This is a genomic window from Nitrospirota bacterium (genome assembly GCA_040757595.1).
Lineage (GTDB): Bacteria > Nitrospirota > Nitrospiria > Nitrospirales > Nitrospiraceae > JBFLWP01.
Map to the genome: position 1 here is coordinate 1 of JBFLWP010000006.1, position 113,048 is coordinate 113,048.

The following is a 113,048-nucleotide window of genomic DNA, read 5'->3' on the forward strand; positions in this document are numbered from 1 at the left end:
AGCAAGGATATGGGGGGGTTAGCGGGTGGGGGTGGCGGGGGTCGGGCTCGGGGATGGAACCGAGGGGCTGGCGGTTTTTCGGGAGCGGAGAATGTCCTCCAGGTTCAGGAGCGCCTCCCGGCCGGAATTGTGCTCGATCCCGCGGATCAGGTTGCCGTCGGCATAGGCGGGGGAGGGGCTGATCACGCCGCCCTTCCCGGTTTCGGCCTGGGACAGGGACCCGGACCAGGAACGGGGGTCCCGGCTCCCGTGCTTCTTCTGCCAGGCGGCCAGGCAGGCCTTGGCGATGAATTTGTTCAGCGGCGCGGGGTTGTAGAGGAGCTTTCTGATGCTCCAGGGGGTCAGCAGGAGCGGGTTGTAGCCGGCGGAAAGGTACCCCTCAGCCAGGAGCCGGGATTCCAGCTCCGTGTTCGGCTGGATGCCCAGGAAGAACATGAGCGGAAACACCCGCTCCTCCCCCAGGATCGAGGCGACGACCTTGTAGGACTCGACGCTCTGCAGCAGCGTGTCCTCGGTCTCCTTCGGGGAGTTGAGCGAGTAGTTCAGGATCACCTTGCCCCGGAAGCCGGCCTCGGCCAGGTACCGGCAGCCGTCGTAGAGCCGCTCCAGCTTGAAGCCCATGTGCAGATTGTTCAGGACGTCCTGGGAGCCGGACGTGATCGCCACCTCCAGGTCGCCGACGCCGGACCGCACCATGAGCTTCGCCAGGTCGGGGGTGATCAAGGAGGTGCGGATGTACCCGGACCATTGGAGCTCGAGCCCCTCCCGGACGATCCGCTCCAGGATCTCGGTGCACTGGGGGTAGGCTTCCCTGCCGGTGATGAACTGGGCGTCGGTGAACCAGAACCGCCGCGCCCCCCACTGGTGATAATGTTGCGCGATGTCCTTGACGACCATCTCGGGCGGCCGGTACCGGACCCGCTTGCCCTCGATGTAGGGATAGAGGCAGAAGGCGCAGTCGTAGGGACAGCCGCGCTTGGTCTGGACGCCGATGCTCTCGTCGAGGTACTCGCGGTATTGCGGGAAGATGGAGGTCAGGTAGGGGAGGTCCACGGTCAAGGCGTCCAGCAGCACGGGGGCCCGCTGCTCCCCCTTCGCCACGCGCCCGCCTTCGCGGACGATGTAACGTTCGCCCTCCAGCGCCCCCCCGTTCAGGACCTTCAGGATCGCGTCTTCCCCCTCGCCCAAAATCCCGACCGTTCCCTCGGGAAGCTTCTCGATGAGCTGGTCGGCGAAGGCGGTGAAGGCGCCGCCTCCGATCATGATCGCAGCCTTGGGGAACTCCCTGCGGATCAGCCAGGGGTAGGAGAGGGCCGTGCGGATGTCGTGGTAGTACCGGTAGAGCTGCGTCAGCCCCTGGACCGAGGCCGCGATCCGCTTGAGCGGGTTGCTCGCGTAGTAGAAGTTGAACGCATGTTCGAGCGAGGCGTCCCCTTCATGGGGCGAGAAGATCTGGATGTCCCGCCAGGAGAAACAGACGAGGTCCGGGGCGAAGGCCGAGGCGGCCTCCCGCAGCATCCGCGCCCGCTCCTGCTGAGGATAGAGCGACAGGTCCAGGATGCGCTGCCGGACCTCGGGTCGGCGCCGGTGGATGAAATCGGCCAGATAGGTCGTTCCGATCGGGTAGACCTTCTTGCAGGGGAGGAAGACGTAGAGAACCGAATTCATCATACGGAAATGGTCGGGGGGCAGCGGTTGGTGGTCAGGGCGAGCCGTGGCATTTTTCGTCTGTCGTCACCGACCCCTTACCCCTGACCATTGGTCACCACTCATTTTACTGCGACGTGGATGGCCACGATCCCGCCGCTCAGGTTTTCGTAGTCCACGTGTTGGAATCCGGCCTTGAGCAGCAGGGCCTTCAGCGCCTCCTGGTCCGGAAAAGCCCGGATGGAGGCAGGGAGGTACCGATAGACGCCGGTCCGGTCGTGCGCGACGAGGGTGCCGATCCAGGGGAGCAGGCGGAACGAGTACCAGTCGTAGAGCCCCCGCAGCCAGGCCCGGGCCGGATGGGAGAACTCCAGGCAGACGAACCGGCCTCCCGGCTTGAGCACCCGCAGGATCTCGGCGAACGCGGCGGGCAGGTCTCCCACGTTTCTGATGCAGAAGCCGGTGGTCACGGCGTCGAAGCTGGCTTCGCGGAATCCCAGCCGCTCCGCGTTGGCGCGCAGGCAGGTGACGCGGCCGGCGAGCCCCCGCCGGGCGACCTTGCGAAGCCCCTCGCGCAACATGGCCTGGTTCAGATCCGCGGCGACCACGCGGCCGGCCGCCCCCATCCGCTCATCGATCAGGATGGCCAGGTCCGCGGTGCCGGCGCCGATGTCCAAAACACAACGCGGCACATGACCCGTTGCATTCTCCAGAGCAACGGGTCCCCCGACCTCGCCGCTACGGACGCCGCAGGGGCTGGCAAGCGGCGCCATCACATGTTCGACCGCTCTGTGCTTCCACCCGTGGTGCAGGCCGAAACTCAGGAGCGAATTGTTCAGGTCGTAGAACCGGGCGATCGCGGTGAACATCCGCTGGACCGCCTGCTCCTTCCCCTTGCCCGACCAGTCGGGCACCGTGCCGGGGGGCGGCGCAACGTGCGCCTGCCGATCCACCGGCTTGTCCTCGAGCCGAAGCATTCGGTGAACGTAGACTCCGGCTCAACGCTTTGTCAAGCTGATGCCGCACGTGACGACGGGCAGCCGAGCCGTTCGCGAGGTCTCGTCGGATTGGGGAAACTGTTGCTTTCCTGTGGTGATCTACCTATGATGCGGCTGGGCTTTCCGGAAGGACATTCCATGCGCAGAGGGGCCAGAGCGTCGCGCGTTCTCAGAGGGGCCGCAGCCGTGTTCTCGGCCGCGCTGCTCGTCGGCTGCGCCGCCATCGCCGGCTATGATCCCACGTCGTACAAGACGGCCACCGACCTCAAGGCGGAAGCGTTGCTTCTTGTCGAAAAGGCCAAAGATCCGCCGTCACAGCACGCCGCCGCGATTGAGGGCCTGCGAATCAAGCTTCGCCAGGCGTTGGAATACGAAAGGGGCAAGGGGGAGCGAAACCGGCATTCCCGAGAATTGTGGGAACTGCTCGGCGATCCCAACGGCAACCTGCTGGGCGGGTTCCTGAAAAAATGGGAGACCGAGAACAAGGGGCAAAGCCCCGCCTTCCTGGAGGGCATGAGCAAGAACATCGCCGAGGCGTTCGACAAGATCATCGAGCTGGAGAGGCACAAGGTGAAGGACTGACCGTCTTAAGCGCGGGGTCATCCCATGTTCGACTTCGAGAAATTCTTTCAGGAAGTGAAGGCGGGCGCGGTGGAGATCGCCAAGCAAGAAGCGGCCGGCTTCGTCAAGGAAGCCACCAGCGATGGCACGGCCTTCCTGGACGCCGTGAAGGCCGATCTGCACGCCTGGGCCGAGCAGTACGCCGAGGGGAAACTCTCCAAAGAGGACTTTGAATTTCTGGTCAGGGGCAAGAAGGACCTCGCCAAGATGGAAGCGCTCACTCAAGCCGGCCTGGCCGCCATCCGGGTGGACCGTGTCCGCGTCGCGCTCATCGATCTGGTCATCACCGCGGCCGGCAAGCTCGTCTGATCCAGCGTAACCTTCAGCGAGGACCCATGAGCCAGCCGCGCGACTCCTCGAAACCTTCCGAACGCCGGAGCGAGCCCCGGCGCGAGCAGGACCGGCGTCTCGTCCAGCGGGACCGCGAGCTGGAGGCGGCGCGCCTGGTCTGCCAGGCCCTCTCCCAGCAGATTCACACCGACAAGCTGGTCGAGCAGTCCCTCCGGACCGCGCTCGAGGTCGTGGGCGCGGAGGCCGGCTCCGTGCTGCTGGCCGATCCCAAGTCCCGCCAGCTCGTGTTCCGGCACGTCGTGGGGGAGAAGGCGGCGATGCTCAGGGGCCTGGCCATCCCCTGGCACAAGGGCCTGGCCGGAGCCGTCTTCTCGTCGGGCGAGCCGGAAATCGTGGCGGACGCCAAGCAGGATCACCGGCACTACCCGGACATTGACCGGATGACCGGCTTCCACACCCGCGACATGATCGTGCTGCCCCTCAAGCAATGGGGGCGCGAGCCGATCGGCGTCCTGGAGGTCATGAACAAGCGGAAGGGGCGGCTGAACCAGGACGACGTGGCCCTGCTGACGATCGTCTCCGCCCTCTCGACCGCGGCGATCGAGCAGGCCCGTCTCTTCGAAGAGGCCAGGATGGCCGAAGTCGTCCACCGGCTGGGCGACATCGGGCACGACGTCAACAACCTGCTCGTGCCCGTGAGCCTGAGCGCCTCGGTCGTCAGGACCGAGCTCGACCATCTGTTCGCCCGGCTACCGGACTCGGACGCCAGCAGGGTCCGGGCCAGCTACCAGCTCTGCAAAGAGGCGCTCGGCACCCTGGAGGACACGGTCCGCCGCATCCGCGACCGCATGAAACAGGTGGCCGATTGCGTCAAGGGCTTGAAGACGCCCCCGCAGTTCGGGCCTTGCCGTCTGGCCGAGGTCGTGGACAGCGTCGTCAAGGTCCTGGGCTTCGTCGCCGGGGACAAGGGGATCACGCTGCACACCGACGGACTGGCCGACCTGCCGCCGATCCAGGGGGACGAGCAACGGCTCTACAGCGCCTTCTACAACCTCATCAACAACGCCATCCCGGAAGTGCCCAGGGGCGGCTCCATCACGGTCCGCGGGGAGCTGGACAAGGCCGGCAACGCGCTGCTCGTCTCCGTCAGCGACACGGGGCGGGGGATGCCCAAGGAGGTCCGGGACAGCCTCTTTTCCGACCAGACCATCAGCCGGAAGGCCGGCGGCACCGGGCTGGGCACCAGGATCGTCAAGGACGCCGTGGACGCCCACGGCGGCGCGATCACGGTGGAGAGCGCCGAGGGCGCCGGGACGACGTTCCAGATCCGGCTGCCGTTCCAGCCGCCGTCCGGGCCAGCCGGCCCGCGCGCCTGACCCTCTGTCACGCGGGCTGCATGGCATAATCCTGCCGCGATGAGCGGAACGATCGTCATTCGCGGCGCCCGCGAGCACGAATTCGTCACGACCTTCCTCGCGCGCTGGGGCGAGGCGGCGGAGCGGCCCTCGTCGCGCCGCCGGCGGTGACGGGATAGCCCGTGCCTCCCGATGTCGAAAGTACGCGACTCGCTTATGCTCGCCGCTGCTCAGTTGGGTGAGGAGCCATCCACTTTTTATTAGGGCTCTTCCGGAAATCGTGTGGGTTACCACTTCTTGTATTTTCCAGACCTTCGAAGGCTAACGAACGATTCCGAGCTTTGTAGACCTCAGCTAAGTTTGCTAGGGCAAAACAGCTTGCTCCCCCGTGTTTACAGGAAGGGTCGAAGCAGGCCTTTGCAAAAGCCGCATGAAATGAGCCCCCATTTTTCCGCTTTCTGCGCTTGAGAGGATGTGTACCCCTTTGAGACAGAAGAGTTCTGCAACCCACACAAAAGCCGGAAGGGCCATCAATTTGAGGCCATTCACCCGTTTCTCGACGGGAATGGGCGTATCGGTCGTCTGCTCATCACGCCGTTCCTGGTTGGGAGGAATATTCTTCCTACGCCGCTCCTCTATCTCTGAGTGCGCACTTCGAGGCCTCGCGATCTGAATACTATGCGCGTTTGCGAGGAGTGAGCGAGCAGGGGGACTGGGTTGGCTGGCTTCAATACTTCCTGACGGGCGTAGCCGTACAGGCGGCCGATGCTCTACAGCGGGCTGAACGGATCAACACCCTGCTCGTTTCGTGGAGAAAGACTGTGTCGGGTGCAAGTTCCAAGGTCCCTCTTCGATTGATCGATGCCTTGGCCACCAATCCGTTCATAACGATCAAGGGCGCCGCGAAGCGATTGAAGGTTGCATTTACGACAGCACAGCGGGCCATAGAGAAGCTGGAAGAGGAAAAGATTCTGAAACAAGTTACCGATGCGATGCGTGAGCGGGTGTACTGCACAAAGACGCTGCTGGAAATCCTTGAGCAGCCCGCGTGGCCGGCCCCTTCTTCCCCGGGTTAGCTTCCCTCCCCATGCCTCTACCGGCTGTGTTGCCTTCACCTTCGCTGGAACAACGCATGATATAATCCCGCCGCACGAAGGACTTCGCCAGGAGACGCGTTGATGTCCGGCTCCATCGTCATCAAGGGCGCCCGCGAACACAACCTCAAGAACCTGGACGTCGAGATCCCGCGCGACAAGCTGGTGGTCATCACCGGCCTGAGCGGGTCCGGCAAGTCCTCCCTGGCCTTCGACACGATCTACGCCGAGGGGCAGCGCCGCTACGTCGAGTCCCTCTCCGCCTACGCCCGCCAGTTCCTGGAGCAGATGGGGAAGCCGGACGTGGATTCGATCGAGGGGCTCTCCCCGGCCATCTCGATCGAGCAGAAGAGCACCAGCCACAATCCCCGCTCCACGGTCGGCACGGTCACGGAAGTCTACGACTACCTCCGGCTGCTCTTCGCCCGCATCGGCCGGCCCTTCTGCTTCAACTGCGGCGAGGAGATCACGGCGCAGACCGTCCAGCAGATGGTGGACGCGGTCCGCACCCTGCCCGAGGGGACCAAGTTCCAGATCCTGGCCCCCATCGTACGGGGCCGGAAGGGAGAGTACCGGAAGGAGTTGCTCGACATGCGGCGGGCCGGCTACGTGCGGGCGCGGATCGACGGCCGCCTCGTGGACCTGGGCGAGGACGTCCCGCTCGACAAGCAGAAGAAGCACACGATCGAAGTGGTCGTGGACCGGCTCGTCATGAAGGAGGGGGAGGCGCTGGCCCGGCGGCTGGCCGATTCCGTGGAAACCTCGCTCAAGCTGGCGGACGGGCTGGTCGGCGTCCTGACCGAGGACGGGCAGACCAGGCTCTACAGCGAGAAGCTGGCCTGCATCCGCTGCGGCGTGAGCTATCCGGAGATCACCCCGCGGGTCTTCTCCTTCAACAGCCCCCACGGGGCCTGCCCGGCCTGCGACGGGATCGGCTACGCCCTGGCGCCGGGCTGTCCCGCGGAAGAGGAAGACTTCACGCTGCTGGACGTCTGCCCGGTCTGCAAAGGCGCGCGGCTCAGGCCGGAGAGCCTCTCGGTCAAGATCAGCCGGCAGTCCATCGCCGAGGTCACCAAGCTCTCGGTCCTGGCCGCGGCCGACTTCTTCGGCTCGTTGAAGCTCAGCGAGCGGGAGCAGTTCATCGCCCAGCGGATCCTGAAGGAGATCCGCGAGCGGCTGGGCTTCCTGGTCAACGTGGGCCTGGACTACCTGACCCTGGATCGGCCGGCCGCCACCCTCTCCGGCGGCGAGGGGCAGCGCATCCGCCTGGCGACGCAGATCGGCTCCGGCCTCGTCGGCGTGCTCTACATCCTCGACGAGCCCTCGATCGGCCTCCACCAGCGGGACAACCGGCGGCTCCTCCAGACGCTCATCCGGTTGCGCGACATGGGCAATACGGTGGTGGTGGTCGAGCACGACGCCGAGACCATGCTGGCGGCGGATCACATCCTGGATTTGGGGCCCGGCGCCGGGGCGCACGGGGGGCGGATCATCGCCCAGGGCACGCCGGCGGAGGTCATGGCGGCCCCGGCCTCGCTCACCGGCCAGTATCTGCGGGGGGAGCTGACGGTCGCGCTCCCCAAGCGGGACCGCAAGCCCAAGGGGACCCTCAGCGTCGTCGGCGCGAGGAAACACAACCTCAAGGGCATCACGGTCCGCGTGCCGCTGGGCCTGTTGACCTGCGTGACCGGCGTGTCCGGCTCCGGCAAGAGCACGCTGGTGCTGGAGGTGCTGTTCCACTCGCTCTCGCAGCTCCTGTACCACAAGAAGCCCAGGATCGACGGGTGCAAGGAGCTGGCCGGCGTCGAGGCGCTGGACAAAGTCATTGACATTGACCAGTCCCCGATCGGCCGGACCCCTCGGTCCAATCCCGCGACTTACACCGGCCTCTTCACGTTCATCCGCGACCTCTTCACCAAGCTGCCTGAGTCGCGGGTGCGCGGCTACAAGCCGGGCCGCTACAGCTTCAACGTCAAGGGCGGGCGCTGCGAGGCCTGCCAGGGCGACGGCCTCATCAAGATCGAGATGCACTTCCTGCCCGACATCTACGTGACCTGCGAAGTCTGCAAGGGCCAGCGCTACAACCGGGAGACGTTGGAGATCCAGTACAAGGGGCGGAGCATCGCGGACGTGCTGAACATGACCGTGGACGAGGCCCTGGAGTTCTTCGACGCGATTCCCTTCATCAAGGCCAAGCTCCAGACCCTGCACGACGTGGGGCTGCACTACATCAAGCTGGGCCAGTCGGCCACGACGCTCTCCGGCGGGGAGGCGCAGCGGGTGAAGCTCTCGCGGGAGCTCTCGAAGCGCGCGACCGGCCGGACCCTCTACATCCTGGACGAGCCGACCACCGGGCTGCACTTCGCCGACATCCAGCGGCTGCTGGACGTCCTGAACCGGCTGGTCGAGGCGGGCAACACGGTCCTCGTCATCGAGCACAACCTGGACGTGATCCGGAACGCCGACTGGCTGATTGACCTGGGGCCGGAGGGAGGGGACCGGGGCGGGCAGGTGGTGGCCGAGGGGCGGCCGAGGGACGTGGCGCGCGTCGCCAAGTCCTACACGGGCCAGGTGCTGAAGGAAGCGGGCGTCGGGTGACGACGGGATGGCTGGTGAGGCCGTCGGCACGATGGGTTGCTGTGGGACGGCTTTTGACACCGTACCGTTGGCCTCGCGCCTTTAGCCGATTAGCAGAACGGCGCTCGGCACCCGGTCGGGCTCGTGTGCAGGCCGTTCCCGCCATACCGCTGCCTCGCCACGCATCCCGTCCACCTGCGATCTCAGAAAAAAAGATGGAATCGGCTGACGGCGCCGATGGCCCTCAGCCGCAGTTCTCGCTCGTTCAGGGGCAGTGGTGATCGAACGTCCGATGCTCGCGAACCCTTATGACAGGCCTCCAACTCTCTGGCCGGGAAAAGGTTGCGACCCGTTCATAAAAACCTGCCCTTGGATACCCCCCAGCTTGCTGGGGGGAGGAAAAGGGCGAGCCCGCAGAGCGGGCTCTGCATGGTATCCTGCCCGGCATGGGGCTTCGCCGGGCACGCGGTGCGGTTTACGATCTCAAGTATCATCTGGTCTGGGTGCCCAAGTATCGGCGGATGGTGCTGCGCGGGCGGCTGGCGCAGCGGCTGCAGGAGATCTTCGTTGGGATTGCCGCCCGGTATGAGTTCGAGATTGACACGCAAGAGATCATGGACGATCACGTGCATCTGTTTCTGTCGGCCCCGCCTCGGTATGCCCCAGCCGAGGTGGTGCAGATTCTCAGGAGTATCTCGGCCCGGAAGGTGTTTGAGGAGTTTCCGGACGTGAAGCGAGCGCTGTGGGGCGGCGAGTTGTGGAATGACGGGTATTTTGTCCGCAGTGTGGGGGACAAGGTGACGGCTGAGGTGATTCGGAACTACATGAAGCATCAACGTGATCCTGAGCAGTTAGGCTTGGATTTATAGTCTTGAATGCCCCCCAGCTTGCTGGGGGGTTCTTTACTCCTTTGTGAGGGCGCCGATGGCCCTCAACCGCCCTATTCAGGACATTCTGAAACGGCGACGCTCGGAAATGATCTCCATTCCACCAGGCAGTAAGTATGCGGCGCTTGCTCTTCCGATCCGCCATCTTCGACAGCGGATGTCAGACTCAGTGTCGCTTGGGAGTGAGCTCTATGCCACGAGAACCCTGCCATTTCCTCTTCCCGATCATTGGAAGGAATGGCTGGGAACGATCCAGGCGGAGGCACTGAAAAGCGCTAATTTCTTTCTCTTGACCCACGCCGCGTCGAAGAATCCAGAGGTCCTCGATCAAGAGAATAAAGACCTCATCGAGAAGATTCACCAGCTCTATTTCGGATTCCTCATAGCCGGTCCTTACGTGGGCCATGACGACGGCCTGCTTATGACAGGAACCAGGCAGGAATCTGAGGTGGATGTTCGGCAAATCCAACACTATGATCCCGTTTTTGTCTCACCCGGATGTCATGGCGCTCACCTGGATGACGTGATGCTTCACGAAGCCAGGCGAATCGCCGATGGCGTGGCTCCATTGGAGGGCGCTGGAGAATACAGTCGTATGTGGCGGATTACACGTGCGTTCTGCGCGGCTGTCCGTGCTCACGAGTTAGGAGTCAGGCTGCATCAATTTGTCCGCTCCATCGAGGGCTTCGTCCTTCCAGATATTGGTCAGACCAAGCGGCAGATGCGGGCCCGAACGCGACTATTTCTCGGTTCTGGGCACGAAGCCCTGGTTGACTCGCTGTTCGATATCCGTAGTGCAGTCGAGCACCTCCACGAGCCCCTCGGGGCAGTCTCAGGCATTAACGATACTGACAAAGAGCTCAAGCTGGCTGAGTTGTGTTACAAGAGTGAAGCCATAGCGAGGTACTGCCTCTGCAGGCTGTTCACAAACCGTGAGCTTTGGTGCCATTTCAAGGACGACGCGTCTCTTAAAACATTCTGGTCACTCGACTCGGACGCGAGACAAAAGATATGGGACGCCCCACTAGATACCGCCAAGGCGTTCAGCCATTTCAAGCGAAACAGTGCTGCTCTTTCGCTCAAGATGAGATGAAGTAGGTCGGAGTTGTTTTGACGTGACACATAATAGTCGAGGCCCAGGAATTAGAGGGACGCTTGCATCGTCTGCCAAACAGTTCTAGCCATGGGCCATAAGCCATCAGCTATTAGCTCTTTGCTATTCCCCATACGCCATTCGCTCTCGGTGCCGTGGTCCGGGCCCCTCGATTCACCACCGGCACGCCGATGCTTCCCCGTCGTCTTGAACCGCACGGAAAGCCATGAGCTTCCGCTCCCAGAACGTGAGCGGGCGCATGAGGTCGGGATTGCGTGTGGCGTCTGCGGTGGTGTGCCACGCTCCATTGCGCTCGTACGCGATCGCGATGTTCCTAAACCCGATGTCTCTCCACAGTTGAAGGGTCCTTTGCACCTCCATGAACGGGACCCGGGCACCCGGAACCTCGGCAAGCCAGCGTGAGTTGCGGCGCACCCATCGCTCGCCCCCGGCCAGCCGCACCCACAAGGGCCACCGCTCGGGGGGAACCCGGTCGACGAACTCGACCCGAGCCAGATCGCCCTGATAGCCCGCGAGGAAGAACTGTCCAGCCGGAATCAGCACGTGATTCGTCTGACCGGCCTCGGTGCGCAGGTTGCTAAACATGGAGTAGTTCGCCACAGTCTTCAGCCCGAGATAAGGAGTGGCGCCGTTCACCAGAGCGATCAGCGGGATCAGCCATGCCAGCCCTCCGCCGGTCCATCCGCGGACGGCGACCATCGGCTCGCCCTTGGAGAAAATCGGGAACAGGATCGGCCAGATCATCAGGGTCCAGAGAGCGCAGATCACGCTGTCGGCCCGAAGGCTCCAATCGGGCCGCGCGAGGATGACCGAGCTCCCGCGCATCCCTTGAAAGTAAAAGCTCGTTGCGGATAGCGCGACGAGACACGTGATGAAGCACGTCCTCGCCCATTCCGGGGTCCCGGAGATGTTCTTCTGGATGCCCTCCCATGGGAAGAAGAACAGATAGAGAGCAAACGCCACGGTCGAGAAGTCGAAGAACTGGGCCCACCCGAGGCCCGTGTGGAAGAGCAGCCCGATGATGGCGCCGATATGGGAGAACCGCGGCCACAACAGGAAGACCAGAATGGCGGTCTCGACGATCAAGGTTAGAGGGATGTTGAAGGCGAAGGCCGAAACGTTCTCGGGCCGCTCGGGAAAGCCGTGAAGTTCGAACATCTTGGCCAACTGACCCGTGGCGCAACTGACTGCAGGATCGAAAAACGAGCTGTTCAGCTTGTGGAAGACGGCGAAGAAATAGAGGACGGCGACCGTGGCGCGCAGGGGCCCCCGAACGTTTTCCCAGAGCCGCCGCCTTCGTGAGCCTGCGTCATCGGTCCGGAGCGCTTGCCCACATCCGATCAGGAGGCAGGTGTCCACCAAGAGGGCCAGGACCGAGTGGTTGGCCGCGGCCGGAAGATCGAGAGAGAGAAGGGCCGCGTGCGCCAGGGAGAAGGTCGCGATAGCCCAGATTCGCTCAGGGTACAGGAAGAGCAGGATCGCGAAGGGATAGAGCGGAAGGCCGGCCAGGGGCTGCCCCTCCAGATGGTGAAGGACGGCCGCCAGGGCCCAGATCACGGAGAACAACCCGAGAGGAGTCTCGACACGCAACGCTGGGTCGTCCTCCCTTCAGCAACGCATCGTGCCGAACCCTGCGGCTGGCACCCTTGGTGCTCGCCCTTTACACGTTCGCGCAGCTTCGGAGGAGCAATAAAGCACCTGCCGCGACGGGCGTCAAGCCCGTCGCGTGGCCAAGGTGGAAGGTCGCATAGGGGCCAGGTGCTGAAGGAAGCAGGCGTCGGGTGACGACGGGCGGGCGCGTCGGGTAGTGCGCCTGATGCGGTGATGCCAGGTGGCCGATGGCATCGTATCGTTGGCCTCGCGCCTCTAGCGGATTAGCAGAACGGCACTCGACACCTTGTTCGGCTACTGGCGGGCAGCTTGCGCCAGGCCGCCAGCCTCAGCGCCCATCCCGCCCACCCGCGCATCTCTGAAAAATATGGAAGCGGCTGAGGGCGCTCATGGCCCTCAGCCACTTTATTCAGAACATTGACAGGTCCTCAACAACTGAAGAGAATCGATCCAAATCGATGGAAGACTTAACGGCTTCACTGCCGATCCCAAACACCTTGGCTACGCGAGTCGGATTAATACCCGTGAGGTGTGGACCAGTTCGTTTTGCTATTGGATCACCGAAGGGGGTTACTTCTAACTCTTGGCGCGTGTGGACGAATAAGCACGGCGATGTCTGTATCGCTTGTCGCGACGCTTTCAGGGAAGCGAAAGTGAGCCTCCATCCATCAGGACGCTGGCGGATGGCGTTCACCGCTGAAGCAGTGGCGAAGAACAGCAACCTGCTCCCTAGCGATCACGACAGAGCTTGGGAAGTCTGGGACCAACCACCAGCTTTCTTGCCAAACACTGTCATCGCTTTTCGGCTTGTGTTCCCTACTTCAGAACTTTCAATCCGGCCGGAGCAACGAAGACCAAGCGAATGGACGAACGTGATCCACATTGAAGCAGCGCCCCCAGGGAAGGTGACGGTTTTGACTCTTTTTGTGACCGCTGGTGACGTGGTACCGACCCGCGAGTCTGAGCCAAGCTTCTGTCTGGCGTCGCTGGACATAGGCGGTGGTCGCTGCGCACAGCTCGTAGCTCATGGTGACCCGGAGGGAGACTTGCAACACCTTATAGAGTGCAGTGTCGCCGAGGCTCGCAGGCAGGCAGAATCCGCAGGAGTTCAGCTTCCAGATGAAGCTTACGGATATTTCTTTGGCAGGCGGGACGATGGCTCTCGCTTCCTCGTTAGTGCTCGTATGAGCCGGGGCGTATAAGGGTTCCTGGACCTGCTTCTTGCCCCGTGCGTCGTTAGGAGCGTAGGTGAACTGGAGTATAATGCGACCCTGAATCCCCTGGAGGGGAGGCATCCGATGGCGATCAGGAATCCCGCGGTTCAGAGCAATCCCGAGGTCATGGGCGGCACCCCTGTGTTTGTGGGAACGCGCGTGCCTTTCCAGACGCTGCTCGATTACATCGAGGCGGGAGATACTCTCGACGAGTTCCTCGATGACTTCCCGACCGTCACCCGCGAACAGGCCATTACCGCTCTAGAGCAGGCAAAGGAGGCGCTGCTCGCTGATGCGCGTTCTGCTCGATGAGTGCGTGCCTCGAAAGCTGAAAAAGAATCTGGAAAGACGCGATGTCCACACCGTTCCTGAGATGGGCTGGGCGGGAAAAAAGAACGGGGAACTCTTGCGGCTGGCGGCTGAGAGATTCGACGTGCTTCTGACGGTCGACCGAAGTCTCATCTATCAGCATGATCTACCCAGTGTTTCGATCACCGTTATTTCTCTTGACGCTCGGAGCAACCGGCTGGCTGACTTACTGCCGCTCATGCCGCAGGTTCGCTCTCGGCTCCTTCACATTCAGCCCGGCCAGATGATTCGCGTGGGTTCCTAGCGATCGGCTTCAGCCGACGCTGCGCCCACGTGGGGCAACCTTCTCTTACCCCTCCTGGCAAGGGGCGATCGAGGAGAGGAACGGGTGGCTATCGGCCACAGCTCTATGTTCTGTGCCATACGCCATCAGTCATAGGCTCTTCTAGAGGCGCTTAGCATGCAAGACTTCGAAAAGCTCGGCGTGTTCTATCTGGGGCGGCCGTACGACCTGGCGAAGAAGAAGCCCAGGACCGGCTGGCTGCTCTACGAATCCAAGGACCTGGTCACCCACGCGGTCTGCGTCGGGATGACCGGCAGCGGGAAGACCGGCCTCTGCCTGGCGCTGCTGGAGGAGGCGGCGATTGACGGCATCCCGGCCCTGGTGATTGACCCCAAGGGAGACCTGGGCAACCTGCTCCTGACCTTCCCGCAGTTGCGGGGCGAGGACTTCGCGCCTTGGATCAACGAGGACGATGCGCGCAAGAAGGGGCTCTCCCCGGCCGACTATGCGGCGCAGCAAGCGGAGCTGTGGAAGAAGGGACTGGCCTCCTGGGGCCAGGACGGGGAGCGGGTCCAGCGGCTGAAGGAGGCCGCCGACTTCGCGATCTACACGCCAGGGAGCACGGCCGGCCTGCCGGTTTCCATCCTCAAGTCGTTTGCCGCTCCCGCCCAGGCCGTCCGGGACGATCTGGAGTTGCTCCGCGAGCGGATCAACACGGCCGTGACCGGCCTCCTGGGGCAGCTGGGGATCGAGGCCGATCCGATCCAGAGCCGGGAGCACATCCTGCTCGCGACCATCCTCGAAACGGCCTGGAGGCAGGGGGCCGATCTGGACCTGGGCGGGCTGATCCGGCAGATCCAGGCCCCGCCCTTCGCCAAGGTCGGGGTTCTGGCCCTGGAGTCCTTCTACCCGGCGAAAGAACGGTTCGGCCTGGCCATGAAGCTGAACAACCTTCTGGCCTCGCCCGGCTTCTCGTCCTGGATGAAAGGGGTGCCGCTGGACGCGGATCGGCTCCTCTACACGCCGGAGGGGAAGCCCCGCATCGCCATCGTCTCGATCGCGCATCTGACCGACGCCGAGCGGATGTTCGTCGTCTCCCTGCTGCTGAACGAGGTGGTCGGCTGGATGCGCCGACAGTCCGGCACGACCAGCCTGCGGGCGGTCGTCTACATGGATGAGATCTTCGGCTACTTCCCGCCCGTCGCCAACCCGCCGTCCAAGGCTCCGTTGCTGACGCTGCTCAAACAGGCCCGGGCCTTTGGGGTCGGGGTGGTCCTGGCCACCCAGAATCCGGTGGACCTGGACTACAAGGGGCTGGCTAATACTGGCACTTGGTTCATCGGACGGCTCCAGACGGAGCGGGACAAGGCCCGGGTGCTGGAAGGACTGGAAGGAGTCGCGGCCACAACGGGCAAGAGGTTCGATCGGCAGAGGATGGAGCAGCTTCTGGCCGGACTGGGCAATCGGATTTTCCTCCTGAACAACGTGCACGACGACGCGCTGGAGGTGTTCGAAACGCGCTGGACCCTCTCCTACCTCCGCGGTCCGCTGACGCGGAATCAGATCAAGGCGCTCATGGAGCCGCGTAAGACGTTAGACGTGAGACGTGAGACGGTAGAAGGAGTTCGGAAAGAAGATCTCGCCCAACCGACCGGCGCACCTCTGTCGCCTGACGTTTCACCTTTCACGTCTTCACGTCCGATCCTGCCGCCCGGCGTTCCCCAGTACTTCGTGCCGGTCCGGGGCGTGCGGCCGAAGGGCGGCCCCCTGGTCTATCAACCGATGGCGCTCGGCTCCGGAACGGTGCGCTTCGTGGACGCCAAGAGCAGGGTGGAGGTGACGCGCGAGCTGGTCTTCCTGGCCCCCGTCACCGATCGTCCGATTCCGGTGGATTGGGAGGAAGCGACGGAGGCCGAGGTAACCATCGCCGACCTGGAGTCGTCACCCCAGGAGCCATGCCGGTATGGGGACTTGCCGTCTTCGGCGGGCAAGCCCAAGAGCTACGAAGCCTGGGGGAAGGACTTCGCTGGCTGGCTCTACCGAACCCAGGCAATGGAACTGTTCCGCAGCCCCGGCCTGAACCAGGTGTCCGCCCCAGGCGAATCGGAGCGGGACTTCCGGATCAGGCTCCAGCAACTGGCGCACGAGCAGCGGGACCTGCAAACCGAGCGGCTGCGGGCGAAGTACGCGGTCCGATTCACCGCGCTCCAGGAGCGGATCCGGCGCGCCGATCAGGCCAAGGAGCGGGAGGCGGAGCAGGCCAAGCAGCAGCACCTGCAGACCGCGATTTCCTTCGGCGCGACGCTGCTCGGGGCGTTTCTGGGGAGAAAGACGGTCAGCGCGACGACCCTGGGCAAGGCCGCGACCGCCGCCCGCGGCGTGGGCCGCTCGATCAAGGAGGCGAAGGACGTGGCCCGGGCGGAGGAGAACGTCGAAGCGCTCCGGAAGCAACTGGCCGATCTGGAGGCACAGTTCCAGGTTGAGGCTGACGCGCTCGCCGCGACCTTCGATCCGCTCAAGGAGGAGCTGGAAACCGTGACGATCCGGCCCACGAAGGCCAACGTTTCCGTGAAGCTGCTCGCGCTGGCCTGGGTGCCTACCGTAGAAGACGTGAGACGTAAGACGTGAGACCGTGCTTATTCCGGCCAGTAGCTCAGGGTGACCAGGGCCTCGTAGCCGCCCACCGAGAGCGTGGTGTTGTTGCCGTACCTGGCGCTGTCGTAGGTGACGTTGTTGGTGAGCGCGTAGGTGAAGTTGCCGTCCAGCCGCAAGGTCTTGGCCAGGTGGTACCAGGCGCCGCCCGCGAAGTGGTGCACGGTGATGTTGGCCGAGGTCGGGTCGAGGGTGCTCTTCGGGACCGGGTTGTTCCCGAAGTTGTAGCCGGCGTGCACGTTCAACCGATCGGTCACGTCGTAGGAGGCTCCGATCGCGGTCACGTACTGGTCCCGCCACTGGTACTGCAGGACGATCTGGTCGGTGGGCATGGCGGCGTTGTTGCCGTTCTTGAGGTTGATCACCACGTTGTTCAGCGCGGCGTCCCAGTTGATCCATTGGAACTTGAACGAAAGGAGCAGGTCCTTGTTCGGCCGGAGGGCGACCCCGGCGGACAGGTCGGCCGGCCACTTGAACCCGTTCACGTCCGCGTCGTAGGTCACCTTGCCGATCCCTACCTGGTTGCGGGTGATCTGTCCCCGGCTGAACGGCAGCGGCGCCGCCATCGTGTAGGCGAGGCCCAGCGTCACCATCTCGTTCATCTGATACATCGCCCCGAATTTCGGGGTGAGCGCGAAGGCGTAGGCACAGGAGCCTGGCGGGGCCACGCCGTTCATCCGGTCGCATTTGCCGGTGGTCTCGAATCCGGTCGGCGTGTTGGGCAGGACCGCCAGGGACACGTCCGAATAGGAGATGGCCAGGGCGACTCCCAGCGAGAGCTTGTCCGTCACCTGGTAGGCGATGCTGGGGGTCAGCTTGTAGTGGCGGATCTGGCTGGAGGTCTTGTCGGTCGTGCCGAGCGCGGTCCGCACGTCCCGGAAATCGGAGGCGGTCCCGCCCACGGTGAAGAAGCCGATTCCCACCGTCACCGGGGTGTCGGCGATGTGCCGGATGTACCCGGCGTTCGGGATGATGAGCGGATCGTTCTCGCCCTCGCGGTTGGTCGAGCTGTTCCTGAGCCGCAACTGCGGCTGGAGCATGGTCACGGAGAGGCCGGCGTGCTGGGTCTTGACCTGGGTCATCCCGGCCGGGTTCGTGTTCATGGCCGAGAAATCCGTGGCCACGGCGGTGTCGGCACCGGCCAGGTCGGAGGAGATGCCCCCGGAGCCGATCAGGTTGAGGCCGTTCGTGGCCCGGGCCGGCGCGGACGTGAGGAGCGTCACCAGCACCGCGATCAGAATGGCCGGGCCCCAGCCGGAAGCGGGGCCGGCCAGCCGATCCCGCCTGGGGCGAGCCGGCTCCCGTGCGCGGAGGCGAGGGGCTGATTGACGCGCTGCCACGTAGACTCCTCCAACCCTCTCCCTGCGAGGGTTCTCTCCTGGCAGGATGTTGAAAGAGTCCGCCAGCTCTGTTCTCGCGGCGCTCAGAGGCTCAACGTACCGAAAAGAGTACGCCTCGCCTCCTCGCTGGCTGCGGCCGCGCTGGACGACCTTTTTGAACATCCTGTGGTGTCCTCTGATTGCGTCCGCGATCTCGCGCCGTGCTGTGTGCGGAGGTAGCAAATGGTTTTTCAACAGCCTCCTAGGGGAAATCCATATCTCACGCCGACCGAAATTTGTCAATTCATACGGCGGATCGGCGAGACGTTGATCCGCCGCCAGTCGGCTTGCGTCAGTGCCGCTTCTCCTTCTGCATCAGCTTGTCCGTGGTAGCCAGCAGAATCGCCGACCCGAGGAACGTCAGGTGGATCAGGATCTGCCACTTGACGTGCTCCTGGCTGACGTTGGCGATGTTGACGAAGGCTTTGAGCAGGTGGATGCTGGAGATTCCGATCAACGAGGCCGCCAGCTTGACCTTGATCGTGCCGGGATCCACGTGGCTCAGCCAGTCGGGCCGGTCCCGGTGTCCCTCCAGGTCCAGCTTGCTCACGAACGTCGCGTAGCCGCCGATCACGACCATCGTCAACAGGTTGGCCACCATCGTGATGTCCACCAGCGACAGCACGCCGAGCATGAAGATCGTCTCAGGCAGCTCTCGAATCTCGGCGACCATGTGCCACAGTTCGGTGATGAACTTGTACGCGTACAGCAGCTCCGCCACGATCAGACCGCCGTACAGCGGCGCCTGGATCCACCGGCTGGCGAAAACGACGATTTCGAAGCCGTGCTCGATCCGGCTGACACCGCCTCCGGAGCCAGGCACGGCGGCTGGGACATGGGACGGCTGGGCGACGTTCGACATAGGACCTCCTTCTGGTTGTGGACTGTTGTGCCTGCTTGGGCGTCGTGGCGTCGAGCGAGGCCGACCGGACGCCTTGATCCACCGATGTTGCGAGGGGGGACGTGGCGGGAAGGCGATGAGGCGGCCTGGGGCGGGAGGAGAGGCGTCAGGCCAACCGAACCCCGGATCGTCGCGGACGCGCTCGCCGCAAGCGGGGGCTATCTTAGACCGGACGGTCCGGAGAATTCCACCTGCGTGAGGAGCGGAGCGCGCCTCATTGTTTCAGGGCTTCCCGGACCTTGCGCGTGAGGGTCTTCTCGGTGAAGGGCTTGGGGAGAAAATCCATGTCGTTCTGCCAGAAGTCGTGGTGCAGGCTCGGATGGTCCGCGTATCCGGACATGTAGAGGACTCTCAGGCCAGGGCGGACGGCCAGAAGACGGTCCGCGAGCTCCTTCCCGCTCATGCCCGGCATCACGACGTCGGTGAGCAGCAGGTGGATCTGACCGGAATGCCTCTGGCAGACCTGCAGCGCGGCGTGGCCGTTCCCGGCTTCCAGCACCGTGTAGCCGATTTCCCGGAGAATGTCCGCCGCCAGCTCGCGCACCATGGGCTCGTCTTCGACGAGCAGGATCGTGGGGGAGCCAATGACGGCGTCGGAATGGGGCGCGGGGGAATCGGCGGCCTCGCCGGTTCCTTCGGCGCGGGGCCAGTAGATCCGGAACGTGGATCCCTGGCCGGGCTCGCTGGATGCCAAAATCGCGCCCCCGCTCTGCTCGACGATCCCGTACACGGTGGCGAGCCCCAGACCGGTCCCCTTGCCGGGAGCCTTGGTGGTGAAGAAGGGATCGAAGATGCGGGCGAGCGTGTCCGCGTCCATGCCGAACCCCGTGTCTTTGACCGCGAGCGTGACGTAGGTCCCCGGTTGGATGGGCGGGGAGGCGGGCTCGACCGCCTTGTCCAGATGGACGCTTCGGGTCTCGATCGTCAGACGGCCGCCGCCGGGCATGGCGTCGCGCGCGTTGGCGGCCAGGTTCAAGATGACCTGCTCGGTCTGTCCGGGATCGGCCCTGATGCAGCCCAGGTTCGGCTCCAGGGAGGTCGTGAGTTGGATGTCCTCGCCGATCAGGTGCTGGAGCAACGGCGCCACCTTGGCGATCATCGCGTTCAGATCCAGCACCTTGGGTTCCAGGACTTGCTGCCGGCTGAAGGCCAGAAGCTGACGGGTGAGAGAGGTCGCCCGCTCCCCCGCGTTGGCGATGACCTCGATCTTTCGCCGCGCCGGGTCCTCGGGCCCGATTCGCCGGAGCAGCAGCGCGCATTGTCCCACGATGACGGTCAGCAGATTGTTGAAGTCGTGGGCCACGCCGCCGGCCAACCTCCCGATCGCTTCCATCTTCTGGGCCTGCCAAAGCTGGTGCTCGACACGCTGCCGTTCGGTGATGTCGCGGATGATCGCGCTGACATACCGCCGGGTGCCCGCCTGCCAGCTTGAGAGCTCCAGCTCCAGGGGAAACTCGCCGCCGTCCTTCCGCAGCCCCGTCATGACGACGGTTTTGCCGATCAGCGAGGACTCGCCGGTTGAGACGAGCCGCTCCAGGCCGCGGAGGTGAGGCTCCCGGAATCGCTCCGGCATCAGGCACGTCAGGGGCAGGCCGGTCAATTCGCCCCGGCCGTACCCGAAGATGCTCTCGACGCTGCCGTTGCACAGGAGTATGGTGCCCTGCTGATCCGAGACGATGACCCCGTCGGGGGTGGATTCGATGATCGAGCGGAATCGGGCCTCGGACTCTCGAAGCGCCGCCTCGACTCTGGCCCGCTCGACGTTTTCAGATTGAAGGCGCTCGACGGCGCCGGCCAGCTCCTCGGTTCGTTGCCGGACCCGGTCCTCCAACTCGTCGTGCGCGTGACGGAGCGCCTCCTGGGCTCTCCGCCGCTCTTCGACCTGCCGGGTGAGGTCGGCGATCAGGCCCTCGTTGGCGAACCGGAGGGTCAGGGAGGTGGCCAACGTGTCGTGCATCTTGCGGGCGACGAACGCCATGATGACCGTGAAGAGGGCCACCATCCCGCCCATGGCATATCCGAGAGGGTCCCCCTGAGCCAGAAAGCGCAGAGCGAGCGGCACCAGGGTCGGGATCGCGAAGCTGAGGAACGCTTCCCTGACGGGGGACAGGGTAGTGACCGCCCCCGCAGTCATGCCCGCGAGCACGAACGAGAGAAAGACCTGATGCGCGATGGAGTGTTCGGGAAACAGGAACAGCGCAGTTGAGCCCCACCCCAGGCCGGAGAGGGCGGCGCCGGCGACGAAGAGCCGGCCCCACCGGCTCATGGCGGAAGGGGCCGGTTGGCGCCGGCGGAACCGGCGCACCAGCAGAAAACGCCCGCTGGCCAGCGCCAGCGTATAGGCGAGCCAGCCCAGGAGCGCGGTCGTGGTCACGACGGGCCACTGGATGACGGTCAGGATCAGGCTGTTGACGACGATCGCGATGAGGCCGAAGGGGGCGTTGAGATAGAGCAGCCGAATCTGCTCGGCGCGGAGCGCCTGAGAGCCCAAGCCGGATGGGCCCGAGGCCGGGTCCATGGGAGCGGGCTCGGCGTTGCCGAACGTCTCCGCCTGCCGCAAGGGAGGGTCCATTGAGCCACAGGCCGGCGGCACTCGCCCGCCGCGCGCGAGCGTCCGGCCTCCTTAGGGAACAGGCATGGTAGTACGCCCTGCCGTCTTTGTTGTCAAGGAACGTCGTGGAGGGACGCCGGCTGTGCGATTGTGGTCTGGGAGGATGAACCGGAAGTTCGGAGGCGACGATCAGCCGGCGCCTCGCTGGTTCCGAGGAGCGTCCAGCACCTCCCGGATTTTGCGTCCCAGGGTTTCGGGCGAGAAGGGCTTCTGGAGGAAGACCACGTCCGCGTCCAACACCCCATGGTGCACGATGGCGTCGTCCGTATATCCGGACATGTAGATCACCTTTACCTCTTCCGGGCGCAAGAGCGCGATGCGTCCGGCCAGGATGCGGCCGCTCATCCCCGGCATGACCACGTCGGTCACCAGCAAGTGCAGGACGCCTTTGTGCTCCTGAGCGATGCGCAGGGCCTCCTTGCCGTCCTGGGCGATCAGCACGGTATAGCCGTATTGCTTGAGCATGTCGCCGACCAGTTGCCGGACTCTCTCGTCATCTTCCACCAGCAGGATGGTTTCCGTCCCGAGCGGCGGCGCAACGCCTGCGGCTTCCGTGGCGCTTGATACAGCGGTTTCCTCTGTCCGCGGCAGGTAGACCTTGAAGGTGGTGCCGCGGCCCGGCTCGCTGTAGACCCAGACGTGCCCGGCGCTTTGCTTCACGATGCCGTAAACGGTGGCCAGGCCCAGGCCGGTCCCCTTGCCCGGTTCCTTCGTCGTGAAGAACGGCTCGAAGATCCTGGCCCGGGTGGCCGCATCCATCCCGCACCCCGTGTCGCTGACCGCCAGCATCACGTAGCGGCCTGGGGTGGCGCCGATGTGGGTCTGCGCATAGGTTTCGTCGAGCTCCACGTTTCTGAGCTCGACGGTCAGATGCCCCCCTTGCGGCATCGCATCCCGGGCATTGGTGGCCAGGTTCATGATGACCTGCTCGATCTGCCCGGGATCGGCTTTCACGCGGCCCAGCACTGGGTCGCTCACCGTCTTGAGGATGATGTCCTCGCCGATGACCCGCCGCAGCAGGTTGTCCATGTTGGCGAGCACGACCTTCAGATCCAAGATCGCCGGTTGGAGCACCTGCTTGCGGCTGAAGGCCAACAACTGCCTGGTCAACGCGGCGGCGCGCTCGCCGGCCTTGCCGATTTCCTCGACCTCCTTCCGGAGCTGGACGTCCAGGTCCGTCCGCGTCAGGAGGAGCTCGCTGTAGCCCTTGATGACCATCAGCAGGTTGTTGAAATCGTGGGCCACTCCCCCGGCCAGTCTCCCGACCGCCTCCATCTTCTGGGATTGGCGCAACTGCTCCTCCAGGCGCTTGTGCTCCGAAATGTCCCGGGCGATCGTGGAGTAGTACTCCACCTCTCCCGCGGCGTTCCTGTGACTGAGGATGACCTGGGAGACCGGCACCTCGCGCCCGTCTCGGGTGAGCAGGGCGGTCTCGCCGCTCCAGACCCCCGCACGCAGGGCGGTGGGAAGGCCTTCCGCCATCACGAGCTGTTTCGCCCAGTCAGGGTGGTAATCGGAAATGACCGTGCCCGAGATGTCCTCGCCCTCCCCGATCCCTAGCAGCTTCCGGCCGGCCTGGTTGACGTACAGGGGACGGCCGTCCCTGTCCGCGGTTCCCACGAAATCCGTGGTCGCCTCGAGAATGGCCAAGAGACGCCGTTGCGTCTCTTCCGCCTTCTTGCGCTCATGCCGTTCCTTCGCTTCATGGACGGCGCGGCGCACCACCGGCACCAGCCGGGCGAGGCGGGTCTTGAGGACGTAGTCGGTGGCGCCGGCTTTGAGCGCCTCGATCGCCGCTTCCTCGCCGATGGTGCCGGAGATGAAGATGAACGGAATGTCCGGATATCGCTGCCGTGCCAGGGCCAGCGCCGACTTGCCGTCGAAGGATGGGAGCGTGAAATCGCAGAAGATCAGGTCGAAGCTGTTTTCCTCCAGGGCCGACAGGAAAGTCTCGCGGCTCTCGACGCGAGCGACATCGAGCGTCAGGCCTTCCGCTTCCAGCATGCCCTGCACGAGCGCAGCGTCGGAGGGATTGTCTTCCACGTGGAGGATGTGCAGGGGCGAGGCCATCGGGATCCTCACTTGGGTTTCGGCGCGCTTCCAGGCGGCGGTTCGTTGATGATGGCCCAGAAGGTTCCCAGTTGCTGGACCGCGTCGATGAACTGCTGGAAATCGATGGGCTTCACGACGTAGGCGTTGGCGCCCAGCTCGTACCCTTCCACGAGATCCTTCTCCTCGCGCGAGGAGGTCAGGATCACGACGGGGATCGTTTTGAGCCGCGCATCGGCCTTCATCGTGCGGAGCACTTCGAGCCCGTCCACCTTGGGCATCTTGATGTCCAGCAGCATCACGGCCGGGTTGTCGGGGGCGCGCATTTTGAACTTCCCGCGGCTGTAGAGATAGTCCAGGGCCTCGGAGCCGTCGTTGACGACCAGCACCTCGTTGGCGAGGTGCAGCTCCTCCAACGCGGCCAGGGTCAGCTCCACGTCCTTGGGATTGTCTTCCGCCAGCAGGATGCGTTTCAGGTCTGTCATGCCGCTCCTCCGCGTATGCCGGGTAGGGAAAAGTAAAAGGTGGCGCCCTTGCCGACTTCCCCTTCGGCCCAGGTCCGTCCCCCGTGCCGGTGGACGATGCGGCGGACGTTGGCCAAGCCGATGCCCGTGCCCTCGAACTCGTTCGCGCTGTGCAGGCGCTGGAACACGCCGAAGAGCTTGTGGGCGTATTGCATGTCGAACCCGACGCCGTTGTCCTTGACGTAGATCACGGTCTCACTGGCCGGTGGCTGTTCGAGGCGGCCGACCTCGATGACCGCCCGTTCCCGTGGGCCGGTGTACTTGACCGCGTTGCCGATCAGGTTGAGGAATACCTGTTTGAGCATGGAGGGGTCGCCCTGCACGGTGGGGAGCGAGTTGATGTGCCACGCGATCGTGCGGCCGTCCGTGTCCGGCTTCAGATCGTTCAGCGTCTCTTTGACCAGCCGGTCGAGGGGGACGGCCGCGAGGCGCATTTCGGCCCGGCCCATCCGGGAGAAGATCAGCAGGTCGTCAATGAGACGGCCCATCTGCTTGGCTGAATCCGAGATCGTCTGGAGGTACCTCGCTCCCTTCTCGTCGAGGGAAGGGGCGAGATGCCGGCGCAACAGGTCCGTAAACCCGTCAATGTGGCGCAGCGGGGCGCGCAGATCGTGGGACACGGAATAGGCGAAGGCCTCCAGCTCCTTGTTTGCCTCCTCCAGGGCAGCGCCCCGGCGCTCCAGCTCGCGGTTCAGCTCATGCAGGGTCTCCTCCTGGCGTTTGCGCTCGGTGATGTCGCGCGCGGTGGCATACATGGTCCCGTCCGGCTGGGGGACCGACTTCCACGACAGTATGCGCCATGAGCCGTCCTTGTGCCGGTACCGGTTTTCGAACTGCAGGACCTTTTCGCCGCCAACGACCTGCCTCTCGACCTCGCGGAGCGTGGCCGCACGGTCGTCGGGATGCACGAAGTCGAGAAAAGGCCGCGCCAGCAGTTCCTCGTTGCTCCACCCCAACGTCTGCGTGAACGCGGGACTGACGCGCTTGAAATGGCCGTCCTTGTGGGCGATGCAAAGCATGTCCAACGAGAGCATGAAGAAGCGGTCGCGCTCTTCCTCGGCCCGCTTTCGCGCGGTGATGTCGAAGACGGTCGAGCGACTCGACACGTACTTGCCTTCCGCATCCATGATGGCGGTGGCGTTCAGGAGTACGGGCAGGATCGTGCCGTCTTTTCTGACCATCTCGAATTCGAGATCGCGCACGGAGCCTTCTGCCTTGAACCGCGGAAATGTCGCGTGGAAAATTGCTTGGCTCTCGGGAGTCAAGAAGTCGCTGGCCTTCATGTTGCCGATCACTTGGTCGCGCGTGTAGCCGAGCCATTGGAGTTCGGTGTCATTGATGGCAACGAAGACGCCGTCCTTGTCCAATGAGTGGTATCCGCAAGGTGCATTGTTGTACAGGTCGCGAATCGCCTCCGCGGACTTCCTCAGCGCGGCTTCCGCCTGCTCCGCCTTTCTCCTGGCTTCTTCGGCGTCCTCCATCATGTTGAGGGCCGCTGTCCGGGAGGTAGCCAACTCCTTGGTCCGCTCGGCCACGCGCACTTCCAACGTCGCAGTCAGCCGTCTCAATTCCTCCTCGGCGCGGGTGCGCTCTGCGACCTCGCTCTCCAGCGCTCGCTGGCTTCTCTGTGCCTGTCTGACCAGGATGGCGGAGATCCAACAGGCACTGATCGCCAGCAGACGGTTGCCGAGCGCCATGTGGGTGGTCGGCGGGCCTGCCGGAGAGAGAAAATAGCCCAACACGATCAGCGCGGTGCAGGTGAAGGCTACGAGAACGAGGGTCTGTCGCTGCTGCATTCAGAAGGACAGCCACACAGGCAGGAGAAAAAGCAGCGGCGCGGCAATGCCCAGGGGGGTGGACAGGTCCAGCGCGAAAATCGTGGCGATCAGCGCGGCGATCGCCACGAGGATTCTGGTTCTCCGTAGGTCCGTCACGGGTCTTTCTCGCGGCCGCTTCAACTAGGCGATGCGCTCTTCCGAAGCGAAGGACAGGTCGTACGCGGGCGGCCTTCCTGTTTCTTGAAGCAACTGGTTGATCTGCCGCTTGAGCTCGATCATCCGTCGTTCCCGGCCGACTGCCAGGCGGTTGAAGCGCTCCAATTCGGCGTTCGCGTGCGCCAGTTCCTTCGCACGGTGCGCCTGCCCTTCTTCCGCCTGCTTGCGATCCATTATCTCGCGACGCAGTTCCTGGTTCATCGTCTCCAACTGAGCTGGGCTGGGAAGGGCCAGCGCCTTGGGGATCAGCGGCACGAGAAGGATCGCCGTGGCGATGGACACTCCGGCCGTCATGAGCTTGACGAATCCATCGAGCCAATAGACCGGCTGCCAGAGCGTCCAGACGCCGACCAAGTGCGTCGTCCCGCAGAGAAAGATGAAGCTCCCGAAGAGAAGGAACACCCAGGGAAAGGCCAGGTCTCGTCTCTTGGAAAGGAAGTACAACAACGTAGCCGGGATCGAGTAGTAGGCTATGGTGATCACGGTGTCCGAGGCGGCATGGAGCCACAGGAGCCCAGACTGCCACAGGAGACACTGTCCGTGCGGCAGGAACTCGGATGAGAGGAACTCGCGCACCAGCATAGGCTTCTCCTCTCTCTATCCTTTTGTCTTGCTCTTTCCGGGAAGCGTACGGACCAACTTGGTCAGGGCGGTCAGGAGATGCTCCTGCTCGATCGGGTGCAGACTCTCGACCGCCGTGGCCAGGAAATCAGACCGGGCCGCCTGCTCGGCCTTCTGCCTGCCCTTGGCGGACAGGAAGATGGAAACAGCCCGAGCGTCAGTGTTGGAACGGCTCTTCCGGACCAACCCTTTTCTGACGAGAGCTTGAACCGCCTGGCTGGCCGTTGCGGGGGTGATGCCCAGGTGTCCGGCAATAGCGGTGAGGGTCATTGGGGGATGCGGGTGCGAGCGGAGGAAGGAGAGGACGTGGCCCTGGGTCGGGCTGATGTGGTGGGCGCCGGACGCCCGCCAGGCATGACTGCGAAGGGCGAGGCTGATCTTCGTCAGTCCCGTTGAGACCTCCTTGGCAACGGGCTGCCACTCCCTCTCGTGGTGGTCCATGAGCGCCGCTCTACTCACCGGCTAGCCCTCCAACGGTTTGGAGTCAAGATTGTTAGGACTTCAAAATAGCGATAATTTTAGGAGTGTATGCGTAGAGCCATTAGGACCGTTCGGGGGGTAGCGGAATGAGAATTGTGGCCCTATTGCTCTAGGGCCGAATGGACCTACTGGCCGGATTTCTTCACAAAAAGGGCAACGGCTTGGGAGCGGCGTGTCACCTGCAGCTTTTGAAACACGTGGCTGAGATAATTCTTGACGGTCTTGTCGCTCAAGCCAAGTGCAGCGGCGATTTCCTTGTTCGTCTTGCCTTTGGCAACCAAGGCCAGCACGCGTTGTTCCTGGGCCGATAATTGCTCCTCCTCCTCCTCCTCCTCCTTTTTCTTTCCCTGTGCGGCCTGTTCGGACAAGGATTTCACACGTGCCAGCGCGCGTTGGGCCAACGATGGGTCCAGAATGGATTGTCCGGCGGCAACGGTCTCCACCGCTCGGATGAGAGACTCAACGCCGATCTCCTTCAGCAAGTACCCGTGGGCTCCGGCGAAGATGGATGCGGTGACGGCGTCCTCGTCGGAATAGGATGTCAGGAACAGGACGCGGCAGTCGGCGCAGCGAGCTTGGATTTCCCGGCAGGCCTCAATCCCACTGCCATCCGGGAGGCGGACATCCATCAGGACGACGTCGGGCTTCAGGCGGCAGGCCTCGGCGACGGCGTCGGCTGCGGTCCCCGCTTCGCCTACAACCTCGATGCTCTTGGCTCTGCTGAGCGCCGTGCGCAGGCCGACCCGCACGATCGCGTGGTCGTCTACCAGCAGCACACGGATCGGCTTCGCACGAGGCTTCTGCACGGAACTACTCCTTGGGAAAATCCACGATGATTCTCGTGCCCTGGCCGGGGGCGGAGACGACCTCGAATCGGCCGCCGAGCTTTTGTGCGCGAGTCGTCATGTTGCGGAGTCCATGACCCGACAAGTCATCCTGTCGAGCATCGAAGCCGATTCCGTCGTCGACGATTTCCAGGCGAAGGCGGTCGGGTTGCGCCCGGAGCGACAGGAACCCGTTTCTGGCTCGGGAATGTCGAAGGCTGTTGCTCAGGGCTTCCCTCGCGATCAAGAGCACCTGCTTCGCTTGTTCCACGTTCAGGCGAGCAATGGCGTCCGGGTCCAGCCTGAGTCGGAATCGCGGTAACAGTGCGCCCTCCGCGTCATGGACCAGCTTGGCCAATTCAGCCCGCAGCCGCGTCGAGCTGATGGTGCCGGGATCGATCCCGCTGATATAGTTGCGCACATCCCTTATCACGCCGTTCAAATCCGCAATGGCCCGATCCAGATTCCCAGACGCCGCAGTCACGTCTTCCGCGAGGAGTTGCTTGCTTTCTTCAAGGTGAAGACCGACGGCGTAGATCTTCTGGATGATGTTGTCGTGCAGGTCCTGGGAGAGTTGCTCTCGCTGTCCCAGCATCTCCCAGAGTTGTTCTTCCCTCTGCTGCAAATCCCTCTCCGCCCGCTTGCGCTCGGTGACGTCCTGGGCCACACCGATCATGGCGATAGACACTCCGTTGGCGTTCCGGATGACCTCCCCGCGTGAATGGTTCCACCAGAAGGTCCCATCCTGGCGGAGAGCTCTGAACTGCGTTTCGTACGACCGACCGCTCCGGTAGGTGCAATCAATGGTGGTACGGAGTGCGTCCCGATCCTCTGGATGGACCAGGCTGAGAAATCCCTCGTAGGTTGCGGGGAAGTCACCGGGCTTGAGGCCGAAAAGGCGGTACAACTGGTCGGACCAAGTCACCGTATTGGTCGGGATGTCCCAGTGCCAGATGCCCAATTGGGCCACCTGCTGGGCCTGCTCGAGGATTTGCTGGCTCTTCTTCAGAGCCTCCTCCGCCTGCTTGCGTTCGGTGATGTCGGCGACGAATGCGCTGAAGGAGTAGGACTTCCCCTCCTTCAAAGCCGTCACGGTGAGCTCTGCCGGGAACTCGGTCCCGTCTCGGCGCAAGGCGGTGGTCTCGATGCGCCGGTTCAGGATAGGGCCATCGCCGCTGGCGAGGAAATGTTGAAGGCCGCGCTCGTGGGCTTCTCGATATCGGGGAGGGATGATCGTGTCGTCGAGTCTTCGCCCAAGCGCTTCGCCTCGCATCCATCCAAAAATGACTTCGGCCCGTTTATTCCAATCCGTAATCCTTCCGCTCGCGTCCATCCCGATCACGGCGTCGAGCGCGCCGTCCAGGATCGCGCGCAGGCGGGCCTCGCGCTGGTCGGGGTTCCGTTGGCTTCTCTTCCGTCGGATGCTTGGGCCGGCCCTTCGTTTCCCTGGCATGGTCGTTCACCTTTCAGGAGACGGGGGAGGAATAGGGGGATAGATACGTAGAGAGTATTCTTACTTGGCCGTTCTGTCAAGGCGTTGCAAGGGAAAGAGCTTTGCGGATTTCTGCGGCGGTCTTGGCGTCCACGCCGGCCTCGCGCAACTGCTCGTCCGTGGCCTTGGCGATCGCCTCCAGACTGCCGAACTTGCGGAGCAGGCGGTTCCGCCTGATCTCGCCGATCCCGATGATCTGGTCGAGCCGGGAAGCCTTCATGGCCTTGCCGCGCAGCTTCCGGTGGTAGGCGATGGCGAAGCGGTGCGCCTCGTCCCGGATGCGCTGGAGCAGGTGGGTGGCGGGGGAGGTGGGATGGAGGAAGATCGGGTTCTTCCGATTCGGGAGGAACACCCGCTCCTCCTTCTCGCCCTTCGCCTTGGCCAGTCCGATGATCGGCAGACCCGTCCGTCCGGCCTGCTTGAGGCCGTCCATGGCAGCTGCGAGCTGGCCCAATCCTCCGTCAATCAAGACGAGGTCGGGCAGCGGCAGTCCCTCGGTCTCGCCGTAGCGTCGGACCACCGCTTCCTGCATGCTGGCGAAGTCGTTCGCGCCCCGGACCGTCTGAATGCGGAACCGGCGGTAGTCCGATTTCTTGGCCTCGCCGTCCTCCCAGACGACCATCGAGGCGACGGACTGGTCGCCCATCGTGTTGGAAATGTCGAACCCCTCGATGCGCCGGGGAGTCCGCTCCAGGCGGAGCAGCCGCTTGAGCTCCTCCACGGCCTGACGGTCGGTCTCCTCGTCGCGCAGGTGGTCGGCCAGGGCGGCGCCGGCGTTCTCTTCGGCCAGGAGCAACAACTGGTGCCTGGTTCCCCGCTCGGGGGCGACGAGCTGGACTGGCTCGCCCCTTTTCTCCGACAGCCAGGCTTCGATCAAAGCCGCCTCGGCCAGAGCGGTCGGCACGAGCAGCTCCTTGGGCGGCTGCATCTCCTTGTTGTAGAACTGCTCGATCGCGGAGCGGACCAGCTCTTCGTCCGACGCTTCCGCCGCTTCCGGCCAGAAGAAGTCCTTCCGGCCGATCAGGAGGCCGCCCCGGACGAACAGCAGTTGGAGGTCCACCGCCGCGCCCCGCCGGGCCAGACCGATCACGTCCTGGTCCGCGGCGGTGGTCTGGGTGATGCGCTGCTTTTCCAGTGTCCGCTCGATCTTGAAGATGCGGTCCCGCAGCCGGGCCGCCTCTTCGAACTCCTCGCGGTCCGCCGCTGCCTGCATGCGGGTCCGCAGGTCGTCGAGCAGCTCCCGGTCCCGACCCTCCAGGAACTGCCGGACCTGCTTGACGATCTCGTGGTATTCCGCGCTGGTCTGGTTGCCGATGCAGGGGGCCATGCAGCGCTTGATCTCGAACTCGATGCAGGCCCGCTCCGCCTTTCCGTCAATCTCGATCTCGCAGGTGGCGAGCGGAAAGACCCGGCGGATCACCTTGAGGGTCTCGCGCAGGGCGTTGGTCGGCACGTAGGGGCCGTAGTAGAGGGCTCCGTCCTTCTGAACCCGCCGGACAATGGAGAGCCGGGGAAAGGCTTCCTTCACGGGAAGGCGCAGGTAGGGGTAGTGTTTGTCGTCCCGCAGCACGACGTTGAACCGGGGCTTGTGGCGCTTAACCAGGTTGCTCTCCAGGATCAGCGCTTCCAGCTCTGACCGGGTCACGAGGGTTTCGATGTCGGCCAGTTGGCTGAGCATGAAGGTGGTCTTGGGGGTGTGCGTGCCGCCCTTCTGGAAATAGGACCGCACCCGGTCGGCCAGCACGCGGGCCTTGCCGATGTACAGGATCTCCCCCCGGGCGTTCTTCATGAGATAGACGCCCGGCTGCTCCGGGAGACGGTCGAGCTTGGCTTGTAGCTCAGAAAGATGGATCATGGTCAGTGGTTAGTGGTCGGTAGATGGAGAGGCCAAGAAGGGCGGCCTGCCCTTGCCCCGTACCGCAATCTTACGCTCGATACTGCTAATCAGCTTGCCTAATCGCTGCAAGGCCTCTGCATAGCGATCCAGTAGCTCAAACTCTATTTTATTCGATAGCACTTCGACTTGCCCAGCATAGCGGAGATGCGTGACGGTCTCTCGCGCCTCCCGTCTGCATCGATAAAGAGATTGGAGATACTCGGTGCTGTATTGGGAATAAAAGCCCTCGGTGAGGTTTGCACACACTGATTCGGATGACCTCAGCATCTGGATGCGAAGCCGCGGAAATCGGAACTCCATGTTTTTGAAACCTTTTCGACATCGATTGCCAGGGAGAAAAATGTCTGGTACACATCCAATTCCTCAACCTGTTCAATCTTTCGCTTTTCCATCACCGACCAGCTCCTGCTGTTTTCTCCCTTCAGTCCACTAACCACTGACCCTGCGACCACCGTTTACACGATGGCCGTGCCCGGCGGCCGTTCGATCAACTCGACCTCGTAGCCGTCCGGGGCGTCAATGAAGATGAAACGGCTGCCCGAGGAGGTTCTGGTCGGGCCATCGGTGATCTTCACGCCCTTGGCGGTCAGCGTTCGGATGGTCTCATCCAGGTTTTCGACCTCGAAGGCCAGGTGCACCAAATCCTCCTGGACCTTCACGGGCCCGCTGGGCGGAAAGCTGCACAACTCGATCAGTTCCTCGCTGTTGGGCACGGCCAGGAAGGCCAGATGGGAGCCGCGGGGCGACGTCTTGCGCTCGACGACCTGGAGCCCCAGCACTTCGGTGTAAAACCCGATGGTCTCGTCCATGTCACTGACCCGCATCCGGGTGTGCAGCAATTTCTTGACACGCATGGGATCGCTCCGGTTGAAAACGGTGAACGCGGCTGCTCGGCGTCAGGCCAGGAGCGGGGAAGCGCCGCATCACGAGCCCGATCAGTTCAAGTGCGCGTGGCTCCTGAGCTCCGGATACAGCCTGGTGGCGCACTCGGGGCAGAGGCCGTGGGTGAAGCGGGCCTGGCCATGCTCTTCAAAATACTCCTCCAGGAGATTCCAATACCCCTTGTCGTCGCGGATTTTCTTGCAGGAGGCGCAGATCGGGAGCAGCTCTCGCAGGCGCCTGGCGTCTTCCTCGGCCCGGAGGCGTTGGACCGAAAGCAGCGCCGTCGCCCAGATGGCGGTGACGGCAATCACGCGGTTCGCGACGGTGACCCAGAGGGTGGAGTCGCCTGGAGGGGAAATGAGCACGCCGGCCAGCGTCAGGACGGTGCCGATGAAGGCCGCGAGGACGACCGCGACCGAGCGGCGCTCCGGCGCCCGCGCGCAGAGGAGCACGGGGACGATGTACAGCACGCCGGCCACGATGCCCAGCGGGGTCAGGACGTCAAAGACGACAACGGCTCCAGCCAGGACGGCCGCGGCGAACAACACCGGTCGTGAAGGGATGGGAGACGCCATGGGAGCCCCAGCTGCGAAGACATTATAGGCGGCGCGCCGGGGCTTCCGCACGGGAATCTTTCGGCTACGGCGGGTCCTGCTTCCCCTTCTCCTCCACGACGATCGCGGCGTGCATGGAGACGGGAATGTTGAAAGGCTGCGAGGCTCCCGCCGTGGAGCCGCTGATGATCGTGGCCTGATCCTGCACGGTATAGCTGATGGCGTCTTCCTTGGAAAAGCATACGCTGGCGGATTGGCCGGGCTCGATCTTCGCTGACTCCTCGTGCCCCCAGAAATAGGAGAAGCCGCGGCTGCAGGAGACCTCGTCGAGCGAGTCCTCGTAGAAGTAGATCCAGACCGGAGTGGCCTTCCGGTTCACCCAGCGGACTTCGTCTCCGACCTGGACGATCAGGTCGTGGGCCGAGACCCCCTCTTCCCGAATGAATACCTCGTGGACGACTCCGGTCCTGCTGGCGGTCGGGAGGCCCGCGCAGCCGCTCGTGACGAGCGCCGCCAAGATGATCCACGTCCTCATGCCTCGCATGCCGGAAACGACCGGGGTCCGTTGGGTGCCGGATCGGTCTGGCGCCTCCTTAAACGAAACGCGGGCGATTATACCGAAAATGGGCCGCCCGTGTGCATGAAATGCGTTGACGCCCCCTCACGGCGGCTGGTAAGGATAAGATCCGATGAATGGTCCGTGGGTGGTGGTCAGCGGTTAGCAAGAAGTCTTGGTGTGCGCTCCATTCCGCTCCGACCACCGACCATGCTCCACCGACCACTTTTTCTTAGGGAGTGATGAACGGTCCCCATTGGCAGATCGGGCGAATTTTCGGCATCCCGATCAAGGTCCACGTGTCCTGGTTTCTGGTCTTCGGGTTCGTGACCTGGAGCCTGGCCACCGGCTACCTGCCCGACATGCTGCCCGGGCTCTCGAGCGCCCGCTACTGGAGCATGGGCGGCACGGCGGCCCTGCTGCTGTTCGGCTCCGTGCTGCTCCACGAGCTGGGCCATTCGTATGTCGCCCTCCACTACCGTATTCCGATCCAGCAGATCACGCTCTTCGTCTTCGGCGGAGTGGCGCAGATGAACCGGGAGCCGCCCGGCCCGCGGGCCGAGTTCCTGATCGCGATCGCCGGTCCGATCGTCAGCTTCCTGCTGGGCGGGGCGCTGCTGGGCGTGGCTGCCCTGGTCAACGTGGGGCAGGGCCTGGTCGCCCTGGGGTTGCTGCTGGGCGCGGTCAACGTCCAACTGGGGCTGTTCAACCTGATTCCGGGTTTTCCGCTCGACGGCGGACGGGTGCTCAGGGCCGGGCTCTGGGCCTGGTCGGGCGATTTCCACCGCGCCACCAAACACGCTTCCCTGGCCGGTCAGGGGTTCGGGATGGCCATCGGAGCGACCGGGGCGGTGTTGCTGGTCGGCGCCGCACCCGGCTGGATTCCCGGGCCGCTGGCGGCGAACGGCGGCTGGATCGGCCTGATCGGCCTCTTCCTCTTCGCAGCAGCGCGGGCGAGTCGCCGGCAGGCGGCCGTTCGAGCCTCCCTCGCGAGGGCCACGGTCGAGGAGCTGATGGTCCGCGACGTGGTCACCGTCCCCCCGGACCTGACGGTGGAGGCGGCGGTCACGGAGCATTTCCTGCGGCACGGCTACGGCGGGTTCCCTGTGGTGGAAGACGGGCAGTTGCTCGGGCTCGTGACGGTCCAGGACGTGCAGGCCCTGCCCCAGGCCCTGTGGCCCTGGCGGCAGGTCCGGGACATCATGCAGGCGCGGAGCAGCGCGATGGAGACCGGACCGCACATGTCGGCCATCGGGGCGCTGGAGCAGATGCTGCGGGAGGGGCAGGGCCGCCTGGTCGTCGTGCAGGACGGTCGCGTGATCGGGCTGGTGACGAGGTCCGCGATCGGCCGGTTCCTCCAGCTCCGCGGCCTGCGACGCTAACCGAAGAGTGTGGTCAGTGGGCAGTGACGGGAAGGAACTGCCCCCCCGACCACAGACCACGCACCATTCCCCGACATCCCTCATCGCGCTGCCTGCAGCCGTCGCACGATGGCGGCCCCGAAGAGCAGCAGCCCCGCCGAGTAATAGATCCACAGCAGGAACAGCACCACGACCAGGAGTGAGCCGTACATCCGGCTGTAGACGGAGAGGTGCTGCACGTAGCCGCCGAACAGGTGCTTGGCGAACTCCCAGAGCAGGGCCAGGACCAGCCCTCCGACGGCCGCATCTCGCCAGGCCGGGTGCTGCTTGGGGATGAACCGGTACAGGCAGGTGGCGGCGATCAGGACGAGGAGGAACGGGAGCAGGTAGGCGAGCAGAAACCGGTGGGCGGTGACGGCGACCAAGTCGATGCCGCCGATCCGCGGGGCATAGGCGACGAGCAGGCCGGTGATCTGGGTCACGAGGTAGGACAGGATCATGAGGGCCTCTACCAGCCCCAGCAGCGCGAACGAGATCGCCGTGGACACGAGCGGACTCCGCTGCCGAGGCGTGCCGAACACCACGTTGACCGTATAGTCCACCTCGTAGAACACCAGCATCCCGAACCAGACGAACGCCAGGAAGACGACCCACCGCACGACCTGCTCGGAGGCCACCCGTTTCATCTCGTGGGCCAGGTCGTCTCCCAGCGTCGGCAGAAATCCCTGCAGGAAGCGCAGCAAGAACTCGTACCCGATGTGCTCCTGGCTCACGATGAAGCTGACCAGGTACAGGAGCAGATAGATCAGCGGGAAGAAGGACAGGAGGGCGAAGAAGGCGAGCGATGCGGCCAGGCTCGTGCAGCCGTGCCGGAAGAAGTCGGAGGCGGCGCCTCTCAGGAGTCTGAGAAACCCCATCAGCCTACCAGGAGGGTGGGGAATCAGAGAGAAGCGATTGGTGGTCAGTGGTCGGTGAAGAACGGGGTTGTACGGAATGCCTCACAGACCACCAACCCCCGACCACTTTCTCATCACGGGTCTTGGTCTACTTCAACGCCAGCACGGCTTGGCTCGTGAGCCAGATCAGCGGGTCGGGGTACAGGCCCAGGAGCACGACGCCGGCGATCGCGGAGGCCAGCACGATCGTGAGCGCCGGCGTCGCGGCCAGCCGGGGCACGACCGTGACCGACGAGTCCGGCTCCCGCATGTACATGACCATCACGACCCGCAGATAGTAGTAGGCCGACACGGCGGCGAAGAGCAGAGCGACGACGGCCAGCCACGCCAACCCGGCCTTCACTGCCGCCATGAAGAGGTAGAGCTTGCCGATGAAGCCGGCGGTCGGCGGGATGCCCGCCAGCGAGACCATGAACACCAGCATCAGGAGCGCCGCCAGCGGCTGCCGCTTGGCCAGCCCCGTGAAGTCCTCGATCTCGTCCCCTTCCAGCCCGCCCTTGCGCAGCAGGCCGACCACGGCGAAGGCCCCCAGCGTCATGAAGGCGTAAACGGCCAGGTACAGCATGACGCTGGCCAGGCCCAGCGACCGGACGCTCTCGTCCGCCTCGGCCTGACCCGCCACCACGACGCCGATCAGCGCGTAGCCCGCGTGCGCGATGCTGGAGTAAGCGAGCATCCGCTTGATGTTGGTCTGGACGATGGCCACGACATTCCCCAGGACCAGCGTCGCGACGCAGACGACCATGAACAGACCGTACCAGTTGGCCTTGAGTCCGCCGAGCCCTTCGAGGAACACCCGCAGAAAGGCTCCGAAGCTGGCGGCCTTGGAGGCCACGGCCATGAACGCGGTCACGGAGGTGGGCGCCCCCTCGTACACGTCGGGTGTCCACATGTGGAACGGCACCACGGCGATCTTGAAGCCGAAGCCGACGACCAACAGGATCATGGCCAGGAGGAGCGCTGGATCGTCGAGCCCCCGAGTTCCGATCGCGGCGGCGATGGCCGCCAGGCGCGTGCTGCCCGCGACGCCGAACAGGAGCGAGATCCCGTACAGCAGGATGCCGGAGGAGAAGGAGCCCAGGACGAAGTACTTGGCCGACGCCTCGAGCGAGCGGCCCTCGGCCCGCTTGAACCCGGCCATCACGTACAACGAGAGGGACATGAGCTCCATGCCGAGGTAGATCGTCAGCAGGTCCGCGGCCGACACCATGATCATCATGCCGGAGAGCGAGAGGAGCAGGAACCCGTAGTACTCGGCCAGGTGGATGCCCTCCTCCCGCAGGTAGGCCAGGGAGAGGAGGATCGTGAGCCCGCTCACCGCGTAGAGCAGAAGCTTCCAGAAACTCGCGTAGGGATCGATGATGACCAGGTCGCTGAACGCGGTGAGTCGGTCCTGGCTTTGCGCGGCTGTGATCACGAAACAGGCGGCGAGCGTGCCCAGGCTCAGCCAGGCCAGCCAGACCTTGCGTGGGCGCGGAGTGACCGGGTCCAGTGTCAGCACGAGGCAGGCCGCCGCCACGACGAGCAGCTCGGGGAGGACGGCGAGAATGTCGGCCAACGGGAGAGTCACGGGGTGACCCTCCCGGCGCGAGGCGCGAGGCGCGAGGTCAGAGGACCAAATCCGGCAAAGGACTCCCCATGTCTGGTTTGTCTGATCCCTCGAGCCTCTAGCCCCGTGCCCCGGACCTGAGCAACCGGCGTGGCCGGTTGCTCTGCATGCTCGACCAGATGGTCCACGGTGGCGTGCATGGGCGTCAGCACCGGATTCGGGAAGATTCCGATCCAGAAGACGAGGACGGCCAGGACGCCCAGGAGGGCCAGCTCGCGCCGGTCGAGATCCGCGAGGTGCCCGTGCGCGTTCGCCGGCCTGACGCCGAAGGCCACCCGCTGGATCATCCACAACAGGTAGGCCGCCGCCAGGATGACCCCCAGCGCCGCCGCCGCGGCGACCGGCTTGCTCCAGAAGAAGGTCCCGACCAGCACGAGGAACTCGCCGACGAAGCTGTTCGTGCCCGGCAGGCCCAGCGAGGAGAGGGCGAAGATCACCAGGAACGTGGCATAGCGCGGCATCGGCCCGGCCAGGCCGGCGTTGTCGGCGAGCATCCGGCTGTGCGTGCGCTCGTAGATGATGCCGACGCAGCAGAAGAGTGCGCCGGTCGTGATCCCGTGGTTGAGCATCTGCATGATCGCGCCCTCGATGCCCTGGGCGTTGACGACGAAGATCCCGAGGGTCACGAAGCCCATGTGGCTGACGCTGGAATAGGCGATCAGCTTCTTGAGGTCGGTCTGCGCCAGCGCCATGTAGGCCCCGTAGAGGATGGCCGTCAGCGAGAGGCCGAGCATGAACGGGGCGAAGGTCTCGGTCGCCTCCGGCAACATGGGGAGCGTGAAGCGGAGGAAGCCGTAGGCGCCCATCTTCAGGAGGACGCTGGCCAGGATCACGCTGCCCGCGGTCGGCGCCTCCACGTGCGCGTCCGGCAGCCAGGTATGGAACGGGAACATCGGAACCTTCACGGCGAAGGCCAGGAAGAATGCCCAGAAGAGCCAGTGCTGGAGCGTGGAGGAGTACTCCACCCGGCTCAGCAGGAGGATGTCGAAGGTCTGCCCGCCCTTGAAGTAGAGCACGAGGATCGCGACGAGGAGCAGCACGCTCCCGGCCAGGGTGTAGAGGAAGAACTTGATCGCCGCGTAGAGCCGGTTCGGCCCGCCCCAGACCCCGATGAGCAGGTACATCGGGATCAGCATCGCCTCCCAGAACACGTAGAACAGCACGAAGTCCAGGGCGGCGAAGACCCCCAGCATGGCGGTCTCCATGATCAGCAGGGTCGCCAGGAATTCCTTCACGCGGGTCTGGATGGCCTTCCAGGAGACCAGCACGCAGATCGGGGTGAGGAAGGTCGTCAGCAGGAGCAGCGGCAGGCTGATCCCGTCCACGCCCACGCTGTAGCTGATCGGCGGCGAGGTGATCCACGAAACCCGCTCGGCGAACTGCATGCGCGGCGTGGCGGGATCGAACTGCAGCCACAGGGGGACCGACAGGACGAAGTCCGCGAGCGACGTCCCGAGCGCGACCCACCGGGCGGTCGCCTCCCTGACCAGGAACAGGACCGCGGTCCCCGCCAGCGGCAGGAAAATGACCAGGGTCAGCCAGGGAAAGCCGTTGCTCTGGATGCTCACGTCGCTCATCGCTCGACTAAAGAGGCGGACAGTGGAAAGTGGTCTGTGGTCGGTGAGGAAGAGACACGTTGGCGCCAGGCCAACCCACTGCCCACCGCCCACTACCCACTGATCACCTCTTAGAAAAGAAGGTACACCGTCAGGATGAAGACCGCGCCCATGGCCATGCCCAGGGCATAGTGCTGGGTCTGGCCGCTCTGGAGGAACCGCAGCACCAGCCCGCACCAGCCGATCAGGCTGGCCACCCCGTTGACCGTCGCGTCGATCATGCCCACGTCCACTTTCTTCCAGAGCCGGTCGGCCAGCGTGAGGGTCGGGCGTACGATCGTTGCGTCGTAGGCCTCGTCCACGTACCACTTGTGGAATGACAACTGATACGCCTGCTGCCATCGCCGGGCGAGCCGGTCGGGGAGGTCGGGCGAGACAACGTAGCAATAGTAGGCCGCGGCGATCCCGCCCAGCCCCATCAGCGTTGCGACTGCCATGACGCCCGCCGCGCCCTCCTGGTGGTCCTCGCCGGCCGAGCCGAGGACCGGGGCAAGCCAGCCGGGGATGCCCAGGTACCCGGCGGCGACGGAGAGGCCGGCCAGCACGATCAGCGGGACGGTCATGGTCTTGGACGGCTCGTGCACGTGGCCGGCATGGTGCGGGTCCGCGCGGCTTGGCCCCCAGAAGGTCACGAAGACCAGGCGGAAGCTGTAGAAGGCCGTCAGGAGCGCCGTGAGCAGTCCGAGGGTCGCCAGCGTCTTCCCGAGCGGTCCGGCGGCCCAGGCCGAGACCAGGATCTCGTCCTTGCTGAAGAAGCCCGAGGTGAGCGGGAAGCCGGCCAGGGCCAGCGAGCCGATCACGAAGGTCCAATAGGTGACCGGCAGCTTGTCCTTGAGCCCGCCCATGCGCCGCATGTCCTGCTCGTGGTGCAGCGCGATGATAACCGAGCCGCAGCCGAGGAACAGCAGCGCTTTGAACGCGCCGTGGGTGAGCAGGTGGTAGATGCCCGCCGTGTAGGCGCCCAGCCCGCAGGCCATCACCATGTAGCCGAGCTGGCTCACGGTCGAGTAGGCCACGACGCGCTTGATGTCAAACTGGGTGAGTGCGATCGTGGCGCCCAGCACCATCGTCGCGGCCCCGACGACCGCGACCGCGTCCATGGCCGCCGGCGACAGGCTGTAGAGCGGGGCCAGCCGCGCCACCATGAAGACGCCCGCGGTGACCATCGTGGCCGCGTGGATCAGGGCCGAGATCGGCGTGGGGCCTTCCATCGCGTCGGGCAGCCAGACGTGGAGCGGAACCTGGGCCGACTTGCCCACGGCTCCCAGAAAGAGCAGCAGGCAGATCAGGGTCAGCGTGGAGACCTCCCATTCGCCGCCCATCGGGTTCAGCAGGTTGGTCATGTCGCCGACGAGGTCGGGCGCCTGGGCGAACACGTGCCGGTATTCCAGCGAGCCGAAGCTGTAGAAGACCAGGAGGACGCCCAGGATGAAGCCGAAGTCCCCGACCCGGTTGACGACGAAGGCCTTGGTCGCGGCGTCGCAGGCGGACTTGCGCTCGTACCAGTGGCCGATCAGCAGATAGGAGCAGAGCCCGACCGCCTCCCAGAACACGAAGAGCTGGAGGAAGTTGTCGGCCATCACCAGCATCAGCATCGAGAACGAGAACAGGGCGATGTAGGCGAAGAAGCGGGCGTAGCCCTTCTCCCCGTGCATGTAGCCGATCGTGTAGACGTGGACGAGGCCGCTCACGGTCGTGACCAGGAGCAGCATGGCCGCGGTCAGCCGGTCGATGGAGAGGCCGATGCCGATTCGCAGATCGCCCGAGGTCAGCCAGGTATAGAGGGGGACCGAGATCGTATCGCCGCCGGCCACGTCCTGGAACGCGAGGAGCGAGAGGACAAACGAGCCCCAGACCGCCGGCACGGCCACCCAGTGGGCCCGGTCCTTGAGCCAGTGCCCGCCCATCCCGACGATCAGGAAGGCGAAGAAGGGGAGCAATGGAATCAGCGCGTAGATCATCAAATCACGTGTGGTCAGTGATCAGGGGACAGAGGCCCGTGATAAACGCCGCAGGGAGCCAGATTCCTCGCCGACCACTGACCACCAACCACTCTTGTTCCCTACCACTTCAGCAACTGGAAATCGTCCACGTTGATCGAAGACTTGCTCCGGTAGAGCGCGATGATGATGGCCAGCCCCACCGCGACCTCGGCCGCCGCCACGGTCAGCGTGAAGAAAACGAAGACCTGGCCGGACAGGGTCTGGAAATAGTGTGAAAAGGCGACGAAGTTGATGTTCGTCGCGTTCAGCATCAGTTCGATCGAGAGCAGAATGATGATGATGTTCCGCCGGATCAGCACGCCGACCAGTCCGGTGAGGAACACGATCGTGCTCAGGATCACGTAATACGATAAAGGAACCATCATTGCAGACCCTAACGTTATGGTCGGTGGTCAGTGGTCCGTGGTCAGTGGGACAGCATGTCTTTTCACCGACCCCCGACCCCTGACCATGCTTCTCTCACGGCTCGCGAACTCCAATGTCTTTTTTTGCGAGCACGATGGCACCGATCATGGCCACCAGCAGGATCAACGAGGCGACCTCGAACGGAAACAGATAGGTGGAGTACAGGACCTCGCCGATCGTCTCCGTGTTGCCCGTGACCTCGGGGGCGGCTGGCTCCAGCAGGATCGGCCTGGCCGGCTCGTTGGCGTAGCTGCGCTGGAACGCCAGCAGGAAGAGCTCAGTCAGGAGGGTCACGCCCAGCAGGGCCCCGAGCGGGAGCTGGGCGTGGAACCGGTCTTCGCGCTTCACGTTCAACAGCATCACGACGAACAGGTAGAGGACCAGGATCGCGCCCGCGTACACGATGACCTGCACGGCGGCCAGGAACTCGGCGCGCAGCGTGACGTAGAGGCCGGCCACGTGGAAGAACATGATCAGCAGCGAGAGGGCGCTGTAGACGGGATTGCGCAGCGCCACCACCAGGATGGAGGTGAGCACGATGACGCCGGCGAAGTAGAAGAAAAAGAGGGTCTCCACGTCGCGCCTAGCCCGGATTCTTCATGGATGCCGTAGCGAGACGGACGAGACCGAAGCCCGCCGAAGCTTCTCGCAAGTGAGAACGACGCAGGCGTACTCCCCGCGGTACGTCGAGGAGGGTGAACGAGAAAAGCTTCGCCGGGCGAGAGGATCGTGCGTCGTAGTAGGTATTCATGGAGAGTTCGGGCTTACCCCTCTTTCGCAGGCATGTGCTTGAACGCGACGTTGAAGAAGGCCACGTTGGGGTGTTGAAGCTCCAGCTTCTTCTCGCGCACGGGGAACGACCGGTCTCCGATGGCGAGCAACTGCTCCTTGTTCAGGAGGAGCTGCCGCTTGTCGTACACCGCCCACTCGAACTCGCGCGTCATGCCCAGCGCGTCCACCGGGCAGGCGTCCACGCACAGCCCGCAGAAGAGGCAGCGGGTCATGTCCATGGTGTAGCGCTTCGCGTAGCGCTTGGTGGGCTCGCCGGGAACCTCGGCGCTCACGACCTTGATCACGCGGGAGGGGCAGGCGGCCTCGCACAGGTCGCAGCCCACGCACTTCTCGGTCCCGTCGTCGTAGCGGAGCAGGCAGAGCATGCCCCGGTAGCTGTCCGGGAGGGTCCGCTTCTCGTGCGGATACTGGAGCGTGATCGGCTTGTAGCGCAGCAGGTGCGTGAGCGTGGCCTTCATGCCGACCAGGATCTCGTAAAAGATGATGGTCTTAAACCAAGTCTTGAGGTTTCTCATAAATCCTTGTCCGTCTCGATGGCTCCCGTCTCACGACGCCCTCGGCGAGAGGCTCGCGGCAAGGGGCGAGAGGCCGAAAGCTTCTGAATCCTGCCCTTGCCACGTGCCCTTTGCCTCGCGCCAACCTACCTCGGGAAGAGGTAAGCTGCGATGGACGTGATCAGGATGTTGCCGAGCGCGATCGGGAGCATCACCTTCCAGCCGAAGCGCATGAGCTGGTCGTACCGCAGCCGCGGCAGCGTCGCGCGCAGCCAGAAGAACAGGAACAGGAAAAAGTAGACCTTGACCGCGAACCAGAAGGTCCCGGACAGCCAGGCCAGGTGCGCGAGCCCGCCGTGAAACTGGAGGAACGGCGCGGGCGCGTTCCAGCCGCCCAGGAACAGGGCGGCGGCGATGCAGGAGACCAGGATCATGTTTGCGTATTCCGCCAGGAAGTAGAACGCGAACCGCATTCCGCTGTATTCGGTGAAGAACCCCGCCACCAGCTCGCTCTCGGCCTCCGGCAGGTCGAACGGCACCCGGTTCGTCTCGGCCACCGCCGAGATCACGTAGACGACGAACGCGAAAATCTGCGGGAACGGCGGGGCGAAGATGTACCAGTTCCAGAACCAGCCGCTCTGCGCCTCCGCGATCTTGACCAGGCTCAGCGAGCCGGCCAGGAGCAGCACGCCCACGATCGCGAGCCCCACGTTCAGCTCGTAGCTGATCACCTGCGCCGCCGAGCGCAGCCCGCCCAGCAGCGAGTATTTGCTGTTGGAGGCCCAACCGCCCAGGATGACCCCGTAGGCGCCGATGGACGTGAACGCGAGGATGTAGAGGATGCCGATGTTGATGTCGCTGATCACGAAGGGCTTGAACTGGACGCCGAAGAGCTCGACGGTCTCGTTGGGACCGAAGGGCACGACCGCGAAGCCGATCAGGGCCGGCACCAGCGCCAGGATCGGGGCCAGGCTGAACAGGAACTTGTTGGCTCCGGCCGGGATGATGTCCTCCTTGAAGAAGAGCTTCAGGCCGTCCGCGATCGGCTGCAGGACGCCGTAGGGGCCGACCTCCATCGGGCCCATCCGGTCCTGCATCCAGCCCAGCACCTTGCGCTCGGCCAGCGTCAGGAACATCACGGTGAGCATGACCACGCCCATGACCACCGCGATCTGGGCGAGAGAAAACGCCAGCTTCAATCCGACTTCAGCCACAATCCCCTCCGGTCTCGTTAAACGTCCCTCGTGAAGCGTGAAGCGTGTGTTTCCGGGATACTTCTCCCCCTGACGAGATACGAGCGACGCTTCACGAACTACGCCTTTTCGACTTTCACCTGCGCCAGCCTGTAATACGGCACCTTGGTGATCGGGTCAACCGCCACGTCCAGGAGCCGGCGCGCCTCCTGGTCGAAATGCTCCGGGAACTTGGCCACGCCCTCCGGAATGCGGTCCAGCAAGCTGGCCGTCGTCGTCATCTGGCCGAGGGAATTGGAGACCCGCACCCGGTCCCCCTCCGCCACCCCCAGCCTGGCCGCGTCCGCCGGATTCAAGGCCAGGGCGCCGCTCGATTGTACCTGCAGCAGCCCCTTGGCCCTGGTCGAGAGCTTCCCCGAATGGAACAAGGATTGCGCCAGCTCCAGCGTCAGGGGGGCGCCCGGGCCGGCCTGTCCGCCGGAGGCGGCCCAGTTATAGCGGGACGCGAGGTCCTCTGCAAATCCTTCGTTCAGGTACCGGTCCACGGCGTCCCGGTCCGGCTTGGGCGGGGTCGGGGCCGGCCCCAAAAGCCCGTAGCCGGGGATCAGGCTGCGAATCTCCTTGAGGATCTCCCGGGCGTCGCCGTATTCGATCGGATAGCCCATCAGGGCCGACAGGGCCGAGAAGACCTCCCAGTCGGGGCGGCTCTCCCCGATCGGTTCGATGGCCTGGCGGACCTGCTGGACGTGACCTTCGGTGTTGGTGAAGGTGCCGCTCTTTTCTGCGTAGGAACAGGCCGGCAGGACCACGTGGGCGAGCTTCGCCGTGTCGGTCAGGAACAGCTCCTGGACGACGAGGAACTCCGCCTGCTGGAGCGCTTCCTCGACCTTCGCCGAGGACGGCAGGGTTCCGACCGGATTCTCGCCCACGACGTAGAGGGCCTTGACGCGACCGGTTCGGGCCTCCTCCAGGATTTCCAGGAGCGTCCCGCCCTGGTCCTTGGGCAGGTCCTCCTTCCACAGGGAGGCGAGCCGCGCGCGCGCCGCCTGGTCTGTCAGGTCGGCCGGCCCGGGCAGGAATTCCGGGACCGTGCCCATCTCCACCGCTCCCTGATCGTTGTTCTCTTCGGCCAGCGGCGCCAGCCCGCAGCCGGGCAGGCCGTGGTGGCCGGTCAGGAGCAGCAGGTCCAGCAGGGTCGCGGCCAGACCAGACCCCTCCGGCGCCCGCAGCACCCCCTGTCCGACGACGACGACGGCCCGGGCCGTGCGGGCGAAGGCCCGGGCTGCGGCCTTGAAGGAACTGGCGGGCGAGCCGGTCGCCTGCTCGATCGCGCGCCAGTCGAGCGCCCGGACCGCCTCGCCGACCCCCTGTACGTAGCGCGGCGCCTGCTGGGCGAGGGGCTGGCTCGCCAGGCCCTCCTCGACGACGGCCTTGATCAGCCCGAGCACGGCCGGCTTGAAGCGCTCGGGCGACGCCGCGAAGTGGTGCGTTGCGAGGTTCGAGATGTTGCTGATGCGCTCGACCGCCGGCTTCAGCGATTCGACCGTGATCAACGTCGCGCCCCGCTTCTTCACCGCCTCCTTGATCTTGAGGCCGGTGACGGGGTTGGTCTCGGTGACGTTGGTCCCGACGAGGAGCAGGGCCTCCGCGTGCCCCAGGTCCTCGAAGCTCACGGTCCACCGGTGGGTGCCCTGCACGCGGCGGAGCGCGCGCACCGCGTTGATCTGGCCGTAGCGGGCGCTGCTGTCGAGCTTGTTCGTGCCGACCGCCAGCCGCATGAACTTCTGAAAGACGTACAATTCCTCGTTGGTACAGCGGCCGCCGATCAATCCCGCGAAGGCCCGGGGGCCGTGCTTGAGCTTGATCCGGACGAAGGTTTCGGCCACCAGCTCCAGCGCCTCTTCCCAGGTGGCCGGCGCCAGCTCGCCGTTGCGCCGGACGAGGGGCTGCGTCAGCCGGTCCGGGTGGGTGCTCACGTGATAGCCGAAGTAGCCGCGCGCGCAGAGGTCGCCGTTGTTGCGGCCGGCGCCGTGGGCGGAGTTGACCTCGATCAGCTGGTTCTCCTTGGTCTGGATCGTGATCTGGCACCCGTCCCCGCAGTAGGTGCAGACCGTGTCCGCGCGCTTGAGCATCCACGGCCGGTACTCGTACATGGACAGGCGGCTGGTGATCGCCCCGACCGGGCAGATCTGCACGCAGCCGCCGCAGAACTCGCAGTCCAGCGGGTGTGGGCCGAAGTGCTTGATCTCGGTCATCGTCCCGCGGCCGCTCGGCGCGAGCGCCTTCACGTCCATGACCTCGTCGCAGTAGCGGACGCAGCGCAGGCACTGGACGCAGCGGTTCATCTGGGTTTCGATCAGGGGGCTGAAGTATTCCTTCGGGAAGACCCGCTTGATCTCGACGAACCGGCTGGTCGTGGGCGTGTACTGGTGCGAGAAGTCCTGGAGGTCGCAGCGGCCGCCCTGGTCGCAGACCGGGCAGTCCAGCGGGTGGTTGGCCAGGATGAACTCCAGCACCGACTTGTGCGCTTGGTCCACCACCGTCGTGGCGGTGCGCACGACCATGCCCTCGGCCACCGGCGTGCTGCAGGACGTCTGGAGCTTGGGGATCCGCTCGATCTCCACGAGGCACATGCGGCAGTTGGCGTCCGGCTTGAGCTTGGGGTGATAGCAGAAGTGCGGGATCATCACCCCGGCTTGGCGGGCCGCCTCGATGACGAGCGTGCCCTTCGGCACCGTGATCTGGCGCCCGTCGATCGTCAGCCTGACCGGCTCGGCTGTCGTGTGAGCCATACGTTTTCAGGCTAGTGGCGAGAGGCGAGAGGCGAGAGGAGGACCGCTCCCATAGCCTCGTGCCCCGCGCCTCGCGCCTGCTCCTCGGCCTCCCGGATCAGCTCCTCGTACTCGTGACGCCAGTACTTCAGCGTGCTCAGGATCGGGGCGATCTCCGCGTCCCCGAAGGCGCAGACCGTCCGCCCCGCGATGTTCTGGCACAAGTCCGTCAGCGTTTCAAGGTCCTGCATGCGCCCGCGCTTGGCCAGGATGCGGCGCAGCGTCTGCACCAGCCAGGAACTGCCTTCCCGGCAGGGGCTGCACTTGCCGCAGGACTCGTGGTGAAAGAACTCCATCAGCCTGAGCGCCGCCCAGACCATGCCCGTCCCCTCTTCCATCACGGTCACGCCGCCCGATCCCAGCATCGAGCCGGCTTGGGCCACCGATTCGAAGTCCAACTTCACGTCCAAATGCTCGGCGGTGAAAAAGGCGGCCGAGGCTCCGCCGGGGATGATCGCCTTCAAGGGCTTCTCCGACCGCATCCCGCCCGCGTGCTCGAAGATCAGCTCCCGGAACGTGATCCCCATCGGCACCTCGTAGTTCCCGGGCCGCTTCACGTGCCCGCTCACGCAGAAGATGCGCGTCCCCGTGCTCTTCGGCGGGGAGCCGAGGGCCGCGAACCAATCGGCCCCTCGATTGACGATATGGGGCAGATTGGCCAGCGTCTCCACGTTGTTCACGACGGTCGGCTTTCCGTAGAGGCCGTGCGTGGCGGGGAAGGGCGGTTTGACCCGGGGCAGGCCGCGCTTTCCTTCCAGCGATTCGAGCAAGGCGGTCTCCTCCCCGCAGATGTAGGCCCCCGCCCCGCGGTGCACCCAGATGTCCACGTTCACGCCGGTACCGAGGATGTTCCTGCCTAGGTAGCCGGCCCGCCTCGCCTCGGCCAGGGCCTGCTCCAGAATCTTCGCGCCCAGGACGAACTCGCCCCGGATGTAGATGTAGGCGGTCTCGGCGCCGATCGCGTAGGCGGCGATGGCGATCCCCTCCAGCAACTGGTGCGGGTCCCGCTCGATCAACTGGCGGTCCTTGAACGTGCCCGGCTCGCTCTCGTCGGCGTTGCAGCAGAGATATTTCGGGCCGCGGTAGTCCTTGGGGAGGAACCCCCACTTCACGCCAGTCGGGAACCCGGCGCCCCCGCGCCCGCGCAGCCCCGACTTCTTCACGATCTCGGTCACGTCGCCCGGCGCGACCTTGCCCAGGACCTTCCGCAAAGCCTGGTACCCGCCGGCCCGCTCATAGTCGGCCAGCGAGCCGGTGTACCCGGGCTGGGACATGTTCTTCGTCAGGATCAGCTCGTACTTCGGCATCACCCTAACCTCGTGACGAGTGACGCGTAACGCGCGACGAGGAATTCGACAAGCTTTTGGATCTTCAAATCTGCACCTGTCACGCGTCACCCATCACGCGTCACGCTTCGCGGGTTCTGGTAAGATGAACGGCCCGCTCTTAAGCGTGGAGGTGCCGTCCCGCTTCAAATCCGCCAGGATCCGGTCCACTTTCTCCTCGGTCAGCTTTTCGTAATAGTCGTCGTTGACCTGCATCATCGGGCCGGTCCCGCAGGCCGCCAGGCACTCCACCGTGCTAAGCGTGAACAGCCGGTCGGGCGTCGTCTCGCCCGGCTTGATGCCCAGCCGGGCGTGCAGCCACTTCAGCAGGGCGTCCGACCCGACGAGCGCGCACATCAGGGACTTGCAGACCTGGATGTGGAACTTCCCGACCGGCTTCAGGTTCAGCATCGTGTAGAAGGTGACGGTCTCGTACACTTGCGGGGGCGTGACCTTCAGGATCGAGGCGATCTCCTTCATGGCCGCCTCGCTCACGTAGCCCTCCTCCCGCTGGGCCAGGTAGAGCAGGGGCAGCATGGCCGACCGCCGGACCGGGTACCGATGCAGAATCTGCTCGATCTCGTCCCTATACTTCTCTCGCAACATCAATGCTCCTGCAGAATGGTCAGTGGTCTGTGGTCAGTGGATCAGATCCTTCCTGCACTAATCCCGGTCCCCCGACCACGCCTTTCTCTTTCCACCGACCTCTGACCACTTCTCAGTCTTCACCGGTCGCATTCCCCCATCACGATGTCGTAGGTGCCGAAGATCGTGATGATGTCCGAGATCAGGTAGCCCCGCGCCATGTGGTCGAACGCCCCCATGTGGACGAAGGACGGCGCCCGGATCTTCATCCGGTAGGGCCGCGGGCTCCCGTCGCTGACGATGAAGAAGCCCAGCTCGCCCTTCGGGGCCTCCGACGCGCAGTAGGTCTCGCCCTTGGGCGGCTTGAAGCCCTGGGTGAAGATGATGAAGTGGTGGATCAGGCTCTCCATGTCCCGCATGACCATGGGCTTGGGCGGCGGAATCACCTGCGGGAGATCCGCCATGATCGGGCCCTCCGGCATCAGGTCGAGGCACTGCTTGATGATCCGGCAGCTCTGCTTCATCTCCTCCATCCGGACCCAGTACCGGTCGTAGGTGTCGCCGTTCTTGCCGACCGGCACCTCCCACTCGACCTTGCCGTAGGCCCCGTAGGGCTCCAGCTTCCGCACGTCGTAGGCGACGCCGGAGCCGCGCAGCACGGGCCCGGTGAGGCCGAAGTTGATCGCGTCCTCCGCCGAGATCACGGCCACGTTCTTCGTCCGGCCCACCCAGATCCGGTTGCTCTGCAGCAGCGCGTCATATTCCCGGATGTGGTCCGGGAACGTGTCCAGGAACGTCTTCAGCCGCTGGGCCAGCTCGGGCGTGAAGTCGCTGTCCACGCCGCCGATGCGGTAGTAGTTCAGCGTGAGGCGGGCGCCGCAGAGCTTCTCGAACAGGTCGAGCAGCACCTCCCGCTCGCGGAACGTCCAGAAGAAGACCGTCATCGCGCCGATGTCCAGAGCCTGCGTGCCGAGCCAAAACAGGTGCCCGACGATCCGCTGCATCTCGGCGACGATCGTGCGGACGTACTCGGCCCGCTCTGGCACCGTGATGCCCACGAGCTTCTCGACCGCCCGCACGTAGGCGTAGTTGTTGGTCATCGAGCAGACGTAGTCGAGCCGGTCCGTGTGCGGGATGACCTGCATGTAATGCAGCCCCTCGGCCAGCTTCTCCACGCCCCGGTGCAGGTAGCCCAGGTCCGGTGTGGCCTTGACGATCCGCTCCCCGTCCAGCTCCAGCACGACGCGCAGCACCCCGTGAGTGCTCGGGTGCTGCGGCCCCATGTTCAGGAGCAGCTCCTCGGTCCGGCGGGACGAGGGCGGCGCCTCCTCGGCCAGAAACGGCTTCTTCTTCTCGTCCGGAATCTCTCCCTCGACCGCCTCCGCGGGCGGCTCGTCCAGCCGGGGGATGAAGTCGAACTGGCTCCGCCAGCCGCGGCCCTCCGCGGGGAAGTCCTTGCGGAGTGGGTGCCCCTCGTCGTAGTCCTCCGGCATCAGGATGCGCCGCAGGTCGGGATGGCCGGCGAACCGGATGCCCATGAGGTCGTACACCTCCCGCTCCATGAAGTCGGCGCCCCGCCAGATGCCGGTGACGGAGTCGATGACGGGATCGTCCTCGGTCACACGGGCCTTCACCCGGAGGCGCCGGCCGTGCGGGAGGGAGAGGAAGTGATAGATCACTTCGAAGCGCTCCGGCTCGTCCGGATAGTCGGCCGAGCAGATGTCGGTGATGTGGTCGAAGGCCGCGGAGGGGTCGTCGTGGAGGAACCGCGCCACGTCCAGGATGCGCGGCGCGGCGACCTGCACGGACAGCTCCGACCGGGCCTCGTCCTCGTGGACCGAGAGCACCGCCTCCGGGAACCGGCTCTTCAACGTGTCAAGCAACGGGTGCATGGCTCACAAAGAGCTGATGGCTTATGGCTAATGGCCTATGGTTTGGAAAGGCCCGGAACTTTCTTGCCATAAGCTATACGCCATCAGCCATAGGCCCTTACTTCACGAAGACCTTTTCCCTCTGGATCTTCTCCTGCAGCTTGAGCAGCCCGTCCAGCAGGGCTTCGGGCCTGGGCGGGCAGCCGGGGATGTACACGTCCACTGGCACGACCTGGTCCACGCCCTGGACCACGCTGTAGCTGTTGTAATGGTTGCCGGACGTCGCGCAGGAGCCCATCGAGATGACGTAGCGCGGCTCGGGCATCTGGTCGTAGATGCGGCGGATCACCGGCGCCATTTTGCGCGTCACCGTGCCGGCCACGATCATCAGGTCCGACTGCCGGGGCGAGGCGCGGAACACGCCGGCGCCGAACCGGTCGATGTCGTACCGGGAGGAGACCGTGGCGATCATCTCGATCGCGCAGCAGGCCAGACCGAAGGTCATCGGCCAGAGCGCGGACTTCCGCGCCCAACCGACCAGGAGGTCCAGGTTGGTGGTGATCACGTTCGCTTCGAGCTGTCGTTCAAAGAGGCTCACGATATTCGCCTCAGGGCGCGTGGCGAGAGGCTCGGGGCACGGGACGCTTCGCTCACGGCTGGCTGCCCCTTGCCTCTGGCCTCGTGCCTCGCGCCTAATCCCATTCGAGCGCGCCCTTCTTCCACGCGTACCAGAACCCGACGAGAAGGATGGCGATGAACAGCGCCATCTCCATGAGCCCGACGAGGCCCAGCTTGCGATAGGCCACGGCCCAGGGAAAGAGGAAGATGATCTCGATGTCGAAGATCACGAACAGCATCGCGATGATGTAGTACCGCATCGGGAACTGTACGCGGGCGTCCGAGAACAGGGGGCTCCCGCTCTCGTACGGGGCCAGCTTCGCGCGATACGGCCGGTCAGGCCGCACCAGCGAGCCGACCAGGAGCGAGACCAGCCCGAACGCCAGGGCGATCACGATGAAGACCAGGATCGGAACGTAATTCAGCGGAACCGCGTCGCTACCCATCTCGCTTACACTCGCGGGCTAGAGGCAATGGGCGAGGGGTTAGAGGCAACACTCTTCCCTATAGCCTCGTGCCTCTCGCCTTTCGCCTGCGACAATACGTCGCCGAAAAACGGCTTGAACCTGAGCCCGTCCAACTCAAGCCGTTCGAGCCCCTTGTGCTGGATCAGGATCTTGAACGTCCGGCCCATGCTTTCGGGCCGCAGCAGCCGGATGACCGACTGGAACTCCGGCGAGCCCGGCTCCAGCGTCCCGACCATCTCCTCGACGCCGAGCCCGATCAGGAAGCTCATCTGGTTCGTGAAGCCGGTCACGTGCAGGCCCGCCTCTTCGCCCGCCGTCGCCAGGGCGGAAAAATCCACGTGGGCCGTGAGGTCCTGCTCGCCCACGCGCCGGTACGGGTCCTCCGCGACCGAGTGGCGATGGTAGCACAGCAGCGTTCCCCTGCGCCGGTCCGGCCCGTAGAGGTCCCGGGCCGCGTGGCCGTAGTCGATCGTGATCGCGACCCCGCGGTTCAGCACGCGCGCCACGTCCTTCATCCAGGCCGGCGCCTTCAGGTTGATCTCCGTCGTATACCCCTCCGGCAGCGTGATCCCCGCCCGGGCCAGCCGGTCCAGGTAGTCGGCGAGCGCGGGCGTGGAGAGGGGGGCCAGACGCTCGCAGAACCGTCCGTCCCGATAGTCCACGAAGAGTTCCTTCGCCTCGCCCCCTTCGATCCTGATGCGGTGGACCGGCAAAGCGTCCACCAACTCGTTCGAGAGGAACAGGCCGGTGACGCCGTCGGTGTCCAGGCCCTCCAGCCCGCTGCGCCAGGTGACCAGATCCGGGCGCCCCAGCCAGGGGGCCAGGTTGCGCCGCTGGGCCTCCCGCATGGCCGGGCTCCGCTCGACGAGGACATAGCGCAGCCGGTCCAAAAACGGACCGCCGCCCGCTTCGCAGTCCGCCAGAACGTCGCGCACCAGCAGTCCTTTGCCCGCGCCCATCTCGACAATCGTGAAGGGATCAGGCCGGCCGAGCAACTCATCAATCTGTCGGGCCTGCCGCGCCAAGGCCTTCGCGAAGACCGGGTGTACGTCGCTGCTCGTGTAATAGTCGCCGTCCCAGCCGATGCGGTGCTCGCCGGCCTGTTCTTCCCCGTCGCCGGTTGCGCGCATGTAATAGCCGAATTGCGGATGATAGAGCGCCAGCTCCATGAACCGGACGAACGGAATCGGGCCGGTCGCCTGAATCTCTGCGACGATCGCCGCCACCAGCTCCGGGTGGCCGATGGACCCGGCATCGGCCTTCTGGGTCTTTTGCGCCAACTTGACCATAGTCCGAACAGGGTAAAAGAAGGCATAACTTAGCTTTTGCGCGAATGGCAAGTCAAGCCGAAACTCATTGAAAGATGAAGAGGTTTGGCCTGGTTCGTTGTGGCCGAGGATCGGGTCACGCCCGCGGCTTGGTCCGGCGCGTCGGAGCGGCGGTCAAGGGATCGTCGGGCCAGGGATGTTTCGGATACCGTCCGCGCAATTCCTTCCTGACGTCCTGATAGGCGGAGGTCCAGAAGCCGGCCAGGTCCTGCGTGACCTGCACGGGGCGGCCGGCGGGCGAGAGCAGGTGGAGCGTGACCGGCACCCGGCCGTCCGCCAGGCGCGGCGTGTCGCGGCAGCCGAACAGCTCCTGCAGCTTGACCGCCAGCACCGGCTGCTCGCCGCTCTCGTAATCCACGCGGAGGCGGGAGCCGCTGGGCACCGTCAGGTGGGTCGGGGCGAGACGGTCCAGTTGCCGCTGCTGCTCCCAGGTCAGGAGTGCATGGAGGAGACCGGTCAGGTCGAGTCGCTGCACCTGGGCCAGTTTCGTCATCCCGGCCAGATGGGGAGCCAGCCATTCCTCCAGCCGCGCAGTCAGCGCCGCGTCGGAGAGGTCCGGCCAGCCGGAGGCCGGCCCCTGCACGCGCCGCAGGAGCCGCACCCGCGCCTGCCACTGGCGCAACTCCCTCGTCCAGGGGAGCGCCTCGATCCCGGCCTGGCGGATGCCGAACAGCAGCGCGGCCGCGACCTGCGCGGGCTCCGGGTTCGGCAACGGCTGGTCCCGGAGCGTCAGTGCGCCCAACTGCCGCTGCCGCCTGGCCAGCACGGCCTGCGCCCGCTCGTCCCAGGTCACGAAGTCCGTCTCGCGAATCCGATCGGCGCAATGAGTTTCCAGCTCCTCGATCCCGATCGGCGCGGCCAGGAAGATGCGGGACCATTGGCCGGTCCCGTCCAGGTCGGCGATGACCAGATAGTCCTCCGACGAGAGCGGCTCCGGCTCGGGGAAGCTCGCGCCGCGGCCGTTGGCCAGCAGATAACGGCCTTCGCCGCCGGGCTGCCGCTGCGCGATCCGATCCGGATAGGCGAAGGCCAGCAGCAGGCCGAGCCGGTCGAGCCCGCCGGTTCCGCCGCGGGGGGCGGGAAGCTTGAGCTGCTGGCGCAGGAGCTGAGCCACCCGCTGCACCCGGAGGCTCGCGGCTCGGTCCACCGTCGCCCCGGCCGCTTGGTCGGCCCGCCCGTGCAGCACGTCCAGCCTCAGCCGCAGGTCCGCGTTCCGCCAGCCGGCCGGCCCGCCCAGCAAGTCGCGCTCGCTCAGGAGCGCCGCCACCTCGCAGGCGAGGCTACCCAGCCCGAGCGGCAGGGCCGCGAGGAGCATGTGCGCGAGGCGCGGGTGCAGAGCGAGAGCGGCCATGCGCGTCCCGTGGGCCGTGATCCGGCCCCGCTCGTCGAGCGCGCCGAGGCGCGTCAAGAGGTCGCGGGCCTGAGCTACGGGGCCGGCTGGCGGCTGATCAAGCCAGGACAGCTCGCGCGGGTCGGTCGTGCCCCAGAGGGCCAGCTCCAGGACCAGCGGCGTCAGGTCCGCTTCCAGGATTTCCGGCGGCCGGCGCGGCGCGAGCGTTCGATGCTCCGCGGCCGTCCAGAGCCGGTAGCACGAGCCCGGCTCCAGCCGTCCGGCCCGGCCCCGCCGCTGCTCGGCCGAGTCCAGCGTGACCCGGATCGTGTCCAGGCGCGTGAGCCCGCTGCGCGGATCGAAGCGCGGCACGCGCAGGAGGCCGGCGTCAATCACGACCCGGATGCCGTCGATCGTCAGGCTCGTCTCGGCGATCGAGGTGGCGAGCACGACCTTTCGCTTCCCCGGCGGCGCCGGCGCGATGGCCAGAACCTGCGCCTCGAACGGCAGGTCCCCGTGGAGCGGGGCCAGGAGGACGTCCGGCCCGAGCCCCGCTTCCAAGAGCCGCCGCTCGACGCGCCGGATCTCGGCCATGCCGGGCAGGAAGACGAGCAGGCTGCCCGGCTCCTGCGCGAGCGAGCGCTTGATCGTCTGGATGGTCATCTGCACGAGGGCCGGCTCCGGCTGGCCGGACCGGGAACGGTCGAGGTAGTGGGTCGTCACGGGAAAGAGCCGGCCCTCGCTCGAGACGACCGGGGCCCGGCCGAGCAGGTCCGCGACCGCGGCGCAGTCCAGCGTGGCCGACATGACGAGGAGGCGCAGGTCTGGGCGGAACAGCTTTTGAGCCTCCAGGCACAGGGCGAGGCCGAGGTCGGCCTGGAGGCTCCGTTCGTGAAATTCGTCGAAAAGGACGAAGCCGTAGCCGGCCAGAGACGGATCCTGCTGGAGCAGGCGGGTGAGGACGCCCTCCGTCACCACCTCGATGCGCGTGGACGGGCCGACCTTCGTGTCCAGGCGAATCCGGTAACCGACCGTCGCGCCGACCGGCTCGCCCAGGGTCGAGGCCATGCGGTGCGCCGCCGCCCGCGCGGCCAGCCGGCGCGGCTCCAGCAGGATGAGCTTCCGGCGTTCGAGCCACGGCTCGTCGAGCAGGGCGAGGGGAACGCGCGTGGTCTTCCCCGCGCCGGGCGGCGCGGTGAGGAGCGCGCTCCGCCCCTCCGCGAGCGCGCGGCGCAGGTCGGGGAGGACCGAGTCAATGGGCAGGCAATCCATCAGAAAGGGACCAGAAAGGTGAAATCGACGCGCATCCCTTGTACAAGGAAAACCTGCTGCAAGCCAAGCGCCGGGAGGAGTATAAAAGGGAGGCGGGTGGGCTTCACGCGGGGGAGGAGAGTCGCATGGCGGCACTGACCTGGACCTGGGAGACGCCGATGAAGCCGGGCTGGTACTGGTACCGGGGGTCAGGCGAAACCGACCCGTTCATCGTCGAGGTGGACGAGTCCGGCTGCTTCCAGTGGCCGGACGGCGGCTATCAGGAGGCGAAGCTGGCCAAGGGCCAGTGGGCTGGCCCGATCCCGCCGCCTGAAGAATCGTAGGAGGAGAACACGCCGAAACGGTCGCTCTCAGAAGCGATACTGCACGCCGAATGTCATGCCCAGGGTTTCCGTGCGGCTATTGGGTTCATACGCATCGGCGAGCGCGCCCGTGGACGGCACATGGTAGAAATTCCTTTTGCTCCCGCCGATATAAATTTGCTCCCAGACGAAGCTGGTCATGAAGCTCCACCGATCGGTCCAGTCGTAGAACAGCGGCAGCCGCACAATAAAGCCAGGCTGACTATGCAGGTCGAAGGTTTGCCCCTGGATACTCGACGTTTGCGAATGCTGCATTTCGTTCACGATCACGGGAATTTTGCCGGCCGCTTCCGGAGCGAAGCGGAACCTTAAGGCGAATGCGTAATCGAGTCGTAGACCGCCGGTGAGAAAGATCCACCGGTACAATTCTTCGTTGCCGAGTTGCAGGTTCGGCGCCGTCGTCCGCTCCCACTGACGGTATCCTATGCCCAGAAAGGGCGTGACCCACAGACTCGGTGCCTGCGGTACGGTCCAGGTCCATCCTACATTGGCCTCCACCGACCAGATCGTGGCGTCGCTAAAATCCGAGAAGGGTCTTATGATGCTGCCCTGGGAAGTCTTGGCCGGGACGTCCTCCGAATACGTCACGGAGCCGCTGCTATATTCTCCCCGGAACCGTAGGTACAGGCGATTCGGTCCCTGATGCACATAGGTGCCAGCCACGCCGGGCAGCCAACCGTCCTCCCGGTCCGGCGCTTCTTCACTATAATGGAAGTGGGTGTAGAGGAACTCCACGGTCAGACTGTCCAACAACGGCTCGTCGGCCAGGACGGACAAAGGCCAGCCTGCGAGCCACATGGCACAGGTGGCTGCCAGCGCCAGAGGCCGGCTTCCTTTCGGACGATGGGGTTTGCGATCTCCCATTGACGTGGGGTCTTCACGATTTGCCGGCGGGGGACTAGCGGGCCCGATTCAGCAACCGGTTGAGCGGGACCGACCGGTCTTGCAGGGCCTTGGCCTGCTCCGCGCCGGTGACCGGCAGGACCTTGGGATCGAGCAGCCCAACCTGGGCCAGGAGCGAGGCCTGGTCCCAGTAGATGTGCTCGTGGGCGATCTCTCCGCCCTCGAACCTCATCACGACCACGACGGGCAACACCACGGGCTTTCCGGTCGGCGGGATGCCGGGCAGCATGAAGTCCAATGGCACGTCGTGGGTGAAGCGCATGATCAACTCGTCCACGACCTGGTCGCGGCCGACCGTCCGCGAGACTTGCTCCGCTTTCGTGTCGGCCGGCCACTTCCCGACGAAGTAAGTCGCGTAGAAACGCCGGACCTCCTCGGCTCCTGCGCCCCCGGTCATCGTCGGCACGTGGAGGAGGTAGGGAGTGGCGGCCATCGTCCGCATCGTCGCGTCCACGTCGTGGTCCACGAACTCGTGCGTCACATGCGCGTCGAAGACGGCGCCGAGATCATTCGAACCTGGCTGTTGTGAGGCGGTCATGGCAGTCCTCCCGTGATCGGTGCTGCAAGCGGCTAAGGTGAGGGTCAGAAACAGGATCATGAGACGATGCGGCATAGGGGAATCCTCCCTCCTGATGGAAATGCTGTCCGTCGGTGGGCCATTATGCCACAGGTTGACCGGTGGCGGAGGTTTCGCTACAACGAAAGCATCGTCATGCGGGCGTCCTCGATCCTGTTCAGCCTGAACCTTATCCTGCTGGCGGCAGCCGGCTGGTTCGCCGCTCAAGCACGAGCGCAACCGGCACCGGCGCAGGAGGCGCCGCTCGTGCAGGTTCTTCGGGCTCCTGATTGGAAGGGAGGCGTAGAGTCCTCGGAGGGCGAGTGCGGGGCCACGTCCGGGGAGTTCTCCTTTTGGGTCTATGCCACGGCGACCCGCTGCGGCGTGCCGCGCGAGCAGGCCGAGCGCGTCGTGTCGGTCCGCCAGCCGGCGCCCGGCATCGCACCGCTCACCGCGAGGGCGACGCTGCCCGGAGGCCGCTACGCCGTCTGGGTGTACGGCATGGGCCAGCCGGGCCATCCCTGGGTCATCCTCTGTGGGAAGACCTGCGTGCAGGGGGAGGTGCCGCCGCAGCCGGGCTGGGCGCTGGTCGGCTGGGTCGAAACGCGCGAGAACCAGCTCCTCTTCTTCCGGACCTGGCAGCAGCCGGAGGCCCACCGGTTGGACGTGCTAGCCGTGGTCATTTCCTCCAGCGGGGCCAAACCCGACTGGCGACCGTAAAAATGAACGGTGAAGGCTGAAGTATGAACGATGAAGTGAAGAGGGCCTGTTCCGCGTTCTGCATCATCGTTCAGCGCTTTGCGTCCACTACTCCCGAGCAAATTGGGTATCGAGGATCTTGCGCGCTTCGCGAGTGACCTGTTGCGGGTCCTGCTGGGAGGTCTGGACGATCTCCAACAGACGGTGAGTATCCGCATTATCCGGCTTGAGCCGAACCGCGCGGTTCAGCGCCTCCGCCGCGCCTGTCGGATCACCCTGTGCCATCAGCACCAGGCCGAGATCGGCATACGCCTCCGCGTCATCCGGCCTGAGCTGCGTCGCTGTGCGGAGTGCGGCGGCCGCGCCGGGCAACTCTCCGAGCGCCATCAGGGACCGGCCCAGCCAGTAGAAGGCCTCGCCGTCGCCCGGGCGCAGCCGGACGGCGGCCCGAAGCGCCTCCGCCGCGCCGGCCCAGTCGTGCCGGTCCATCAGGACGACGCCGAGCCCGCGGTAGGCCTCGGCATAGTTCGGCTTGAGCGTGATCGCGGCCCGGTACTCCTCCGTCGCTCCGGTGATGTCCCCCCGCTGGCCCAGCACTTCGCCGCGCCGGAAGTGGGTCTCGGCATCCTCGCCGGCGAACGGCGGCGCCGCCCGCAGCACCTCCCGGCTCCGGCTGAACTCTGCTTCCAAATCCGCCTCCGTCGGCCCCTCCCGTTGAGCGGCTTCTAACGGGCCGGCGGCGGCGACGATCAGGAGGACGGCAAAGCTTCGCGACCATCGCAGCATGGAGGGCATGGAGCAAATGGTACGCCTGGGGGAGCCATCGCACAAGGTAAGTTAGTGCGAACTAAGCTTTGGCGTGAGCGGTTTGGGACACCTTGGACGGGCGCTGCGCGAACTGCTAGGGCTTGGATTTGCGCTTCCGCCTGTAATAGTCCAGAAACTCCGTGGGTGAGAGAACCTTCATCCCCTGGCATTTCCCCGAGGGGAAGTGCTTGACGTTGCCGGTGATCAGACAGTGGGCCCTACCGGTCAGGGCCACCTCCGGGAACGGCTGGTCGGTTGGATCGGGAAGCGGACTCGCCAAGGGTTCGCCGGCTACAAGATAGCCATCTGCCCTGATCTGATCCAGCAGAGCATGGACGGACTCGGGTTTGAAGGGGAACTTGGGCCGGCTGAGGACGTCCTCATACTCGGTCAGGATGCGGGAGTCGAAACAGAGGGTGAGCGCATCGGAGGCCGCCATGCGCACGATCTCACCGGGTGGGCCGAACGGGGAGAGAAGGCCGGCTACGAGGACGTTCGTATCGAGAACGACCTTCACCGACGGCGGGCTTTGCGCGCCGCCCGGATTTCGGCGTTGATCTCGTCAAGCGAGAGCTTGTCGGCGTCAGCCGCTATCGCCTCCCGCTGCATCCTTTCCACGGCCGTCACGGCCCGCGAACGTCTGATGGCTGCGAGCGAGTCCTCCAGGGTGTCCTCGGACACCGCCGACAGGATCGCGATCGGCTTGCCGTTCGAAGTCAGAATCACGTCCCGTTCACGGGCCAGTTTGGACCATACTTGACCGGGGCGACCGCGGAGATCTCGTACCGTGATGAACTTCATGAGCGTCACCTCTGGGTGACGATAGGGTACACAATCGTGTGCCGTCTCGTCAAATGACAGAGGGCGCCGATTGCCTCTTCTGCGCTTACGCCGCCCGGCGGGCAGCGGCTTCCGCGCCCGGAGCCGGCTCTTCCTGGTAGAGCCAGGCGCCCGCGACGGTCGCGGCCAGGACCTCGATTAATCCGACCAGCATCGCGGTGACCAGCAGGCGCCTCGGGAACAGCATCATGGGAAACCAGGCGAGCGTGGGCAGACAATAGCCCAGGAACCACACGCCGAGCCCCGCGTACAGCGCGGTGGTCATTCCGGCGCCGAACCGCGGACGGATCGCCGCGTAGGTTCCGATCGCCGCGATCCCATACGCGAACCCCAGCATGATGAAGAACAGGACGTTCTCCGGGCTCTCGACGAGGGGCTTGCCGAGCTCCCGCATTGCCTGGCGCCACTGGGGGCCCAGGATCACTCCGTGGAGCAGCCACTCCACCACGTCGATGATGACCCCCGCAACGATCCCTCCCAGCAACACTCGGTTCCAGTTGATCGTTCCCATGGCGATCCTCCTTGGGGCGGAGTGAGAACCGATTTCCAGTGGGCCGAGGACTGGATCGAGCTTACGCCCGCCAGAAAGGCAAGTCAACGCGCGTACGCCGGTGTCAGGCGATGGCGCTGGTATGGCGCGAGCCGCCCGTGTCCGAGCGGAAGAGATGGAACAATCTGCAAAGGGAGCCTTTGAACCGCGTCGCTCCCTCCCTCATCGCCGCCTCAGTCTTCCCAACATTGCGGGGCCGCCCATCTCCGTTGGTTCAGCCGTTCGATCAATTGTTTGTCGACCTGAATCACGCACTTGGCTTCCTTGAGGCCACGCTCGCCGTAGACTGCCGCCTGGACGGTCACCGGCCATTCTTTGAGTTTGGCTAATCCATCGACAAATTGATCGAAGCGCAAAAAGTTTTGTGCGGGATCGCAGGGAGGGCCGGTTTCGTTGCAACGTACGACCTGGGGGGCAAAGTACGTTTCGTGGCTTTGTGCGCTTCCACCGCCTATGGGAAACGGCTTCGCATCCTCTGGATCCTTGTGGACGAGTTCGTCGCCTTCCGTTCGAAACAAGCCCCATTCCTGGCCCGCCTGTTCGTATGTTTTCCCGTTGAGGCTGTACCGGATCGACTCATTCTTTATCACCGCGCCGTAGTCCAATTGCCCTCTGTTCACGTAGGCCATGCGCGCTGCCAGTCTGACATAGTCCTTGGCTTGCCCCGGGTAGCGGTGAGCTCGAATCAGAACCTGGCTCGGTGCAAACAGCCGGACCTCAGGTCCGCGGAAGAATCCGTAGAGTTGATAAACAATCCCCCCGAGCGACAAGAGGAAGGCGGCGAATGCAAGAATGTCGGTTTTCCGCTCTATTTCGATTCCGAAAAATCTCATGCTCTTCTACCGTTCCGCGCCGCTTCTGCCCGCTTTGTCCGCCTTTCTTTCGATTACACCGGTTGAAGGTGGCTCGGGGGGCGGCATCAATGCTGCCGGCTCTGAGTCCATGGTCGGCGCTGTTGAGAAGGAGGCGGGGGGTGAGCCTTTGGGTTTCCGAGGTTTGTCAGGGGCGCCAGGGGTGCCTGGCGGGTCCGGCGCAGGCATCTTTTGCGGGTCAGAAGGAGAGCCCTCCATTGAGGTTAGCGGTGGATCTGGCGGGGGCATGGGGGCAGGTGGAATTGGCGCGGGCATTTCCGCGAAAGCCAAGGTGGAAATGACGGCCAAGCCACAAAGTCCGATCGCGCCAGCGATTCCCAGGGCCGTCGGTTTCATGGGACACCTCCTGTTTGGCCTATTCCGAACGATTGGGTCGTTCAGTTCTTGCGAACCGAAGTCACCTTCGATCGGGCGGAACGCGGACAGATGCCGTTGGCGGGGTACGCATAACCAACTGAGCCAGTGCTGCTGGATTTGACCGGTTGGGAGGAGGCTCGTGCGACGATCGAGGTCCGAGCGATCGCAAACAGGACGGGGAGCAACAGGACCTGGCCACCGTGCAGCGTCATGCCGCGGGCCTCCCGGTTCCGTCCATCGGCATCGGGCTCCCGGCGTGGGAAGCCTGATTAGGTACTCGATCGGGACGCTCAGACCATACGCCGGTGGCGCGGGTAAATCAACCTGCGTATGTGCTTCGACCGCCGTGCCCTCTTGTTTGGAAGGGGCATGGGGAAAAGGTCCGGTCGGGGCCTACCCGGTTGTCCGAGCAAGCCCCTTCGGAATCGGGGAGCTACTGACGCGGGCCGCGCGATTCGTGGAACCGGCGAGGCTGCCGCCGGTGGTGCCTGCCGTTGTGAGCGGCCTCCGTCGGATGCGCCGCGTGGGAAGCGTGGGGCGCGTGGGCGTACCCTGGCGCCTGGCTTCCGGCGGCGGTCGGCACCGGCCGGCCCAGAAGCTTCTCGATCGAGCGGATCTGGTCGCGGTCGTCCGCCGTCACGAAGCTAGTGGCGCGGCCCTCGGTCTTCATCCGCGCCGTCCGGCCGATCCGATGCACGTAGTCCTCCGGGCAGTTGGGCAGGTCGTAGTTGATGACGTGGGCGATGTTCGCCACGTCGATCCCCCGGGCCGCGATGTCCGTGGCCACGAGGATCCGGTACTTCCCGCGCCGGAACCCTTCGAGCGCCGAGCGGCGCTGCGAGAGCCGGCGATCCCCGTGGATCACGGCGACCCGGTGCCCGGACTGCTCCAAAGTCCGCCCCAGCCGGTCGGCCCGGTGCTTCGTCCTGGTGAAGACCAGCACGCTCTCGCCCGGCTCGTTCAGCAGCTTGAGCAGGAGGGGCGTCTTCGCGTCGGGCGTCGTGTGGTGGACCGTCTGCGTCACGCCGGCCGCCGGCGTCGCCGGCTTGCCCACCATGACCCGCACCGGGTTCTTCACGGAGACGCGGGCGAGGGCGCCCAGGTCGGTCGGCATGGTCGCCGAGAAGAGCAGCGTCTGCCGCTCCTCCGGGAGCGCGTCCAGGATCTGGTTGAGTTGGGGGGCGAAGCCCATGTCGAGCATCCGGTCCGCCTCGTCGAGCACCACGGTCGAGAACTGCGCCAGGTTGATGGTGCCGTTCCACATGTGGTCGAGCAGGCGGCCGGGCGTCGCGACGATGATCGGCGGCCGGTGGCGCAGCGCCCGGATCTGGGCCTGCATGTCCTCCCCGCCCACGATCACGGCGGCGAAGATCCGCCGGTGCCGGCCGAGCTTCTCCACGGTCTGCTGGATCTGGATTGCCAGCTCCCTGGTCGGGGCCAGGATCAGCCCGCGCGGGCCATGCCCGTGGGCGTGGAGCGGTTCGCCCGGTTTGCCGGCCAGCCGTTCGATCATCGGGATGACGAAGGCGGCCGTCTTGCCGGTGCCGGTCTGGGCACAGCCGAGCACGTCGCGCCCCTGCAGGCCGGCCGGGATGGCTTGCGCCTGGATGGGCGTAGGCTCGGCGAAGCCCGCCTCGGCGATGGCCCGCAGCGTGGCTTCGGACAGGCCGAGCGAGTGAAAGGTGATCGGAGGTGTAGCCGTAGCAGTCGTCTGCACAGAAAGACTCCTTTATCGAGGTAATCGCATGAACACTGGGTCAGAGAGCTGAGGGAGGCAGAATCGGGAGGGAGTCCGCTCCGAGCAGGAGTCTGATAGCGATGCGATTGTGGGGTCCGGCTTGTAGGGCCGTCACGGTCGCCGGACCATTCGACGGTGACGGAGCAGAGTATACAGGACAATTCCTTAGAAGTCAACCGGCGGCTGTTCGCACAGCCCCGCCGGTCGCGGCGGCACCTTGGGGCCCAGCCCTTCCGCGGCCAATCTGAGACGATCGGCGGCTCCCTGTCTGGACAGCCGGTGCAGGAGGAGCCGCAGGAGGGTGGCGGCGGCCCGGGTGATCTCGGACCGGCACATCTTGCTGGCGGCCCGGAGGCGGTCTTCGAACACGATCGGGACCTCCCGCAGCCGAAAGCCCATGAGCTGGCTGAAGTAGGTCATTTCGACCTGGAAGGCGTAGCCGTTCGAGCGGATGTCGAGGTGGTCCAACGCGGCGAGCAGCTCCCGCCGGTAGCACCGGAATCCGGCGGTCGCGTCCATTACCGTGAGGCCGAGCAGCCGGCGGGCGATGTGGTTGGCCGTGCGGCTCAGCAGGAGGCGGAACGGGCACCAGTTCTTCACCCCGCCGCCGGCGCTGTAGCGACTCCCGATCACGAGGTCGGCTTCTCTCGCGGCGTGGAACAGGTCGGGCAGGGACTCGGGACGGTGGGAGAGGTCGGCGTCCATCTCCACGAAGCAGTCGTACGGCTCCTTGAGCAGGAGGCGGAAGGCCTGCCGGTAGGCGGACCCCAGGCCCAGCTTGCCCGGCCGATGCAGCACGCGCAGACCGGGATGTCCGGCGCGCAGGGACTCGAGCAGCTCGCCCGTGCCGTCCGGGGAGTTGTCGTCCACGAAGAAGAGATCGGGACGAGCCGGCAGCGCGAGGCAGCGCTCGATCAGCGGGAGCACGTTCGCGCGCTCGTTGTACGTGGGGATGACGACGACGGTATGCATGGGATGATCGCGCTCGATCTTCAAGCGGGCGGATCATATCACGGCGTGCCGATTTGCGGAGAGGGAAATCGCGTTTGTGCGCGGCCGGTCGGCGAGGAGGATGGCGAACAGCAGCAGCATCGCCACGGTGAAGGGGTGATAGCTCAGCAACACGGCGAACTTTGGCTTGCCGAGCAGCTCGTAGTTGAGCAGGTCCACCAGCACGACGTAGGCGCCCAAGGCCGCCCAGGCGGGTCGGCCCAACCCCCCTCCGCTTCGGGCGTCCGCCACGATCAGGTAGAGGGCCGGCACGAGCCAGACCAGGTGCTGCACCCACGTGACCGGAGAGAACAGCAGCGCGAGGATCAGCACCAGGCTGCACTCCTTCGGCCAGGCCGGATCGCCAGGCCCTCCGTAGGGACGGCGCGCGTGCCAGCCCAGCAGGGCCAACAGCCCCGCCATGGCGACCGTCGCCGCCGTCTTGGCCGCGGGAAGGGAAAGATCCAGCATCGGGACGTAAGCCGGGTCGTCGCGACGGAGCGGGTGGTCTTCCGGCAGGATCGTCAGGTATCGCGTCAGCGCCAGCCGGAGCGACTGGTTTCTGACGCGCTGCTCGTTCTCGACGGTCACCGGCCTGTCACGCCCCACGAACGAGCCGGCCGCGACCTCGATCCATTCCTTCTGATGGCTCCACCAGCTCCCCGCTCCCATCCAGACCATGGGCAGCGCGATCCAGAACAGGGCGGCCGCGGCCGTCAGGCCGGCGAGCCGCCACTGACGCTTCCAGAGAAACAAGGGCAGGAAGAGCGCGGGGGTGACTTTGAGCGCCGTGGCCAGGCCGAACCACAGCGCCCCCGTCCCTTCGCGTCCGCGCCAGACCGCATAGATGCCGCCGGTCAACATGGCCAGCAGGATCAGGTGGGGGCCTCCGTCGTCCAGGTCCTGGAGGATGAACGGGAAGGCCAGCAACACCGTCAGCGCCGCGAGCGTGAAGCCCTCCCGTCCGGCCGCTTCCAGCCTGGCCCGGACCATCCGATGCAGCAGCGCGAACGTGAGACACAAGGCGGCGACGGCGATCGCGTACCGGAGGGCCATGCCGGTCGCCCGGTCGAACCACGCGAGCGGGGCGAAGTACATGGCCGCGGCCGGCATGTAGGGGTGGCAATAGCCGCCGGCATACAGGTACTCGCCGGTGAGAAACCGTCGCCCGACCTCTCGGTGCACGTCGAAATCCCGGAAGCGGGCCACGCGCAGGAAGGCGATCACGTACCCGTAGACGGCGGCGCCGATCAGACATGCGACGGGCAGCCATCGCTGCACCCAGGGCCGTGACAGAAAACGATCCAGCATCGTGCGCGATGGATCTAACGGGGATTGGAACGGGCAGGATCGGAATCAGTATACGGAGTCGGCCCGTGGGACACAAGGGCGATACGGGTTCAACGCCGCAAACGGCCTCGCCCGATTCTCGCCTAGGACTTGCCCCAGAGCTCTTCCAGCCGCTGGGCTCGGCCGCAGTTGTGCTTGTAGAACTTGTAGCGGATCGGATTCTTCTTGTAGAAGTCCTGGTGGTACTCCTCGGCCTGGTAGAACGGCGAGGCCGGGACGATCTGCGTGACGACCGGCTCCTTGAACGGCTTGGTCTGCTCGACCTTCCGCTTGGACTCCTCCGCCAGCCGTTTCTGCTCCTCGTCGTGGTAGAAGACCGCCGAGCGGTACTGGTTCCCCCGGTCGCAGAACTGCCGGTCCGGCGTGGTCGGATCGATGTTCCGCCAGAAGACGTCCAGGAGCCTGGCGTAGCCGATCTTAGCCGGGTCGTAGAGCACCTCGACCGACTCGGCGTGTCCCGTCCCGCCGGCCGACACCTCCTCGTACTTCGGATGGGCCACCCGGCCGCCCGTGTAGCCGGACGTGACCGAGACGACCCCCTCGACCTTCTCGAACGCTTCTTCCATGCACCAGAAACAGCCGCCGGCGAAGGTGGCCTTGGCCGGCTTGCCGCTCTCCGCGGCCAGGCCGGCTCCGGCGGCAAGCAGCAGCGCGAGGCAGAGCCCTGTGAACGAACCGGTGGTCTTCATGGCGTGATCCCTCCCTGCTCGTGAGTCGCAGATCGGGCTGGACCCTTACAGGAAGGCGTGAGGGCGGCTTACTTGCCGTGGCACTTTTTGTATTTCTTGCCGGAACCGCAGGGGCAGGGGTCGTTGCGGCCGATCTTCTCGCCGGTCCGGTGGACGGTCTGCGGGGCGGCCGGCTCTTCGCCGCGGTTGAGCACGAGCCGGGGCGGGGCGGCGGGGCGGGCGATCTCCACGGCCGGCCGCTCGGCCCTGACGGGCTGCACGCGGAAGAGCCGTTCCAGCGCGTCCGCCTGGATCCGCTGCATCATGGCCGAGAACATGTCGAAGCCTTCCCGCTTGTACTCGAGCAGCGGGTCCTTCTGGCCGTAGCCGCGCAGGCCGATGCCGTCCCGGAGCTGGTCCATGGCCAGCAGGTGATCCTTCCAGTGGTGGTCAATCACCTGGAGGAGCAGCATTTTCTCGAGGTAGCGCAGCAGCTCCGTCCCGAGGGCCTGCTCCTTCTGCTGGTAGGCGCGCCGGACCCGGTCGAGCAGCTCCTCGCGCAGGGCGTCCCGGCCCAGGCTCTTCAAGTCCGCGACCTCGCCGTTCCCGGCCGCCTCCGCGGGCCGGTTCAGGTCGATCGCGAACTGGGCGTGGACCGCCTCGGTGAGGCCGGCGAAGTCCCACTCCTCCGGATACTGCTCCTCGGGACAGTAGACGTTCACCATCGAGTCCACGACCTCGGCCATCATGTCGCGGACCTCCTCGCTGAGGTCGTCGCCCGTGAGGATCATGCGCCGGTGCTGGTAGATCACCTCGCGCTGCTTGTTCATCACGTCGTCGTATTCGAGGAGCTGCTTGCGGATCTCGAAGTTGTGGGCCTCGACCTTCGTCTGGGCGTTGGCGATCGCGCGGGTGACCATCCGGTGCTCGATCGGCACGCCCTCCTCCATGCCCAGCTTGAGCATGAGGTTGGAGATGCGCTCGGAGGCGAAGATGCGGAGCAGGTCGTCCTCCAGCGAGAGGTAGAAGCGCGAGGAGCCGGGGTCGCCCTGCCGGCCCGCCCGGCCGCGGAGCTGGTTGTCGATGCGGCGGCTCTCGTGCCGCTCGGTGCCGAGGATGTGCAGTCCCCCCAGCGCGACGACATCCTGCTTGTCCCTCTCGCAGTCGGCCTTGATCTCCTCGAAGGCCTTCCGCTTCTGCTCCTCGGTCAGCTTGCCTTCCTCGTCCTGGTAGAGGATACGCTTGAAGAGGAAGTCCGGGTTGCCGCCGAGCAGGATGTCGGTGCCGCGACCGGCCATGTTCGTGGCGATCGTGACCGCGCCCTTGCGCCCGGCCTGGGCGATGATCTCCGCCTCCTTCTCGTGGTACTTGGCGTTGAGCACGTTGTGCCTGATGCCGTGCCGCTTGAGGTGGCCGGCCAGGCGCTCCGACTTCTCGATCGAGATCGTGCCGACCAGCACCGGCTGGCCCCGCTCGTGGCAGTCCTTGATCTCCTCGACGATCGCCTCGAACTTCTCCTTCTCGGTCCGGTACACGACGTCCGCGTAGTCCGTGCGGATCATCGCGCGGTTGGTCGGGATCACGTTCACGTCGAGGTTGTAGATCTTCGCGAATTCGCCCGCCTCCGTGTCCGCGGTGCCGGTCATGCCGGCCAGCTTGGCGTACATGCGGAAGTAGTTCTGGAACGTGATCGAGGCGAGGGTCTGGTTTTCGTTGGCGATCTTGACCCCTTCCTTGGCTTCCACGGCCTGGTGCAGGCCGTCGCTCCACCGGCGGCCCGGCATGAGGCGGCCGGTGAACTCGTCCACGATGATGACTTCGCCGTCCTTCACGACGTAGTCCACGTCGCGCTTGTAGAGCGCGTGGGCCTGCAGGGCCTTGATCACGTGGTGGACCAGGTCCAGGTGGGCGAGGTCGTAGAGGTTGTCCACGCCCAGGAGCTTCTCGACCCGGGCGTTGCCTTCGTCGGTCAGCGCGGCGGTCTTGGTCTTCTCCTCGATCGTGTAGTCCCGCTCGAGCTTGAGCTGCGGGATGATCGCGTTGATCCGGTAATAGAGGTCGGTGTTCTCCTCCGTGGGGCCGGAGATGATCAGCGGCGTGCGGGCCTCGTCGATCAGGATGCTGTCCACCTCGTCCACGATCGCGTAGTTCAGCTCCCGCTGCACGCACTGGCCGATGTCGGTGACGATCAGGTTGTCGCGCAGGTAGTCGAACCCGAACTCGTTGTTGGTTCCGTAGGTGATGTCCGCCCGGTAGGCCTCCGGCCTCGTGCAGGGGCGCAGGTGCTGGAGCCGCTTGTCCGGGGCGTCGTAGGCCGGGTCGAAAAAGAAGGAGGCGTCGTGCTGGATCACGCCGACCGAGAGGCCCAGCGCGTGGTAGAGCGGGCCCATCCACTGGGCGTCGCGCTTGGCCAGGTAGTCGTTGACCGTGACCAGGTGCACGCCCTTGCCCGTGAGCGCGTTCAGGTAGAGCGGGAGCGTGGCGACGAGGGTCTTGCCCTCGCCGGTCTTCATCTCGGAGATCTTGCCCTGGTGGAGGACCATGCCGCCCAGGAGCTGCACGTCGAAGTGCCGCATCGCGAGGCGGCGCTTGGACATCTCCCGGCAGACGGCGAAGGCCTCCGGCAGCAGGTCGTCCAGCGCCTGGCCGTCCGCCAGCCGCTTCTTGAACTCCTCGGTCTTGTCCCGGAGAGCCTGATCGGACAAGGGGGCGAGGGATGTCTCCAGGCCGTTGATCTGGGCGACGATCGGCCGCAGCCGGTTGATTTCCCGGTCGTTCTTGCTGCCGAAGAGGGCGTTGAGCAGGCGAACCAGCATCAGCTAACCTGTTCTGACTACAGACGGATTTGTCCGACCATCCGGCAGTATACAGGAATTCCCACGCGAAGCAAAATCGGCAAAGGCCCTCCTGCACCGCTCATTGATTTCGCCCGTCGCTCCGTCTTATAGTCCGGCGCAGGAGCGTCGCCGCGGGATGGCCGGGGAGCCACGGATTCGGAGATCAAGAGGAGGATTCGCCGCACTGGCGGTCTCGGCGCTCGTCGCGCTGGCTCAGCCGCCAGCCGCCGCCGGCCAGCCGGCCCAGGCTGACGCGGGCAAGCGGCAGGTGGAGCAGGGCGCGAAGCTCTACCGGGACGGGAACTACGACGGAGCCCTCTCGACGCTCAAGAAGGCCGTCGAGCTCCAGCCCCGTTCGGCCGAGGCCCATTACTTCCTCGGGCTCGTGTATTTCAACGGCAAGCGCCAGCCGGCGCAGGCCGTGGAAGAGATCAAGAAGGCCATCCAGTTCAAGCCCGACTATGCGTCGGCCTACTACGATCTGGGTCTCATCTATCAGGCGCAGGGCAAGCGCACGGACGCCGAGCAATCGCTGAAGCGGGCGATCGAGCTGGCGCCGCGCAACGAAGAAGTGCGCTTGGCCCTGGCCCGGCTCTACGAGCGCAACCGCGACACCGACTTGGCGATCCGGGCCTATCAGGACCTGCTGGCCCTCAAACAAGACCACACCGGCGCCCTGTACAGCCTGGGCTACCTCTACGAGAGCCTCGGCGACCACGACCGGGCCAGCGAGATGCTGGTGCGGCTGACACGCGCCGATCCGGGCCATCCGGACGGCTGGTACCTCCTGGGACGGATCGCGGAGAAGGAAAACCAGTTGGCCGAGGCCGCCGACTACTACAGGCAGGCCGTCGCAGCCAAGCCGGACCTGGTGGACGCTCACTACAACCTGGGCTTCATCTACCGGAGCCTGGACCGGAAACAGGAGGCGGCCAAGCAGTTCCTGGAGGTGATCCGGTTGAGACCCGAGTACGCCGAGGCCCACATGAACCTCGGCGTCGTCTACACGGGGCTCAACCAGTTGGACGACGCGGAGCACGAGTACGACGTCGCCGTCAATTTGAAGCCGGGGCTGGCGGAGGCCCACTACAACTTCGGCGTGTTCTACGAACTGCACAAGAAGGACGTGGGCAAGGCCCTGGTCCATTACCGCAAGTACTTGGAATTGGGCGGGACGGACGAGCGGGTGGAGCGGATCGTCGGGCAATCGAAAAAATGAGGCGGGCTCGTTCCGGTCTTGGCGCTGGGGAAAATCGCGACGTTCCTGTCCAAGTCCCTGGACAACTTTCGGGACATGCCGGCAAGGTTACTGGGGCGGAAAGACGGCGCGGCGCCAGCGGAACCTCGCGTCTCCACTGGGGAGGGGAGTTCGACTCGTCTTCCGCTGGGTCAGGGCATGCCGCTTGCTGCTTGACGCGGCGGTGAAGCCCGGCTACCATACCGCCTCGCAGTTGGCGCCGGTCATGATGCATCGGATGATCTTGCGGAAATCTCTCACAATCGGCCTCGTCTCGGTGCTCTTGCTTCTGGCCGGGACGATGTATGCCCGGGCCGTGGCGCATGAGGCTCACCATGCGCACCATCAGGCCCGCACGCACGCGACGGCCTTGTGCGCCTGGATGTGCACGGCCGGGACCGGGCTCGACGCGCACGAGGTGATTCTCGCTCCCGCTCCCCGCCCGCTCGTCGCGCTCTCTCTGCCGTTCTCCGACGATCCCGTCAGCGTCACCGGCTCGACCTCCCTCTCCCGCGCCCCTCCGTCCCTCTTCGCGTAGCCGTTCCGTTTTGAGCTGAGATCCGGAAGTCGGGCTTGGCCCTTGCCGATCGGCGCAGAGGCTCGCCTCCCCGGCGTTTCCGGTCCGCATCCGTAGCTCCCCGGCTCTCCCGTCCTGGGCGGCCTGGGAGCTCGCAGCTAAGGAGAGACACCATGGGTAGGCAGTTGTTCCGGACGATCATCGTCATGGCGGCGCTCGCGCTCGGCATCCTCGCCCAGTCCGGGGAGGCGACGTGGGCGATGGGCTCGCGGCCGCCCGCTGTCGGTATGCCCGCCGAGGACTTCACGCTCACGGATCTCGCGGGGCGACCGCACCGGCTCAGCGAGTATCGCGGCAAGGTCGTGCTGTTGAACTTCTGGGCGACCTGGTGCAAGCCCTGCACGACCGAAATGCCCGCGATGCAGGCCGTGTACGACCGGTTGAAGGACCGGGACTTCGTGGTGCTGGCGGTCAACGAGCTCGAAGACGTACCCAAAGTGCGGGAGCACATCCGGACCTACGCCCACACCTTCCCCGTCCTGCTGGACACGGACAACCGGGTGGCGAACATGTACGGGGTCTTCGGGCTGCCGGTCAGCGTGTTCATTGACGAGTACGGCGTCGTGCAGGAGTACATCAAGGGCGGCTTGCTGACCGAGCAGAAGATCACCGAGACGGTCACCAGGCTGCAGGAGAAATCCGCGCCCAAGGCCGCCTCTTTGCGGTGACGATGAACCGGAGCCTGAAACAGACTTTCGTCCTGGGCCTGGTCGCCGGGCTCCTGCTCCTGGGAGGGCTCGGGGCCGCTCAGGCGACCACCCACGCGCTGCACCATGCGCACCACCAGGCCGCCACGCACGCGACCGCGTTCTGCTCGTGGCTCTGCGCGGCGGGGCAGGGCGCGGAGGCCCAGGCCGTCTGGCTGGCCGTGGACCGTGCGCCCTCGGCCCCGGCCGTGCTCTCCGTCGAGCAGGCGGTCTCCAGCCCGACGCTCCGCCTGACCCTCACCCGCGGCCCGCCCATCCTCTCCCGCTGAGTCTCGTTTCCCCAACCGCAACGTGAATCCCAGTCGCTCCGGCCGTGCCCGGGAGCGTCCGGCCGTGCCGGACTCCCCGTGCTGCTCCGGAACGACCGGGCGCGACCGCTCGCAGGCCGGGGCCTGCTTGCGGCGCGGAAGATTCTGTGAAAGGAGAGGACGTGAACCGACAATTCAGTCGCATCGTTTCCGGTCTTTTGATCGGCCTGGCTGCGGCTTGGGCCGTCCAATTCCCCTCGCGAGCCGAGGCGGCCTGCGGCAGCGTGACTTGCTTCATCGTGATCGGGTCGCAGCAGCAGATTCCGCAAAAGGGCCTGCTGACCGTGAACATGTTCTATACCTTGACGCCCATGAGCTTGCAGAGCGGGACCACCGGCGTGATCCCGGCCGTCGATCAGGATCGGCGTCGGTTGATTTTGGACCACCATCGTGAGACCAGGACCATCACCCAGACCGCCACGTTGGACCTGAACTACGGCGTGACGGACCGGTTCGGAATCGAAGTCACGATTCCGTACCTGAGTCGGTCGCACCACCACATTGACGGGCTCGGTGAGGCCAACGGGGGAGCGGGCAACAACATCGATTTCTACGACAACGGGCTCGGGGACACCAGGATCACTCTCAAGTACAACGTGCTGCCCACGCTCACCAGCATGGTCGTGACGGGGTTCGGGGTGGAGCTGCCCACCGGCAAGTACAACTCCCGGGACGCGGCGAACGGCGTGATGGAGGCGCCGACGCAGCTCGGCCGGGGCCAGGTCGGCCTGATCGGGTCCGTCTACCAGACCTATGAGCTGATTCCGCACCGGCTGAACCAGTTCTCGTTCGCGAGCTACCGGCACACCTTCCGGAACAACGCCGGCTACCAGTTCGGCGACGAGTACACGTTGAACGCGGGGTTCAACCTCGTCACGTTCCCCTGGCTCACGCTGACGAGCCAGGTCAACTACCGGTATCTGGTCCACGACAACATGAGCGCGTCGCTGTTCCGGTCCGCGACGCCGAGCGATACTCCCTATCCGGACGATCCGATCGCGATCGACCGCAACATCAAGGACCGGCGCGTGCCCAACACCGGCTCGACCTACCTGGCCTACACGCCCGGCTTCCAGATCAGCATCGACGACACGACCTCGCTGTATTTCTACTCCCAGATTCCAGTCGCGCGCGACTTCAACAACAACCTAGCCCAGGACGTGAGCTTCACGTTCGGGCTCACGAAGTACTTCCAGCTCGTCAAGCCGTCGTCGTAGCGTCTGCGGGAGGAAAGTTCGAATGCGCATCAGTTGAAACGAGGAGCGAGGCGTGAACGCAGCGGCGCAGACAAGGGGGGAAGCTCGGTCCCACGTCCAGGGGTGGACGGCTTCCGTCCTGTTCCACGGCCTGGCTGTGGCAGGGGCGGTCTTTCTCTTGAGTGACTTGCGCTTGGTCCCGAAGCCGGAGCCGTTCAAGTGGAACGTGGCGCTGGTGGAGCGTCCCAAGTCCAAGCCGATGGACCAGCCTGTCCAGACCCAGTCCAAGCCGGCCCCGGCGAAAAGGACTCCGGTTGCGCCGCAACCGGTCGAGCCGGAGCCCGTTGTGCAGACCGTTGCGACGGTGGAGACAGTCAAGCCGGTCATCCGGGAGACTGCCATTCAGGAGACTCGTGAGGTGGCGCCGGTCGTGCGGAAGACCGTCCCTGTCACGACGACGGTGGCTCAACCGGCCCAGACCATCCGGACCGTGGGGCCGTCCCGGCCGGCGATGACTGAGACCGTGACGGCAGGAGCCCCTGCCGTGACTCAAGCGATACGGGCGCCCAGCCAGCCGGCCGGCACCACGACGGTCGTGGAGGCTGAGCCGGCGGCTCCCGCAGTCCAGCAGCCGGTGGCGATGCAGACCGCCCCGCAGGTACTGGCTCGGGCCGAGACGACTCCTCTTCCCGGGAGCCGGCTTGTTGTCAAGGAGGAGCCGGCTCCGGTGCCGGTCGCACGGGAAACGGAAGCGGCCCAATCGTCACCGGTCATCCAAGAGGCGACGGTCCGCGCACTGCCGGTCCGACCCGCACCAGCGGCGAAAGCCGATTACGGCTGGTTGGCGCAGTCGCTGTGGGATCGGGTCGCGCGCATCAAGCGCTATCCGCACCAGGCCCGGGCCCGGCACTTGGAGGGGAGAGTCGTGGTGCGGGCGGTGATCCGGGAAGACGGGCATCTCGGAACCGTCGAGGTGGCGGAGAGCTCCGGCCATACGATCCTGGACGACGATGCGCTGGAGATCATCAGGCGGGCCTGCCCGCTGAAGCTCCGGTATCCGCTCGGCCGCCCGGAAGTGGTCGTGCAGGTGCCGATCCACTACCGGTTGGAACGGTAAAGCTCGGACAGGTGTCCAAGGAGGTTCCAATCATGGTCAGCCGACGCGGATGGAAGTCGCTCATAGGGGCTGGCTTGGCCGCCCTCGGTGGGGCGGCCCTGGCTGTGGCCGCAGAGCCGATCCCGCCGAATGCCGAGCTCGCCTTGGGCCAGAAGGTGACCGTCGAACACCAGGCGAAATCCGTCACGGGGCCCTCGGTGGCTGTTGACGAGCGGGGCACGGTGCACCTGGCCTGGATGCAGGAGGACAGGCAGAACGGCCAGGAGGTGCGCTCGGTCCGTTATGCCCGGATGAGCCAGCCGAGTGCGTCCTTGGGCACGGCCGTTCAAGTCAACCGGCCGGAGGAGTCCCCCTACTGGCGCCAGGAGGCTCCGGCCCTGGCGGTGAGCGGCGACGCGGTGTTCCTCACCTGGGCCTCGACCCATCCGAAGGCCGGCCCCGACAAGCCCTTCGCCAGCGAGCTGCGCCTCAGCCGATCCACGGACGGCGGGCAGACCTTCCTGCCCTCCGTGCTCGTGAACGACGACGGCCAAGCCATCGTGCACAGCTTCGATGCGCTGCGCCTCGGGCCGGACGGCACCCTCCACGTTTCCTGGATCGACGGGCGCGAGGGGAAGAAGGAGCCGGGGACCTACGCCGCGCGATCCGGCGACCACGGGCGGACGGTCGGCAAGAACCGGAAGGTGGACGAGAACACCTGCGTCTGCTGCCGGACCTCCCTGACGACCGCGCCGGACGGCACGGTCTATCTCGCCTGGCGGAAAATCTTCGAAGGGAACGTGCGGGAAACCGTCGTCGCCCGTTCGAACGACGGAGGACGCATCTTTTCGGAACCGGTGGTCGTCGGCCACGACCGATGGGTCTTTCCCGGCTGTCCGCACCGGCCGGCGTCGATTGGGGTGGACCGGCAGGGCCGGCTCTACGTCGTCTGGTACACGGAGGGGGCCGACGAGACCCCTGCGATTTACCTGGCCTACTCCGACGACGGAGGCCGGACCTTTTCGGCCAAGCGGGCCCTGAACGTCTCCAGGGGAACCTTCCCCGACCATCCGCAAATGGCGGTGGACGGCCAGGGTCGCCTCCTCGTGGTCTGGGAGGAGCAATCGCCGGTTCGGCGCGAGGTGGTGCTGAGCTACTCGCCTGACCGGGGCGCGACTTTCAGCAAACCGGTGAGACTGAACGAGAAGAAGGGGCAGAGCCCGGTCGTGGCGGTGAATGAGCAGGGGCTGGTGGCCATGGCCTGGCTGGAGCATGCGATGCCCGGCCACAAGACGGTGATCCAGACGGCGCAGCTCCCTTCGCAGCGGACCGCATTGAATGCCCCCATGGACTCGCAGTGATGATCCGGTGCGTCCTTCGTCCTTTTTTACGGTTGACCCTCTGGCTCGGGCTGGCGGGATTTCTGATCGGGTCGCTCTCCGCGGCCGGACCGACCGTGGATCCGCTGGTTGCGCTCAAGATCAGCCGGGCCGGAGCAGGAGTGGAGACGCCGGCCTTTAGCCTGAATCAGCTTGACGGGTCGGTGGTCCGCTCTCAGGACCTGGCCGGCAAGGTCCTGCTGCTCAACTTCTGGGCGACCTGGTGCGGGCCGTGCAAGGAGGAGATGCCGTCGCTGGATCGGCTGCGGCGACAGTTCGATCCACGGGAGTTCGTGCTGCTCGCGGTGACGGCGGATCGGCAGCGGGACGGGATCAAGGCCTTCTTGAAGCATCTGGGGCTGGATATTCCCGTGCTGTTCGACGAAGGCCAAGAAGTCTCCGCGGCCTTCATGGTGCGGGGCCTTCCCACGACCGTGCTGATCGGGAAGGATGGAAAGACCGTCGGGCGGGCTGTGGGCCCCCGTGCCTGGGACAGTCCCGAAGCCGTCGCCCTGGTCTCCAGCCTCGTGCGCCAATGAAACGGCTGATCCCATACCTGATTCTGGGGCTGGTGGCGGTCCAGGTCATCCTGGCTGTCGCCGCGGCTGCCTGCCTTTTCGACCATGCGGCGTCCCACCATGCAGGCCATCACCACCAGTCCAAGGCCCACTCCACACTCTGTGCCTGGGCCTGTCAGGCGAACCCCGGTTCTGGCTTCGCCGAGACTGCCCTGCCGGTCCAGCCGATCCTGCTCGCGCTGTTCTTTCTGTCCGTCTCCGTTTCCACCCTGTCTGGGTTCCGCCTCTATCATCTCGCTCCCCGCGGCCCGCCCTTCCTCGACTGACCGCGTCGTCACTCATCCCCGAAAGCAGGCAGCGAACAGCTAGTAGCACTGTGCTGTTCGCTACTCGCCGCTCGCTATTTTTGAAACGAGGAGGAGCGTATGACCGCGTGCGTCGTTCGTCGCGGCCTGATTCTGGCCGTATTGTTCATGAGTTCGTGGATTTGGTGGGACGGGCCGAGCTGGGCTCAGGAGCAGACTCCTGTTCCCCAGCCCCAGGCGGAGAAGGCCCGACGGAAGGAGAAACTGGAAAAGCAACTGAAGCAGATCCTGGAGGAGCTGGACGAGCTTCAGCATGAGGAGCAGCCGGCCGAGGGCGGGCGGGCTCCCGAAGGCCCCAGCATCATCAAGGGCCGGGTCGAGCCGGAAGAGCCGGGCGCCGCGCCGGAAATGGAACTGACGGATGTGAGCATCGTCAGCGATCGCATTCAGAAGCATCCGGAGGGTATCTCGCTCTCGACAGCCCCCCGATCCGAATATGATTCCCAGCCCACGCGACACATGCGCGAGTCCTTGGAGTCGCTGCCCGGCGTGATCGTCCGACAAGCGAACGGGCCTCGAGATTTTAGCATCTCGATTCGCGGCTCAGGGGTCAAGACCACGTTCGCGATCAGAGACCTCAAAATGTACGAAGACGGGATCATCCAAACGCAGTCCGATGGGTTGAGTCGAATGGACCTGCACGATCCGTGGTTTATGAAGAGCGTGGAGGTCACCCGAGGCGCGTCCTCTTCGCTGTACGACAACTATGCGCTGGGGGGGATGGTGCATTTTAAGACTCGGCGTGGCCGCGACATCAACGGCGCGGAGTCGTTCTTCGGCGTCGGCTCGTACGGCTTTCAGAAGTATGCCTTTGCCGCCGGTCAGGAGACCAAGAACACCGATATCGCCATGTTCGCCAGCCAGGTGGCTGAGGACGGGTACATCCAGCACAGCGGCTACACCACCCAAAGCCTCAATTTCAATTTCCGCTTCAAAATCGACGACAAGCAAAGCCTCTACTTCAAGGCCATCACGAATTGGCTCGACACGCAGGTGCCGACCCGGTTGACGCTCGCGCAGTTTGCGAGCAATCCACGGCAGGCCGGCGGGACCACGTGCACCTCCACGTCTTGCAACAATGCCTTGCTCTTGGGACAGCGGCGGCTGGACCGGAGGACGATCATCGGCGGCTTCTACGAGCGACAGCTCAATGCCAACACCGTGCTGACGGTGGAAGCCGATTACGATGTCAAGGATATCCATCAGACGTTCTCGCAAATCAACGACGCCGTGAATCCCAACTGGAAGCATTACGCCGACCTGCGGCACGACGGGCGCCTGGCGGGCATGCCGCTCAAAAGCTATGTCGGGTTTTTCGTCAACAACATGGAACAGGACTCGAACTCTTTTGCCAATTCCAACGACGGCACCGGTACGCGGGGAGTCCTGCGGCAAAACAGCCGCGGCACGATTCGGAATATCGGCGGGCGTTTTCGCGAGGAATTGGAGTTCGCGCCGAAATGGACCTTGGCGGCCGGGTTGGGGTACGAGCAATCAATCGTGAGCGTGCAGGTCATCAGCTACTCGTCGGCGGGAGCCCTCAGTAGTCGGGCGAATGCGGACCGCACCTTTGACAATTGGGCGCCGGAAATGTCCCTGACCTGGAAGCCGGCCGAGGGCTACAGGCACTGGGTTCGAGCGTCCACAGGCTACGGGATACCGGGATTTAGCAATCTGACTACCGATCCCTTCACCGGCCTGGCCGGCACGAACTTCAATCTCAAACCGCAGAAAAACCTGAACCTGGAAATCGGCACCGACTCGAAACTCGCCAAGGATCTCTCAGTCCAACTCGTCGGATATTGGATCTTCTTCAAGGACGAAATCATCTCCCAAGTCGTGTCGTCGACGGGCGGGACGGCGTCCATCAACGCCGATGGGTCGGAATACCGAGGTATCGAACTCAGCTACGACTGGCGCCCCTTGGCCGGGTGGCGATTCTCGGGTGCCTATACGCACGTGACCGGCACGTACACGAATTTCAAGGACAGGTTTCTGGTGAACGGCGTGCCGACGGACTTCGTGCGAGACGGGAAACTGGTCCCCAACGTGGTGCGAAACGTGCTCAACTTCAAGGAAGAGTACGATCACCCGTCTGGATGGGGGGGCTGGTTCGAGACAAGCTACTGGGACAGTTATTTCCTCAACAACGCCAATACAGTCGGCGCGCCGGCCTACTGGTTGATGAATGCCAATATTCACAAGAACTTTGAGTTCATGAACAATTCCTATGTTCGGTTCGCCAAGTTCTACTTCGAGCTGGACAACATTGCCGACAAAACCTACGTGGCCTCCGGCAACGTGGTTGCGGATAGCACGCCCGATGCCAGCAAGACGCTGTTCTTCGCCGGCTATGGGCGGGCCATCTACGCAGGCCTGACGCTGGGGTTCTTCTAACGGAGGAAGCCGTGAGCATACTGAATCGGGCCATGATGGTCTCAACAGGCTGTGCACTCGTCTGTATCAGCGGCTGCCTGCTCGCTGGCCAGGGATGGGCGCAGGAAGCTTCTGCCCGGGATCGCGCAGCGGCTCGCACCGAGCGGATCAAAGCACTCCAGGCGCAGGCGGCCCGCATCCAGAAAGAGTTGGAGGCGATGAGGCGGGTGGAAGTCAAAGAGAAGCCGGCGGCTGCCAGGCAAGGGCCGCCGACCGCGAAGCCGCTCGATGGCGTCACGCGATCGGCGGCTGCACGGGAGGAGTTCACCGAGCAGCCGACCAGGCACATGCGGGAGTCGCTGGAGTCCCTGCCGGGCACGACGGTTCGGCAAGGCGATGGACCTCGCGACTTCAACATCTCGATCCGCGGGTCCGGCGCCAATGCCGGTTCGAGGTAGGCCCGGTTTGGGAAGAAGCAGCACGGGGGACGACCGTGACGGGGCTGCCTGTCAGCCACGGCGACTGTAGCATGCGTGAGCATCCGCCAGTAGACAAGCTGCGGAAGGCCGCGCTAGAGTCCCGCCAACCTAGCTCGGAGGTGACTCGCGTGAAGCGAGTGCTGACGCCGATTGCCGGAGTTCTGGTCGCCGTCTATCTCGTGCTGGCGGTCCAGGCGGCGGTTTGCCTTTTTGCCGACACGGCCCCTCAGGGTGAAGGCCACCACCATCATTCCGACAAGGCCGCGCACTCGGCCCTTTGCTTGTGGGCCTGCCAGGCCCATGACGGGCCGAGTCACGTTTCGGCATCTCCAGCCCTTCTCCTCGTCTTCCTGAGCTTGGGGTTGGTCCGCTTTGTTGCAGCCCTTGCGTCGAGTCATTTTCTTCACCAACCCTGCGCCCGCGCTCCTCCCCGCTGATCTCCGTTCCGGGTGATTCTGTTCCATCCCGAGCTGCACGGATGACGTGCGGCAGTGTCTGCTTCTCGGTCCGGCTCTGTCCTGTGCGGAGCCGCGTCGTGAGCCGCACCGAGGCTTGTGGCGTCGCCCTGCCGGCCTGTGGCAAGGCGAAGTCGGGCACCGGACATCGGGTTGCAGCGGCCTCGGACGTTCGATTCAGCCGTGCGTCTGATGAAAGGTCCGGTTTCGGAATGGCCTCCTTGCCGGACCTTTGCCGGGGCGCAGGCGGTCCTCATGCGCCTGCTCCCCGGGCACTTTCGGTCGAGTCACGCGGTGAACCTTGTATCAAAGGAGTGAAGCACGATGACGAGACGAATCGCGTTCTGGCTGGTCTTCGCGATCCTCTGTGGCGGGACTTCTGCGTGGGCTGAGGATGAGCCTGCGCGACTTCTCCAGGTCGGCGCGGAGGAGACGGAGCAGGCGATTGTACAGATCGGGGGGCGGATGTGCGAATACCGCCGGAGCGAAGTGGAAGATGCCCTTCGCCGGTTCGACGCAGTGCGGCAGGTGCAATTTCTGAACAATCACGGAACGGTGTTGGTCCGGTTTCTGGGCAGCGGGGTGCGTCCTGAACGGCTGGCGCAAGCCGTCGAGCGGGCCTTGATCATGGGCTGGGGCTGCAAGGCCTGGGTGGATGAGGGGGCCGGACTCGCTGCCGGGGCCGGCTAAGGAGGTGGCGGGATGCGCGAGAGGATCAATTACGAGTTGATTTCAGTTGCGGCTGGATTGGCGTTGCTGGGGCAGTGCGGAGTAGGGCTGACTGCGGAGCCGAGGCCCGTCATGGCCGAGGGGAAGACGATCGTGCTTATGATGGGCGGCAGGTTCTGCGAATTCTATGCGAAAGAGCTGACCGAGGCGCTGAAGGCTGTGAAAGGTGTAAAGGCGGCGGACCTAAAGAGCGTGAAAGGTCATGCGAGGGTGACTCACGACGGCAGCGTGAAACCGGAGGCGCTGGTCGCGGCGGTGAAGGGGGTCAAGGGAACCAAAATGGGGATGGAATGGCACTGTACGGCGGAGGTGATGAAGTGAGGAGGGGCAGGCGCATGGTGGTCATCCTGATCTTGCTGGCGACGGGACTCACCGTCGGAGTGAGCCTGGTGTCGTTCTCCCTGGATCTCAAAGATTCGCCCACCATGGCGAAACGGGCGGTGCTACCCAGGGATGGCGAGCTGGCGCTCCCGGCCGGCTATACAACTTGGCCGAAATTCCTCTCCGAAGTCCAGCGGCCGGACGCGAAGCAGGTGCGCGAGATCTACATCAATCCGGTTGGCGCGAGAACCGAAGCGGGCCGGCCATTTCCGGACGGCACGATCATGGTCATGGAACTGTACAGGGCCAAGGCGGAAGGGGAGGCGCTGGCGAAGGGGCCTGACGGGAAGCTGGCGAAGGGCGACTTGGTCAAGGTCTTCGTCATGGGCAAAGGCGAAGGCTGGGGGCAGGACGTGCCGGCGAACCTCAGGAACGGGACCTGGCTCTATGCGGCCTACGGACCGGACGCCAAGCCCCTGCGGGAGGATTTCACCAAGTGCCGGGCCTGCCATGCGCCACTGGTCCAGAAGGACTTCGTGCACCGGTACGACCAGTATTTTGAAGCCCGCACAAAGCGAATGCACGAACGGTAGCCACGTTGCGGCGGAATTGGACCCGGTTGAGTGAGCCACCTACCTCCCTTGCTGGGTCCTTGCGGGAGGCGGCCCACGGTCGCCTCCCGCTGCATCGCAAGGTACCGACGGAGGGACGGCTATGGACAAACCGTTGCTGCGAGTCGGGGAAGCGGCGGAACTGCTGAACGTGAGTCGCTGGACCATCTATCGCTGGGTCGAGGAGGGACGGCTGGATGCGACCAGGATCGGGAGCAACAGCCTGCGCGTCTTCCGCGAGTCCGTCACCACGTTGATCGAGGAGAACCGAACGGACGGGGTCCCGTGCAAGTCTTGACCGGTTCGGGTGGGGCACAGCCTCCTTGCTCGGACCGCTCCCGGGGCGAGGGCTTGGTTCCTCCGGCCTTCGCCCCGGCCCCTTTGCCTGGCCTGTCGGAGGGACGCCGCCTCTTGAGACAGTTTGTGACGGGCAAGAGGAGGCAGGGTTCTCTTGTCTGGTGGGGGATGGCGAACTGGGTGCGTGGACATGGACGTTGCGGGGGACTTCCAGGGCCGTTCGTTGCCGCGGATCAGGATTTCGGCGTCAGCCGAAGCGGGTGGCAATGGCGTGAGGAGGGAGCGGTCATCGGTCAACAAATGAAGGAGGGACGTTATGAAAAGGGCGGTCGTCGTTGGGTTTGTCGTATGGTTTGCGGTGATGACGGTCGGAGTTACTTCTGTTCCGGCCGAAAAGGGGTCCGATCACGTCAGGGAAGGCGTCAAACATGTCAAGGAAGGGATTGCCCATGTCAAGGAAGCCCTCGCGCATCTGGAGGAGTCGGTGAAGGCCGCGGGAGATACGCACACCAAAGAAGCGTTACAGCATGCCAAGGAGGCGATCAAGCATGCGGAGGAGTCGGTCGAACATGCCCAGCATGCCCCAGCCATGGCGCCGTCGGCCAAGAAGAAATAGCGCAACGAAACGAACAGGGAGATTGACAGAACGGGTTGCCCCTACCGTCCATGCCGAGGGGAGGAGTGATATGCGCAACAGGCTATGGCTCCGGGTTGCAGCCGTGGCGTGGCTGCTGGTCGGGCCTTTTCCTGCCGGCGCCCAGGATCAGACCCTGGAACGGCTGCTCCGCGCACAGGCTTTCAACCAGGAGTTCGAGGGGTATGACCATTACCAGGTGACGATCGAGGCCGACCGGTCCCAGCAGGACGGCTCACGGGAAGTAACGGCCGTGGCCAGCGGGCGGTTTCTCGAGCATGTGAAGCGACTGAAAGTGTTGTTCCTCATCGTCGGCGATCAGGTCGTCGGCGGTCAGATTCTGGAACAGCAGGGACTGCCGCCGTGTGCAGTCTCTTCGCAGGAAGCATTGTAGGCATTCATTCACAGGAGGTAGCTATGTTGAGACACGTGTGTTGCAGTGTGGTTGCCATGTTGCTGGTCTGGGGAGTAAGCCCGGTGCTGGCCCACCAAGCCGGCGGGGTCGAAATCGGCGACTACGAAACCGGGTCGGTGATCGGGCAGGCATTCAAGGAATTGCCGATTGACGTGGAGTTCATCGCGCTGGATAGCGTGGGCGGAAAAAAGGTCTGGTATCCGCCGACCGCCATCGTCAACGTGCGGGATCGGGGCAGCAACCCGGTCGTGCTGAAGGTGACCAACAAGACGAGCGCGGACCAGGGCTTCTCGCTCTCGGCGGGCGACAGCTACGCGCCGCCCACCTCGCTGAACGTGAGGTTGGTGCTGAAGCCGGGAGAGATCAAGTACATCGGCATCCCCACCAGCGACCTGACTTACGTCACGACGGGTGGGGTCCTCGTTTATAAATCGCACGTGCCCGGCGCGGACATCCTGGGCGGGCAGTTGATGGTCATCAAGTAAACGGAAAGTAGGATGCAATCAGGGGGGAGCCCCGCGCGTACCGGCAGGTGCGAGCGGGGCTTCGCATTTTGAGAGGCTGCGTTCCGTACACTGATCCGTATGGACGTAGTCGTTACCACCAGTAGGGGTAACGGCCCCAGTAGGGGCGCCAGTAGGGGTGCGCGTAGGGGGGGAGGCCGTACTGTGGGCCTTCGACCTGCGGCCAGACCTTCAGGTGCTTGATCTCCAGGGTGGGATACGTGTATTCCATTTCGTCCAGCGGCAGGGCGGTGGCGCCGGTCACCTCGCCGGTGACGGTCACGCGCGTGCCGGGCGGGATCGTGGCGGGATCGAGGAAGTCGGGCTGAACGGCCAGGAAGCGCCCTTCCGAGGCGGTCCGGTCCCATCCCGGTTCCTGCGAGTCTCCCAAGGGGAGCTGCAGGATCTCGATGCGGGTCCCGTTCTTCAGCCGCTTGGCCGACAGGACCTCGCCGCCCAGGACCACGAGCCGGCCCCGGTAGGAGTCCGGGGCCTGTTTGAGTTGCACGAAGGTCAGGTGCCGGTCCACCTGGGGCCGGAGGGAGGCGGGGACCACATGGTTGCCGGCGCAGGCGAGCAGGAGAGCGGCCGCAGCGGCCGTCCAGGCGCCGGTCACCGCGAGACGGGGCGACATGCTTCATTATAGCAGAGGCGCCTCGTGCGCCAGTTTGGATTATAATGGCGTCGGGCGGGAACGTCGCGATGCGATGAAAGGAGTCCGGAGATGAGACGGGAACGATGGATCGGCGCCGCGGCAGCGATCGCGGTCTGCCTGCTGGGCGTGGCTGCGGCGGGCGCCGCCGGGCTGAAGGGCAAGTTCGAGGAGATCAAAGAGCCGTCCGCGCACGTGCCCGGCAAGGTGAAGCTGACCGAGTTCGCCGATTTCTACTGCCCGCACTGCCACCGGTTCGAGCAGGAGGCGCTTCCGATCCTGAAGAAGGAGTTCGGCAACAGGCTGGAGGTAACGATGGTGGGATTCCCCGTGATTCCGGGGAAGCTCCCGACCGCCTTCGAGATGTACGAGCAGGCCAAGACGATGGGCAAGGGGGACGAGATGAAGCGCGTTCTCTTCCGCACGATCCACCGGGACAAGATCCATCTGCTGGACCGGATGGTGCGGGAGGCCCTCATCAAGGAGGTGGGCCTGGACGTGGCGGCCTTCGAGGCGGGGCTGGCCACCGGCAAGCCGCTGCGGGCGCTGGACGCCGGCAAGGACTGGGGCGTGCGCATCAACGTGCAGCAGACCCCCACGATCCTCCTGGACGGCCACATCAAAGTCGAGCAGATCGACCCGGACAACCTGAAGACCGTCATCCAGAGCATCCTGGCCTCGGATGCCAAGCGCTGAGCCGAGCCGAACGTCGCCGTGAGCCGAGCCTCCCTTCGCCAAGCCGCCCGCCTGACCGCGCTTTCCTTGCTCGTCTGGTCGGGGAACGTCGCCGCCGGAGCCGCCGGTCAGAGCGACCGATCCGCCTCCTCCGCCCACGACCTGCAGGCTCAGGTCAAGGGCACCGCGGCCAAGGTCCTCCCCGCCGTCGTGAACATCTCTTCCACGGTCGTCGTGCGCGACCAGGCCTTCAGCGACGAGGGCCTGCCGTTCGGCCTCCTGCCGGAGGGGCCGCCCCGCCGCCAGTACGGGCAGGGGTCCGGGGTGGTCGTCACGCCGGACGGCTACATCATCACGAACCATCACGTCGTGGGGGACGCCCCGGACGTGGAGGTGCTGCTCGCGGACCGGCGCCAGTTCAAGGGGCGCGTCGTGGCCACCGACCCCAAGACGGACGTGGCGGTGGTGAAGATCGAGGCCACCGGCCTGCCGACCGTGCCCTGGGGGGACTCCAGCCGTCTCGCGGTCGGGGACTTCGTGCTGGCGATCGGAAACCCGCTGGGGCTGAACCAGACCGTCACGTTCGGGATCGTCAGCGCGGTGGGGCGCGCGGACGTGGGCGTGGCCGACCTGGAGGACTTCATCCAGATGGACGCGCCGATCAACCCCGGCAATTCCGGCGGGGCCCTGGTCAACATCAAGGGCGAGCTGGTCGGCATCAACACGGCGATCGCCAGCCCCACCGGCGGAAGCGTCGGCGTGGGCTTCGCCATCCCGAGCAACATGGCCCGCGCAGCCATGCAGAGCCTGATCAAGACGGGCCGGGTCTCGCGCGGCTTTCTCGGGGCCTCCACGCAGGACGTGACGCCGCCCCTGGGCAAGCTGTTCCACCTGCCGGACGTGAAGGGCGCGATCATCACCGACCTGATCCCCGGAGGCTCGGCGGAGAAGGCGGGGCTGAAGCGCGGCGACGTGGTCGTGCGGTTCGACGGCAAGGACGTGCTGGACTCCGGCCGCCTGCGCAATTGGATCGCGGGCGCGCCGATCGGGAGCAAGCACAAGCTGGAAATCGTGCGGGACGGAAAACCGGTGCCGATGGAGCTGGTGATCCAGGAGGCCCCCCGCGAGCGGGTCAAGCGCGCCCCGGCCGCCCGCGCGGCGCAGCTCGAGCACCCGCTCGGCGGGCTCCTCGTGGAGCAGGTCACGCCGGCCGTGGGCCGGCAGCTCGGGCTCGGCTCGATCACCGGCGTCGTGGTCTCGGCGGTCGAGGAGGGGAGCCTGGTCGAGGCGGCCGGCTTGAGCCCCGGCGACCTGATCCTGGAAGTCAACAGACAGCCGGTGACGGACCTCGTGTCCTACCAGCGGCTCGTGGACCCGATCAGACCCAAGGACCTCACGCTCCTCCTCATCAACCGCCAGGGGACGATTCTGTACGTCCCCATCGAAGGGGAATAGAAGGAGCCCCGGGTGACGAGGGACGGGCGGCTCGTCGGCGGCATGATGCGATGATGCCGGCTCTCCCAGCCTTGCGTGACGTGACACGCGCGTCGCCTCTAGCCGATTAGCAGAACGGCGACGCTTCAGGCCTCTCGCCTTTCCATGTGCTTATAGCGCCATGCCGCAGGCCTTCGCCGCTCATCCCCTCCACCCGTGGCAAGAAGAAACAGAGTAGGTAAGGCAGGACCTCGTCGCTCCGGCGAAGTCCGCTCTCCGCCATGCCACCCCTCAGTGAAACAAGAGACGCGTTTGCCACCCGAGGCTAAAGAGAGCAGAAGCGAGTAAGACAGTACCATTGATGACTCCATCCGCTTCTGCGTGAGCCCGGTCGAGGCTTAAGGAGGGGCTGCAGACAGTTCGTGTCCGGCCGGCGTGCCCTTCCGTTCCAGACGACGCGGAGAGTTCTTTGATATGAACAGGCCAGGGAAGAGGGCAATTCGGACGGTGGCTCTGTCAGGCGCCGATGATCTCGTTGAGGCCTTCCACAACCTGAGCCATTTCTTCCGGCGCGGCCCTTGCCAACCTTGACCCGATCCGTTCCACGGAAAGCGTCCGGATAGAGACTGGCAGGCATTCCGGGGGCGTTTGCCGTTCCGTTCAGGGGCGCGGGCGGCGAGGGGAGTATCAAAAGGCTTTAGCATCAGAAGTTGAGTCACGGCGCTGCCTCTGCTACTCTCAATTCCTCCAGGCGGAGGTGCCGTGAAAATCGAATCCGTCCCTCTGAAAATCCTGCCTGCCTACACCGGAGCGGAGACACTGGCAGGGGCGCTTGCAGATCCGAAGGCGAGACGCCTCTTGTGGCTGGAGATCCTGCTCAACGACCGCCTCGATCCGGTCCTGAACCTGAGCGACCCCGAAGTTCGCGCAGCCTACGAGGAAGCCTGCCGATGGTACACCAGCTATCGGAGTCTAGTCGAAACGGTCGTTCGCCGGGCCCCGCTTCCTCCCGATCCTTCGCCCGTTGACCAGCGCAACTATCGCACGTTCGTGGAGGCCTTGCGCTTTGCCGCCGATCACCGCTGACCGATTGGTTGTGCTGCTCCGCGAGTACGTGCGGCAAACCGGCTCCCGCGTGGACTTGCTGCTCGTCGGAGGGCTTGCGCTCCAGGCCTATGGATTTCCCGACCGCGCCACCCAGGACCGCGACGGCGAGATCATGGGAGATCCGGAGCCTCTGGCGCAGTACCTCCGCAAGCCCCAAGTTCCGGCCGATCTTGGGGAGAACATGTCGGGATGGTCGGTTGTGGCGATGCCGCCCGGCTATCGGGACCGTACGTCGGCGTTTCTCGACGAGCCCGGCCTGCACGTCCGGCTGTTGGCCCCGACGGATTTCGTGATCGCCAAGCTGCGTCGTGGTACCGAGCTCGATTTGGAAGATGCGCTCCATGTCGCTCGGCGATTTGGCGTCCAGGCGAGCGCTGTTCAGGCCGCGGCCGACGCGGCGATCGGCGTTTCGCCGAAGGACACGGCCCTTTTTGCCTTCCGCAGGATCGTTCAGCTCTTCTGCGGGCGCTTGACTGCCGCGTAAACCGATCATCCGTTTGTAAGCCACCAGCGCCGGTTTCGCCGCTAACGAACCGATTGACACCCGCAAGCCGGCGGTGCTATCGTGCGTGCCACGTTTTTATATTTCGTAGCACTCACGAAAGGGCGTCGCCATGAAGAAGCTCGTGCGGTTCGGAGTGTCGCTCGACCACCGCCTGCTGGACGATTTCGACCGGTTGATCGCCGGCAAACAGTACACGAGCCGGTCGGAGGCTCTGCGGGACCTGATCCGGGACAACCTGGTCGGGCACCAGTGGGAGGAGGACCGGGAGACGGTCGGGACCGTCACGATCGTCTACGACCACCACGTCCACGACCTGACCGACAAGCTCACCGACCTCCAGCACCGGTTCCACAAGCTCATCCTCTCCGCCATGCACGTGCACTTGGACCACGACCACTGTCTGGAGGTGCTGGTGGTCCGGGGCCGTGGCCGTGAGATCAGGAAGGTCGCCGACCTCCTGATCGGAACCAAGGGGGTCAAGCACGGGAAACTGACGATGACGACCACCGGCAAAGGGCTGAGCTAATCCGCTGAGCGAGCCCGGTGCATCTTCATCGTCTCCTCTTCCTATGCTGCCTGCTGGTTCTCTCTGCCCTGGTCTTCTCTGCGGCTTCCGCTCACGAACCGCCGGACGAGGGCACCGTCGTAGTGCCGGAGGTGCCGGTGACCGCCGAGAAGCCGGTGGCTGCCTCGTCCCAGCAGTTCATCCCCGACAAGGAAATCCTGCTCCAACCTCAGGGGCGGCCCGCTCAAATCCTTCGGCTCATCCCCGGATTCATCACCGTCGAACACTCGGGCGGGGCGGGCAAGGCCGACCAGTATTTCCTCCGCGGGTTCGACGCGGATCACGGCACCGACATCGCCTTCTTTGCGGACGGGATGCCGATCAATCTGCGGAGCCACGCCCACGGGCAGGGTTACGCCGACCTCAATTTCATCATTCCTGAGACCATCGAGGGCATCGACGTCTACAAGGGAGCCTATCACGTCCAATTCGGTGACTTTGACACCGCCGGCGCCGTGAACTTCATCACGCGCGATGTCGTCAAAGAAGGCGTCGTCCAATTGGCCGGGGGGATGTACGACACGCAGCGGCACTTGCTCATGTTCTCGCCGACCAAGGACAAGGTGCGCACGCTGTTGGCCGGCGAGGGCTATTTCACCAATGGGCCCTTCGACAACCCCAACCGCTATTTCCGTTTCAACGGCCTGGCGAAGGCGACGATGAACCCGACGAGCCGGTCGGAACTGAGCCTCACCGGAAGCTTTCACAAAGCCCAGTGGAACGGGTCCGGCGAGATTCCTCTACGGGCCGTCCATGACGGGTCTCTGGACCGGTTCGGCTCCATTGACCCTTCCGAAGGGGGCAAGACGACCAGGGCCACGGGCCGGCTCAATTACCACTATGACACGGCCTCGGGGGGAAAGGCGTTCGCGAACCTGTACGCCCAGTATTACCGGATGGACCTGTACACCAATTTCACCTTCTTCCTCGACGACCCGGTCAATGGAGACGGCATCCAGCAGTCAGACCGGCGCATCATGTACGGCGGGGACGTGGGATGGCGCCAGGCCGGCGAGTTGCTCGGAATGGCCAGTTCGGCCACGGCGGGGGTCCAGACGCGCGTGGACCGTATTCACGCGCGGCTTGGAACGCAGGTCAGGCGGGCGCCGCTGGGCACGACGACGGACAGTGAGATTCTCGAAGCCTCCTACTCCCCCTACCTCAAGCTGGAGTTTCAACCGGCCCCGTGGATGCGGCTCACCGGGGGAACGAGGACGGACTTCTTCACCTTCGACGTGCGCAACCAGTGTCCGGCCTGCTCCCAGCAGCCGGCCGGCAGGAAGGACTCGGCCATCGTCACGCCCAAGGCCAACGTGATTCTGGGGCCCTGGTTCAACACGGAATTCTTCTTGAACTACGGCCAGGGGTATCACAGCAACGACGCGCGCGGAGTGGTCACGGGAGCGGTCCCGCTCGCGCGGGCCAAGAGCTATGAAGCCGGGCTTCGCCACAAACCGTGGGAGGAATTCGAATTCATCACGACCCTGTGGGCGCTGGATCTGCAATCCGAGCTCGTGTTCGTGGGTGACGCGGGCACGACCCAAGCGCGCGGCCCGACACGGCGGTATGGCTTGGAGGTCGGGGGAAGGGGAAAGGTGGTCGGACCCCTGTATTTCAATGGAAGCTTCACCTGGACCCATGCGGAGTTTCGCGAAACCGGCCAGGCCATCCCCCTGGCGCCCGAGCACACCGCCTATGCCGCGGTCCTTCTTCGGTGGCCCGAAGGACTGTCCTCTCAGTTGCAGATGACGTACCTGGATTCTCGTCCCTTGACGGAGGATCGGAGCGTGAAGGCCCCGTCCTGGACCATTTTGGATCTCATCGAACGCTACCAGCTTCCGATCAAGCTCTCGATGGGACGCCTGGAAGCGTTCCTCAGCATCCAGAACCTCTTGGATACGAAGTGGGAACAGGCGACGTTTTACTTCGAATCGCGGCTCAGGAACGAGCCGGCTGGCGTCAACGACATTCACTTCGTGCCGGGCTTGCCGCGATTCTTCATGGGCGGGATGGCCTGGTACTTTTGATGAAGCTGACGGCTGAGAGCTTCTTGGCTTGGATCGAGGACAAAAAGAAAGGGGAAGCCGTCTAGACGGCTTCCCCCTCGTAGGTTGGCTGAGCGAACGCTTACTGGATAACCCGCTCGCCGCTGATCTTGGTCGCGGACTCCACCGGCGGCTGAATCTTGATCTGCGGGCCCTGCACCTTCGGGAGCCGCCCGAACTTGCCGTCCGACCGCTTGTCCGCGGCCTTCTCGACGAGCCGGTCGTTGTTCGGATCCACGAGGTGCTGCTCGACGTGCTTCGAGTTGGAGCCGGCCGCGGCTTCGAGAGCCTTCGTCCCGCCGGCGTTGGTCTGCCCCTGGTCGTTGGCGTTGCCGGAGGCCGGATAGCCCGGATGCTTGGGCAGCAGGGCCGGGTTGGCCAACGCGAGGGACAGGGAGAACGCCACGCCCATGACCGTTGCAACAGTCCCGATGAGAGTCTTCATAGCGCTCACTCCTCTTTTAAGAAAATAAGGTGGAAAAGAGTTCCAAGGATCGGCCAAACAGCGGCGCGTATCTTAGCCGTCCCGCTCCCCCCTGTCAAGGCCCGCAAGAGGTCATTCGTCATCCGTCGCTCGTCATCCGTAACACCTTGTATTTTATTTGAAAACCCGAGCGACGAATGACGGGTGACGAATGACGAGCTACGGATTCCGCCGGCCTCGCGGCGGCCTCCGCCCCCGTCCGCGGCGGCGGTGGGCCGGGCCTCGGTGGGCCGGGATCGGGAGGCGGATGATCACGGTCGTGCCCTGGCCCGGCCCGCTGGCGATCGAGATCTGTCCCTGGTGCTCCTCCACGATCTTCTTCACCGTGGCCAGCCCCAGGCCGGTGCCGGCGCGCTTGGTCGTGAAGAAGGGCTCGAAGACCTTGCCGACATGCTCGGTCGGGATCGGCACGCCGTCGTTCTTGATCAGAATCTGAACGTCGTGGGTGCGGCCGGACCGGGGCTGCGTCACCTCGATGTGCAAATGGCCGCCCGGCGACATGGCTTCGAGGGCGTTCTTGACGATGCTGAGGAAGACCTGCTGCAGCTTTGCGTCGTCGCAGCGGACCGGGCTCAGGTTGGCCGCGTAGTCCTTGGTGACGCGGATGCGGTTCATCTCCAGGTCGGTGGCCACGACGATGAGCGTGCTCTCGATGATGTCGGGGATCCGGCAGAGGCGCCGGTTCAGCTCCAGCGGCTTGGCGAAGTCCAGGATCTCGTTGAGGATGGCTTCGATCCGGATGAGGTCCCGCATGGCGTTCTCGACGCGGGTCTGGGGGTCGAAGTCCAGGATGCCTTCGGCGGTCACGTCCGCGAGCTGCGCCCGGATCGAGGCGAGGGGCTCGCGAATCTCCGTGGCCAGGAACGCGCTGAACTCGCCGAGGGCCGCCTGGCGCTCCTGCTTCCGGATCAGGGGCTCCGCGACCGCCTGAGGGACCGGCTCGGTCTGGGGCTCGCCCGCGATCCCGGCATCGGCCCTGGGCGGCGGAACCTCCGACGGCTCCTGAAGCAGCTCCACCAGCTTGACGATCAGCGGTTCCAGCGCCCGAGCGTCCGGCAGCGTGTAACGCATGGGCGTCCGTGACGCCAGCGAGATCGTGCCGCCGACCTGGCCGCGCATGAAGAATGGCACGACGAGGGACGAGTGAAACCGGTCCTTGTACAGGGGCTTGTGATCCTGGAACCGGCCTTGGGTCGAGGCCAGATCGTTGTCCAAGCGCGACTTGCGGTGTCGGACCGCCCAGCCGGAGGCCGAGGCATCGAGCCCCAGGCGCAGCCCGGGCTTCAGGTCCCTCCTCTGGTCGCCCTTCTGCTCGCCCGCGACCCCCAGGATTTCCAGTGCGCCGGCCAGTGGATCGTAGAAGGTGACCCAGGCGCGATCGAAGTCGAGGGCCGAGGCGGTCTCGGCGAGGAGGGCGGCGATCCGCTCCTGCCGCTCGGGCGTGGCGTGCGAGGACGGGGTCAGCGCTTCGGGACCGGCCGGCGCTTGGGTCAAGGCCGGCTCGTTGGCTACGAGCGGCCGGGAGAGGAGCACTGTGCCGTCGAACAGGCCGGCCCGGTCCAACCCGCTTGTCACCGTCTCGGCGGCGCTCTCCAGCAGCGCCCGTTCCTTCTTCGTAAACGCGGCGCTCTCTTTGCGGCCGATCACGAGGACCCCGTACACCTGTTGCCGGTGCCGAAGGGGCACCGCAAGGAGGGCCTTGGCGGTCGGGGTGATCAGGCGCAGACGCAGGGCCCGGAGCGACTCGCCTTCGCCGAGGGAGGGCGGGCTGGCCAGCGACGTTTCCTGTCCCGTGAGGGAACGGAGGATGGCCTGGACCTCGCGGCCCGAGAACCCGCGGAATCCCTGCGGGACCAACGGGCCGCCGGTCCGTTCGTAGATCCCCACGAGGGCCGCCTCCGCCCCGAGGTCGTTCAACGTCTCGGTGATGGTCCGCTGGAGAGTCGTCTGTTTGGCGCTGCGGAGTTGCTCGGCCGCTTGAGCCATGTCAATCCCTCTGACTTCGGTAAGGAGCGATCAGCTTTCAGTGTCTGGCCGAAGGCCGATCGGCACGTAAGCCGGGGCGGCATTGTAGCAACGTCCCGCAGGCAATGCAATTTCCCGTCACTTGACGATGCCCGGATTCCTTGCGTCGCCTAAGGCAAGGGGTGGCGGCGGCGGTGCACGACGACTTCGACGTGGCCCTGGTCGGAGATCAGCATGTTGAGGATCGCGCTGACCACGCCGATGACCAGGGCGCCCCAGACCGAAGGCCAGAAGCCCGTCACGACGAAGCCCTTGACCAGGTAAGCCGTGAGCTGGAGCAGGAGCGCGTTGATCACTACCATGAACAGGCCCAGGGTTAGGATGATGAAGGGGATGGAGAGGAAATAGAGGAGAGGCCGGACCACGGCGTTCAGGAGCGCGAGCACGATCACGGCGGCCAGGCCGGCCGGCAGGCCCTCGATCCTGATACCCGGCACGACCTGGCCGGCCAGCAGCACCGCCACGCCCGTCACGGTGAAGCGGATCAGCAGCCCTTTCATAAAATTCGGTGGTCAGGGGTCAGGGATTGGTGGTCGGTCGTTTCGTTCATCCCCGACCACAGACCACTGTCCACCGACCATTCCTCTATGACCCGACGGACAGGTCCACGGAAGCCTGCCGCTTGGTCACCTTGTCGTTGGGGTCGTAGTTCGCCACGACCTCCTTCTGTGCGCCCTTGGCCGAGACGGCGATCTTGACGCCCGCGTCTTCGTTGTGCATGTGTAGGAAGATCTCGTAATACCCTTCCTGGTTGGTCTTGGCGCTGCTCGCGTGGCCGTGCTCCTTGAGCGGCTTGGCCTGCACCTCCACGCCGGCCAGCGGCTTCCCGCTGCCGTCCTTCACGTACCCGTACACGATGAAGCCGTGCTCGACCTTCGTCTTCACGAAGACCGGCTTGGGAGTCTCGACGGCAGGGTTCTTGAGCGTGTTCAGATAGGCGGCCAGGGCGCCCAGCTCTTCCTCCGTCATCAGCTCCTTGTACTTGTCGGGCATCAGCCCCTTCTTGTGCTCCTTCTCGAACCCTTCTGCGTAGAGATAAGTCGGATCGAAGATCTTTTTCTTGATGTCTTCGATGGTCAGCAAGCTGCCGATGTTGTCGAGCACCGGCCCGCGCTTCTTCACGCTGCCCTGCCCGCCGATCTTGTGGCAGTTGTAGCACTCGTGCAGCTCGTAGACCTCCTTGCCGCGGGCGACGAGGCTCATCCCGCCAGCCGCGGGCGCGGCGTCGGGCGCCGGGCCAAGGGTTGCCGGGGCCGGCGCGATCCGATTGAGGCGGGCCGAGACCGCCTGGGCCTTGGCATCCAGCTCCGCGACCTGCTTGAGCAGCTCGTCCACGTTCTTGTGCTCGTGCTCGGCCTTCTCGCGCTTCGCCTTCAGCAGCTTCTCGATCTTGCCCTTCTCGTCCTCGGGATCGTACTGCGGGAGCAGCGAAGCTCCGCCGATGTAGAGGCCCGAGACCACGAGGTAGAACAGAAAGAGGGCGAGCAGGGCCTTGAGCCCGCTCATGGGGCGGACCGGCGGCGCGTCCAGCAGCACGAACACCGCTGCGCCGAGCAGGGCGTAGAGGAAGAACATGACCTGGAAGACCGGCGGGAAGGCAAGCGCCTTGGCGGCTCCCACCAGGATCCCCCCGGCGACCAGTCCCAGCACGGCTTTTTTCATGACGTTCTTGATCAGGCTCGGTTGTCCGGCCATACGAATCCTCCAGCGGAAGAGCCGTCAGCGGTCGGCTAGCAGGGGGAAGCTGACGGCTGAGAGCTCCGCGCCAGTATACAGACTCCGGTCGGAGAACCCAAGCCTCACAGGCTGGGCTCCCGACGGACGGGGCTGGGATGGGGCAGGCGATGGAGGAGCCGGAGGAGGAGCAGGGCCGTGAGCGGCAGGAAGATGAGCAGCCCGGTCATGCCGAGCTGCGGCTCCCCGATCCAGAAAGTGACCCCCAGGTTGAAGGCCAGGACGCCGTAGTACAGGCTGCAGCCGAGCAGCACGTTGCCGGTCATGACCGTCTCCTCTCCCTCCGTGTGCCGGGAGGAAGGCGAGAGGCGGCGGTCCAGGAAAAAGTAGCCGGAGAGGGCGGTGAGGCCGACGACGGCCCAGCCGACGAAGTTCGCCAGCGGCACGCCGTAGTACACACCCGGCTCCGGGTAGCCGTAGATCTGCCCCAGGAACCACCGGTCCCCGCGCAGCGCCACCGGGTCAATGATGATGTCGATGAACATGAAGAAGAGGGCGGCCAGCTTCAGGACCGGCCACGACGTCCGGACCGGCAGGGTGAACAGGAGGGCCGGCCAGGTCGAACGGCGGAGCAGGGATGCGCCGGCCGGCTGGTCCTGGGCGCGGGCCGGCAACAGGAAAAGCAGGGCCATGCAGTAGCTGGCATAGAGGAGAAACGTGAAGGACAGGGAGTCGAAGAAGGGCACGTCGGCGATGAACAGTTCCTGCCCCCTCGTCGAGCCGGTGTAGTAGTACCAGCCGAAGGGGATCCCCGTCCGGGTGGAGGAGAACTCGCACAAGAAGGCGGTGAGCCAGGTGATGCCGAAGAACAGACCGGTCCGCCGCCAGCCCAGGAGCCGCTGGGCGCAGACCAGGAAGACGACCAGGAAGACGAACACGTACGGTCGCAGGGTGAACGTGTTCAGGAACAGGGCGAAAAAATCCATAAAAGCCTTCGTGAAGGGCAACGCGCGACGAGACCGACTCGGAGACGCGGCGACTGATCCGACGCGGGGACCCGGAGACGCGGGGATGGGGCGATCGCCCCGTCACCCCTTCGCCCCTTCGCCGCATCCGTCATATCCCCGTCCCCGTGTCGCCTGGACCCGTTACGCATACTTGTGGTCCCGGAACCAGCGGACCGCTTTTTCCAGGGCGACCTCGACCGGCGTCTGCGGCAGGGCCAGCTCCTGGAGCGCCTTGCGGCAGTCGTAGTGCATCCGGTACTTGGCCATGCGCACGCCTTCGAGGGGAATCCGGGGCGGCCGGTGGGTGACGTAGTCGGCCAGCCAGCGGTTGGCGTAGGCAAGGGGCAGCACGGCCTGCCACGGCAGCTTGAGCCGGGGCGCCCGGATGCCGGTGATCCGCTCGAGCATCTCGAAGATTTCCCGCAGCGAGAGGTTGCGGTTGCCGAGGATGTACCGCTCTCCGATCCGGCCGCGCTCCATCGCGCGCAAGTGGCCGACCGCCACGTCGTCCACATCCACGAGGTTCATGCCGGTCTCGATGTAGGCCCACATGCGGCCCTTCATGTAGTCCACGATGATCTGCCCCGTCGGTGTCGGCTTGACGTCCCGGGCGCCCACCGGGGCGCTCGGGTTCACGATCACCGCCGGCAGGCCCTTCCGGGCGAGCCTGAGAACCTCCTGCTCGGCCAGGTACTTGGAGCGTTTGTAGTCGCCCGCCATCTGCTCGAGCGACACGGGGGCCTCCTCGGTGCCGGGACCGCCGTCCGGCGGCAGGCCGATCGCGCCGATCGTGCTGGTGTAGACGATGCGTTCGGTTCCCGCCTCCTGCGCCGCCTCCATGAGGGTCTGGGTGCCGAGGACGTTGACCTCGTAGAAGATGGCCGGATCCTTGGCCCAAAGGGCGTAGTGGGCGGCAACGTGGTAGAGCTGCCGGCAGCCGGCCAGGGCCCGGTGCAACGACGGGCGGTCCCGCAGGTCTCCGCGAACTTGCTCCGCCTTCAGTCCTTCCAGGTTCCGCAGGTCGCTGTCCGGCCGGACAAGGACGCGGACCTCTGCGCCTGCGTCACAGAGGGCGCGCGCGACCGCGGCGCCTACGAAGCCTGTCGCACCGGTGACGAGGACTTTCATCTCTAAAATAGGCGCGCGGTGCGGGGTGCGAGGCACGCGGTTGAACCCCGAAGGCGACGATGGTACGGCGGTCTGTTCTGATTTTCCACCTCGAGCCTCGTGCCCCGGACCTCGTGCCTGCGGCGCTAATGGCGCCGCGCCGTGATGAAACGGGCCAGCTCGCGCAGGGGGTCGGCTTTCGCGTCGAACGTGTCCAAGCGGCTGATCGCCCGGTCGGTGCACTCCCCGGCGAGCGCCTTCGCGCCCTCGACCCCGTAGAACGTCGGGTAGGTCTTCTTGCCGCGCTGCGCATCGGTGTTGGCGTTCTTGCCCAGCTCCTCACGGGTGCCGGTGACGTTGAGCACGTCGTCGGCGATCTGGAAGGCGAGGCCGACGTCTTCCGCGTACTGGGTGAGCCGATCCAGTTGACCCGGCGTGGCGGCGGCGACGATGGCGCCCATCCGGACGGCCGCGCGAATCAGCATGCCGGTCTTGTGCCGGTGGATGTTCTGGAGCGTGGCGAGGTCGATGTCCTGGTTCTCGGCCTGGATGTCCAGGACCTGCCCGCCGACCATGCCCAGGTTGCCGGACCCCACCGCCAGCTCGTAGATGAGCTGCACCTGCCGGGCCGGAGTCAGCCCGTCCAGCAGGTCCGGCCGGCTGCAGAGCTCGAACGCGAGCGTGAGCAGGGCGTCCCCGGCCAAGATCGCCATCGCTTCCCCGTACACCTTGTGGTTGGTGGGCTTGCCCCGCCGGTAGTCGTCGTTGTCCATCGCCGGCAGGTCGTCGTGGATGAGCGAGTACGTGTGGATCAGCTCCAGCGACGAAGCGACCGGGAGGATCGCGCGGGACGGGGGCGCCACCGCTTCGGCCGCGGCGATGGCGAGGATCGGCCGGACCCGCTTCCCGCCCGCGAACAGACTGTAGCGCATGCTTTCGTGGAGGGTGGTCGGGGGAGTCTTCGCGTCAGGGACCACTTGGTCCAGGAATCGGTCCACCTGCTCGCGTTTCTGCTCCAGATACTGACGAATGTCCACGGTCATCGGGGCGGTGATGTGGATGGTTGAGCGAGTTCGAGTTACAGGTCGGACGAATCGCGCGTGAGAGTAACAAATGGCTTCGCAGGGTGTCAAACCGCGCGAGGCACGGGGTGCGAGGCGCGAGGCGAGGGGGGGAACCCGGGCTCGAGGCACGTGGGTCAGATTCTTGCCTCTGGCCTCGCGCCACCCACCTATTGCCTCTCGCCCTCGGGAATCGGTATACTCGCCGCCCATGAGCATCAGGAAAGCCGGCGGTGAGTGGGCCCCCCTGCTGCTGGGCATCGAGCCCCGGACCTGCGGAGTCTGCGGCAGGGGGCTCTATCGCAACGTGACTCTGTTTCGGGGCGGGTGGTCGCGTTGCACGGTGTGCGACCAGTTCGTGCACTATAGCTGCCTCGCCAGCGGCAAAGTGTCCTTCCTCAAGATGCGTCCACGGGTCTGCAAGGTGTGCCGGGAGGCTCAGGAGCAGACGTCGTCTCAGGAGTCGGCGAGCCCTCCGTCCGAGCCCGCCAAGCTGGCGGTCAGCTCATGACGCCCGGCGCCCAGGCGGACCGGACCGGCGAGGGGCGCGCGCCGCTCCTGCGGCACGACCGGCTGGCGGACGCCGTGCGCGTCGTCGTCGCTCCCCTCGTCCTGCTGTTCAGCGGGTTCTTCACCGCGGATTTTCTCCTCAGCGGCGTGTACACCTGGCCGCGCACCAGCCGGGTTCTGGTCCTGACCTTGACGGTCGCCATCCTCGCCTACGAGTTCGTGTACAAGGAACAGCGCGCGCGGCACGTCGAGGCGTCCGACACCCGCTCGCTCAAAGCCGTGCTCTACTCCTGCGTCGTCCCGTACGGGGTCGGCGCGCTGGCGCTCCTGCTCCTCGCGCGACTGGCCGCAGCCTAGCGCACAACGCTGAACGCAGAATGACGAGCGTTGGACGGTGTCGGACTGTAGGCAGGGGACTCAGGGTCGAGAACTGAGGCTCAGCCCCGAGTTCTCGGTTCTGGACTCCGCCGTTCATCGTTCCGCGTTCACCGTTCATCCTTGTTAGAAGCATGAAGACCCTGTTCACGGCGGACGAGCTCGCGCTCGTCGCCGACGAGCACTTCTTCCAGGCCAAGGCCAGGATCATGCACAAGGTCCGGGCGGTGCTGGACGAGGTCCACGCCGCCTTGAAGGACGAGCTGGCCGGAGTGGACCTGCTGGCGCCCGAGGGCTTCGACCCGGCCAGATTCCAGTTCGTGAAGGGCGAGCATCTGGAGGCCTGCCCCTACCAGTACCTGGATTTCCCCAAACACTTCGTCGGCGACGAGAAGTTCACGTTCCGCTCCCTCTTCTGGTGGGGCCATCACTTCGTCTTCGCGCTGATCCTGGAGAGGGCCGGACTGCTGCGGTACAAACAGAACCTGATCAACCGTTACCACCTGGTTGCGGGGCGGCAGCTCTGCCTGGCCCTGGCCCCGACGCCTTGGGAGTGGAAGCAGGGGGAAGGCTATACCCTGCCGCTCACCCACGATCGCAAGCCGGAGGTCTCCGCGGTGCTCGCCGGCCGCCGGTTCTTCAAGCTGGCCCGGTTCGTGCCGCCTGACGATCCCGCGGTGCGGGAGGGCCGTCTGGCGGAGGTCGGCCGCGAGACCCTGCGCGCGCTGCTGCCCGTCATCACGCCCTGACGCAAGACGCGACTCGTGAAGCGTATCTCGTCCAACCGTTTCGGACGCTTTACGCACGACGAGGTAAACGTGGGAGTGGACGCGTTGCCGTCTGGTTCGATACACTCGCGCGATGGAACTGGGGGCGGGGCTTTGGGTGCTCCTGGCGCTGGCCGTCGGCGTGCTGGCGCGGCGCGAGTTCGGCCGCTCCGGTCCCGGCTGGTTTTTCCTGGCCCTCGTCCTGACGCCCCTGGCCGGGCTGTTGCTGTTCGTGCTGCCGCCTGCGCGCCGGCCGTGCCCGTTCTGCGCCGAGCCGATCAAGCCCTTGGCGGTCGTCTGCCGGTTCTGTGGGCGGGACGTGGGCGCGGCGGAGGCCCGGCCGGGTCTGCCGCGGACCACCAAGCTGCTGCTGTTGGGGCTCATCGTGGCCGTCATCGCAGCGGCGCTCTCCCAATGCCAGTACCGGTTCTGGTGGTGGCGCGGGGATGAGTCCATTCAAGTGAAAGGGGCTCAGGAGAACAAGAGCGTCATCCGTCATTCGTCACTTGAGACGGACAAGGAATGATGGGTCGCGCTTCTATACGAATGACGAGTGACGATTGACGGGCAACGGCTTTGAGAGGAGGGAAGCATGCAGAAGCTTGCGTCATGGATCCTGTGCAGCGTGGCGGGCGCGGTGTGGCTGGCCCTGGCGGGCTGTGCCGGCAGCGGTGAGACGGTGGATCTGTACCTGCAGGCGCTGGGGCCGATTCCTCCCAAGGGGAGCGGGGAAACGATCCTGGTCATGCCGTTCGAGGATCAACGGGCGGAGAAGCAGAAGGTCGGGATGAGGACGCACGTCTGGGGCGGCGTCACCTACTTCGACGTGCCGGGCGGGAAAGCCGGCGACGCGCTGGCGGAGGTCGTGGCGGATTATCTGAAGAAGGAGGGCCGCCAGGTCTCACCGGGCAAGGGGCCGGCCCAGGCGGAAACCTCTCAGAAGCAGCCGGACGTGACGCTGACCGGGCAGATCCACGAGCTGTCGGCTCACGCCAAGAGCCGGTTCGGCTCGACCGAGATCACGATCAAGGTCCGGGTGGCGCTCCGGGCGATGAACGCGGCCGACCGCAGCACCACCAAGATGACGCTGGAGGGGGCGCGCACACAGACGGTTTTCTGGTTCGAGCCGCGTGACGTGCAGGACCTGCTCAACGCGACGCTCAACGAGAGCCTGCAGCGGCTCATCACCGACGTGAAAGTGGAGGGCCGGTCGTGGCGGATCAAGTGACGGGCCCCAGGCATGCGTGAGCGGCGCTGGGAGTCCCGGGGCAGGCTGTCGTTCGCGGAGGCCCTCGCCGTGGGCGAGCGGCTGGCCGGCCTGGGCCTGGAGCCGGTCACGCCGGAGCGGGACGTCATCTGTTACATCGAGGACTGGACCGTCGCGACGCCGGAGGATCTGGACCGGCTGGACCCCTGGCCGACCGAGGAAGTCACGCTGGTCCATTTCAGGGAGAAATGGCAGGGGGACTTCTTCCTGCTGGCCGGCGGCTACCACACGGTCTATCAGCGGTACCAGGGTGTCGGGACCTACTGTTCGGTCAGCCATCCCTGGCTGATCCGCCAGCCCCTCCGTACCCACCTTCCGCGCGCGATGTATTGGCTGGGCTTCCGCCACATGCACGGCTTCGTCCGCGTGCGCCTCCACACGGCCGAGGTCGTCACTCCCGGAGAGACCCGCGCGGACGGGCAGCGGGCGCTCTGGCTCGAGGAGCGGCAGCGGGCGTTCCAGGAGGCGATCGAGTTGCTCGGCCTGCCGGTGGACTGGCGGGTGGAGAAAGGCGGCGTCATCCTCCGCACGCGGGAGGACGGCGTGCCGTTCTTCTGCTCCTGGCCGGACGCCTTCGGGCCCTGCCAGTTCGAGTTCAATTCCTCCGACCCGTTCGAGTTTCTCGTCCCGGCCAGCCGCCTGGCCGCGACCTGGGGCAAAGAACCGGCGGCGCTGAGGGCCTATCTGACCGGCTTCTCCGAACAGGCGTTGGAAGAGTTCCAGGCGGTCGAGCCGGGGGCCGCCCTGGCCTATCGCTGCTCGACCCATTGCCCGTTGGATGAGCTGCCGGAGGTGCTGGAGGCGATCGCGCCGGCCGGCCGGCTCTACGTGACGCTCTGCGAGTTCCAAACGCGGAAGCTCCTGCCGTCCGGGGAAGAGGCCTCCGCGATCGTGGGCCTGGTCGGGGCCGACGGCGGCTTTCAGGTCGAGGCGCGGCTGAACCGCGCCCCGCTGCCGGAGGCCGAGATGTCCGCCTGGCTGGAGCGCCTCCTGGATCTTCGGATGGCGTATGCCCCTCTTCCTCCTTTTCCTTGATCGGCCTCACCGATGGTGCTGACTCGAGTCCGTGCCGCGCTCGCCAAGCCGTTCATGCCCGTCCTCTTTTTCTTCGGCGGGGTGACCTTTGACAGCGTCACGTTGACCCGCGTGGACCGTCTGCTGGACAACCTGGTCCTGTTCGCGTACCTGATCTGCCTGGGCGGTCTGATCGTGTTCACGGGCCGGGCCGCGCGGGCGGCACGGGCGGCCGAATCGCCCGGCAGGGTCGGGGAGGGGGCCAAGCCGGTCGTCGGCTCAGTCTGGCCTGCGCCGCTCGTCTCCCGCGCCCAGCCGTACGTTCCCCATGCCATCCAGTTCATCTTCGGCAGCCTCTTCAGCGCCTACACGATCTTTTATCTGCAGAGCGCGTCCCTGACCTCCACCGCGGTCTTTTTCGGCCTGTTGGTCGCCTTGCTCGTGGGGAACGAGTTCCTGCATCACGGGCGGGTCAACCTGCGGCTCCTGCTGGGGCTCTACGCCCTCGTCTGCGTCAGCTTTCTGACCTATTTCCTGCCGGTGCTGACCGGGCTCATGCACCCCGTCGTCTTTCTCCTCGGAGCGGTCCTGAGCGCGGGCCTCGTGCTCAAGGTCGCGCTCCTCATCCATCAAGGAACGGGTCAGGGGGACGCGGCCCGGCGTGAGGCCCTTCTCGCGGGCCTGCCGGGGGTCGGCGTCGTCGGCGTGCTCGTCGTCTTTTATTTTCTTAACTGGATCCCGCCGGTTCCCCTCTCGCTCCAGTTCGGCGGGATCTACCATCAGGTTACGAGGCAGGACGGGGACTACCGGCTGAGCTTCGAGCGGGGGGCCTGGTACCAGTTCTGGAAACGCGCCGACGATTCCTTCCACGGGGAAGGGCCCGCCTACTGCTTCACCGCCGTCTTCGCGCCGGGCCGGCTGCAGACCACCGTGTACCATCACTGGCAGCACCGGCCGGCCGGCGGGAGGGACTTTGCGACCACGGATCGGATCGCCATGCCGGTCTCGGGCGGGCGGGAAGGGGGCTACCGGGGCTCCACGGTCAAGCAGCGGGTGGCGCCAGGGGACTGGCGGGTGGATCTGGAGACGGCCCGCGGCCAGATCATCGGCCGCGTCAGCTTCCGGGTGGAGGAGGCAGGGGAGGAGTCCCCGGCTGAGTTCGTGACCATCGTCCGTTGACGGTGCTGGACTTTCCCCTCTCTCTCGCGGTACCCTCTGTGGGGTTTTCCCGCGAGGAGCTCGGCGATGCTTGATCGTCTGCTCATGCGGTTGGTCGTTTCGGTCGTGCAGGGGACGACAGTCTGCCTGCTGATCCTTCTCCCTGCCTCGCCGGAGGCGCATCTGCTCAAGGTGAGGGAGGAATCCTATGCCGGCGCCAACGGCAAGGCCCGCGTGCTGCAGCAGGGCAACGCCATTGCCCATTACAATCAAGGGGTTGCGCTCCAAGCCAAGGGCAACCTGGCCGGCGCGATCGGCGAGTATCGAGAAGCCGTGCGGCTGAAGCCCGATCTGGTGGACGCCCATTACAATCTCGGACTGGCGCTGGCTGCCTCGGGTGACCTGACCGGCGCCATCGCCTCGTATCGCTCCGCCGTCCAGCACAAGCCGGGTTTCGCCGCCGCCCACCATGCGCTGGGCGTCGCCCTGGCCATGAAGGAGGATTGGGTGGGGGCGATCGTCGAATACCAGGCGGCGGTGCAATACCAGCCCGATCTCGTCGCGGCCTATCAGGGACTTGGCGCGGCGCTCCATGCCAAGGGCGATTTCGACGGCGCGATCGCCCAATACCGCTCGGCGTTGCGGCTGAATCCCGATCTGGTTGAAGCGCGCTACGACCTCGGCCTGGCGCTGCAGGCCAAGGGAGACCTCGACGGCGCCATCGCGGAGTACCGCATGATGGTCCGGCAGCGTCCCCGGAGCGCGCAGGCCCACTACAATCTGGGGCTGGTGCTGCACGCCAAACGCGATCTGGACGGCGCCATCGCGGAATACCGCGAGGCGCTTCGGCTGCGGCCGACCGACCCGGCGGCCCACCACAATCTGGGGCATGCCTTGCAGTCCAAGGGCAACCTGGCCGGCGCGGAGGAGGAATACCAGGCAGAGATCCACCTCAAGCCGGACGATCCCCAGGCCCACCACGACCTGGGGGTCGTGCTGCAGGAAGAGCACAATGCGGACGGCGCGATCGCCGAGTTCAAGGCCGTGCTGCGGTTGAAGCCGGACTTCGCCCTCGCCCATTACAATCTGGGCGTCGCGCTGATGTCCAAGTCGAAGCCGAGCGAGGCCGCCCAGGAATTCCGCAAATACCTGAAGGCGGCTCCCGACATTCCCGCCAACCAGGCTTCGATCGAGCGGGCCCGCTCCCTCCTCCGCGTCCTGGCGCAATACGAGGACGAAGCCAAGAACGGCACCCATTGAACCGTCCGTCTATCCGCTTCGACTTGCCCTGGACTTTTTCTCGCCCGAGCGATACCCTCTTGTCGGCCTGCCGGAGAAAGGACGGCCTGCGATGCGCCTAAGAGGGATGCTCTACCTGCTGCTGCTCCAGACCTCGTTGACGCTGGCCTGTCTGCTCGCCGTCTCGCCGGCCGCGGCCGAGGTGCGCATGATCTCCGCGACCGGTGAGTACCGGATGGGGGACAACGACACCAAGACCGATGCCAAGCGCCTGGCCCTGCTGGATGCCAAGCGTCTGGCGCTGGAGCGGGCGGGCACCTACCTGGAAGGCGTAACCCAAGTGAAGAATCTCCAGATCACCACGGACGAGCTGCGAGCCTACACGGCCGGGATCGTGGAGGTCGTGGAACAGGCGACGCGGACCGAGCACGAGGGGGAGACCTCGATTGTGCGGGTGGACGTGACGGTCAAGGTTGACACCGAAGTCGTCGCACGCCAGATCGAATCGTTGCGCAAGCGCGAGCATGCCAAGGAAGAGCTGGCGCAGGCCCGCGAAGAGAACGAGCGGCTGCGGCAGGAAGTCGAGACCAAGACGAGGGAACTGGCGGCCCTCAAGTCCAAGACCGGGGCCGAGGCCCTGCTCAAGGAACGGGAACAGATGCTCACCAAGCTGGACGCCAACGACCTGGTGGTGCAAGCCATGAGAGTTCCGGCCGGCTCCCGCGACGGGCTCCGGAATGGGGAACCCGCTTCCAAGCAGGACCGGGCCGCGAAAAAAGCGTTGCTCCAACAGGCGGTAGCCTTGGACCCGACGAATCCTCGGGCGCACGCGACCCTGGCCCGTCTTCTGCAAGTAGAGGGCGACCAGGACGGCGCCATCCGGGAATACCGGGAAGCGCTGCGGCTGAAACCCGGTCTTGCCCGAGCCCACGCAGGGCTGGGGCAGGCCCTGCTGTCCGCTGGTCGCAAGGACGAAGCGGCGCGTGAGTTCCGGATCTTCCTCCGCACGGTGCCCCAAACCCCGGAAAACGAGCGGCTGATCGTGCTGGTGAAGAAAAAGCTCCGCGAGCTGGGCTACCTCGATCTGCCCGCCGCCAGGCCCCAGGGGCCTCAGCAGGGGTTTCCCCAGGTGGAGCGGCCGGAAGGCCCGCCTCCGCCCATGCCGCCGCCCTTCCCCCCGCCGCACTTCCCTCCGCCTGGCCGGTAGGCCTTGCTGGCAGCACAGAGCTCTTTCAAGCTCCGCCCGCCGACTTTAGGCCCTATGTTGCGGCTGTCTTGATTCCTCCTTGTTCTCAGCCTATCATGTAGTCTCACTTGAAACTATGGAGGAGCCAGGAAGTTTGCGAATGTCAGGGAGTTGAAGGCGAAGACTTCTGAAATACTGCGGGCGGTCGAAAAGGGGAACACGGTCCTGGTGACCACGCATGGGCGAGCGTGACCAGGCCGCAGCGATCATGCACAGTCGTGATGGGATTCTGGAGCGCAGTTGGCTCATCATGACGCCCGTCAGCGCGGGTGAATGTACAGACATGCTGACGAACGGACGGTTGCCAACGATTTCAAGGTTGGCATAAAGCGATCACTGAAAGATGCGCGTGGCATTGACCAATCAGCGTGATCGGCTACATTGGATTAACAGAAATAAAGTCAGCACATATGACCGCCAAGAAACCATCCAGCAAGCAGCAGGCACCCCGAAAGGCAGCCCGCGCGTCGCAGCGCGATCGGCTGCGGCGGCGGGTGGCGCTTCAGAAGAAGGCCCTTCGGGCTCTTGTCGGCATTGGCGCAAGCGGCTTCACCGATATTAGCCGCGAGCACGATACCTACCCGCACAAGAAGGCTTGAGGCCGACCGCCTTTTTTCTTCGAACCTCCGGTTTTGTTTGCTCATCCACGTTCTAGCTCTATTCGATCAGGCCCAAGCGTCTCGCGTCGGCGTGATCCCATTTGACCGCTTCGAGCACGCTCTTGAGCGTTTTGCGCGTGAGGGTGTCGCTGCCATGGTGGTAATGCACAACGGTCAAGCGTCCGTCTGGATGGGCGTAGATTCGCGAGCCGGTTTGCGTGGATCGCCGAAGCGTGAAACCATCACGCTCAAGCGCGCGGATGAGTTGGCTGACGGGAAGATTTCTTAGCAGGTGGACGAGACTTCCGGTCTCGTTCATACCACGACGGCAAGCGCCGGCGTTTCAATCACTTCGCCATTCGGGGGAGGAGTTGGTATCGGGCGGCCTGCTTCGCGAAGAGTGGCGATATAGGCTTCGATGGCCTCCTGTAAGGCCTTCACGGCCTCCTGCTGTGTGTGTCCCCAGGTCGCGCAGCCGGGCAGCGAGGGAACCACAGCGCTCCACCGACCGTCTTCTTCCTGCTCGACTTCGATCGGATAGATATACGTTTTCATGCCTCGATTCTAGAAGTCAGGCGGAGGGCTGTCAAGAATCCGAAGCAGATGTGAAAAACCTGCGACCTGCTCCTTATTTGTCCCGCTTCGTCGTGTGCTGGAAGATGCACTTGGGGCAGGTGTAGTGGATGAACTTCCCGCGCGCCACGAGCCGCTTCACCATCGGCACCTTGCACCAGGTGCAGGTGCGGTCGGGCAGGTCGGCCAGGGCGGCCTGCGGATCGGGCTGTGAGATCGGCGCGGTCGGCATGGCTGCATTCTGGCGGATGGCTCTTCCGGTTGTCAACGTGAGCCCTGGCGATCGCGGACGTTGCAAGTCCCCGGTCAATCCGCTAGACTGCCGCGGCGTGCAACCGCAGACCGTCAAAGAATTCTTCCGGCTCTTGCCGGAGAAGCTGGATGCAGAGGCGGCGGAAGGGGTCTCGGCTGTCTATCAATTCGACCTGAGCGGGCCGGACGGCGGCCAGTACCACCTGACGATCAAAGACGGGGCCTGCTCGGTGCAGGAGGGAATCCATCCGGCTCCGCACGTGACCTTCTCAATGTCGGGCGAGGACTGTTTGGGGGTCCTGGGCGGGCGGCTTGACGGGCCCTCGGTGTTCCTCTCCGGCCGCCTCCGGATTTCCGGCGACCTGGGCCTCGCGATCCAGTTGAAGTCCCTGTTCCCCTCGGTGCGCTAGCCTGCTCCGTCAGCCTCGGACGGGGCTCTCCGCCAGCGCCTCGGATTCCCTCGGCCAGTCGGTCCTGGCCGGCTCCCCGTTCGTCTTCATCTCCGGATCCGCCTTGCGCGGGAACCGCTCCTCCAGGATCAGGTACAGGGTCGGGATCAGGAACAGGGTCAGGACCGTCGAGACCGTAAGGCCGCCGATCACGGCGCGGGCCAGGGGCGCGTTGGTCTCGCCGCCCGTGCCGAGCCCCAGCGCCATGGGCAGCAGGCCGAAGACCGTCGCGAGCGAGGTCATGAGGATCGGCCGCAGCCTCGTCCGCGCCGCCTTGACGACGGCTTCGCGCAACGCGATCCCGCGCCGCCGCAGCACGTTCGTGTAGTCCACGAGCAGCACGCCGTTGGAGACCACGATTCCGAGCATCATGATGACGCCCATGAACGAGGTGGTGGACAGCGTCGTGCCCGTCAGGAACAGCATCAGGATCACGCCGGGAAAGCCCATCGGGACCGAGAACATGATGATGAAGGGGTCCAGCAGGGATTTGAACTGGGCCGCCATCACCATGTAAACGAGCAGGAGCGCGAGCACGGAAGCGAAGATCAGTCCCTGAAAGGTCTCCCGCTGTTGCTGGATCTGTCCGGTCAGCCGGATGCTGAAGCCGGGCGGGAGCTGCAAGTCCGCGAAGCGTGCTTCCAATTCCTCCGCGATGGCGCCAAGGTCCCGGTCCACCGGATTGGCCGTGATGTGGACGATCCGCTGGAAGTATTTCCGCTCGATCTGGACCGGGCCGGCGTTCAGGTGGACCGCCGCCACGTTCTTGAGCAGGACCGGCTCGCCCGTCCGGCTCGTGAGCAGGATGTTGTCCAGATCCGTCAGGTCCTTCCGATACTCCTCGGCCAGCCAGGCGCTGATGTAGTACTCGTTCCCGTTCTGTGGGTCGGTGTAGATGATCGGGTCGGTCTGCCCGTTCCCGTTCAGCGAGAACAGCACCGCGTTGGCCACGTCGGTCTCGCTGATCCCCAGCAGCGCGGCCTTCTCCCGGTCCACCGTGATGTCGAGCTCGGGATAGTTCTCCTCCCGGCTCGCCTCGATGTCGGCGAGGCCGTGGACCTGGTGCATGACCGTCTCGACCTGCCGGATCACCCCGCGGGCCTTCTCCAGGTCGTAGCCGTAGATCTCGACGTCCACGGACTTCTGGGACCCGAAGCTCACGATGCGCTTCACGAGCCCGCCGGGGTCGAAGAAGACCGCGACGCCGGGGAAGAGCTTCAGGACCTTCGGCCGCACCTCGTTCATGATCTGGACCTGGCTGCGCCTCCGCTGATCGGGCGGCTTCAGGTACACGGAGATCTGGGAGGCGTGAGGGCCGGTGTTCCGGTTGAAGAGGGACGACCGGCCCTGGGTCGTCACCCCGGTGCTGGACACGACGGTTTCCAGCTCCTCGGGCGGGATCGTCTCCCGGAGCACCCGCTCGATCTCCGCCACCTGCTGCTCGGTCTTCTCCACCCGCTGGCCCACCGGCGCGCGCACGTAAATCCTGAACTGGCTCTCGTCGGTCACCGGCAGAAACTCGGTGCCGATGAAGGGCAGCAGGGCCAGCGAGGCGGCGAAGATCGCCACGATGGTCCCGATCAGGACCTTCTTGTGGCCCAGCGCCCAGCTCAGGGCCTCCTGGTAGCGGGCATCGAAGGCCTCGTACCTTCCGGCGCTCCATCGCATGAGCCGCGCGAACCAGGCCGGCATGTGCGTGTGGGCCTCCTGCTCCGGCTTGAGAAACTTGTAGCAGAGGGCCGGCGTGACCGTGCGCGAGATGAAGAACGAGGTGAACAGCGCGATCGCGATCGTGAACGTGAGAGGGATGAACAGGAGCTTCGCGATGCCGATGAGGAAAAAGATCGGCAGGAACACGACCACGGTGGTGACGGTGGAGGCGAAGATCGGCATGGCCACCTCACGGGCCGCCTCCAGCAGGGCCTCCCACTTGGTCGGGACCGCGAGGTCGAGCGGGGCCTCCGGGTTCAGCTCCCGCGCGGCCGCCTGCACCTCCTCCCAGCGCCGGCGGCTCTCGTTCAGGTGGCGCTGGATGTTCTCCAGCTCGACGATCGAGTCGTCCACCAGCCGGCCGATGCCCAGCGCCAGCCCGCCCAGCGTGAAGACGTTCAGGGTCTGCCCGCTGAAGTAGAGGACGATGAACGTGACGAGGATCGAGAGCGGAATCGCGACCGAGATGATCAGCGTGCTGGTCAGGTTGCGCAGGAAGATCAGGATCACGGCCGCCGCCAACAGGGAGCCGTGCAGGGCCTGCTCGATCAGGTTCTTGATGGACTGCCTGATGTAGACGGACTGGTCGAAGGAGACGCCCAGCTTCACGTTGGGCGGAATGCCGATCATCTTGGGGAGTGCCTGCCGGAGCGCGTCCACAACCTCGACCGTGTTCGCGGTGGGCTGTTTGTTCACGCGCAGGTAGACCGACCGCTGGCCGTCCGTCCGGACGATGTTGGTCTGAATGTCCGAGGAGTCCGTGACCGTGCCGAGATCCCGCACCCGGACCGGCTGGCCCTGCGGCGTGACCTTGACGATCACGTCGTTGATCGGCTCGACGGTCCTGAACTGGTTGTTCGTGAAGACGTTGTAGTCCAGGGTACCGGCCTTGATGTCGCCGGAGGGGAGGATCAGGTTGGAGGCCTTGACCTCGCGGACCACGTCCAGGATCGAGAGCCCCCGGGCCTGGAGCAGGGCCGGGTCCAGGTTGATGTTGATCTGGCGGATCTTGCCCCCCTCGACGGTGGCGGCCGCCACGTTCTGGATCTGCTCGATCTGGGGCGCGATCACGTTGTAGGCCAGGTCGTACAGCGCGCGCTCGTCCATGTTGGTGCCGGACACGGTGACGAGCGCGACCGGGATGTTCGAGAGGTCGAACTTCACGATGAAGGGCTGGAGGACGCCGGGCGGGAGCTGGTTGAGGATCTGGGTGACGCGCTGCATCACCTCCATCTGCCCGACGTTGATGTCGGCGCCCCAGTTGAACCAGATCTGGACCGCCCCGATCCCGTGCTTGGCGAAAGACTCCACGTGCTCGACGTTCGAGGCGGAGCTGACGGCCTTCTCGATCGGATAGACGACGCTCTGCTCGATGTCGAGCGGGGGGGCCCCCTTGTAGATCACGCCCACGAAGGCGACCGGCACCTGGATGTTCGGGAACAGATCCACCGGCAGGCGGTCCAGGGACGTGGCACCCAGCACCACCATGGCCAGGGAGAGCATCAGGATGCCGATGCGGTTTCTGAGGGCGAGGAGAGTCAGCCACATAATTAGAGTGTGATGGGTGACAGGTGAAGGGTGACAGGTGAAGAACGATCAGGTTGGGGTTGACACATCACGCCTCACCCATCACCCTTCACGTTTTACTGCTGGAAGAGGGCTGGCCTGCACGCTGGTCCCGTCGGTGACCAGGTCCTTGCCGGAGAGGATTACCTGCTCGGCGCCGGTCAGCCCCTTGGTGATCTCGATGCGCGTGCCGGCCCGCACGCCGACCTCCACCGGAACCTGGTAGGCCTTCCCCTCGCGGACGACGTAGACGTACTGGCTTTCCTCCAGCCGGGTCAGGGCGTCGATCGGGATCTGCACGGCGCTCGGGTGGAGGCCGACGATCAGCTCGACCCGGGCGAACATGCCGCCCTTGAGGGCCAGGTCGGGGTTCTCCAGGTCCACCTCCACGGTCATCGTGCGGGTGCCGCGATTCAGGGCCTGCACGATCCGGGTGACCTTGCCCGCGAACACCCGGTCCGGGTAAGCCTCGGCGCGCACCTCGGCCTTCTGGCCGATCTTGACCAGCGGCACGTCCTTCTCCACCACCTCGATCATGATCCGGACCGTGTTGATGTGGTGCAGGGTCAGGATGCCGCGGGACATGGTCGAGGTGCTGGCCGTCGAGCCGGTGACGTAGGCGCCGGGGTCCAGGTTCCGCTCGGCGATGTAGCCGGCGAAGGGCGCCCGGATGTACGAGTAGGAGAGGTTCGTCTCGGCCTGCTGCAGCGCTACCTCCATCTGCTTCACCTGGGCCTTGAGCGACTCGATCTGGGCGACCGCCGTGTCGTAGTTGACCTGCGCGTTGTCCAGGTCCTGTTGGGACACGAACTGGTCCTTGATCAGCTTCTCGAACCGGGACAGGGTCAGCTTGGCGTTCCGGATGTTCGCCTCCTGGCGCAGCACGTCCGCCCGCGCCGCGGCCAGGTTGGCCTTGGCGCGGTTCACCGCGTGGACGTAGTCGGTGTGGTCGATCTCGACGAGCAACTGGTTGGCCTTCACGAAGTCGCCCTTGTCCACGTGCAGCTTCGCGATGTAGCCGTCCACGCGCGAGAACACGTTTACCTGCTGGAAGGGCTGGATGTCCGCGGTGAAGGGCAGGCGCACGTCCAGATCCTGGCGGAGCGGCGTGACCGTGCCGACCGTGATCACCCGCCCCTTGCGCCCGTCGCCCTTGGCGCTGCTGTTGGTCAGACGGAACAGCACCAGCCCGGTCAGCGCCAGGACCAGGATGACCAGGAACGTCAGGCCCGGATGTTGCCGGAGACGGTTCATGAGAGCGCGTGCCTCGCCTTTCTGCCGACCAGTTTCAAATGCCGCGGCCTCGCGCGAATGCCGTCCAGGAACAGCGAGACGTAGGCGGCGACGCTGTCTTCGGGGGTCCGGTGCTCGCGGACTCTGAAGATCTCGTGCAGCAGCCGGTGGTGCGCGACCATGCCCATGAAGGCGCGGGCGGCGAGGAGCGGGTCCACGCGCTGGAAGGCGCCGTCTTCGACGCGCTTGGCGATGTACCCGGCCAGGTAGTCGTAAAACACCCGGTGCTGGTTCCGGAAGAACATGTCCGAAAGATCGTGGCCCTCCAGCGCGCTGAACAGGAGCAGCCGGAGCAGCGTCGGGTCGGACGCCCGACGGATCCGGTGGCTCGCGATCAGCGTGAACACGCGGTGGTCGTTCCGCTTGCGGGCCGCCGCCTCGACTGCGGCCAGCAATTGAGAGAGGGGGGCTTTCTCCGCCAGGATCGCGGCGTAGAGCGCACGCTTGGTGGGGAAATGTTTGAAGAGCAGGGCCTCGCTGATGCCGGCCGTCCTCGCGATCTCCCTGGTGGTCGTCCCCTTGAACCCGTTGGCGGCGAAGAGCGCCGCTGCGGCCGCGATGATGCTGGCCTGGCGCTCGTGTCCGGAGGGTCTGGCGGCGCGCTCGATCGGCTTGGAATGGCGCACGGGCTTCATCGGAGGCCTCGGTGAGTGAGTGGTTACTCACCACAGCCTAACACGGCGTGAGGGCCGCGGCAAGCGGGGGCGAAGTCCGTTTACATCCCGCCCATGTAATCCAGGAACTTGGCCGCCAGGGTGCGGCTCTCGATGAAGAGGACGCCGCGCTCCTGCCGCACGTCGAAGGTCAGGTTGACCTCCGTTTCCGTCCCGCGCCAAGTGAACTGGTGGTTGCCGCTGGCCGCGATCTGGCCGGGCGTCAGGTCGAGGGGACCGTACTGGGCCTGCAGATAGGCGACCAGTTGCTCGTGCGCCCGCTTCCCGCGGTACCGAACGGACACGCGCGCGAACTGGTTGTCGATCGAGAAGAGCTTCATCGAATCCACGGGCGTGCCACCCAGCGTGGGCGGCGCCTGTTTCAGTTCGAATTCCTTGACGCGTTCGTCGGAGAACGTCAGGGTCAGGCCGGAAGACTCGGAAAGCGGGGCGCCCCAGGCAAAGTCCCGGAAGCCCTTGGGGTCGTTCAGCATCGAGACCGCAAGGACCGGCGTGGCGACGAACAGGCCCAGACACAGAACGGACAGGGACGCCGGCGCGACGGGCGGAAGGCTCGATGAGGGGGCAGCTTCCATGGCAACCGTCTTTCACCGGATCGAGGGGAGCTGGCCGCGGGCGGCACGCCCTCGCTCAGTACCCGGATCCCGTATCGGACAGAAAATCATTGAACCGCGGCGAGAGGGTGCGGCTTTCGATGAACAGGTACCCGCGCTCGCCTTTGGCCTCGAAGGTCAGATTGACCTCGGTTTCCGGCCCGCGCCAGTTGAACTGCTGGTTGAGCCCGCGGACCATGGAGCCGGGAGCCCGCTC

At 65.2% G+C, this 113,048-nt stretch carries 113 protein-coding genes and 1 pseudogene (1 of these 114 running past the window's edge); 51 read left to right on the top strand and 63 right to left on the bottom strand.

What is annotated here, in order from left to right; genetic code table 11:
- Window positions 1-18: 18 nt before the first annotated feature.
- Both AB1411_07185 and AB1411_07190 read right to left on the bottom strand, forming a co-directional pair.
- Window positions 19-1,668 (bottom strand): radical SAM protein, encoded by a 1,650-nt coding sequence (locus AB1411_07185; GenBank protein ID MEW6543377.1) that lies wholly within the window; start codon window positions 1,666-1,668, stop codon window positions 19-21.
- 101 nt (window positions 1,669-1,769) lie between these two features.
- A complete protein-coding gene (locus AB1411_07190) occupies window positions 1,770-2,624 on the bottom strand; it encodes a class I SAM-dependent methyltransferase (protein MEW6543378.1) in 855 nt (284 codons plus the stop codon).
- Here AB1411_07190 and AB1411_07195 point away from each other — a divergent pair.
- The 8 genes from AB1411_07195 (at window position 2,583) to AB1411_07230 (ending at window position 10,563) form a co-directional block, all read left to right on the top strand.
- Window positions 2,583-3,227, top strand: a complete 645-nt coding sequence (locus AB1411_07195) for a hypothetical protein (GenBank protein MEW6543379.1) — start codon at window positions 2,583-2,585, stop codon at window positions 3,225-3,227. The genes AB1411_07190 and AB1411_07195 overlap by 42 nt on opposite strands.
- A gap of 24 nt (window positions 3,228-3,251) precedes the next feature.
- Complete coding sequence (locus AB1411_07200; protein ID MEW6543380.1) at window positions 3,252-3,575, top strand: hypothetical protein; 324 nt, start codon at window positions 3,252-3,254, stop codon at window positions 3,573-3,575.
- A 26-nt stretch (window positions 3,576-3,601) separates the two neighbouring features.
- Window positions 3,602-4,933: a GAF domain-containing sensor histidine kinase gene (locus AB1411_07205; protein ID MEW6543381.1), complete on the top strand. Its 1,332-nt coding sequence runs from the start codon at window positions 3,602-3,604 to the stop codon at window positions 4,931-4,933.
- A gap of 453 nt (window positions 4,934-5,386) precedes the next feature.
- A complete protein-coding gene (locus AB1411_07210; protein MEW6543382.1) occupies window positions 5,387-5,557 on the top strand; it encodes a Fic family protein in 171 nt (56 codons plus the stop codon).
- 50 nt (window positions 5,558-5,607) lie between these two features.
- On the top strand, window positions 5,608-5,988 hold the full coding sequence (locus AB1411_07215) for a hypothetical protein (GenBank protein MEW6543383.1): 381 nt from the start codon (window positions 5,608-5,610) through the stop codon (window positions 5,986-5,988).
- Window positions 5,989-6,090: 102 nt separating this feature from the next.
- A complete protein-coding gene (gene uvrA, locus AB1411_07220) occupies window positions 6,091-8,604 on the top strand; it encodes an excinuclease ABC subunit UvrA (protein MEW6543384.1) in 2,514 nt (837 codons plus the stop codon).
- 425 nt (window positions 8,605-9,029) lie between these two features.
- Window positions 9,030-9,452 (top strand): IS200/IS605 family transposase, encoded by a 423-nt coding sequence (gene tnpA, locus AB1411_07225; GenBank protein MEW6543385.1) that lies wholly within the window; start codon window positions 9,030-9,032, stop codon window positions 9,450-9,452.
- A 55-nt stretch (window positions 9,453-9,507) separates the two neighbouring features.
- Window positions 9,508-10,563 carry a hypothetical protein gene (locus tag AB1411_07230; protein MEW6543386.1) on the top strand — a complete coding sequence of 352 codons (1,056 nt, stop codon included), beginning with the start codon at window positions 9,508-9,510 and terminating at the stop codon, window positions 10,561-10,563.
- A gap of 174 nt (window positions 10,564-10,737) precedes the next feature.
- Here the strand turns inward: AB1411_07230 and AB1411_07235 are convergent, their stop codons facing one another.
- Window positions 10,738-12,174: a hypothetical protein gene (locus tag AB1411_07235; GenBank protein ID MEW6543387.1), complete on the bottom strand. Its 1,437-nt coding sequence runs from the start codon at window positions 12,172-12,174 to the stop codon at window positions 10,738-10,740.
- Between the two features lie 1,319 nt (window positions 12,175-13,493).
- Between AB1411_07235 and AB1411_07240 the strand changes: the two genes are divergently transcribed.
- The 3 genes from AB1411_07240 (at window position 13,494) to AB1411_07250 (ending at window position 16,629) form a co-directional block, all read left to right on the top strand.
- Window positions 13,494-13,721, top strand: a complete 228-nt coding sequence (locus AB1411_07240; GenBank protein ID MEW6543388.1) for a DUF433 domain-containing protein — start codon at window positions 13,494-13,496, stop codon at window positions 13,719-13,721.
- Window positions 13,702-14,022 carry a DUF5615 family PIN-like protein gene (locus AB1411_07245; GenBank protein MEW6543389.1) on the top strand — a complete coding sequence of 107 codons (321 nt, stop codon included), beginning with the start codon at window positions 13,702-13,704 and terminating at the stop codon, window positions 14,020-14,022. The genes AB1411_07240 and AB1411_07245 overlap by 20 nt, the downstream gene beginning before the upstream one ends.
- A 156-nt stretch (window positions 14,023-14,178) precedes the next feature.
- Entirely contained in the window at window positions 14,179-16,629 is a 2,451-nt protein-coding gene (locus AB1411_07250; GenBank protein ID MEW6543390.1) for an ATP-binding protein, read from the top strand.
- 8 nt (window positions 16,630-16,637) lie between these two features.
- Here the strand turns inward: AB1411_07250 and AB1411_07255 are convergent, their stop codons facing one another.
- The 15 genes from AB1411_07255 to AB1411_07325 form a co-directional block, all read right to left on the bottom strand.
- On the bottom strand, window positions 16,638-17,993 hold the full coding sequence (locus tag AB1411_07255; protein ID MEW6543391.1) for an outer membrane protein transport protein: 1,356 nt from the start codon (window positions 17,991-17,993) through the stop codon (window positions 16,638-16,640).
- Window positions 17,994-18,324: 331 nt separating this feature from the next.
- Window positions 18,325-18,894 carry a TIGR00645 family protein gene (locus tag AB1411_07260; GenBank protein MEW6543392.1) on the bottom strand — a complete coding sequence of 190 codons (570 nt, stop codon included), beginning with the start codon at window positions 18,892-18,894 and terminating at the stop codon, window positions 18,325-18,327.
- Between the two features lie 253 nt (window positions 18,895-19,147).
- A complete protein-coding gene (locus AB1411_07265) occupies window positions 19,148-21,505 on the bottom strand; it encodes a PAS domain S-box protein (protein MEW6543393.1) in 2,358 nt (785 codons plus the stop codon).
- Window positions 21,506-21,673: 168 nt separating this feature from the next.
- On the bottom strand, window positions 21,674-23,614 hold the full coding sequence (locus AB1411_07270) for a response regulator (protein MEW6543394.1): 1,941 nt from the start codon (window positions 23,612-23,614) through the stop codon (window positions 21,674-21,676).
- 8 nt (window positions 23,615-23,622) lie between these two features.
- Entirely contained in the window at window positions 23,623-24,078 is a 456-nt protein-coding gene (locus tag AB1411_07275; GenBank protein MEW6543395.1) for a response regulator, read from the bottom strand.
- Window positions 24,075-25,913, bottom strand: coding sequence for a PAS domain S-box protein (locus AB1411_07280; GenBank protein MEW6543396.1), 1,839 nt, complete (start codon window positions 25,911-25,913; stop codon window positions 24,075-24,077). The genes AB1411_07275 and AB1411_07280 overlap by 4 nt, the downstream gene beginning before the upstream one ends.
- Window positions 25,914-26,075: 162 nt before the next feature.
- Complete coding sequence (locus tag AB1411_07285) at window positions 26,076-26,693, bottom strand: hypothetical protein (protein MEW6543397.1); 618 nt, start codon at window positions 26,691-26,693, stop codon at window positions 26,076-26,078.
- A gap of 15 nt (window positions 26,694-26,708) precedes the next feature.
- Window positions 26,709-27,191 (bottom strand): MarR family winged helix-turn-helix transcriptional regulator, encoded by a 483-nt coding sequence (locus AB1411_07290; protein ID MEW6543398.1) that lies wholly within the window; start codon window positions 27,189-27,191, stop codon window positions 26,709-26,711.
- A 146-nt stretch (window positions 27,192-27,337) separates the two neighbouring features.
- Window positions 27,338-28,018, bottom strand: coding sequence for a response regulator transcription factor (locus AB1411_07295; GenBank protein ID MEW6543399.1), 681 nt, complete (start codon window positions 28,016-28,018; stop codon window positions 27,338-27,340).
- A 4-nt stretch (window positions 28,019-28,022) separates the two neighbouring features.
- Window positions 28,023-29,489 carry a PAS domain S-box protein gene (locus AB1411_07300; GenBank protein ID MEW6543400.1) on the bottom strand — a complete coding sequence of 489 codons (1,467 nt, stop codon included), beginning with the start codon at window positions 29,487-29,489 and terminating at the stop codon, window positions 28,023-28,025.
- Between the two features lie 76 nt (window positions 29,490-29,565).
- Window positions 29,566-31,383, bottom strand: coding sequence for an excinuclease ABC subunit UvrC (gene uvrC, locus AB1411_07305; GenBank protein MEW6543401.1), 1,818 nt, complete (start codon window positions 31,381-31,383; stop codon window positions 29,566-29,568).
- Window positions 31,384-31,392: 9 nt separating this feature from the next.
- Window positions 31,393-31,725: a four helix bundle protein gene (locus AB1411_07310; protein ID MEW6543402.1), complete on the bottom strand. Its 333-nt coding sequence runs from the start codon at window positions 31,723-31,725 to the stop codon at window positions 31,393-31,395.
- Between the two features lie 155 nt (window positions 31,726-31,880).
- Window positions 31,881-32,279: a VOC family protein gene (locus tag AB1411_07315; GenBank protein ID MEW6543403.1), complete on the bottom strand. Its 399-nt coding sequence runs from the start codon at window positions 32,277-32,279 to the stop codon at window positions 31,881-31,883.
- A gap of 81 nt (window positions 32,280-32,360) precedes the next feature.
- On the bottom strand, window positions 32,361-32,882 hold the full coding sequence (locus tag AB1411_07320) for a hypothetical protein (protein MEW6543404.1): 522 nt from the start codon (window positions 32,880-32,882) through the stop codon (window positions 32,361-32,363).
- 64 nt (window positions 32,883-32,946) lie between these two features.
- Window positions 32,947-33,396, bottom strand: a complete 450-nt coding sequence (locus AB1411_07325; GenBank protein ID MEW6543405.1) for a hypothetical protein — start codon at window positions 33,394-33,396, stop codon at window positions 32,947-32,949.
- A 263-nt stretch (window positions 33,397-33,659) separates the two neighbouring features.
- Here AB1411_07325 and AB1411_07330 point away from each other — a divergent pair, with 263 nt between their 5' ends.
- Window positions 33,660-34,799: a site-2 protease family protein gene (locus AB1411_07330; protein MEW6543406.1), complete on the top strand. Its 1,140-nt coding sequence runs from the start codon at window positions 33,660-33,662 to the stop codon at window positions 34,797-34,799.
- Window positions 34,800-34,879: 80 nt separating this feature from the next.
- On the opposite strand, the gene AB1411_07335 is transcribed toward AB1411_07330, so the two are convergent.
- The 16 genes from AB1411_07335 to hrpB form a co-directional block, all read right to left on the bottom strand.
- Window positions 34,880-35,695, bottom strand: a complete 816-nt coding sequence (locus tag AB1411_07335) for a YihY/virulence factor BrkB family protein (GenBank protein ID MEW6543407.1) — start codon at window positions 35,693-35,695, stop codon at window positions 34,880-34,882.
- A 127-nt stretch (window positions 35,696-35,822) separates the two neighbouring features.
- A complete protein-coding gene (locus AB1411_07340; protein ID MEW6543408.1) occupies window positions 35,823-37,304 on the bottom strand; it encodes an NADH-quinone oxidoreductase subunit N in 1,482 nt (493 codons plus the stop codon).
- Window positions 37,301-38,920, bottom strand: coding sequence for an NADH-quinone oxidoreductase subunit M (locus tag AB1411_07345; protein ID MEW6543409.1), 1,620 nt, complete (start codon window positions 38,918-38,920; stop codon window positions 37,301-37,303). Before AB1411_07345 ends, AB1411_07340 begins: the two co-directional genes overlap by 4 nt.
- Before the next feature lie 110 nt (window positions 38,921-39,030).
- A complete protein-coding gene (gene nuoL / locus AB1411_07350) occupies window positions 39,031-40,920 on the bottom strand; it encodes an NADH-quinone oxidoreductase subunit L (GenBank protein MEW6543410.1) in 1,890 nt (629 codons plus the stop codon).
- Between the two features lie 101 nt (window positions 40,921-41,021).
- Window positions 41,022-41,327, bottom strand: a complete 306-nt coding sequence (gene nuoK, locus AB1411_07355; GenBank protein ID MEW6543411.1) for an NADH-quinone oxidoreductase subunit NuoK — start codon at window positions 41,325-41,327, stop codon at window positions 41,022-41,024.
- Window positions 41,328-41,421: 94 nt separating this feature from the next.
- Window positions 41,422-41,943, bottom strand: a complete 522-nt coding sequence (locus AB1411_07360) for an NADH-quinone oxidoreductase subunit J (GenBank protein MEW6543412.1) — start codon at window positions 41,941-41,943, stop codon at window positions 41,422-41,424.
- Window positions 41,944-42,131: 188 nt separating this feature from the next.
- The gene (gene nuoI / locus AB1411_07365) at window positions 42,132-42,674 is read right to left on the bottom strand and encodes an NADH-quinone oxidoreductase subunit NuoI (GenBank protein ID MEW6543413.1); all 543 of its coding nucleotides are present in this window, start codon (window positions 42,672-42,674) and stop codon (window positions 42,132-42,134) included.
- A gap of 125 nt (window positions 42,675-42,799) precedes the next feature.
- Window positions 42,800-43,867: an NADH-quinone oxidoreductase subunit NuoH gene (gene nuoH / locus AB1411_07370; GenBank protein ID MEW6543414.1), complete on the bottom strand. Its 1,068-nt coding sequence runs from the start codon at window positions 43,865-43,867 to the stop codon at window positions 42,800-42,802.
- 98 nt (window positions 43,868-43,965) lie between these two features.
- A complete protein-coding gene (gene nuoG / locus AB1411_07375; protein MEW6543415.1) occupies window positions 43,966-46,638 on the bottom strand; it encodes an NADH-quinone oxidoreductase subunit NuoG in 2,673 nt (890 codons plus the stop codon).
- Window positions 46,639-46,649: 11 nt separating this feature from the next.
- Window positions 46,650-47,984, bottom strand: a complete 1,335-nt coding sequence (gene nuoF / locus AB1411_07380; protein MEW6543416.1) for an NADH-quinone oxidoreductase subunit NuoF — start codon at window positions 47,982-47,984, stop codon at window positions 46,650-46,652.
- A 93-nt stretch (window positions 47,985-48,077) separates the two neighbouring features.
- Entirely contained in the window at window positions 48,078-48,608 is a 531-nt protein-coding gene (nuoE, locus tag AB1411_07385; protein ID MEW6543417.1) for an NADH-quinone oxidoreductase subunit NuoE, read from the bottom strand.
- A 119-nt stretch (window positions 48,609-48,727) separates the two neighbouring features.
- On the bottom strand, window positions 48,728-50,479 hold the full coding sequence (gene nuoD / locus AB1411_07390; protein MEW6543418.1) for an NADH dehydrogenase (quinone) subunit D: 1,752 nt from the start codon (window positions 50,477-50,479) through the stop codon (window positions 48,728-48,730).
- 97 nt (window positions 50,480-50,576) lie between these two features.
- Window positions 50,577-51,056: an NADH-quinone oxidoreductase subunit B family protein gene (locus tag AB1411_07395; protein MEW6543419.1), complete on the bottom strand. Its 480-nt coding sequence runs from the start codon at window positions 51,054-51,056 to the stop codon at window positions 50,577-50,579.
- 94 nt (window positions 51,057-51,150) lie between these two features.
- Window positions 51,151-51,522, bottom strand: coding sequence for an NADH-quinone oxidoreductase subunit A (gene ndhC, locus AB1411_07400; protein MEW6543420.1), 372 nt, complete (start codon window positions 51,520-51,522; stop codon window positions 51,151-51,153).
- A gap of 5 nt (window positions 51,523-51,527) precedes the next feature.
- Window positions 51,528-52,832, bottom strand: a complete 1,305-nt coding sequence (locus tag AB1411_07405) for an SAM-dependent methyltransferase (protein MEW6543421.1) — start codon at window positions 52,830-52,832, stop codon at window positions 51,528-51,530.
- 115 nt (window positions 52,833-52,947) lie between these two features.
- The gene (gene hrpB, locus AB1411_07410) at window positions 52,948-55,473 is read right to left on the bottom strand and encodes an ATP-dependent helicase HrpB (protein MEW6543422.1); all 2,526 of its coding nucleotides are present in this window, start codon (window positions 55,471-55,473) and stop codon (window positions 52,948-52,950) included.
- A 125-nt stretch (window positions 55,474-55,598) separates the two neighbouring features.
- Here hrpB and AB1411_07415 point away from each other — a divergent pair, with 125 nt between their 5' ends.
- Complete coding sequence (locus AB1411_07415) at window positions 55,599-55,796, top strand: hypothetical protein (GenBank protein ID MEW6543423.1); 198 nt, start codon at window positions 55,599-55,601, stop codon at window positions 55,794-55,796.
- 27 nt (window positions 55,797-55,823) lie between these two features.
- On the opposite strand, the gene AB1411_07420 is transcribed toward AB1411_07415, so the two are convergent.
- Window positions 55,824-56,585 (bottom strand): hypothetical protein, encoded by a 762-nt coding sequence (locus tag AB1411_07420; GenBank protein MEW6543424.1) that lies wholly within the window; start codon window positions 56,583-56,585, stop codon window positions 55,824-55,826.
- Window positions 56,586-56,733: 148 nt separating this feature from the next.
- Window positions 56,734-57,276, bottom strand: a complete 543-nt coding sequence (locus AB1411_07425) for a nuclear transport factor 2 family protein (protein ID MEW6543425.1) — start codon at window positions 57,274-57,276, stop codon at window positions 56,734-56,736.
- Between the two features lie 174 nt (window positions 57,277-57,450).
- Here AB1411_07425 and AB1411_07430 point away from each other — a divergent pair, with 174 nt between their 5' ends.
- A complete protein-coding gene (locus AB1411_07430) occupies window positions 57,451-58,014 on the top strand; it encodes a hypothetical protein (GenBank protein MEW6543426.1) in 564 nt (187 codons plus the stop codon).
- An 87-nt stretch (window positions 58,015-58,101) separates the two neighbouring features.
- Here the strand turns inward: AB1411_07430 and AB1411_07435 are convergent, their stop codons facing one another.
- The 10 genes from AB1411_07435 to secA form a co-directional block, all read right to left on the bottom strand.
- On the bottom strand, window positions 58,102-58,779 hold the full coding sequence (locus AB1411_07435) for a tetratricopeptide repeat protein (protein MEW6543427.1): 678 nt from the start codon (window positions 58,777-58,779) through the stop codon (window positions 58,102-58,104).
- Between the two features lie 115 nt (window positions 58,780-58,894).
- Window positions 58,895-59,317, bottom strand: coding sequence for a putative toxin-antitoxin system toxin component, PIN family (locus AB1411_07440; protein ID MEW6543428.1), 423 nt, complete (start codon window positions 59,315-59,317; stop codon window positions 58,895-58,897).
- On the bottom strand, window positions 59,314-59,601 hold the full coding sequence (locus AB1411_07445) for a type II toxin-antitoxin system Phd/YefM family antitoxin (protein ID MEW6543429.1): 288 nt from the start codon (window positions 59,599-59,601) through the stop codon (window positions 59,314-59,316). The genes AB1411_07440 and AB1411_07445 overlap by 4 nt, the downstream gene beginning before the upstream one ends.
- A gap of 85 nt (window positions 59,602-59,686) precedes the next feature.
- Window positions 59,687-60,151 (bottom strand): hypothetical protein, encoded by a 465-nt coding sequence (locus tag AB1411_07450; GenBank protein ID MEW6543430.1) that lies wholly within the window; start codon window positions 60,149-60,151, stop codon window positions 59,687-59,689.
- A 212-nt stretch (window positions 60,152-60,363) separates the two neighbouring features.
- On the bottom strand, window positions 60,364-61,023 hold the full coding sequence (locus tag AB1411_07455) for a hypothetical protein (protein ID MEW6543431.1): 660 nt from the start codon (window positions 61,021-61,023) through the stop codon (window positions 60,364-60,366).
- Between the two features lie 829 nt (window positions 61,024-61,852).
- Complete coding sequence (locus AB1411_07460; protein ID MEW6543432.1) at window positions 61,853-63,136, bottom strand: DEAD/DEAH box helicase; 1,284 nt, start codon at window positions 63,134-63,136, stop codon at window positions 61,853-61,855.
- 186 nt (window positions 63,137-63,322) lie between these two features.
- On the bottom strand, window positions 63,323-64,129 hold the full coding sequence (locus tag AB1411_07465) for a polyprenol monophosphomannose synthase (protein MEW6543433.1): 807 nt from the start codon (window positions 64,127-64,129) through the stop codon (window positions 63,323-63,325).
- Window positions 64,130-64,162: 33 nt separating this feature from the next.
- Complete coding sequence (locus tag AB1411_07470; GenBank protein MEW6543434.1) at window positions 64,163-65,458, bottom strand: glycosyltransferase family 87 protein; 1,296 nt, start codon at window positions 65,456-65,458, stop codon at window positions 64,163-64,165.
- Window positions 65,459-65,580: 122 nt separating this feature from the next.
- Window positions 65,581-66,186: a peptide-methionine (S)-S-oxide reductase MsrA gene (msrA, locus tag AB1411_07475; GenBank protein ID MEW6543435.1), complete on the bottom strand. Its 606-nt coding sequence runs from the start codon at window positions 66,184-66,186 to the stop codon at window positions 65,581-65,583.
- Window positions 66,187-66,254: 68 nt separating this feature from the next.
- Window positions 66,255-68,981 (bottom strand): preprotein translocase subunit SecA, encoded by a 2,727-nt coding sequence (secA, locus tag AB1411_07480; GenBank protein MEW6543436.1) that lies wholly within the window; start codon window positions 68,979-68,981, stop codon window positions 66,255-66,257.
- 157 nt (window positions 68,982-69,138) lie between these two features.
- On the opposite strand from secA, the gene AB1411_07485 reads away from it, so the two are divergent.
- The 19 genes from AB1411_07485 (at window position 69,139) to AB1411_07575 (ending at window position 83,187) form a co-directional block, all read left to right on the top strand.
- Complete coding sequence (locus AB1411_07485; protein MEW6543437.1) at window positions 69,139-70,221, top strand: tetratricopeptide repeat protein; 1,083 nt, start codon at window positions 69,139-69,141, stop codon at window positions 70,219-70,221.
- 184 nt (window positions 70,222-70,405) lie between these two features.
- On the top strand, window positions 70,406-70,777 hold the full coding sequence (locus AB1411_07490) for a hypothetical protein (GenBank protein MEW6543438.1): 372 nt from the start codon (window positions 70,406-70,408) through the stop codon (window positions 70,775-70,777).
- 152 nt (window positions 70,778-70,929) lie between these two features.
- Window positions 70,930-71,484 (top strand): TlpA disulfide reductase family protein, encoded by a 555-nt coding sequence (locus tag AB1411_07495; GenBank protein ID MEW6543439.1) that lies wholly within the window; start codon window positions 70,930-70,932, stop codon window positions 71,482-71,484.
- A gap of 2 nt (window positions 71,485-71,486) precedes the next feature.
- Window positions 71,487-71,792: a hypothetical protein gene (locus AB1411_07500; protein ID MEW6543440.1), complete on the top strand. Its 306-nt coding sequence runs from the start codon at window positions 71,487-71,489 to the stop codon at window positions 71,790-71,792.
- Between the two features lie 161 nt (window positions 71,793-71,953).
- A complete protein-coding gene (locus AB1411_07505; protein MEW6543441.1) occupies window positions 71,954-73,048 on the top strand; it encodes a hypothetical protein in 1,095 nt (364 codons plus the stop codon).
- Window positions 73,049-73,100: 52 nt separating this feature from the next.
- Window positions 73,101-74,144: a TonB family protein gene (locus AB1411_07510; protein MEW6543442.1), complete on the top strand. Its 1,044-nt coding sequence runs from the start codon at window positions 73,101-73,103 to the stop codon at window positions 74,142-74,144.
- Window positions 74,145-74,176: 32 nt separating this feature from the next.
- On the top strand, window positions 74,177-75,484 hold the full coding sequence (locus AB1411_07515; GenBank protein ID MEW6543443.1) for a sialidase family protein: 1,308 nt from the start codon (window positions 74,177-74,179) through the stop codon (window positions 75,482-75,484).
- A 32-nt stretch (window positions 75,485-75,516) separates the two neighbouring features.
- Complete coding sequence (locus AB1411_07520) at window positions 75,517-76,041, top strand: TlpA disulfide reductase family protein (GenBank protein MEW6543444.1); 525 nt, start codon at window positions 75,517-75,519, stop codon at window positions 76,039-76,041.
- Window positions 76,038-76,346 carry a hypothetical protein gene (locus AB1411_07525; protein MEW6543445.1) on the top strand — a complete coding sequence of 103 codons (309 nt, stop codon included), beginning with the start codon at window positions 76,038-76,040 and terminating at the stop codon, window positions 76,344-76,346. The genes AB1411_07520 and AB1411_07525 overlap by 4 nt, the downstream gene beginning before the upstream one ends.
- 99 nt (window positions 76,347-76,445) lie before the next feature.
- On the top strand, window positions 76,446-78,782 hold the full coding sequence (locus AB1411_07530; protein ID MEW6543446.1) for a TonB-dependent receptor: 2,337 nt from the start codon (window positions 76,446-76,448) through the stop codon (window positions 78,780-78,782).
- Between the two features lie 11 nt (window positions 78,783-78,793).
- Window positions 78,794-79,219, top strand: coding sequence for a Plug domain-containing protein (locus AB1411_07535; GenBank protein ID MEW6543447.1), 426 nt, complete (start codon window positions 78,794-78,796; stop codon window positions 79,217-79,219).
- Window positions 79,220-79,368: 149 nt separating this feature from the next.
- Entirely contained in the window at window positions 79,369-79,677 is a 309-nt protein-coding gene (locus AB1411_07540; GenBank protein ID MEW6543448.1) for a hypothetical protein, read from the top strand.
- Window positions 79,678-80,019: 342 nt separating this feature from the next.
- Window positions 80,020-80,385, top strand: a complete 366-nt coding sequence (locus tag AB1411_07545) for a hypothetical protein (GenBank protein MEW6543449.1) — start codon at window positions 80,020-80,022, stop codon at window positions 80,383-80,385.
- A gap of 12 nt (window positions 80,386-80,397) precedes the next feature.
- The gene (locus AB1411_07550; GenBank protein MEW6543450.1) at window positions 80,398-80,745 is read left to right on the top strand and encodes a cation transporter; all 348 of its coding nucleotides are present in this window, start codon (window positions 80,398-80,400) and stop codon (window positions 80,743-80,745) included.
- Between the two features lie 14 nt (window positions 80,746-80,759).
- A complete protein-coding gene (locus AB1411_07555) occupies window positions 80,760-81,338 on the top strand; it encodes a cytochrome P460 family protein (GenBank protein ID MEW6543451.1) in 579 nt (192 codons plus the stop codon).
- 121 nt (window positions 81,339-81,459) lie between these two features.
- Window positions 81,460-81,654 carry a helix-turn-helix domain-containing protein gene (locus tag AB1411_07560; protein MEW6543452.1) on the top strand — a complete coding sequence of 65 codons (195 nt, stop codon included), beginning with the start codon at window positions 81,460-81,462 and terminating at the stop codon, window positions 81,652-81,654.
- A gap of 315 nt (window positions 81,655-81,969) precedes the next feature.
- Window positions 81,970-82,269 (top strand): hypothetical protein, encoded by a 300-nt coding sequence (locus AB1411_07565; protein ID MEW6543453.1) that lies wholly within the window; start codon window positions 81,970-81,972, stop codon window positions 82,267-82,269.
- Between the two features lie 70 nt (window positions 82,270-82,339).
- Window positions 82,340-82,681 (top strand): hypothetical protein, encoded by a 342-nt coding sequence (locus AB1411_07570; GenBank protein ID MEW6543454.1) that lies wholly within the window; start codon window positions 82,340-82,342, stop codon window positions 82,679-82,681.
- Between the two features lie 56 nt (window positions 82,682-82,737).
- Window positions 82,738-83,187 (top strand): hypothetical protein, encoded by a 450-nt coding sequence (locus tag AB1411_07575; GenBank protein ID MEW6543455.1) that lies wholly within the window; start codon window positions 82,738-82,740, stop codon window positions 83,185-83,187.
- 112 nt (window positions 83,188-83,299) lie between these two features.
- Here AB1411_07575 and AB1411_07580 read toward each other — a convergent pair whose 3' ends face one another.
- A complete protein-coding gene (locus tag AB1411_07580) occupies window positions 83,300-83,839 on the bottom strand; it encodes a Slp family lipoprotein (GenBank protein MEW6543456.1) in 540 nt (179 codons plus the stop codon).
- A gap of 90 nt (window positions 83,840-83,929) precedes the next feature.
- On the opposite strand from AB1411_07580, the gene AB1411_07585 reads away from it, so the two are divergent.
- Complete coding sequence (locus AB1411_07585; GenBank protein MEW6543457.1) at window positions 83,930-84,553, top strand: thioredoxin domain-containing protein; 624 nt, start codon at window positions 83,930-83,932, stop codon at window positions 84,551-84,553.
- 18 nt (window positions 84,554-84,571) lie between these two features.
- Complete coding sequence (locus AB1411_07590) at window positions 84,572-85,987, top strand: Do family serine endopeptidase (protein MEW6543458.1); 1,416 nt, start codon at window positions 84,572-84,574, stop codon at window positions 85,985-85,987.
- A gap of 495 nt (window positions 85,988-86,482) precedes the next feature.
- Here the strand turns inward: AB1411_07590 and AB1411_07595 are convergent.
- Window positions 86,483-86,587 (bottom strand): annotated as a pseudogene (locus AB1411_07595) (type II toxin-antitoxin system PemK/MazF family toxin).
- Between the two features lie 141 nt (window positions 86,588-86,728).
- Here AB1411_07595 and AB1411_07600 point away from each other — a divergent pair.
- From AB1411_07600 to AB1411_07615, 4 genes are all read left to right on the top strand, one after another.
- Window positions 86,729-87,052, top strand: a complete 324-nt coding sequence (locus tag AB1411_07600) for a hypothetical protein (GenBank protein ID MEW6543459.1) — start codon at window positions 86,729-86,731, stop codon at window positions 87,050-87,052.
- A complete protein-coding gene (locus AB1411_07605; protein MEW6543460.1) occupies window positions 87,033-87,557 on the top strand; it encodes a DUF6036 family nucleotidyltransferase in 525 nt (174 codons plus the stop codon). Before AB1411_07600 ends, AB1411_07605 begins: the two co-directional genes overlap by 20 nt.
- A 130-nt stretch (window positions 87,558-87,687) precedes the next feature.
- Entirely contained in the window at window positions 87,688-88,104 is a 417-nt protein-coding gene (gene nikR, locus AB1411_07610; GenBank protein MEW6543461.1) for a nickel-responsive transcriptional regulator NikR, read from the top strand.
- A gap of 122 nt (window positions 88,105-88,226) precedes the next feature.
- Window positions 88,227-90,170, top strand: a complete 1,944-nt coding sequence (locus AB1411_07615) for a TonB-dependent receptor (protein ID MEW6543462.1) — start codon at window positions 88,227-88,229, stop codon at window positions 90,168-90,170.
- Between the two features lie 100 nt (window positions 90,171-90,270).
- Here the strand turns inward: AB1411_07615 and AB1411_07620 are convergent, their stop codons facing one another.
- The 7 genes from AB1411_07620 to AB1411_07650 form a co-directional block, all read right to left on the bottom strand.
- A complete protein-coding gene (locus AB1411_07620; GenBank protein MEW6543463.1) occupies window positions 90,271-90,633 on the bottom strand; it encodes a hypothetical protein in 363 nt (120 codons plus the stop codon).
- A gap of 198 nt (window positions 90,634-90,831) precedes the next feature.
- Window positions 90,832-92,658: an ATP-binding protein gene (locus AB1411_07625; GenBank protein ID MEW6543464.1), complete on the bottom strand. Its 1,827-nt coding sequence runs from the start codon at window positions 92,656-92,658 to the stop codon at window positions 90,832-90,834.
- Between the two features lie 149 nt (window positions 92,659-92,807).
- The gene (locus tag AB1411_07630) at window positions 92,808-93,197 is read right to left on the bottom strand and encodes a phage holin family protein (protein MEW6543465.1); all 390 of its coding nucleotides are present in this window, start codon (window positions 93,195-93,197) and stop codon (window positions 92,808-92,810) included.
- 85 nt (window positions 93,198-93,282) lie between these two features.
- Window positions 93,283-94,392 carry a c-type cytochrome gene (locus AB1411_07635; GenBank protein ID MEW6543466.1) on the bottom strand — a complete coding sequence of 370 codons (1,110 nt, stop codon included), beginning with the start codon at window positions 94,390-94,392 and terminating at the stop codon, window positions 93,283-93,285.
- 104 nt (window positions 94,393-94,496) lie between these two features.
- Window positions 94,497-95,357: a carotenoid biosynthesis protein gene (locus AB1411_07640; protein MEW6543467.1), complete on the bottom strand. Its 861-nt coding sequence runs from the start codon at window positions 95,355-95,357 to the stop codon at window positions 94,497-94,499.
- A 162-nt stretch (window positions 95,358-95,519) separates the two neighbouring features.
- Window positions 95,520-96,506, bottom strand: coding sequence for a hopanoid-associated sugar epimerase (hpnA, locus tag AB1411_07645; protein MEW6543468.1), 987 nt, complete (start codon window positions 96,504-96,506; stop codon window positions 95,520-95,522).
- 125 nt (window positions 96,507-96,631) lie between these two features.
- Window positions 96,632-97,522 (bottom strand): polyprenyl synthetase family protein, encoded by an 891-nt coding sequence (locus AB1411_07650; GenBank protein MEW6543469.1) that lies wholly within the window; start codon window positions 97,520-97,522, stop codon window positions 96,632-96,634.
- 235 nt (window positions 97,523-97,757) lie between these two features.
- Here AB1411_07650 and AB1411_07655 point away from each other — a divergent pair, with 235 nt between their 5' ends.
- The 11 genes from AB1411_07655 to AB1411_07705 all read left to right on the top strand — a co-directional run bounded on the left by AB1411_07655 (window position 97,758) and on the right by AB1411_07705 (window position 105,721).
- Window positions 97,758-98,057, top strand: coding sequence for a hypothetical protein (locus AB1411_07655; protein ID MEW6543470.1), 300 nt, complete (start codon window positions 97,758-97,760; stop codon window positions 98,055-98,057).
- Window positions 98,054-98,413 carry a hypothetical protein gene (locus tag AB1411_07660; protein MEW6543471.1) on the top strand — a complete coding sequence of 120 codons (360 nt, stop codon included), beginning with the start codon at window positions 98,054-98,056 and terminating at the stop codon, window positions 98,411-98,413. Before AB1411_07655 ends, AB1411_07660 begins: the two co-directional genes overlap by 4 nt.
- Window positions 98,414-98,565: 152 nt before the next feature.
- Window positions 98,566-99,180, top strand: a complete 615-nt coding sequence (locus AB1411_07665) for a hypothetical protein (protein ID MEW6543472.1) — start codon at window positions 98,566-98,568, stop codon at window positions 99,178-99,180.
- Window positions 99,181-99,292: 112 nt separating this feature from the next.
- Window positions 99,293-99,724 carry a hypothetical protein gene (locus AB1411_07670; protein MEW6543473.1) on the top strand — a complete coding sequence of 144 codons (432 nt, stop codon included), beginning with the start codon at window positions 99,293-99,295 and terminating at the stop codon, window positions 99,722-99,724.
- A 66-nt stretch (window positions 99,725-99,790) separates the two neighbouring features.
- The gene (locus tag AB1411_07675) at window positions 99,791-100,426 is read left to right on the top strand and encodes a hypothetical protein (GenBank protein MEW6543474.1); all 636 of its coding nucleotides are present in this window, start codon (window positions 99,791-99,793) and stop codon (window positions 100,424-100,426) included.
- A 12-nt stretch (window positions 100,427-100,438) separates the two neighbouring features.
- Window positions 100,439-101,500, top strand: coding sequence for a hypothetical protein (locus AB1411_07680; protein ID MEW6543475.1), 1,062 nt, complete (start codon window positions 100,439-100,441; stop codon window positions 101,498-101,500).
- 12 nt (window positions 101,501-101,512) lie between these two features.
- Window positions 101,513-102,658: a DUF2914 domain-containing protein gene (locus AB1411_07685; protein MEW6543476.1), complete on the top strand. Its 1,146-nt coding sequence runs from the start codon at window positions 101,513-101,515 to the stop codon at window positions 102,656-102,658.
- A gap of 66 nt (window positions 102,659-102,724) precedes the next feature.
- Window positions 102,725-103,897 (top strand): tetratricopeptide repeat protein, encoded by a 1,173-nt coding sequence (locus AB1411_07690; GenBank protein ID MEW6543477.1) that lies wholly within the window; start codon window positions 102,725-102,727, stop codon window positions 103,895-103,897.
- A 91-nt stretch (window positions 103,898-103,988) separates the two neighbouring features.
- Window positions 103,989-105,083, top strand: coding sequence for a tetratricopeptide repeat protein (locus tag AB1411_07695; protein MEW6543478.1), 1,095 nt, complete (start codon window positions 103,989-103,991; stop codon window positions 105,081-105,083).
- Window positions 105,084-105,233: 150 nt separating this feature from the next.
- Entirely contained in the window at window positions 105,234-105,314 is an 81-nt protein-coding gene (locus tag AB1411_07700; protein MEW6543479.1) for a type II toxin-antitoxin system prevent-host-death family antitoxin, read from the top strand.
- A gap of 176 nt (window positions 105,315-105,490) precedes the next feature.
- Window positions 105,491-105,721 (top strand): hypothetical protein, encoded by a 231-nt coding sequence (locus AB1411_07705; GenBank protein ID MEW6543480.1) that lies wholly within the window; start codon window positions 105,491-105,493, stop codon window positions 105,719-105,721.
- A 58-nt stretch (window positions 105,722-105,779) separates the two neighbouring features.
- Here the strand turns inward: AB1411_07705 and AB1411_07710 are convergent, their stop codons facing one another.
- The 3 genes from AB1411_07710 to AB1411_07720 all read right to left on the bottom strand — a co-directional run bounded on the left by AB1411_07710 (window position 105,780) and on the right by AB1411_07720 (window position 106,526).
- The gene (locus AB1411_07710) at window positions 105,780-106,040 is read right to left on the bottom strand and encodes a type II toxin-antitoxin system HicA family toxin (protein ID MEW6543481.1); all 261 of its coding nucleotides are present in this window, start codon (window positions 106,038-106,040) and stop codon (window positions 105,780-105,782) included.
- Window positions 106,037-106,276, bottom strand: coding sequence for a type II toxin-antitoxin system HicB family antitoxin (locus AB1411_07715; GenBank protein MEW6543482.1), 240 nt, complete (start codon window positions 106,274-106,276; stop codon window positions 106,037-106,039). The genes AB1411_07710 and AB1411_07715 overlap by 4 nt, the downstream gene beginning before the upstream one ends.
- Before the next feature lie 73 nt (window positions 106,277-106,349).
- Entirely contained in the window at window positions 106,350-106,526 is a 177-nt protein-coding gene (locus AB1411_07720; protein ID MEW6543483.1) for a hypothetical protein, read from the bottom strand.
- A 97-nt stretch (window positions 106,527-106,623) separates the two neighbouring features.
- On the opposite strand from AB1411_07720, the gene AB1411_07725 reads away from it, so the two are divergent.
- Window positions 106,624-106,956 carry an SCP2 sterol-binding domain-containing protein gene (locus AB1411_07725; protein ID MEW6543484.1) on the top strand — a complete coding sequence of 111 codons (333 nt, stop codon included), beginning with the start codon at window positions 106,624-106,626 and terminating at the stop codon, window positions 106,954-106,956.
- Between the two features lie 9 nt (window positions 106,957-106,965).
- Here AB1411_07725 and AB1411_07730 read toward each other — a convergent pair whose 3' ends face one another.
- The 5 genes from AB1411_07730 to AB1411_07750 all read right to left on the bottom strand — a co-directional run.
- Window positions 106,966-110,253 (bottom strand): efflux RND transporter permease subunit, encoded by a 3,288-nt coding sequence (locus tag AB1411_07730; protein MEW6543485.1) that lies wholly within the window; start codon window positions 110,251-110,253, stop codon window positions 106,966-106,968.
- 81 nt (window positions 110,254-110,334) lie between these two features.
- The gene (locus AB1411_07735) at window positions 110,335-111,525 is read right to left on the bottom strand and encodes an efflux RND transporter periplasmic adaptor subunit (protein ID MEW6543486.1); all 1,191 of its coding nucleotides are present in this window, start codon (window positions 111,523-111,525) and stop codon (window positions 110,335-110,337) included.
- Window positions 111,522-112,190 (bottom strand): TetR/AcrR family transcriptional regulator, encoded by a 669-nt coding sequence (locus AB1411_07740; GenBank protein MEW6543487.1) that lies wholly within the window; start codon window positions 112,188-112,190, stop codon window positions 111,522-111,524. Before AB1411_07740 ends, AB1411_07735 begins: the two co-directional genes overlap by 4 nt.
- 89 nt (window positions 112,191-112,279) lie before the next feature.
- The gene (locus AB1411_07745) at window positions 112,280-112,813 is read right to left on the bottom strand and encodes a hypothetical protein (GenBank protein MEW6543488.1); all 534 of its coding nucleotides are present in this window, start codon (window positions 112,811-112,813) and stop codon (window positions 112,280-112,282) included.
- Window positions 112,814-112,868: 55 nt separating this feature from the next.
- On the bottom strand, window positions 112,869-113,048 hold the 3' end of the coding sequence (locus AB1411_07750) for a hypothetical protein (protein MEW6543489.1). Its footprint extends 345 nt past the window's final position; only the last 180 of its 525 coding nucleotides appear in the window; its start codon lies off the right edge, out of view; its stop codon occupies window positions 112,869-112,871.

What these genes read in the sequence shown, in the direction of transcription:
- AB1411_07530 (MEW6543446.1), top strand. Translation starts at nt 76,446, where the DNA reads ATGACCGCGTGCGTCGTTCGTCGCGGCCTGATTCTGGCCGTATTGTTC.
- uvrC (MEW6543401.1), bottom strand. Translation starts at nt 31,383, where the DNA reads ATGATCCATCTTTCTGAGCTACAAGCCAAGCTCGACCGTCTCCCGGAG.
- AB1411_07200 (MEW6543380.1), top strand. Translation starts at nt 3,252, where the DNA reads ATGTTCGACTTCGAGAAATTCTTTCAGGAAGTGAAGGCGGGCGCGGTG.
- AB1411_07695 (MEW6543478.1), top strand. Translation starts at nt 103,989, where the DNA reads ATGCGCCTAAGAGGGATGCTCTACCTGCTGCTGCTCCAGACCTCGTTG.
- nuoK (MEW6543411.1), bottom strand. Translation starts at nt 41,327, where the DNA reads ATGATGGTTCCTTTATCGTATTACGTGATCCTGAGCACGATCGTGTTC.
- AB1411_07635 (MEW6543466.1), bottom strand. Translation starts at nt 94,392, where the DNA reads ATGGCCGGACAACCGAGCCTGATCAAGAACGTCATGAAAAAAGCCGTG.
- AB1411_07625 (MEW6543464.1), bottom strand. Translation starts at nt 92,658, where the DNA reads ATGGCTCAAGCGGCCGAGCAACTCCGCAGCGCCAAACAGACGACTCTC.
- nuoG (MEW6543415.1), bottom strand. Translation starts at nt 46,638, where the DNA reads ATGGCTCACACGACAGCCGAGCCGGTCAGGCTGACGATCGACGGGCGC.
- msrA (MEW6543435.1), bottom strand. Translation starts at nt 66,186, where the DNA reads ATGAAGACCACCGGTTCGTTCACAGGGCTCTGCCTCGCGCTGCTGCTT.
- nuoD (MEW6543418.1), bottom strand. Translation starts at nt 50,479, where the DNA reads ATGCACCCGTTGCTTGACACGTTGAAGAGCCGGTTCCCGGAGGCGGTG.
- AB1411_07230 (MEW6543386.1), top strand. Translation starts at nt 9,508, where the DNA reads ATGGCCCTCAACCGCCCTATTCAGGACATTCTGAAACGGCGACGCTCG.
- AB1411_07245 (MEW6543389.1), top strand. Translation starts at nt 13,702, where the DNA reads ATGCGCGTTCTGCTCGATGAGTGCGTGCCTCGAAAGCTGAAAAAGAAT.
- AB1411_07735 (MEW6543486.1), bottom strand. Translation starts at nt 111,525, where the DNA reads ATGAACCGTCTCCGGCAACATCCGGGCCTGACGTTCCTGGTCATCCTG.
- AB1411_07570 (MEW6543454.1), top strand. Translation starts at nt 82,340, where the DNA reads ATGCGCAACAGGCTATGGCTCCGGGTTGCAGCCGTGGCGTGGCTGCTG.
- nuoE (MEW6543417.1), bottom strand. Translation starts at nt 48,608, where the DNA reads ATGTTGCGAGAGAAGTATAGGGACGAGATCGAGCAGATTCTGCATCGG.
- AB1411_07320 (MEW6543404.1), bottom strand. Translation starts at nt 32,882, where the DNA reads ATGGCGTCTCCCATCCCTTCACGACCGGTGTTGTTCGCCGCGGCCGTC.
- AB1411_07560 (MEW6543452.1), top strand. Translation starts at nt 81,460, where the DNA reads ATGGACAAACCGTTGCTGCGAGTCGGGGAAGCGGCGGAACTGCTGAAC.
- AB1411_07310 (MEW6543402.1), bottom strand. Translation starts at nt 31,725, where the DNA reads ATGGAGTTCCGATTTCCGCGGCTTCGCATCCAGATGCTGAGGTCATCC.
- AB1411_07415 (MEW6543423.1), top strand. Translation starts at nt 55,599, where the DNA reads ATGGCGGCACTGACCTGGACCTGGGAGACGCCGATGAAGCCGGGCTGG.
- AB1411_07430 (MEW6543426.1), top strand. Translation starts at nt 57,451, where the DNA reads ATGCGGGCGTCCTCGATCCTGTTCAGCCTGAACCTTATCCTGCTGGCG.
- hrpB (MEW6543422.1), bottom strand. Translation starts at nt 55,473, where the DNA reads ATGGATTGCCTGCCCATTGACTCGGTCCTCCCCGACCTGCGCCGCGCG.
- AB1411_07575 (MEW6543455.1), top strand. Translation starts at nt 82,738, where the DNA reads ATGTTGCTGGTCTGGGGAGTAAGCCCGGTGCTGGCCCACCAAGCCGGC.
- AB1411_07275 (MEW6543395.1), bottom strand. Translation starts at nt 24,078, where the DNA reads ATGACAGACCTGAAACGCATCCTGCTGGCGGAAGACAATCCCAAGGAC.
- AB1411_07545 (MEW6543449.1), top strand. Translation starts at nt 80,020, where the DNA reads ATGACGAGACGAATCGCGTTCTGGCTGGTCTTCGCGATCCTCTGTGGC.
- AB1411_07710 (MEW6543481.1), bottom strand. Translation starts at nt 106,040, where the DNA reads ATGAACGAGACCGGAAGTCTCGTCCACCTGCTAAGAAATCTTCCCGTC.
- AB1411_07580 (MEW6543456.1), bottom strand. Translation starts at nt 83,839, where the DNA reads ATGTCGCCCCGTCTCGCGGTGACCGGCGCCTGGACGGCCGCTGCGGCC.
- AB1411_07555 (MEW6543451.1), top strand. Translation starts at nt 80,760, where the DNA reads ATGGTGGTCATCCTGATCTTGCTGGCGACGGGACTCACCGTCGGAGTG.
- AB1411_07660 (MEW6543471.1), top strand. Translation starts at nt 98,054, where the DNA reads ATGACGCCCGGCGCCCAGGCGGACCGGACCGGCGAGGGGCGCGCGCCG.
- AB1411_07525 (MEW6543445.1), top strand. Translation starts at nt 76,038, where the DNA reads ATGAAACGGCTGATCCCATACCTGATTCTGGGGCTGGTGGCGGTCCAG.
- AB1411_07240 (MEW6543388.1), top strand. Translation starts at nt 13,494, where the DNA reads ATGGCGATCAGGAATCCCGCGGTTCAGAGCAATCCCGAGGTCATGGGC.
- AB1411_07250 (MEW6543390.1), top strand. Translation starts at nt 14,179, where the DNA reads ATGCAAGACTTCGAAAAGCTCGGCGTGTTCTATCTGGGGCGGCCGTAC.
- AB1411_07670 (MEW6543473.1), top strand. Translation starts at nt 99,293, where the DNA reads ATGGAACTGGGGGCGGGGCTTTGGGTGCTCCTGGCGCTGGCCGTCGGC.
- ndhC (MEW6543420.1), bottom strand. Translation starts at nt 51,522, where the DNA reads ATGGGTAGCGACGCGGTTCCGCTGAATTACGTTCCGATCCTGGTCTTC.
- nuoL (MEW6543410.1), bottom strand. Translation starts at nt 40,920, where the DNA reads ATGATCTACGCGCTGATTCCATTGCTCCCCTTCTTCGCCTTCCTGATC.
- AB1411_07655 (MEW6543470.1), top strand. Translation starts at nt 97,758, where the DNA reads ATGAGCATCAGGAAAGCCGGCGGTGAGTGGGCCCCCCTGCTGCTGGGC.
- AB1411_07620 (MEW6543463.1), bottom strand. Translation starts at nt 90,633, where the DNA reads ATGAAGACTCTCATCGGGACTGTTGCAACGGTCATGGGCGTGGCGTTC.
- AB1411_07675 (MEW6543474.1), top strand. Translation starts at nt 99,791, where the DNA reads ATGCAGAAGCTTGCGTCATGGATCCTGTGCAGCGTGGCGGGCGCGGTG.
- AB1411_07265 (MEW6543393.1), bottom strand. Translation starts at nt 21,505, where the DNA reads ATGGACCCTCCCTTGCGGCAGGCGGAGACGTTCGGCAACGCCGAGCCC.
- AB1411_07715 (MEW6543482.1), bottom strand. Translation starts at nt 106,276, where the DNA reads ATGAAAACGTATATCTATCCGATCGAAGTCGAGCAGGAAGAAGACGGT.
- nuoF (MEW6543416.1), bottom strand. Translation starts at nt 47,984, where the DNA reads ATGCCGAAGTACGAGCTGATCCTGACGAAGAACATGTCCCAGCCCGGG.
- AB1411_07315 (MEW6543403.1), bottom strand. Translation starts at nt 32,279, where the DNA reads ATGCGTGTCAAGAAATTGCTGCACACCCGGATGCGGGTCAGTGACATG.
- AB1411_07640 (MEW6543467.1), bottom strand. Translation starts at nt 95,357, where the DNA reads ATGGATTTTTTCGCCCTGTTCCTGAACACGTTCACCCTGCGACCGTAC.
- AB1411_07550 (MEW6543450.1), top strand. Translation starts at nt 80,398, where the DNA reads ATGCGCGAGAGGATCAATTACGAGTTGATTTCAGTTGCGGCTGGATTG.
- AB1411_07745 (MEW6543488.1), bottom strand. Translation starts at nt 112,813, where the DNA reads ATGGAAGCTGCCCCCTCATCGAGCCTTCCGCCCGTCGCGCCGGCGTCC.
- AB1411_07450 (MEW6543430.1), bottom strand. Translation starts at nt 60,151, where the DNA reads ATGGGAACGATCAACTGGAACCGAGTGTTGCTGGGAGGGATCGTTGCG.
- nikR (MEW6543461.1), top strand. Translation starts at nt 87,688, where the DNA reads ATGAAGAAGCTCGTGCGGTTCGGAGTGTCGCTCGACCACCGCCTGCTG.
- AB1411_07335 (MEW6543407.1), bottom strand. Translation starts at nt 35,695, where the DNA reads ATGGGGTTTCTCAGACTCCTGAGAGGCGCCGCCTCCGACTTCTTCCGG.
- tnpA (MEW6543385.1), top strand. Translation starts at nt 9,030, where the DNA reads ATGGGGCTTCGCCGGGCACGCGGTGCGGTTTACGATCTCAAGTATCAT.
- AB1411_07690 (MEW6543477.1), top strand. Translation starts at nt 102,725, where the DNA reads ATGCTTGATCGTCTGCTCATGCGGTTGGTCGTTTCGGTCGTGCAGGGG.
- AB1411_07280 (MEW6543396.1), bottom strand. Translation starts at nt 25,913, where the DNA reads ATGCAGCAGCGACAGACCCTCGTTCTCGTAGCCTTCACCTGCACCGCG.
- secA (MEW6543436.1), bottom strand. Translation starts at nt 68,981, where the DNA reads ATGCTGGTTCGCCTGCTCAACGCCCTCTTCGGCAGCAAGAACGACCGG.
- AB1411_07500 (MEW6543440.1), top strand. Translation starts at nt 71,487, where the DNA reads ATGAACCGGAGCCTGAAACAGACTTTCGTCCTGGGCCTGGTCGCCGGG.
- AB1411_07325 (MEW6543405.1), bottom strand. Translation starts at nt 33,396, where the DNA reads ATGAGGACGTGGATCATCTTGGCGGCGCTCGTCACGAGCGGCTGCGCG.
- AB1411_07680 (MEW6543475.1), top strand. Translation starts at nt 100,439, where the DNA reads ATGCGTGAGCGGCGCTGGGAGTCCCGGGGCAGGCTGTCGTTCGCGGAG.
- AB1411_07405 (MEW6543421.1), bottom strand. Translation starts at nt 52,832, where the DNA reads ATGGTCAAGTTGGCGCAAAAGACCCAGAAGGCCGATGCCGGGTCCATC.
- AB1411_07425 (MEW6543425.1), bottom strand. Translation starts at nt 57,276, where the DNA reads ATGACCGCCTCACAACAGCCAGGTTCGAATGATCTCGGCGCCGTCTTC.
- AB1411_07585 (MEW6543457.1), top strand. Translation starts at nt 83,930, where the DNA reads ATGAGACGGGAACGATGGATCGGCGCCGCGGCAGCGATCGCGGTCTGC.
- AB1411_07630 (MEW6543465.1), bottom strand. Translation starts at nt 93,197, where the DNA reads ATGAAAGGGCTGCTGATCCGCTTCACCGTGACGGGCGTGGCGGTGCTG.
- hpnA (MEW6543468.1), bottom strand. Translation starts at nt 96,506, where the DNA reads ATGAAAGTCCTCGTCACCGGTGCGACAGGCTTCGTAGGCGCCGCGGTC.
- AB1411_07470 (MEW6543434.1), bottom strand. Translation starts at nt 65,458, where the DNA reads ATGCTGGATCGTTTTCTGTCACGGCCCTGGGTGCAGCGATGGCTGCCC.
- AB1411_07565 (MEW6543453.1), top strand. Translation starts at nt 81,970, where the DNA reads ATGAAAAGGGCGGTCGTCGTTGGGTTTGTCGTATGGTTTGCGGTGATG.
- AB1411_07330 (MEW6543406.1), top strand. Translation starts at nt 33,660, where the DNA reads ATGAACGGTCCCCATTGGCAGATCGGGCGAATTTTCGGCATCCCGATC.
- AB1411_07285 (MEW6543397.1), bottom strand. Translation starts at nt 26,693, where the DNA reads ATGCTGGTGCGCGAGTTCCTCTCATCCGAGTTCCTGCCGCACGGACAG.
- AB1411_07185 (MEW6543377.1), bottom strand. Translation starts at nt 1,668, where the DNA reads ATGAATTCGGTTCTCTACGTCTTCCTCCCCTGCAAGAAGGTCTACCCG.
- AB1411_07190 (MEW6543378.1), bottom strand. Translation starts at nt 2,624, where the DNA reads ATGCTTCGGCTCGAGGACAAGCCGGTGGATCGGCAGGCGCACGTTGCG.
- AB1411_07205 (MEW6543381.1), top strand. Translation starts at nt 3,602, where the DNA reads ATGAGCCAGCCGCGCGACTCCTCGAAACCTTCCGAACGCCGGAGCGAG.
- AB1411_07345 (MEW6543409.1), bottom strand. Translation starts at nt 38,920, where the DNA reads ATGAGCGACGTGAGCATCCAGAGCAACGGCTTTCCCTGGCTGACCCTG.
- AB1411_07665 (MEW6543472.1), top strand. Translation starts at nt 98,566, where the DNA reads ATGAAGACCCTGTTCACGGCGGACGAGCTCGCGCTCGTCGCCGACGAG.
- uvrA (MEW6543384.1), top strand. Translation starts at nt 6,091, where the DNA reads ATGTCCGGCTCCATCGTCATCAAGGGCGCCCGCGAACACAACCTCAAG.
- AB1411_07445 (MEW6543429.1), bottom strand. Translation starts at nt 59,601, where the DNA reads ATGAAGTTCATCACGGTACGAGATCTCCGCGGTCGCCCCGGTCAAGTA.
- AB1411_07495 (MEW6543439.1), top strand. Translation starts at nt 70,930, where the DNA reads ATGGGTAGGCAGTTGTTCCGGACGATCATCGTCATGGCGGCGCTCGCG.
- AB1411_07435 (MEW6543427.1), bottom strand. Translation starts at nt 58,779, where the DNA reads ATGCTGCGATGGTCGCGAAGCTTTGCCGTCCTCCTGATCGTCGCCGCC.
- AB1411_07730 (MEW6543485.1), bottom strand. Translation starts at nt 110,253, where the DNA reads ATGTGGCTGACTCTCCTCGCCCTCAGAAACCGCATCGGCATCCTGATG.
- AB1411_07455 (MEW6543431.1), bottom strand. Translation starts at nt 61,023, where the DNA reads ATGAGATTTTTCGGAATCGAAATAGAGCGGAAAACCGACATTCTTGCA.
- nuoI (MEW6543413.1), bottom strand. Translation starts at nt 42,674, where the DNA reads ATGAGAAACCTCAAGACTTGGTTTAAGACCATCATCTTTTACGAGATC.
- AB1411_07300 (MEW6543400.1), bottom strand. Translation starts at nt 29,489, where the DNA reads ATGCCAGGGAAACGAAGGGCCGGCCCAAGCATCCGACGGAAGAGAAGC.
- AB1411_07720 (MEW6543483.1), bottom strand. Translation starts at nt 106,526, where the DNA reads ATGCCGACCGCGCCGATCTCACAGCCCGATCCGCAGGCCGCCCTGGCC.
- AB1411_07465 (MEW6543433.1), bottom strand. Translation starts at nt 64,129, where the DNA reads ATGCATACCGTCGTCGTCATCCCCACGTACAACGAGCGCGCGAACGTG.
- AB1411_07485 (MEW6543437.1), top strand. Translation starts at nt 69,139, where the DNA reads ATGGCCGGGGAGCCACGGATTCGGAGATCAAGAGGAGGATTCGCCGCA.
- AB1411_07260 (MEW6543392.1), bottom strand. Translation starts at nt 18,894, where the DNA reads ATGTCGAACGTCGCCCAGCCGTCCCATGTCCCAGCCGCCGTGCCTGGC.
- AB1411_07270 (MEW6543394.1), bottom strand. Translation starts at nt 23,614, where the DNA reads ATGGCCTCGCCCCTGCACATCCTCCACGTGGAAGACAATCCCTCCGAC.
- AB1411_07685 (MEW6543476.1), top strand. Translation starts at nt 101,513, where the DNA reads ATGGTGCTGACTCGAGTCCGTGCCGCGCTCGCCAAGCCGTTCATGCCC.
- AB1411_07515 (MEW6543443.1), top strand. Translation starts at nt 74,177, where the DNA reads ATGGTCAGCCGACGCGGATGGAAGTCGCTCATAGGGGCTGGCTTGGCC.